Source organism: Phaeobacter sp. JH20_08 (assembly GCF_048056635.1).
Classification (GTDB): Bacteria; Pseudomonadota; Alphaproteobacteria; order Rhodobacterales; family Rhodobacteraceae; genus Phaeobacter; species Phaeobacter bryozoorum.
The window spans coordinates 57,042-170,776 of sequence record NZ_JAYMVV010000012.1; the positions used below are offsets into that span (position 1 = coordinate 57,042).

Annotated in this window: 108 protein-coding genes (1 of these 108 only partly in view); 40 read left to right on the forward strand and 68 right to left on the reverse strand. The window is 58.3% G+C overall.

The genetic code is table 11. From position 1 onward, the window contains the following. Positions 1 to 26 precede the first annotated feature (26 nt). The 6 genes from VWY75_RS13560 to VWY75_RS13585 all read right to left on the reverse strand — a co-directional run bounded on the left by VWY75_RS13560 (position 27) and on the right by VWY75_RS13585 (position 7,385). The gene (locus tag VWY75_RS13560; RefSeq protein WP_340547191.1) at positions 27 to 1,202 is read right to left on the reverse strand and encodes an ABC transporter permease; all 1,176 of its coding nucleotides are present in this window, start codon (positions 1,200 to 1,202) and stop codon (positions 27 to 29) included. Between the two features lie 5 nt (positions 1,203 to 1,207). Beyond that, on the reverse strand, positions 1,208 to 2,479 hold the full coding sequence (locus tag VWY75_RS13565) for an ABC transporter permease (protein WP_340547190.1): 1,272 nt from the start codon (positions 2,477 to 2,479) through the stop codon (positions 1,208 to 1,210). A 100-nt stretch (positions 2,480 to 2,579) separates the two neighbouring features. Next, positions 2,580 to 3,686: an extracellular solute-binding protein gene (locus VWY75_RS13570; RefSeq protein ID WP_340547189.1), complete on the reverse strand. Its 1,107-nt coding sequence runs from the start codon at positions 3,684 to 3,686 to the stop codon at positions 2,580 to 2,582. Between the two features lie 85 nt (positions 3,687 to 3,771). Beyond that, the gene (locus VWY75_RS13575) at positions 3,772 to 4,872 is read right to left on the reverse strand and encodes an ABC transporter ATP-binding protein (protein ID WP_416534309.1); all 1,101 of its coding nucleotides are present in this window, start codon (positions 4,870 to 4,872) and stop codon (positions 3,772 to 3,774) included. Positions 4,873 to 5,238: 366 nt separating this feature from the next. Further along, positions 5,239 to 6,633, reverse strand: coding sequence for an aspartate aminotransferase family protein (locus VWY75_RS13580; protein WP_340547187.1), 1,395 nt, complete (start codon positions 6,631 to 6,633; stop codon positions 5,239 to 5,241). A 65-nt stretch (positions 6,634 to 6,698) separates the two neighbouring features. Continuing rightward, positions 6,699 to 7,385 carry a GntR family transcriptional regulator gene (locus VWY75_RS13585; RefSeq protein WP_416537716.1) on the reverse strand — a complete coding sequence of 229 codons (687 nt, stop codon included), beginning with the start codon at positions 7,383 to 7,385 and terminating at the stop codon, positions 6,699 to 6,701. Between the two features lie 141 nt (positions 7,386 to 7,526). On the opposite strand from VWY75_RS13585, the gene VWY75_RS13590 reads away from it, so the two are divergent. The 4 genes from VWY75_RS13590 (at position 7,527) to VWY75_RS13605 (ending at position 11,547) form a co-directional block, all read left to right on the forward strand. Further along, on the forward strand, positions 7,527 to 8,612 hold the full coding sequence (locus tag VWY75_RS13590; protein ID WP_416537717.1) for a polyamine ABC transporter substrate-binding protein: 1,086 nt from the start codon (positions 7,527 to 7,529) through the stop codon (positions 8,610 to 8,612). Positions 8,613 to 8,726: 114 nt separating this feature from the next. Beyond that, positions 8,727 to 9,854, forward strand: a complete 1,128-nt coding sequence (locus VWY75_RS13595) for an ABC transporter ATP-binding protein (RefSeq protein WP_340547184.1) — start codon at positions 8,727 to 8,729, stop codon at positions 9,852 to 9,854. Continuing rightward, positions 9,854 to 10,735 carry an ABC transporter permease subunit gene (locus tag VWY75_RS13600; protein WP_416537718.1) on the forward strand — a complete coding sequence of 294 codons (882 nt, stop codon included), beginning with the start codon at positions 9,854 to 9,856 and terminating at the stop codon, positions 10,733 to 10,735. Before VWY75_RS13595 ends, VWY75_RS13600 begins: the two co-directional genes overlap by 1 nt. Next, positions 10,732 to 11,547 carry an ABC transporter permease gene (locus VWY75_RS13605; RefSeq protein WP_416537719.1) on the forward strand — a complete coding sequence of 272 codons (816 nt, stop codon included), beginning with the start codon at positions 10,732 to 10,734 and terminating at the stop codon, positions 11,545 to 11,547. Before VWY75_RS13600 ends, VWY75_RS13605 begins: the two co-directional genes overlap by 4 nt. An 8-nt stretch (positions 11,548 to 11,555) precedes the next feature. Here VWY75_RS13605 and VWY75_RS13610 read toward each other — a convergent pair whose 3' ends face one another. From VWY75_RS13610 to cysQ, 5 genes are all read right to left on the reverse strand, one after another. Further along, entirely contained in the window at positions 11,556 to 12,617 is a 1,062-nt protein-coding gene (locus VWY75_RS13610; protein WP_416537720.1) for a glycosyltransferase family 2 protein, read from the reverse strand. Position 12,618: 1 nt separating this feature from the next. Beyond that, positions 12,619 to 13,602, reverse strand: a complete 984-nt coding sequence (gene galE, locus VWY75_RS13615; protein WP_416537721.1) for a UDP-glucose 4-epimerase GalE — start codon at positions 13,600 to 13,602, stop codon at positions 12,619 to 12,621. A gap of 96 nt (positions 13,603 to 13,698) precedes the next feature. Then, on the reverse strand, positions 13,699 to 14,592 hold the full coding sequence (gene galU, locus VWY75_RS13620; RefSeq protein ID WP_340547179.1) for a UTP--glucose-1-phosphate uridylyltransferase GalU: 894 nt from the start codon (positions 14,590 to 14,592) through the stop codon (positions 13,699 to 13,701). 184 nt (positions 14,593 to 14,776) lie between these two features. Beyond that, the gene (locus tag VWY75_RS13625) at positions 14,777 to 15,577 is read right to left on the reverse strand and encodes a 3-deoxy-manno-octulosonate cytidylyltransferase (RefSeq protein ID WP_416537722.1); all 801 of its coding nucleotides are present in this window, start codon (positions 15,575 to 15,577) and stop codon (positions 14,777 to 14,779) included. After that, positions 15,577 to 16,374 carry a 3'(2'),5'-bisphosphate nucleotidase CysQ gene (gene cysQ / locus VWY75_RS13630; protein WP_416537723.1) on the reverse strand — a complete coding sequence of 266 codons (798 nt, stop codon included), beginning with the start codon at positions 16,372 to 16,374 and terminating at the stop codon, positions 15,577 to 15,579. The genes VWY75_RS13625 and cysQ overlap by 1 nt, the downstream gene beginning before the upstream one ends. A gap of 134 nt (positions 16,375 to 16,508) precedes the next feature. Here cysQ and VWY75_RS13635 point away from each other — a divergent pair, with 134 nt between their 5' ends. Then, a complete protein-coding gene (locus VWY75_RS13635; protein ID WP_340547176.1) occupies positions 16,509 to 17,330 on the forward strand; it encodes an ABC transporter permease in 822 nt (273 codons plus the stop codon). Between the two features lie 21 nt (positions 17,331 to 17,351). Here the strand turns inward: VWY75_RS13635 and VWY75_RS13640 are convergent, their stop codons facing one another. Then, positions 17,352 to 17,954, reverse strand: coding sequence for an alpha-ketoglutarate-dependent dioxygenase AlkB family protein (locus tag VWY75_RS13640; RefSeq protein WP_416537724.1), 603 nt, complete (start codon positions 17,952 to 17,954; stop codon positions 17,352 to 17,354). Positions 17,955 to 18,166: 212 nt separating this feature from the next. Here VWY75_RS13640 and dnaK point away from each other — a divergent pair, with 212 nt between their 5' ends. From dnaK to radC, 3 genes are all read left to right on the forward strand, one after another. Beyond that, positions 18,167 to 20,086 (forward strand): molecular chaperone DnaK, encoded by a 1,920-nt coding sequence (dnaK, locus tag VWY75_RS13645; RefSeq protein WP_416537725.1) that lies wholly within the window; start codon positions 18,167 to 18,169, stop codon positions 20,084 to 20,086. A gap of 76 nt (positions 20,087 to 20,162) precedes the next feature. Further along, positions 20,163 to 21,326: a molecular chaperone DnaJ gene (dnaJ, locus tag VWY75_RS13650; protein ID WP_340547173.1), complete on the forward strand. Its 1,164-nt coding sequence runs from the start codon at positions 20,163 to 20,165 to the stop codon at positions 21,324 to 21,326. Between the two features lie 128 nt (positions 21,327 to 21,454). Next, positions 21,455 to 22,219 carry a RadC family protein gene (gene radC, locus VWY75_RS13655; RefSeq protein ID WP_416534314.1) on the forward strand — a complete coding sequence of 255 codons (765 nt, stop codon included), beginning with the start codon at positions 21,455 to 21,457 and terminating at the stop codon, positions 22,217 to 22,219. 15 nt (positions 22,220 to 22,234) lie between these two features. On the opposite strand, the gene VWY75_RS13660 is transcribed toward radC, so the two are convergent. From VWY75_RS13660 to secA, 3 genes are all read right to left on the reverse strand, one after another. Next, complete coding sequence (locus VWY75_RS13660) at positions 22,235 to 23,791, reverse strand: substrate-binding domain-containing protein (RefSeq protein WP_416537726.1); 1,557 nt, start codon at positions 23,789 to 23,791, stop codon at positions 22,235 to 22,237. Between the two features lie 24 nt (positions 23,792 to 23,815). After that, positions 23,816 to 24,748, reverse strand: coding sequence for a hypothetical protein (locus VWY75_RS13665; protein WP_416537727.1), 933 nt, complete (start codon positions 24,746 to 24,748; stop codon positions 23,816 to 23,818). A 137-nt stretch (positions 24,749 to 24,885) separates the two neighbouring features. Beyond that, complete coding sequence (gene secA / locus VWY75_RS13670; RefSeq protein ID WP_340547169.1) at positions 24,886 to 27,573, reverse strand: preprotein translocase subunit SecA; 2,688 nt, start codon at positions 27,571 to 27,573, stop codon at positions 24,886 to 24,888. Positions 27,574 to 27,750: 177 nt separating this feature from the next. On the opposite strand from secA, the gene VWY75_RS13675 reads away from it, so the two are divergent. The 4 genes from VWY75_RS13675 (at position 27,751) to VWY75_RS13690 (ending at position 30,527) form a co-directional block, all read left to right on the forward strand. Beyond that, the gene (locus VWY75_RS13675) at positions 27,751 to 28,602 is read left to right on the forward strand and encodes a peptidylprolyl isomerase (RefSeq protein ID WP_416537728.1); all 852 of its coding nucleotides are present in this window, start codon (positions 27,751 to 27,753) and stop codon (positions 28,600 to 28,602) included. A 2-nt stretch (positions 28,603 to 28,604) separates the two neighbouring features. After that, on the forward strand, positions 28,605 to 29,834 hold the full coding sequence (gene argJ / locus VWY75_RS13680) for a bifunctional glutamate N-acetyltransferase/amino-acid acetyltransferase ArgJ (protein ID WP_416537729.1): 1,230 nt from the start codon (positions 28,605 to 28,607) through the stop codon (positions 29,832 to 29,834). Next, a complete protein-coding gene (gene mutT / locus VWY75_RS13685) occupies positions 29,831 to 30,229 on the forward strand; it encodes an 8-oxo-dGTP diphosphatase MutT (protein ID WP_340547166.1) in 399 nt (132 codons plus the stop codon). Before argJ ends, mutT begins: the two co-directional genes overlap by 4 nt. A gap of 163 nt (positions 30,230 to 30,392) precedes the next feature. Further along, positions 30,393 to 30,527 (forward strand): hypothetical protein, encoded by a 135-nt coding sequence (locus tag VWY75_RS13690; RefSeq protein WP_340547165.1) that lies wholly within the window; start codon positions 30,393 to 30,395, stop codon positions 30,525 to 30,527. A gap of 103 nt (positions 30,528 to 30,630) precedes the next feature. Here the strand turns inward: VWY75_RS13690 and infB are convergent, their stop codons facing one another. The 6 genes from infB to pip form a co-directional block, all read right to left on the reverse strand. Next, complete coding sequence (gene infB, locus VWY75_RS13695; protein ID WP_416537730.1) at positions 30,631 to 33,111, reverse strand: translation initiation factor IF-2; 2,481 nt, start codon at positions 33,109 to 33,111, stop codon at positions 30,631 to 30,633. Positions 33,112 to 33,119: 8 nt separating this feature from the next. Then, on the reverse strand, positions 33,120 to 33,740 hold the full coding sequence (locus VWY75_RS13700; protein ID WP_340547163.1) for an RNA-binding protein: 621 nt from the start codon (positions 33,738 to 33,740) through the stop codon (positions 33,120 to 33,122). A 26-nt stretch (positions 33,741 to 33,766) separates the two neighbouring features. Continuing rightward, complete coding sequence (nusA, locus tag VWY75_RS13705) at positions 33,767 to 35,392, reverse strand: transcription termination factor NusA (RefSeq protein ID WP_340547162.1); 1,626 nt, start codon at positions 35,390 to 35,392, stop codon at positions 33,767 to 33,769. Next, a complete protein-coding gene (rimP, locus tag VWY75_RS13710; RefSeq protein WP_340547161.1) occupies positions 35,392 to 35,982 on the reverse strand; it encodes a ribosome maturation factor RimP in 591 nt (196 codons plus the stop codon). The genes nusA and rimP overlap by 1 nt, the downstream gene beginning before the upstream one ends. 190 nt (positions 35,983 to 36,172) lie before the next feature. Next, positions 36,173 to 37,015: an ABC transporter substrate-binding protein gene (locus VWY75_RS13715; protein WP_416537731.1), complete on the reverse strand. Its 843-nt coding sequence runs from the start codon at positions 37,013 to 37,015 to the stop codon at positions 36,173 to 36,175. After that, a complete protein-coding gene (gene pip / locus VWY75_RS13720; RefSeq protein ID WP_340547159.1) occupies positions 37,012 to 37,992 on the reverse strand; it encodes a prolyl aminopeptidase in 981 nt (326 codons plus the stop codon). Before pip ends, VWY75_RS13715 begins: the two co-directional genes overlap by 4 nt. A 49-nt stretch (positions 37,993 to 38,041) precedes the next feature. On the opposite strand from pip, the gene ubiG reads away from it, so the two are divergent. Then, complete coding sequence (ubiG, locus tag VWY75_RS13725; protein ID WP_416537732.1) at positions 38,042 to 38,788, forward strand: bifunctional 2-polyprenyl-6-hydroxyphenol methylase/3-demethylubiquinol 3-O-methyltransferase UbiG; 747 nt, start codon at positions 38,042 to 38,044, stop codon at positions 38,786 to 38,788. 270 nt (positions 38,789 to 39,058) lie between these two features. On the opposite strand, the gene VWY75_RS13730 is transcribed toward ubiG, so the two are convergent. From VWY75_RS13730 to VWY75_RS13745, 4 genes are all read right to left on the reverse strand, one after another. Continuing rightward, positions 39,059 to 39,499, reverse strand: coding sequence for a MarR family winged helix-turn-helix transcriptional regulator (locus VWY75_RS13730; protein WP_340547157.1), 441 nt, complete (start codon positions 39,497 to 39,499; stop codon positions 39,059 to 39,061). Beyond that, positions 39,499 to 40,329 carry a carbon-nitrogen hydrolase family protein gene (locus VWY75_RS13735; RefSeq protein WP_416537733.1) on the reverse strand — a complete coding sequence of 277 codons (831 nt, stop codon included), beginning with the start codon at positions 40,327 to 40,329 and terminating at the stop codon, positions 39,499 to 39,501. Before VWY75_RS13735 ends, VWY75_RS13730 begins: the two co-directional genes overlap by 1 nt. 42 nt (positions 40,330 to 40,371) lie before the next feature. Continuing rightward, a complete protein-coding gene (gene grxC / locus VWY75_RS13740) occupies positions 40,372 to 40,629 on the reverse strand; it encodes a glutaredoxin 3 (protein ID WP_340547155.1) in 258 nt (85 codons plus the stop codon). A gap of 85 nt (positions 40,630 to 40,714) precedes the next feature. After that, entirely contained in the window at positions 40,715 to 41,443 is a 729-nt protein-coding gene (locus VWY75_RS13745) for a double zinc ribbon domain-containing protein (protein ID WP_416537734.1), read from the reverse strand. 14 nt (positions 41,444 to 41,457) lie between these two features. On the opposite strand from VWY75_RS13745, the gene VWY75_RS13750 reads away from it, so the two are divergent. The 3 genes from VWY75_RS13750 (at position 41,458) to VWY75_RS13760 (ending at position 46,581) form a co-directional block, all read left to right on the forward strand. Then, positions 41,458 to 42,288, forward strand: a complete 831-nt coding sequence (locus VWY75_RS13750) for a methyltransferase domain-containing protein (protein WP_416537735.1) — start codon at positions 41,458 to 41,460, stop codon at positions 42,286 to 42,288. Between the two features lie 128 nt (positions 42,289 to 42,416). Next, positions 42,417 to 43,478, forward strand: a complete 1,062-nt coding sequence (hemH, locus tag VWY75_RS13755) for a ferrochelatase (RefSeq protein WP_416537736.1) — start codon at positions 42,417 to 42,419, stop codon at positions 43,476 to 43,478. Positions 43,479 to 43,551: 73 nt separating this feature from the next. Then, positions 43,552 to 46,581 (forward strand): aminotransferase class III-fold pyridoxal phosphate-dependent enzyme, encoded by a 3,030-nt coding sequence (locus VWY75_RS13760; RefSeq protein ID WP_416537737.1) that lies wholly within the window; start codon positions 43,552 to 43,554, stop codon positions 46,579 to 46,581. A gap of 105 nt (positions 46,582 to 46,686) precedes the next feature. On the opposite strand, the gene VWY75_RS13765 is transcribed toward VWY75_RS13760, so the two are convergent. Then, positions 46,687 to 46,869, reverse strand: coding sequence for a hypothetical protein (locus VWY75_RS13765; protein WP_340547150.1), 183 nt, complete (start codon positions 46,867 to 46,869; stop codon positions 46,687 to 46,689). A gap of 141 nt (positions 46,870 to 47,010) precedes the next feature. Beyond that, a complete protein-coding gene (locus VWY75_RS13770) occupies positions 47,011 to 47,652 on the reverse strand; it encodes a L,D-transpeptidase (RefSeq protein ID WP_340547149.1) in 642 nt (213 codons plus the stop codon). Positions 47,653 to 47,818: 166 nt separating this feature from the next. Here VWY75_RS13770 and VWY75_RS13775 point away from each other — a divergent pair, with 166 nt between their 5' ends. After that, on the forward strand, positions 47,819 to 48,310 hold the full coding sequence (locus tag VWY75_RS13775) for a CAP domain-containing protein (RefSeq protein ID WP_340547148.1): 492 nt from the start codon (positions 47,819 to 47,821) through the stop codon (positions 48,308 to 48,310). A gap of 109 nt (positions 48,311 to 48,419) precedes the next feature. Here the strand turns inward: VWY75_RS13775 and VWY75_RS13780 are convergent, their stop codons facing one another. The 8 genes from VWY75_RS13780 to VWY75_RS13815 all read right to left on the reverse strand — a co-directional run bounded on the left by VWY75_RS13780 (position 48,420) and on the right by VWY75_RS13815 (position 57,829). Beyond that, complete coding sequence (locus VWY75_RS13780) at positions 48,420 to 48,938, reverse strand: L,D-transpeptidase family protein (RefSeq protein ID WP_416537738.1); 519 nt, start codon at positions 48,936 to 48,938, stop codon at positions 48,420 to 48,422. A gap of 64 nt (positions 48,939 to 49,002) precedes the next feature. Beyond that, complete coding sequence (locus tag VWY75_RS13785) at positions 49,003 to 49,812, reverse strand: ion transporter (protein ID WP_340547146.1); 810 nt, start codon at positions 49,810 to 49,812, stop codon at positions 49,003 to 49,005. A 5-nt stretch (positions 49,813 to 49,817) separates the two neighbouring features. Next, positions 49,818 to 51,065 (reverse strand): class I SAM-dependent RNA methyltransferase, encoded by a 1,248-nt coding sequence (locus VWY75_RS13790; protein WP_416537739.1) that lies wholly within the window; start codon positions 51,063 to 51,065, stop codon positions 49,818 to 49,820. A gap of 88 nt (positions 51,066 to 51,153) precedes the next feature. After that, positions 51,154 to 53,031 carry an ABC transporter ATP-binding protein gene (locus VWY75_RS13795; protein WP_416537740.1) on the reverse strand — a complete coding sequence of 626 codons (1,878 nt, stop codon included), beginning with the start codon at positions 53,029 to 53,031 and terminating at the stop codon, positions 51,154 to 51,156. After that, entirely contained in the window at positions 53,028 to 54,866 is a 1,839-nt protein-coding gene (locus tag VWY75_RS13800) for an ABC transporter ATP-binding protein (protein WP_416537741.1), read from the reverse strand. The genes VWY75_RS13795 and VWY75_RS13800 overlap by 4 nt, the downstream gene beginning before the upstream one ends. 224 nt (positions 54,867 to 55,090) lie before the next feature. Continuing rightward, a complete protein-coding gene (locus tag VWY75_RS13805) occupies positions 55,091 to 56,242 on the reverse strand; it encodes a CCA tRNA nucleotidyltransferase (RefSeq protein WP_416537742.1) in 1,152 nt (383 codons plus the stop codon). Next, the gene (locus tag VWY75_RS13810; RefSeq protein ID WP_340547141.1) at positions 56,239 to 56,835 is read right to left on the reverse strand and encodes a CoA pyrophosphatase; all 597 of its coding nucleotides are present in this window, start codon (positions 56,833 to 56,835) and stop codon (positions 56,239 to 56,241) included. The genes VWY75_RS13805 and VWY75_RS13810 overlap by 4 nt, the downstream gene beginning before the upstream one ends. Continuing rightward, positions 56,828 to 57,829 (reverse strand): Hsp33 family molecular chaperone HslO, encoded by a 1,002-nt coding sequence (locus VWY75_RS13815; protein WP_416537743.1) that lies wholly within the window; start codon positions 57,827 to 57,829, stop codon positions 56,828 to 56,830. Before VWY75_RS13815 ends, VWY75_RS13810 begins: the two co-directional genes overlap by 8 nt. 78 nt (positions 57,830 to 57,907) lie before the next feature. Here VWY75_RS13815 and VWY75_RS13820 point away from each other — a divergent pair, with 78 nt between their 5' ends. Then, positions 57,908 to 58,360, forward strand: coding sequence for an NUDIX hydrolase (locus tag VWY75_RS13820; RefSeq protein ID WP_416537744.1), 453 nt, complete (start codon positions 57,908 to 57,910; stop codon positions 58,358 to 58,360). A 42-nt stretch (positions 58,361 to 58,402) separates the two neighbouring features. Here the strand turns inward: VWY75_RS13820 and VWY75_RS13825 are convergent, their stop codons facing one another. Continuing rightward, positions 58,403 to 59,674: a fused response regulator/phosphatase gene (locus VWY75_RS13825; RefSeq protein ID WP_340547138.1), complete on the reverse strand. Its 1,272-nt coding sequence runs from the start codon at positions 59,672 to 59,674 to the stop codon at positions 58,403 to 58,405. A 177-nt stretch (positions 59,675 to 59,851) separates the two neighbouring features. Between VWY75_RS13825 and VWY75_RS13830 the strand changes: the two genes are divergently transcribed. Then, on the forward strand, positions 59,852 to 60,175 hold the full coding sequence (locus VWY75_RS13830) for an Hpt domain-containing protein (protein WP_340547137.1): 324 nt from the start codon (positions 59,852 to 59,854) through the stop codon (positions 60,173 to 60,175). A gap of 12 nt (positions 60,176 to 60,187) precedes the next feature. On the opposite strand, the gene ilvA is transcribed toward VWY75_RS13830, so the two are convergent. Together ilvA and VWY75_RS13840 are read right to left on the reverse strand one after the other, a co-directional pair. Continuing rightward, the gene (ilvA, locus tag VWY75_RS13835; RefSeq protein WP_340547136.1) at positions 60,188 to 61,414 is read right to left on the reverse strand and encodes a threonine ammonia-lyase IlvA; all 1,227 of its coding nucleotides are present in this window, start codon (positions 61,412 to 61,414) and stop codon (positions 60,188 to 60,190) included. Between the two features lie 72 nt (positions 61,415 to 61,486). Next, the gene (locus VWY75_RS13840; RefSeq protein ID WP_416537745.1) at positions 61,487 to 62,236 is read right to left on the reverse strand and encodes a hypothetical protein; all 750 of its coding nucleotides are present in this window, start codon (positions 62,234 to 62,236) and stop codon (positions 61,487 to 61,489) included. 134 nt (positions 62,237 to 62,370) lie between these two features. On the opposite strand from VWY75_RS13840, the gene VWY75_RS13845 reads away from it, so the two are divergent. The 3 genes from VWY75_RS13845 to VWY75_RS13855 all read left to right on the forward strand — a co-directional run bounded on the left by VWY75_RS13845 (position 62,371) and on the right by VWY75_RS13855 (position 64,424). Continuing rightward, positions 62,371 to 63,597 carry an argininosuccinate synthase gene (locus VWY75_RS13845; protein ID WP_340547134.1) on the forward strand — a complete coding sequence of 409 codons (1,227 nt, stop codon included), beginning with the start codon at positions 62,371 to 62,373 and terminating at the stop codon, positions 63,595 to 63,597. Continuing rightward, entirely contained in the window at positions 63,594 to 64,052 is a 459-nt protein-coding gene (locus tag VWY75_RS13850) for a DUF1810 domain-containing protein (protein ID WP_340547133.1), read from the forward strand. The genes VWY75_RS13845 and VWY75_RS13850 overlap by 4 nt, the downstream gene beginning before the upstream one ends. A gap of 87 nt (positions 64,053 to 64,139) precedes the next feature. Continuing rightward, the gene (locus VWY75_RS13855) at positions 64,140 to 64,424 is read left to right on the forward strand and encodes an SCP2 sterol-binding domain-containing protein (protein WP_416537746.1); all 285 of its coding nucleotides are present in this window, start codon (positions 64,140 to 64,142) and stop codon (positions 64,422 to 64,424) included. Positions 64,425 to 64,521: 97 nt separating this feature from the next. Here VWY75_RS13855 and VWY75_RS13860 read toward each other — a convergent pair whose 3' ends face one another. Both VWY75_RS13860 and VWY75_RS13865 read right to left on the reverse strand, forming a co-directional pair. Next, on the reverse strand, positions 64,522 to 65,235 hold the full coding sequence (locus VWY75_RS13860) for an HAD family hydrolase (RefSeq protein ID WP_416538454.1): 714 nt from the start codon (positions 65,233 to 65,235) through the stop codon (positions 64,522 to 64,524). Next, a complete protein-coding gene (locus VWY75_RS13865) occupies positions 65,235 to 66,143 on the reverse strand; it encodes a D-amino acid aminotransferase (protein ID WP_416538455.1) in 909 nt (302 codons plus the stop codon). Before VWY75_RS13865 ends, VWY75_RS13860 begins: the two co-directional genes overlap by 1 nt. A 144-nt stretch (positions 66,144 to 66,287) precedes the next feature. Between VWY75_RS13865 and msrA the strand changes: the two genes are divergently transcribed. Then, entirely contained in the window at positions 66,288 to 66,953 is a 666-nt protein-coding gene (msrA, locus tag VWY75_RS13870) for a peptide-methionine (S)-S-oxide reductase MsrA (protein ID WP_416538500.1), read from the forward strand. A 76-nt stretch (positions 66,954 to 67,029) separates the two neighbouring features. On the opposite strand, the gene VWY75_RS13875 is transcribed toward msrA, so the two are convergent. Then, on the reverse strand, positions 67,030 to 67,902 hold the full coding sequence (locus tag VWY75_RS13875; RefSeq protein ID WP_416534338.1) for a ribokinase: 873 nt from the start codon (positions 67,900 to 67,902) through the stop codon (positions 67,030 to 67,032). Between the two features lie 4 nt (positions 67,903 to 67,906). Beyond that, positions 67,907 to 70,162, reverse strand: a complete 2,256-nt coding sequence (locus VWY75_RS13880; protein ID WP_340547128.1) for an NADP-dependent malic enzyme — start codon at positions 70,160 to 70,162, stop codon at positions 67,907 to 67,909. A gap of 162 nt (positions 70,163 to 70,324) precedes the next feature. Here VWY75_RS13880 and mutS point away from each other — a divergent pair, with 162 nt between their 5' ends. Beyond that, positions 70,325 to 72,940 (forward strand): DNA mismatch repair protein MutS, encoded by a 2,616-nt coding sequence (gene mutS / locus VWY75_RS13885; RefSeq protein ID WP_416538501.1) that lies wholly within the window; start codon positions 70,325 to 70,327, stop codon positions 72,938 to 72,940. Positions 72,941 to 73,043: 103 nt separating this feature from the next. Here the strand turns inward: mutS and VWY75_RS13890 are convergent, their stop codons facing one another. Further along, the gene (locus VWY75_RS13890) at positions 73,044 to 73,607 is read right to left on the reverse strand and encodes a nucleotide exchange factor GrpE (protein ID WP_340547127.1); all 564 of its coding nucleotides are present in this window, start codon (positions 73,605 to 73,607) and stop codon (positions 73,044 to 73,046) included. A gap of 9 nt (positions 73,608 to 73,616) precedes the next feature. Then, positions 73,617 to 74,693 carry a heat-inducible transcriptional repressor HrcA gene (gene hrcA, locus VWY75_RS13895; protein ID WP_340547126.1) on the reverse strand — a complete coding sequence of 359 codons (1,077 nt, stop codon included), beginning with the start codon at positions 74,691 to 74,693 and terminating at the stop codon, positions 73,617 to 73,619. Between the two features lie 152 nt (positions 74,694 to 74,845). Here hrcA and rph point away from each other — a divergent pair, with 152 nt between their 5' ends. The 4 genes from rph to VWY75_RS13915 are packed head-to-tail and all read left to right on the forward strand — an operon-like array spanning position 74,846 to position 77,675. Continuing rightward, on the forward strand, positions 74,846 to 75,559 hold the full coding sequence (gene rph / locus VWY75_RS13900) for a ribonuclease PH (protein WP_102855693.1): 714 nt from the start codon (positions 74,846 to 74,848) through the stop codon (positions 75,557 to 75,559). After that, positions 75,556 to 76,170, forward strand: a complete 615-nt coding sequence (gene rdgB / locus VWY75_RS13905) for an RdgB/HAM1 family non-canonical purine NTP pyrophosphatase (RefSeq protein WP_102855694.1) — start codon at positions 75,556 to 75,558, stop codon at positions 76,168 to 76,170. Before rph ends, rdgB begins: the two co-directional genes overlap by 4 nt. Beyond that, entirely contained in the window at positions 76,163 to 77,317 is a 1,155-nt protein-coding gene (gene hemW, locus VWY75_RS13910; RefSeq protein WP_416538456.1) for a radical SAM family heme chaperone HemW, read from the forward strand. The genes rdgB and hemW overlap by 8 nt, the downstream gene beginning before the upstream one ends. A 4-nt stretch (positions 77,318 to 77,321) precedes the next feature. Then, the gene (locus tag VWY75_RS13915) at positions 77,322 to 77,675 is read left to right on the forward strand and encodes a YbaN family protein (RefSeq protein ID WP_340547123.1); all 354 of its coding nucleotides are present in this window, start codon (positions 77,322 to 77,324) and stop codon (positions 77,673 to 77,675) included. Here VWY75_RS13915 and VWY75_RS13920 read toward each other — a convergent pair. From VWY75_RS13920 to VWY75_RS13950, 7 genes are all read right to left on the reverse strand, one after another. Further along, positions 77,665 to 78,558: a ParB/RepB/Spo0J family partition protein gene (locus VWY75_RS13920; RefSeq protein WP_340547122.1), complete on the reverse strand. Its 894-nt coding sequence runs from the start codon at positions 78,556 to 78,558 to the stop codon at positions 77,665 to 77,667. The genes VWY75_RS13915 and VWY75_RS13920 overlap by 11 nt on opposite strands. A 20-nt stretch (positions 78,559 to 78,578) precedes the next feature. Further along, entirely contained in the window at positions 78,579 to 79,388 is an 810-nt protein-coding gene (locus tag VWY75_RS13925) for a ParA family protein (protein WP_340547121.1), read from the reverse strand. Next, positions 79,381 to 79,995: a 16S rRNA (guanine(527)-N(7))-methyltransferase RsmG gene (gene rsmG, locus VWY75_RS13930; protein ID WP_416534342.1), complete on the reverse strand. Its 615-nt coding sequence runs from the start codon at positions 79,993 to 79,995 to the stop codon at positions 79,381 to 79,383. Before rsmG ends, VWY75_RS13925 begins: the two co-directional genes overlap by 8 nt. A gap of 1 nt (position 79,996) precedes the next feature. After that, a complete protein-coding gene (gene mnmG, locus VWY75_RS13935; RefSeq protein WP_416538457.1) occupies positions 79,997 to 81,871 on the reverse strand; it encodes a tRNA uridine-5-carboxymethylaminomethyl(34) synthesis enzyme MnmG in 1,875 nt (624 codons plus the stop codon). Between the two features lie 12 nt (positions 81,872 to 81,883). Further along, positions 81,884 to 83,176: a tRNA uridine-5-carboxymethylaminomethyl(34) synthesis GTPase MnmE gene (gene mnmE / locus VWY75_RS13940; RefSeq protein ID WP_416538458.1), complete on the reverse strand. Its 1,293-nt coding sequence runs from the start codon at positions 83,174 to 83,176 to the stop codon at positions 81,884 to 81,886. A gap of 30 nt (positions 83,177 to 83,206) precedes the next feature. Continuing rightward, on the reverse strand, positions 83,207 to 84,478 hold the full coding sequence (rho, locus tag VWY75_RS13945; RefSeq protein WP_416538459.1) for a transcription termination factor Rho: 1,272 nt from the start codon (positions 84,476 to 84,478) through the stop codon (positions 83,207 to 83,209). Positions 84,479 to 84,609: 131 nt separating this feature from the next. After that, the gene (locus VWY75_RS13950; RefSeq protein WP_416538460.1) at positions 84,610 to 85,065 is read right to left on the reverse strand and encodes a CopD family protein; all 456 of its coding nucleotides are present in this window, start codon (positions 85,063 to 85,065) and stop codon (positions 84,610 to 84,612) included. 405 nt (positions 85,066 to 85,470) lie between these two features. On the opposite strand from VWY75_RS13950, the gene VWY75_RS13955 reads away from it, so the two are divergent. The 4 genes from VWY75_RS13955 to dnaQ are packed head-to-tail and all read left to right on the forward strand — an operon-like array spanning position 85,471 to position 88,220. After that, the gene (locus tag VWY75_RS13955; protein WP_340547115.1) at positions 85,471 to 86,070 is read left to right on the forward strand and encodes a Maf family protein; all 600 of its coding nucleotides are present in this window, start codon (positions 85,471 to 85,473) and stop codon (positions 86,068 to 86,070) included. Next, positions 86,067 to 86,900, forward strand: a complete 834-nt coding sequence (locus VWY75_RS13960; RefSeq protein WP_416538461.1) for a shikimate dehydrogenase — start codon at positions 86,067 to 86,069, stop codon at positions 86,898 to 86,900. Before VWY75_RS13955 ends, VWY75_RS13960 begins: the two co-directional genes overlap by 4 nt. Continuing rightward, positions 86,897 to 87,490 carry a dephospho-CoA kinase gene (gene coaE / locus VWY75_RS13965; RefSeq protein WP_416538462.1) on the forward strand — a complete coding sequence of 198 codons (594 nt, stop codon included), beginning with the start codon at positions 86,897 to 86,899 and terminating at the stop codon, positions 87,488 to 87,490. The genes VWY75_RS13960 and coaE overlap by 4 nt, the downstream gene beginning before the upstream one ends. Beyond that, complete coding sequence (gene dnaQ / locus VWY75_RS13970; protein WP_340547112.1) at positions 87,483 to 88,220, forward strand: DNA polymerase III subunit epsilon; 738 nt, start codon at positions 87,483 to 87,485, stop codon at positions 88,218 to 88,220. Before coaE ends, dnaQ begins: the two co-directional genes overlap by 8 nt. A gap of 92 nt (positions 88,221 to 88,312) precedes the next feature. Here the strand turns inward: dnaQ and secB are convergent, their stop codons facing one another. Beyond that, the gene (secB, locus tag VWY75_RS13975; RefSeq protein ID WP_416538463.1) at positions 88,313 to 88,807 is read right to left on the reverse strand and encodes a protein-export chaperone SecB; all 495 of its coding nucleotides are present in this window, start codon (positions 88,805 to 88,807) and stop codon (positions 88,313 to 88,315) included. A gap of 78 nt (positions 88,808 to 88,885) precedes the next feature. Beyond that, positions 88,886 to 89,392 carry an FxsA family protein gene (locus VWY75_RS13980; RefSeq protein ID WP_340547110.1) on the reverse strand — a complete coding sequence of 169 codons (507 nt, stop codon included), beginning with the start codon at positions 89,390 to 89,392 and terminating at the stop codon, positions 88,886 to 88,888. 115 nt (positions 89,393 to 89,507) lie between these two features. On the opposite strand from VWY75_RS13980, the gene VWY75_RS13985 reads away from it, so the two are divergent. Genes VWY75_RS13985 through VWY75_RS13995 form a run of 3 tightly spaced genes read left to right on the forward strand, consistent with a single transcriptional unit; the run spans position 89,508 to position 91,818 of the window. Next, complete coding sequence (locus VWY75_RS13985; RefSeq protein WP_416534350.1) at positions 89,508 to 90,164, forward strand: Tim44/TimA family putative adaptor protein; 657 nt, start codon at positions 89,508 to 89,510, stop codon at positions 90,162 to 90,164. Then, a complete protein-coding gene (locus VWY75_RS13990) occupies positions 90,161 to 91,216 on the forward strand; it encodes a murein transglycosylase A (RefSeq protein WP_416538464.1) in 1,056 nt (351 codons plus the stop codon). The genes VWY75_RS13985 and VWY75_RS13990 overlap by 4 nt, the downstream gene beginning before the upstream one ends. After that, positions 91,216 to 91,818, forward strand: coding sequence for a Smr/MutS family protein (locus tag VWY75_RS13995; RefSeq protein ID WP_340547107.1), 603 nt, complete (start codon positions 91,216 to 91,218; stop codon positions 91,816 to 91,818). The genes VWY75_RS13990 and VWY75_RS13995 overlap by 1 nt, the downstream gene beginning before the upstream one ends. Before the next feature lie 13 nt (positions 91,819 to 91,831). On the opposite strand, the gene VWY75_RS14000 is transcribed toward VWY75_RS13995, so the two are convergent. From VWY75_RS14000 to hslV, 4 genes are all read right to left on the reverse strand, one after another. After that, positions 91,832 to 92,977 carry an alpha/beta hydrolase gene (locus tag VWY75_RS14000; protein WP_416538465.1) on the reverse strand — a complete coding sequence of 382 codons (1,146 nt, stop codon included), beginning with the start codon at positions 92,975 to 92,977 and terminating at the stop codon, positions 91,832 to 91,834. An 85-nt stretch (positions 92,978 to 93,062) separates the two neighbouring features. Beyond that, positions 93,063 to 94,373 (reverse strand): ATP-dependent protease ATPase subunit HslU, encoded by a 1,311-nt coding sequence (hslU, locus tag VWY75_RS14005; RefSeq protein WP_340547105.1) that lies wholly within the window; start codon positions 94,371 to 94,373, stop codon positions 93,063 to 93,065. 12 nt (positions 94,374 to 94,385) lie between these two features. Beyond that, complete coding sequence (locus VWY75_RS14010; RefSeq protein WP_340547104.1) at positions 94,386 to 95,456, reverse strand: hypothetical protein; 1,071 nt, start codon at positions 95,454 to 95,456, stop codon at positions 94,386 to 94,388. Position 95,457: 1 nt separating this feature from the next. Next, on the reverse strand, positions 95,458 to 96,021 hold the full coding sequence (hslV, locus tag VWY75_RS14015) for an ATP-dependent protease subunit HslV (protein ID WP_416534356.1): 564 nt from the start codon (positions 96,019 to 96,021) through the stop codon (positions 95,458 to 95,460). Between the two features lie 416 nt (positions 96,022 to 96,437). Between hslV and VWY75_RS14020 the strand changes: the two genes are divergently transcribed. Beyond that, positions 96,438 to 96,632 (forward strand): DUF1127 domain-containing protein, encoded by a 195-nt coding sequence (locus VWY75_RS14020; RefSeq protein WP_340547102.1) that lies wholly within the window; start codon positions 96,438 to 96,440, stop codon positions 96,630 to 96,632. Between the two features lie 81 nt (positions 96,633 to 96,713). On the opposite strand, the gene VWY75_RS14025 is transcribed toward VWY75_RS14020, so the two are convergent. The 10 genes from VWY75_RS14025 to regB form a co-directional block, all read right to left on the reverse strand. Continuing rightward, the gene (locus VWY75_RS14025; RefSeq protein WP_340547101.1) at positions 96,714 to 97,079 is read right to left on the reverse strand and encodes a Lin0512 family protein; all 366 of its coding nucleotides are present in this window, start codon (positions 97,077 to 97,079) and stop codon (positions 96,714 to 96,716) included. Then, positions 97,076 to 97,423 carry a Lin0512 family protein gene (locus VWY75_RS14030; protein WP_340547100.1) on the reverse strand — a complete coding sequence of 116 codons (348 nt, stop codon included), beginning with the start codon at positions 97,421 to 97,423 and terminating at the stop codon, positions 97,076 to 97,078. The genes VWY75_RS14025 and VWY75_RS14030 overlap by 4 nt, the downstream gene beginning before the upstream one ends. Before the next feature lie 89 nt (positions 97,424 to 97,512). Next, complete coding sequence (gene trxA, locus VWY75_RS14035; protein ID WP_340547099.1) at positions 97,513 to 97,833, reverse strand: thioredoxin; 321 nt, start codon at positions 97,831 to 97,833, stop codon at positions 97,513 to 97,515. A 62-nt stretch (positions 97,834 to 97,895) separates the two neighbouring features. After that, positions 97,896 to 101,264 (reverse strand): double-strand break repair helicase AddA, encoded by a 3,369-nt coding sequence (addA, locus tag VWY75_RS14040; protein ID WP_416538466.1) that lies wholly within the window; start codon positions 101,262 to 101,264, stop codon positions 97,896 to 97,898. Beyond that, the gene (gene addB / locus VWY75_RS14045; protein ID WP_416538467.1) at positions 101,261 to 104,194 is read right to left on the reverse strand and encodes a double-strand break repair protein AddB; all 2,934 of its coding nucleotides are present in this window, start codon (positions 104,192 to 104,194) and stop codon (positions 101,261 to 101,263) included. Before addB ends, addA begins: the two co-directional genes overlap by 4 nt. Then, positions 104,184 to 104,858 (reverse strand): nucleotidyltransferase family protein, encoded by a 675-nt coding sequence (locus tag VWY75_RS14050; protein WP_416538502.1) that lies wholly within the window; start codon positions 104,856 to 104,858, stop codon positions 104,184 to 104,186. The genes addB and VWY75_RS14050 overlap by 11 nt, the downstream gene beginning before the upstream one ends. Before the next feature lie 23 nt (positions 104,859 to 104,881). Then, positions 104,882 to 105,880 (reverse strand): aminoglycoside phosphotransferase family protein, encoded by a 999-nt coding sequence (locus VWY75_RS14055; protein ID WP_416538468.1) that lies wholly within the window; start codon positions 105,878 to 105,880, stop codon positions 104,882 to 104,884. Continuing rightward, positions 105,877 to 106,353: a tRNA (adenosine(37)-N6)-threonylcarbamoyltransferase complex ATPase subunit type 1 TsaE gene (gene tsaE / locus VWY75_RS14060; RefSeq protein WP_340547095.1), complete on the reverse strand. Its 477-nt coding sequence runs from the start codon at positions 106,351 to 106,353 to the stop codon at positions 105,877 to 105,879. The genes VWY75_RS14055 and tsaE overlap by 4 nt, the downstream gene beginning before the upstream one ends. A gap of 99 nt (positions 106,354 to 106,452) precedes the next feature. Beyond that, positions 106,453 to 108,003, reverse strand: a complete 1,551-nt coding sequence (locus VWY75_RS14065) for a PAS-domain containing protein (protein ID WP_416538469.1) — start codon at positions 108,001 to 108,003, stop codon at positions 106,453 to 106,455. Positions 108,004 to 108,095: 92 nt separating this feature from the next. Further along, complete coding sequence (regB, locus tag VWY75_RS14070; RefSeq protein WP_340547093.1) at positions 108,096 to 109,493, reverse strand: sensor histidine kinase RegB; 1,398 nt, start codon at positions 109,491 to 109,493, stop codon at positions 108,096 to 108,098. A 380-nt stretch (positions 109,494 to 109,873) separates the two neighbouring features. On the opposite strand from regB, the gene VWY75_RS14075 reads away from it, so the two are divergent. Together VWY75_RS14075 and VWY75_RS14080 are read left to right on the forward strand one after the other, a co-directional pair. Further along, the gene (locus VWY75_RS14075) at positions 109,874 to 110,494 is read left to right on the forward strand and encodes an SCO family protein (RefSeq protein ID WP_340547092.1); all 621 of its coding nucleotides are present in this window, start codon (positions 109,874 to 109,876) and stop codon (positions 110,492 to 110,494) included. Between the two features lie 83 nt (positions 110,495 to 110,577). Further along, on the forward strand, positions 110,578 to 111,132 hold the full coding sequence (locus VWY75_RS14080; protein ID WP_014876423.1) for an ActR/PrrA/RegA family redox response regulator transcription factor: 555 nt from the start codon (positions 110,578 to 110,580) through the stop codon (positions 111,130 to 111,132). Positions 111,133 to 111,174: 42 nt separating this feature from the next. On the opposite strand, the gene VWY75_RS14085 is transcribed toward VWY75_RS14080, so the two are convergent. Beyond that, a complete protein-coding gene (locus VWY75_RS14085) occupies positions 111,175 to 111,771 on the reverse strand; it encodes a hypothetical protein (protein ID WP_416538470.1) in 597 nt (198 codons plus the stop codon). Positions 111,772 to 112,044: 273 nt separating this feature from the next. Between VWY75_RS14085 and VWY75_RS14090 the strand changes: the two genes are divergently transcribed. Both VWY75_RS14090 and ahcY read left to right on the forward strand, forming a co-directional pair. After that, a complete protein-coding gene (locus tag VWY75_RS14090; RefSeq protein WP_340547090.1) occupies positions 112,045 to 112,359 on the forward strand; it encodes a hypothetical protein in 315 nt (104 codons plus the stop codon). Positions 112,360 to 112,503: 144 nt separating this feature from the next. Next, a protein-coding gene (gene ahcY / locus VWY75_RS14095) for an adenosylhomocysteinase (RefSeq protein ID WP_340547089.1) crosses the window boundary here: on the forward strand, positions 112,504 to 113,735 show its 5' portion. Its footprint extends 160 nt past the window's final position; only the first 1,232 of its 1,392 coding nucleotides appear in the window; the start codon lies at positions 112,504 to 112,506; its stop codon lies beyond the right edge, outside the window.

Sequence of the window (113,735 nt, forward strand, 5' to 3'; positions counted from 1 at the left end):
GGCCTTTTTGTTGGATGACGCTGATATCAGCTCGGGCTCATGCCGCGCAGACGCTCCGACCGGCGACGCAGCATCTCGACCACCGTCAGCAGGCAGATCGACACCACGACCAGAATGGTCGCAACCGCCAGAATGGTCGGCGAAATCTGTTCGCGCAGGCCGGTGAACATCTGCCAGGGCAGGGTTTTCTGCCCGGCAGACCCGACAAAGAGCACAACGACAACTTCATCAAAGGAGGTGATGAAGGCAAACAGACCACCAGAAATCACGCCGGGCAGGATCAGCGGCATCTGCACGCGGAAGAAGGTGGTGACCGGACCGGCCCCCATATTTGCAGCCGCACGCGTCAGAGACCGGTCGAAACCAACCAGAGTGGCGGTCACGGTAATGATCACAAACGGAATACCAAGGGCTGCATGCGCCAGAACCACACCGAAGTATGTCCCCTGTAGACCAATCCGGCTGTAGAAGAAATACATCCCGGCAGCCGAGATGATCAGCGGCACGATCATCGGCGAAATCAGAATCGCCATAATTGCCCGACGGAAGGGCACATGCGGCTGGCTGAGGCCAATGGCGGCCAGCGTACCGAAACCCACCGACAGAATGGTCGCCATCGGCGCGATCTTGATGGAGTTCCACATCGCCTGCTGCCAGTCGGCATTGGTGAAGAAGTCACGATAGTGCTTCAGCGAATAGCCTTCGGGATCGAATTGCAGCATCTCCGGCGTGAAGGTGAAGAAATCCTGAGCGTTGAACGACAGTGGCATCACCACAAGGATCGGCGTGATCAGAAAAACGAAGACCGCCCCGCAGATTACCCGAAACGTATAGTGCCAAAGCACCTGGCCAGGTGTGAGATATGGCGCCAGATGCACACGGTAGCGTGACGTCGAGAGCCAGAAGATGAACCAGCCGACAAAGGCACCGAACAGTATACCGATGACGGCCGAGGGCAGCCCGCCCATTACAAAGCCTGCGATGGCAAAGGCTGCGATCAGGATCCATCGGATCAGCCGCTCCTGATCGCGAAGCCCCGCCAAGACAAAGCCCAGCCCGCCAACAAGAGCAGCGCCGATCAGTACCCCCAGAAGGCCAGAGCCCTGCGCAGTGCCGACAAACAGGCCGAAGAAGGCGCCGGCCGCCGCAGCGACCATCGCCACGAAACCAGGAGTTTGGTTTTCAACAGGTGTCAAAGCCATGTGTCTTATCCCAGTTTCACGTTGTCGATACCGACAATCTTGTCATAGGCCCAGTAGAGCGCGAGTACGACGACCAGCAGAATAGTGCCAAGCGCGGCCGCAAGGCCCCAGTTGAGCGACTGCGAGATGTGGAAAGCGATCCGGTTCGAGATGAAGACACCTTTGGTGCCGCCGACCAGCTCCGGCGTGATGTAGTAGCCAATCGCCAGAATGAAGACGAGGATCGAACCCGCACCGATACCCGGCACAGACTGCGGGAAGTAGACCCGCCAGAACGCCGTCCAGTTGGTGGCGCCAAGAGACTTGGCAGCGCGCAGATAGGACGGATTGATCGTCTGCATCACCGAATACATCGGCAGGATCATGAACGGCAGCAGAATGTGGGTCATCGCCACGATCGTACCGAACTGGTTGTTGATCATCACAAGGCGCGCATCATCTGCGACCAGTCCCAGCCAGACCAGCGTGTCATTGATGACGCCCTGCTGCTGCAGCATGACCTTCCAGGCCGATGTTCGTACCAGAAGCGACGTCCAGAACGGCAGCAACACCAGGATCATCAGCAGGTTTGCGGATCTTGACGGCAAATTCGCCAGGATCCAGGCCACCGGATATCCAAGTATGATGCAGCTCACCGTAATCGCCAACGACATGATCAGTGTCCGCAGGAACAATGTTCCATAGATCCGCTCGTTCTCGGGTCGCAGCTCTGCCCCTTCTGCGCCTTTCTGGAAATCAGCCGCATTCAGAAAATAACCGTTGGTATAGGCCCCAGAGTAAGTCTGGATAGTGCGCCAGACCTCCGGGTCGGTCCAGTCCTTGTCAATCTTGAAGAACTGCTCCTTGAACGGACCATCCTGAGCCAGATCCCAACGCTTGACCTTGCGCCCGGCCTTGCGGAACAGCGAGGAAATGCCGGGGTTTTCGTAGTTCAGGCGCGAGCCGACGCGCGTATGGGTTTTCTCCTCGGCGGCGACCTGAAGGTCGGCAGCCAATGCGGCAAACACAGCCTCATCCGGAGCTTGCCCGGAGTTTGCATCCCAATCCTGAAGCGCGACAACGGTCTTGGGCAGGGTGTCAGAGACGATCCTATTCTCAACCGAGCGGAACAGCATATCAGCAATCGGGAGAATGAAGGTCAGAAGAACAAACAGCAGAAGCGGCGCGATCAGCATCAGGGCGCGAATTTTCTGCATCCGGAGAGCTCGGGCCAGGCTACGCTTCAGCGGCGTGCCATCGGCGGCCAAGACCGGTCCGGTGTGGGTGGTATCGCTCATGGGTAGGAGCCCCCGTCGGAATTTTTTGTTGGTGGAGAAGGGGCTGCGCGCCAGGCACACAGCCCCTTCCCGATAATGTCAGTATCTGTTCGCGGACAGATTACTTGGCGAGCCACGCCTGGAATTTAGCGTCCAGATCGTCGCGGTTGTCTGCCCACCATTCGTAGTCATAGACATGAACGTTGCCGGAGTTCGCCGGATCGGTCGGCATATGCGGTGCCATGTCGATACCCAGAATGGCGTGTTTGCCAACCAGCGGCGCAGAGGAGGCGCGCGCCGGACCGTAGGAGATGAACTTGGCCTGATCTGCCAGACGCTGGGTGTCGGTTGCGAACTTCAGGAAGTCCATCACGCGAGCCTTGCGGTCTTCGGGCAGGTCAGCCGGAACGATCCAGCCATCCAGGTCGAAAGACTGCATATCCCAGAGCATTTCGATCGGCTGGTTCTGCTCAGCAATTGCCGAGAACAGACGACCGTTAAAGGTCGAGCCCATCACCACTTCGCCATCTGCCAGCAGCTGCGGCGTTTCCGCACCAGCAGTCCACCAGACGACCTGATCCTTGATTGTGTCGAGCTTGGCCAGGGCACGCTCCACACCTTCGTCGGTGCTCAGCACGTCGTAGATCTCATCCTTGGCAACGCCGTCGCAGTAGAGGGCCCACTCGACGTTGTCGATCGGACGCTTCTGAAGGGCGCGCTTGCCCGGATATTTCGCAGTGTCGAAGACATCGCAGATGGAGCTCGGCGGCGTGTCACCAACCTTGTCCATGCGGTACCCGAAGGTGGTCGAATACACGATCTGCGGCACGAAGCAGTCGCTGACAATCAGGTCGCCGAAGTCTTCGGTTGCGGGTGTGCCATCGGGCGCCGCAGCCAAATCTTCGTCGTGGTTCAGCTCGGCGGCGAGACCTTCGTCACACATACGCATCGCATCAGAAGCAACAACGTCGACCAGATCCCAGGTGACATTGCCCGCTTCGGTCATGGCGCGCATTTTTGCGGTCGCCTCGGCCGAGCTTTCATCCCAGATCACTTTCAGATCGGGGTGCATTTCCTGATAAGGAACCACATAGGCCTTCAGCTGGCTTTCCTGATAGGCGCCGCCCCAGGACACGATGGTCATCTCGTTGGCCATATCAGCAGCCATCGCCATCGGCGCACACAGTGCCGTAGTGGCTGCCAGGGCAGTCAGTTTGGTGAGTTTCATAGACACTCTACTCCTTGTTGAAATCGTTATTTATCTGGATTGTCCGCCGGTCGTTCGCTGCCGGAGGTTCGGGCGCGCGCGGACGTCAGGCGTCCAGCGCGCGGCAATCTTCAGGCAACCAGCCGATTTCGATCTGCTGGCCGGGCTTCAACCGTACCTGATCGGGTGCGTTGCGGGTCTTGATGATGAACTCATCATTTCCGGCGACGCGCAGACGGGTGCGGAAGATGTCGCCCATGTAGATAAACTCAAGCACTTCAGCCTTGAGCGTATGGGCGCCTTCCTGCATCCGGTCCTTGTTGTATTCAACACGCTCGGGCCGGATCGACACGCGGGTCCGCTCACCGGGTTTGGAAACGTTGATCGGCTTGCAGTCAATCAATTCGCCATCGTCCAATTGTACCAGCGCGATGCCATTGTTGACCTCTTTGACCGTGCCTTCCAGCGTGTTGTTCTCACCGATAAACTGGGCAACGAAACTGTTGGCCGGCTCTTCGTACAGCTCATCCGGCGGCGCCAGCTGCTGAATACGACCATCGTTGAACACTGCCACGCGATCCGACATGGTCAGTGCTTCAGTCTGGTCGTGGGTCACATAAACAGTGGTGATGCCCAGCTGATGTGCAAGATGGGTGATCTCGAACTGCATCTTCTCGCGCAGCTGCTTGTCCAGCGCGCCCAAAGGTTCGTCCATCAGCACCAGTTCGGGTTCAAACACAAGCGCACGCGCCAAGGCAACACGCTGCTGCTGACCACCGGACAACTGGGCCGGACGGCGGCCGCCAAAGGCGCCCATCTCGACCATGTCAAGCGCGCGCTTCACCTTCTGCTCACGCTCGGACTTGCCCATGTTGCGGACTTCCAGCGGGAAGCTCAGATTTTCGGCAATGGTCATGTGAGGGAACAGCGCGTAGTTCTGGAACACCATTCCGATGCCGCGTTTATGAGGCGGAATGTTGTTGATTGAGACGCCGCCAAGCCGAATATCACCATGGGTCGCTGTCTCAAAACCCGCCAACATCATCAAGCAGGTCGTTTTGCCCGAACCGGACGGGCCCAACATGGTCAGAAATTCGCCTTTCGGCATGGTGAGGTTCAGATCTTTGACAACGAGGTTCTCGCCGTCATAACTCTTCTGCACGCGTTCGAATTCTACGAACGCGCTCGTGTTTGACGCATCAGCCAAGTGAGGCTCCCTGGTTTGGTTCGGCAGATTAGCTCTGCACTTCTGTCGTGATGTAAGCACACACGAGTGTTGGTGTGCAACCGGATCGTCCGGATCATCTCTGTAGTTTACCTTAGGGCCGATAACGCCGGAAACGGTACGTATTGCGACGAACAAGGATCGAAAAGCGACAGGATTTAGATTGCCAATCAGATAAAAACTCTATGTGTACACGCCTTGATTGATCGCAAACGTCCGTTACCGGAAACACTCAAATAACCGAATTTGACCGAGCAGCTTTAACCGAGCCACAAAGATTCGCGGAAATAGCAAAGGCGCCGGCTCCCGACCGGAACCGACGCCTTGGTCAAACAGCTTCAGCCCGCGTCACGCGCTGTGCAGCAAGTCTCGCTCTTTCAGCGCTGCATAACATTCATCGAGCGACTGGCGCGCTCGCGCGATGAGCGTATCAATCTCTTCGGGTGTGATGATCAGCGGCGGCGAGATGATCATCCGATCACCAACGTGGCGCATCACCAGATTATTGGCAAAGCACCGCTCCCGGCAGATGTAGCCGACAGTTCCGGTTTCAGCGGCAAAGGCCGCGCGCGTCGCCTTGTTCGGGGTCAGTGCAATCGATCCCATCATGCCGACAATCTTGGCTTCGCCCACCAGCGGATGATCGACGAGCGCCTCCCATTGCTCCTTGAGATAAGGCGCCACAACATCACGCACATTGTCGATGATGTTCTCCTCCTCGAGAATGCGCAGGTTCTCCAGCGCCACCGCGGCGGCAACCGGATGGCCCGAATAGGTGTAGCCATGATTGAATTCACCGGATCCAATCACGGCTGCAATCTCGTCGCTGACAATAGATCCGCCAATCGGCGCATAGCCGGACGATAGCCCCTTGGCGATGGTCATGATATCGGGGCGAATGCCCATGGTCTGGCTTCCAAACCAATTGCCGGTACGCCCGAAGCCGCAGATCACCTCATCAGCGATCAGCAGGATTTCATATTTGTCGCAGATCCGCTGGATCTCGGGCCAGTAGGTTGCAGGCGGAACAATGACACCGCCGGCACCCTGAACCGGTTCGGCGATAAAGGCCGCGACCCGGTCTTCGCCCAACTCAAGAATCGCCTGTTCCAGCTCCTGAGCGCGCGCGAGACCAAACTCCTCTACCGCCATATCGCCGCCTTCGGCCCACCAGTTGGGCTGATTGATATGATGGATATCCGGAATCGGCAGGCCGCCCTGTTCGTGCATCGCAGTCATACCGCCCAGGCTGCCGCTGCCAACGGACGAGCCATGATACCCGTTCTTGCGGCTGATGATCACCGATTTTGTCGGCTTGCCCTTCATCGCCCAATAATGGCGGACCATGCGAATATTGGTGTCATTGGCTTCTGAACCAGACCCGGCGAAGAACACATGGTTCAGCCCCTCGGGCGCCAGTTCGGCGATTTTCGCCGCCAGCGCGATCGCGGGCGTGTGTGTGGTCTGAAAGAATGTGTTGTAGTACGGCAGCTCGCGCATCTGGCGGGCGGCGACATCTGCCAACTCGTCCCGTCCATAGCCAATGTTGACACACCACAGGCCGGCCATGGCATCCAGTATCTGGTTGCCCTCGCTATCTGTCAGCGTGACGCCGGTGGCGCGCGTGATGATCCGCGCGCCTTTTTCCGCCAGCTCACCGTTTGCGGTGAAGGGGTGCATGTGATGGGCCGCATCCAGCGCCTGAAGCTCGGCCGTGGGCAGGTGATTTGTAATCGCAGTCATGGGGCAGACTCCTGAAGGAAGAGATTGCGCCCAGAATATGATCAAATTCTAGCGTGTCAATCGAATCAGCTCGACTGATTCAGCCCCTGACTTACCTGATCCATCCCCTGAGCGACGTCCCGCTCCATGGCCAGCGCCGCCAGATCTGCGTCCTGGCGATGCAGGGCCTCGAGGATGTCCTTGTGCCGGTCGGGAAAGCTCTGCGTGCCGAGCCGTCCACAGACCACGCGCAACGATGGACCGAAGCGCAGCCAAAGCCGATCCGCCAGATCTGTCAGGATAGGCGCATCGGCATATGCATAAAGCCGCGTGTGGAACCGGTAGTTCTGCACCAGATAGCCAGTGACGTCTCCTGCCGAAATAGCCTGATCCAGAGCTGTGTCGATGGCCTCCAGCGCGGTGATATCATCCGCAGATACACGCGTGGTTGCCAACCGAGCAAGTTGACACTCTATTGTTTTTCTTGCATAAATCAGCTCGTTCAGGTCACTTTCACGTAACATCGGCACAGACACACGGCGATTTCCCTGAAACACCAGCGCGCCATCAGAGATCAGTCGGCGGATGGCTTCGCGTACCGGGGTCATCCCGGCCCCCAACGACTCGACCAGACCCTGGATGGTGACCGCCTGCCCCGGCGCCAGATCGCCAAACAGAATTTGCCCGCGCAAGGTCTGGTAGACGGTTTCATGGGCGGGCAGTTTGGCAGTGGGCTGACTGCCGGATGATGCGGCTGGTTGGCTCAGGTTCACCTTCTGAATTCCTCCTAAATTTTGGGCAGCTTGCACCAAGTTTCCCCAAGTGAAAACATAAACAGTATTGCCGAATGAGGCAAAACTTGATCAAATCCTTATCAGCCGGGCACGGAAACCGGCACGCACAGGGAGATACTCATGACACTCAAGACGATGACATTGACAGCCATCGTGGCGCTGAGCAGTGCGGCCGCCGTCGCCGAAGAAGTTCGCGTTTACAACTGGTCCGACTATATTGACGAAGCCTTGCTTGAGAAATTCGAAGCCGAGACCGGCATCGAACTGATCTACGACGTCTTCGACAGCAACGAGTTGCTGGAAACCAAGATGCTGGCCGGCGGCTCCGGTTACGATGTAGTCGTTCCGACCGGCTCGTTCCTGGCGCGTCAGATTCAGGCTGGCGCGTTCCAGAAACTGGATACCGACAAGTTGTCGAACGCAGGTAACATGTGGGACGTGATCAAGGAGCGTACGGCACGCTATGATCCGGACAACCTCTATTCCATCAACTACATGTGGGGCACGACTGGGATCGGCGCAAACACCGCAAAGGTCGAAGAGGCTCTGGGCGCGGATGCACCGATCGACTCGCTCGATCTGGTGTTCAACCCTGCCAACATGGAAAAACTGGCCGAATGTGGCGTCTACATTCTGGATGCCCCGGACGAGATGATCCCGGCCGCCCTGAAATATATCGGTGAAGATCCCAATAGCATGGACCCCGATGTGGTTGCCAAGGCCGAACCCGTGCTGATGGCGATCCGCCCCTATGTGAAGAAATTCCACAGCTCGGAGTACATCAACGCACTGGCAAATGGTGACATCTGCGTGGCCTTTGGCTGGTCCGGCGATATCCTGCAGGCGCGCGATCGTGCCGACGAGGCCGAAAACGGTGTTGAAATCGTCTTCAACGCGCCCAAGGAAGGCGCACTGATGTGGTTCGACCAGATGGCGATCCCGGTGGACGCCCCGAACCCCGACGGGGCCCACAAGTTCCTGAACTTCATTATGGAAGCCGAGAACATGGCTGCGGCATCCAACTACGTCTATTATGCCAATGGCAACAAGGCGAGCCAGGAGTTCCTCGAAGAGGATGTGATCAACGACCCCGCGATCTATCCGAACGATGACACCGTGAAAAACCTCTACATCAAAGAAGCCTATCCGCCCAAATTGCAGCGTACGGCGACGCGTATGTGGACCAAGATCAAATCTGGGACCTGACCCGAGATTGATTGACGCGCGGGGCATCGGATATGCCCCGCGCTCTTTCCTGCGGGAACGTCGGCAGCTGTTCCATGCCCGTTCCGCCACTTGCGTCATACATTGGGGGCCAGCGTGACTATTCCTGTTTTTGAACCCTGGAACGATCCAGAGGCTAAGCCCCTGATCCAATTCCAGAATGTTACCAAGCGCTTTGGTGAGTTCACCGCGATCGACGATCTGACGCTTGGGATCTACGAGAAAGAGTTCTTTGCCTTGCTTGGCCCCTCGGGCTGCGGCAAGACCACGATGATGCGGATGCTGGCAGGGTTTGAAACGCCAACCGAAGGCAAAATTTTCCTGTCGGGTCAGGATATTGCACCGGTCCCGCCGAACAAGCGTCTGGTCAACATGATGTTCCAGTCCTATGCGCTATTCCCGCATCTGAGCGTCTGGGACAATATCGCCTTTGGACTGAAGCGCGAGAACAAGCCCAAACATGATATCGCCGAGCGGGTACAGGAAATGCTGCGCCTGACCCGGCTTGAGAAATTCGCGCGGCGCAAGCCGCACCAGATCTCCGGCGGTCAACGGCAGCGGGTGGCCTTGGCAAGATCGCTGGCCAAAGCACCCAAACTTCTCTTGCTGGATGAACCTCTCGGCGCGCTCGACAAGAAGCTGCGCCAGGACACCCAGTTCGAACTGATGGACATTCAGGAAAAGACTGGCACCACCTTTGTTATTGTCACCCACGATCAGGAAGAGGCGATGACGGTCGCCTCCCGCGTGGCGGTGATGGACAATGGCCAGATCGTCCAAGTTGCTACTCCTGATCGTATCTACGAAACGCCAAATTCGCTTTACGTGGCTGATTTCATTGGCGATGTGAACATCATCGACGGCACCGCTTCGCCCACGGGCCCCGATGAATATGCGGTCAGCTGGAAAGATGGCGCCGCCCCGCTGACGGTGAAAAGCCAGGCGACATTCTCTGATGGCCAAGCCTGCCATCTGGCGATCCGCCCGGAGAAGGTCACGATCAGTGCGGATCGTCCCGCCGAGGCCGACAATAGCGTGCAGGGCCGTATTCTCGATATAGCATATCTCGGCAATATCTCGACATACCATGTCGAACTGCCATCTGGTGCGGTGATCAAAGCTCAGACCGCAAATACCCGCCGTATCGCCCGGCGCGCCTTTACCTGGGAAGACCCGGTCTGGCTGTCCTGGACAGCCACTGCCGGTGTCCTACTGGCAAACTGATGCGCCGCTTTTTCCTGATTGCCATCCCTTACGCCTGGCTTCTGGCGCTGTTCCTTGTGCCCTTTGCCATCGTGTTCAAGATCGCCCTGTCGGACGCCGCCGTCGCGCGCCCGCCTTATATGCCGCAGTTCGACTGGGTCACTGGTATCGGCGCCTTTATTGCGGATCTGGATTTTGAGAATTTCGTCTGGCTGACAGAAGACGACCTCTATTGGAAAGCCTATCTCAGCTCGCTTCGGATCGCTGTAATCTCAACTGTGCTGACCCTGCTGGTCGGCTACCCCATGGCCTATGGCATGGCCCGCGCCCCGTCTGAATGGCGTCCCACGCTGATGATGTTGGTGATCCTGCCCTTCTGGACCAGCTTCCTGATCCGCGTTTATGCCTGGATGGGCATCCTGTCGAATGAGGGGCTGTTGAACCAGTTTCTGATCTGGCTTGGGATCATCGACACGCCGCTCACCATTTTGAATACCAATACCGCGGTCTATATCGGCATCGTCTACACCTACCTGCCGTTCATGATTTTGCCGATATACTCGGCACTGGAGCGGCTGGACGGATCGCTCATCGAGGCTGCCGAGGATCTGGGCTGCTCACGTACGCAGGCCTTCTGGTTGGTCACCATCCCGCTGTCGCGCGCCGGCATCATTGCGGGCTGCTTCCTCGTCTTTATTCCGACGCTGGGCGAATTCGTGATCCCGTCACTGCTGGGGGGGTCGGACACGCTGATGATCGGCAAGGTTCTGTGGGAAGAGTTCTTCTCCAACCGTGACTGGCCAGTGGCCTCTGCGGTGGCAGTTGTGCTGCTATTGATCCTGATCGTGCCGATCGTGCTGTTCCAGCGCAACCAGCAGAAACAACAGGAGGCGGAACAATGACCCGACTGAGCTGGTTCAACACCGTTTCGCTGACGCTGGGATTTGCGTTTCTGTATATCCCGATGGTCATCCTGATCGCCTACAGCTTCAACGAAAGCAAGCTGGTTACCGTCTGGGCCGGGTTCTCTGTCAAATGGTATGGTGAACTGCTGCACAACGAGGCATTCCTCAGTGCGGCATTGGTCACGCTGAAGGTAGCCGTTATCTCTTCCAGCATCGCGACGGTCCTTGGCACCATGGCCGCCTACGTGCTGGTGCGCGGCGGGCGGTTCCTGGGGCGTACGCTGTTTTCCGGCATGATCTACGCGCCATTGGTGATGCCAGAGGTAATCACAGGCCTTTCGCTGCTGCTCCTGTTCATCGGGATCGGGCTGGATCGCGGGATTATGACCATCGTGCTCGCGCATACGACCTTTGCCATGTGCTATGTCTCGGTCGTGGTCTCTTCGCGGTTGGTAACCTTTGATCGATCGCTGGAGGAAGCCGCGCTGGATCTGGGCTGTTCGCAGGCAGAGGCGTTCCGCCTAGTGACGCTACCGATCATCGCGCCCGCAGTGATTTCAGGCTGGCTTCTGGCCTTTACCCTGTCGCTGGACGACCTGGTGATTGCCTCCTTCACCGCAGGCCCTGCTGCGACAACCCTGCCCATCAAGATCTTCTCTGCGGTGCGGCTGGGTGTCAGCCCGGAGATCAACGCGCTCTCGACGATCATGATCGGCATTGTCACCGTCGGCGTTGTCACAGCCTCGCTGGTCACCAAACATCAGTTGGTACGCCAGCGTCGTGACGAGCAGAACGCCGAACGCAGCTAAGCAGCGGCTCAGTCCGCGTCCCAATCAGGGGCGCGGGCCAGCCCCAATGCCTCCAACTGATCCGGTCCCTGATATCGGATCGCATCGCTGTGCCAGAGATCCGGTGCCGCAGCCAATTGGTTGTAATAGCCGTCGAACAATTCCGGCGCGCTGAAATGCTGGCCACGCCGCTTTTCGATCTCTGCCTTCTTGGTGATTTCGGGCAAGAATTTGCTGTGCAGCAGAACCCCGGACGGACCTGCCCCACCTGGCCCATCGTATAGTGCATTCAACCGCCTGGGCAGCATTGCATGGGTAGAATTCGTATAGGCGAAGCTGCGGTGCCATTTGACCAGCGGCACCTTGTTCAGCGTAGGTCCCCGCTGCGGCTCATCAGGAAAGAACATCCGCTCCCTGAGGCCGCCCTGTACCCACAGGTTGCCGCGCGGCGCCTGTCGAACCCGGCGATATGGCCCGGTATCAAACCACGGCAATACTCGGCGGGGATCATCACCTGGGACGTAACTCACCTCTCCCACTGACCCCTTGGGAAAAAGATCCAGCATCAAGGCACCGAAGCCAGCCCTGCCATGACGGTCCAGCCAATCTGTCAATCCGCGCAAACCGTGCCGGGCATCACCGCCAAACACCAGCAATTCATCTGCATCAACACTGAGACACCAGCGCCGGTGACCATAACGGATCTGAAGCCATGTCGCCCAGTCGAGACCAAACCGAGCATCGCGATAGCTGGCGCCTGTATGCCAGAGCGAGACATCAGGCTGACCGGCAAGATAGGCGGCGCTGCCATCATCGCTGCCATTGTCGACGATCAGAAAATGGTCGACACCCAGATCGCGATAAAAGGCCAGGAAAAACGGAAGCCGGGTCGCTTCATTGCGCAGCACTGTGATGGCAAGAATTGCATCCCGTTGCAGACTGCGAGTGCGGTCCGTCAGCGACGTCAGCCGATGCCGGGACCGGAAAGAGCGCCAAAGCAGCCGACGTCGCTGCCACCTCAGCCGATAGGCCGCCGCCAGGGAGATTTCCGGCAGCGGTACAGTACCTGGAGCCCGTTCTGGCCCCGTCACCCTAGCGCTCGTAAGCGCCGGCTTTGTGCCAGCCCCAGGCATCCGCGATCATAGTTTCAAGATCCGATCGCTTCGGTTCCCACCCAAGCAGGGTAGCCGCCCGCACCGAACCCGACACCAGCTTGGTGCAATCGCCGGCACGACGAGGACCAATTGAGTGAGGCACCGATTGACCGGTTGTCGCCTCCGCCTTGTCCATGACTTCCCGTACGGAGAACCCGGTGCCGGTCCCCAGGTTGAAGACCTGGCTCCCTTTGCCGTCTTTCAGCCATTGCAGGCCCAGCACATGGGCGTCGACCAGATCGCAGACGTGAACATAGTCACGCACGCAGGTGCCATCCGGGGTGTCATAGTCGGTTCCAAAAATGGTCAGTGCGTCACGTTTGCCCTCAACCGCATCCAGCACAAGCGGCACCAGATGAGTCTCGGGGCGGTGGAACTCGCCCACCTCGGCCTCGGGGTCGGCACCCGCCACGTTGAAGTAACGGAAGATCACCGACCGCAGCCCATGCGAGGCGCCAAAATCGCGCAGGATGTCTTCTACCGCCCGTTTGGACGCGCCATAGGCATTAAGGGGAAGCTGCGGCGTGCTTTCGTCCAGCACCACATTGTCATGCTCCCCATAGGTGGCGCAGGTTGATGAGAAAACGAAATCAAGGCAGCCGGCTGCAACCGCGGCTTCAATCAGCGTGAGAGACCCGCCGACATTGTTGGCCCAGTAGCGCCCGGGTTCGCTCATGGCTTCACCAACCTGGCTCAACGCGGCGAAGTGCATCACGGCGGCCGGTTGATATTTGGCAAAAACCTCGTCCAGTCGCAGACGATCAGCCAGATCCCCCTTTTCAAAGGGTCCGAACTTCACGGCGTCCTGCCAGCCAGTCACCAGATTATCGTAGGTTACGGGGGTAAAACCGGCAGCCTTTAGTGCCTTGCAGGCATGAGAGCCAATATAACCCGCTCCACCAGTCACCAGAATATATGTCAAAGCAGCGTCTTCCTGATCAAAAGGCCGGACAGTGCTGTCCGGCCACCCAATTTCCAGATGTTCACAATCTCCGCCACTCTCGGCGAAGTGATCGGCTTACTGCGCCGCCTTGTCGACCTGCGCAATCTCATTGATGTAGCACATCAGATCATCGCGCAGCTCTTCACGTGCCAGCGCAAAGGCGACGGTTGCCTGCAGGAAACCAGCCTTGGATCCGCAATCAAAGCGCTGACCACGGAAACGATAGCCGTAGACCGGCACATCGTCGGCGATATCTTCGGCAATGGCATCGGTCAGCTGGATCTCACCACCGGCGCCCTGTTTCTTTTTATTGAGATTGCGCAAGACCGATGGCGCCAGGATATAGCGACCAATTACCGCCAGATTAGACGGGGCATCTTCGGCTTTGGGCTTTTCAACCATGCCATTTACCGACACCACCGAGCCCATGTCGTCGCGCACATCCAGCACGCCGTAGGACGATGTCTGTTCTGGCGGAACCTCCATGGCCGCGACCATATTGCCGCCGGTTTCCTCGTAGGCTTCCACCATCTGCTTCAGGCAGGGGGTTTCCGCCGCGATGACATCATCAGGCAGGATCACCGCAAAGGGTTCATTGGCGATCAGGCGACGCGCGCACCAGACCGCGTGACCAAGGCCCAGCGCCTGATGCTGGCGAATATAGGCAATCGCACCCGATTCCATATTGGTCGCTTTCAGGATTTCCAGCAGATCATCCTTACCCTTCTTGCGCAGCTCCTGCTCAAGCATGGGTGAATGGTCGAAATAATCCTCTAGCGCTCCTTTGCCGCGCGAGGTGACAAAGATGAACTCCTTGATGCCGGCCTCTCGGGCCTCATCAATGGCATATTGGACCAGCGGGCGGTCAACCAGCGTCATGATTTCTTTGGGAACCGATTTGGTTGCCGGCAGGAATCTGGTTCCAAGCCCGGCCACCGGAAAAATTGCCTTCGTTACTTTTCTACGCATCTCGCACTCTCGTTTCTATTTCTCAAACCGTTCTGATGCGGTTCGTCAGTGGGGCCGTTTAGGTGGCAAAACCTACCTCGAAAGGCCGGTCAGAGTATTCCGTAGGCAGTTCAGAAAATATACCCCCAGTCACATTTCGCTCACGGCATCCCGTATCATGTTTCATATTATCGACAATTCAGGCCTATTTGTGACCCATTTTTTTCATCATCGCCTCAATCCGGGGAACATCCTCGGGGTTGTTCAGCTCCCAGAACTCGCGTCCACGTGCTTCAACCTCCACGCAGAGAATCTTGCGCCCGTTCTCAAGAAAGCGCAGCTGCTCCAGCCCTTCGAGGGTTTCCAATGGCCCGACAGGCCAGCCAGGATAGGCGCTCAGCACGTCCGGGCGATAGGCATAGACACCGACGTGGTGAAACACCGGCGTCTCCTGATCTGAACCATAGGTTTCGGACGTAAAGGGCACCACCTCCTTGGAGAAGTAGAGCGCATTATGGTCGCTACCGAACACCGCCGTGGTGCCGCCAACACGACCGGCCTTACGGTCTGCCAGCAGACTGTTCAGCGTCGCGCCGTCGCAGCACAGCACCGGCGTTGCCAACCCTTTGTCAGGCGCGCCGCGCAGGCCGACAATCAGATCCTCGATAAACCAATGCGGCGTCAGCGGCGCGTCCCCTTGCAGGTTCACTACGATATCATAATCGCCGCCAAGTTTATCCAGCGCTTCGGCGCAACGCTCCGTCCCGTTGGCGCAGCTTTCGGAGGTCATAACGACCTCGGCACCAAACCCGGTGGCAGCATCGCGAATTCGGTCGTCGTCGGTTGCGACAACCACACGATCTACGCCATTGACGGCCATGGCCGCACGCCAGGAGCGTTCGATCAGCGTTTGGCTCTCGCCGCTGGACCCGGTCAAAGCAACAAGCGGCTTACCAGGATAGCGGGTCGAAGCATAGCGGGCGGGAATGACGATAAGGACGGACATCAGGCTTTCTTAAGCTCCACACCCGGCGCATAGGCTATAAAGAAAGGATTCGCATAGCCTTCCTTGCCGTAGGTCAGTGGCGAATGATCATCAAAACGTACCACTTGACCACCGGCACCGCAGAGGACCGCATGACCAGCGGCGGTATCCCATTCCATGGTCCGCCCCACCCGCGGGTAGAGGTCGGCTTCGCCTGTTGCGACCAGACAGAACTTCAGCGAAGACCCCGCGCTCTTGCTGTCCTTCACGGCGTATTTGTTGATGTAATCATCGGTGGCCTGATCACGGTGCGATTTCGACGCAACCACCATCAGCGCATCATTATCACTGTCTGCAACACGAATGGGTTTGATCTCTCCCATGGCTGAGGGATCAAAAGCGCCGGTTTCCTCAACCGCTGATCCGTCCGCCAAGGTGAAGAACATCCGAGACCGCGCCGGCGCATAGACAACGCCGCGCGTCGGCACACCGTTTTCGACCAATGCGATATTGACGGTAAAATCACCGCGGCGGTGGATGAACTCCTTGGTTCCGTCCAGCGGATCCACAATCAGAAAGGTGTGCCCGCTCTTGCTGTGCGATTCCGCCTGTTCCTCGGTCACCAGCATCACGTCGGGAAAGGCTGCGCGCAACCCGGCAGAAATCAACGCATCGGCGACCTCGTCAGCGGCGGTTACCGGGCTTTCATCCGATTTCACCTTCACCTCGAATTCATCCGAATTATAGATCTCCATGATCTTCTCTCCGGCTTCGATCGCCAATCGGCGGATTACCGGAATAAGCTCATCATATGTCACAAACACTCTCCCTGACCGGGTTTGGTTGATTACAGCAGTTGTCCCCCTTATGGTCGGGGTGAAACGGAACAGCAAGATTTCCGTGGTAACGATAAGCAGAGTTTCACCTAAAGCAGGTCCGGCTAAGCGACATCATGTTCGAGCAACGCCACAAACGGTCACGTCTCAGCAGCCTCATCGCCATGGGTGAGGTTGTCTTTCATTCCGTGGCCCGCAGCGTTCGCTCCAAACATAATAATGCGTTCATGGCTCTGGCGACCAATCTCACGCAGGCGGTGATGTTTGTCATCGTGTTCTACGTGATGTTTTCCCTGCTCGGCCTGCGCGGTTCGGCCATTCGCGGCGATTTCCTGCTCTATGTGATGTCGGGTGTGTTTTTGTTCCTGACCCACACCAAGGCCGTTTCCGCTGTCGCCGGAGCAGAGGGGCCAAGCAGCCCTATGATGCAGCACGCCCCGATGAACACGATCGTCGCCATTCTGTCGGCGGCACTGGGATCACTGTATATTCAGGTGCTGTCGATGCTGATCATCCTGTTCGTCTATCACGTGGCGTTCACCCCGATTGAAATAGAGGAACCGATTGCGGCCTTTGGCATGGTGCTGCTCTCCTGGATAACCGGTGCTGCGGTAGGTTTGATCCTGCTGGTCATGAAACCTTGGTCGCCGGGGACTGTTGGCATCATCTCCACGATCTACCAAAGGGCCAATATGATCGCCTCGGGAAAGATGTTTCTGGCGAACACTCTGCCCAGCTTCATGCTGTCGATGTTCGACTGGAACCCGCTGTTTCATTGCATAGATCAGGCGCGTGGGTTTGTGTTCATCAACTACAACCCCCATTTCAGCAACTGGCAATACGCAGGTTGGGTGGCGCTCGTCCTGATCATGATCGGACTGATGGGGGAGTTTTACACCCGTCGCCGTGCCTCGATCAGTTGGGGCGCCAAACGCTGATCGACGGATTGCCGCAATGGCTCAGGTCACCACGCGAAGTGTCAGGTTTATGCGACCACCCCTTGGCAGCAAACGCGAGGATTTGAAGCGGATGCGGTCAACCCCATGATAGGTCAGCCGCGCCTCGCCCCCCATCACGACGACATCGCCTGAGTTCAGCCAGACGGTCTCCGTCTTACCGCCACGGAATTGATTGCCGATCCGCAGAAGGCCGTCATCGCCCAGAGAGACGGACACCACCGGGTAGGAGAAATCCGCCTCATCCTTGTCCTGATGCAGACCCATGCGGGCGCCCTCGCCATAGTAGTTGATCAAACAGCAGTCCGGTTGTCGCTCCAGCCCTGTGCTGGCCCGCCAGATATCCAGGATTTCCGCCGGGATTTTCGGCCAGCCCTGGCCGGAGGGATGCCGATCCTGATAACGATACCCGTCCCTGTCACTCACCCAGCCGCATACCCCGGCCGAGGTCATTCGCACCGACATCTTGCCGCCACCGGGCACCTCGGGCGAGAACAGAGGAGCGGCGCGCAGAACGGGACGCAGACAGTCAATCAGCTGTCGCTGCCGTACCGTATCCAACAGGGGTTTTGTCAGCTCAAATCCCCGCAACCGCAACTTCATCATCACCGTTAGCCTGTTCTTAACCGCTCCCCTGTCAAAAACCGCAGTAATTCGCGAAACAGGACACGATCTGGCGGTTGCAGGGGGCATTTGCGCTCCCTATATACGCCGGGAAGCGGGGAGGTGCAGACCAAACCGCAACTGAATCGGGGCCGGAATGCCAAAATGGGTTCAGACCTCGGGTAATCGCCTTAGAAAGTGAAAAGGGATCGAAAATGAGCAAAGTTATCGGAATCGACCTCGGGACCACCAACTCCTGTGTGGCCATCATGGACGGATCGCAGCCTCGCGTTATCGAAAACGCTGAGGGCGCCCGTACCACGCCGTCGATCGTAGCCTTCACCGACGATGAGCGTCTGGTGGGCCAGCCTGCCAAACGTCAGGCCGTCACCAACCCGGACAACACCGTATTCGGCGTAAAGCGCCTGATTGGTCGCCGGTTCGATGACAGCGATCTGGCCAAAGACAAGAAAAACCTGCCTTTCGCCGTAATCAACGGCGGCAATGGTGACGCATGGGTCGAAGCCAAGGGTGAGAAATACTCCCCGTCGCAGATCTCTGCTTTCATCCTGGGCAAGATGAAAGAAACCGCCGAGTCCTACCTCGGTGAAGAAGTGACCCAGGCCGTCATCACCGTGCCTGCGTATTTCAACGACGCCCAGCGTCAGGCCACCAAAGACGCCGGCAAGATTGCCGGTCTCGAAGTGCTGCGCATCATCAACGAACCAACAGCAGCGGCCCTGGCCTATGGTCTGGACAAGGAAGAAACCCAAACCATCGCGGTCTATGACCTTGGTGGCGGTACGTTCGACGTGACCATTCTTGAAATCGACGACGGCCTGTTTGAGGTGAAATCCACCAATGGCGACACGTTCCTTGGTGGTGAAGACTTTGACATGCGCATCGTCAACTACCTGGCAGACCAATTCAAGAAAGAGCACGGCGTCGACCTGACCAAGGACAAAATGGCTCTGCAGCGTCTGAAAGAAGCCGCTGAAAAAGCCAAGATTGAGCTGTCCTCCTCCAGCCAGACCGAAATCAACCAGCCGTTCATCTCGATGGATCCGTCCTCGGGCCAGCCGCTGCACCTGGTCATGAAACTGACCCGTGCCAAGCTGGAGAGCCTGGTTGGCGATCTGATCAAGGCGTCGATGAAGCCCTGCGCCGCTGCGCTGAAAGATGCCGGTCTCTCGGCATCTGACGTCGACGAAGTTGTTCTGGTCGGCGGTATGACCCGCATGCCCAAGGTGATCGAGGAAGTCAGCAAATTCTTCGGCAAAGACCCCCACAAGGGTGTGAACCCGGATGAGGTTGTTGCGATGGGCGCCGCCATTCAGGCCGGTGTTCTGCAAGGCGACGTGAAAGACGTTGTTCTGCTCGACGTGACACCGCTGTCCCTGGGTATCGAAACCCTCGGTGGCGTCTTCACCCGACTGATCGACCGCAACACCACCATCCCGACCAAGAAGAGCCAGGTGTTCTCTACCGCCGAAGACAACCAGAACGCCGTGACCATTCGTGTGTTCCAGGGTGAGCGCGAGATGGCGGCCGACAACAAGATGCTCGGCCAGTTCAACCTTGAGGACATCCCGCCCGCACCGCGCGGCATGCCGCAGATCGAAGTGGCCTTCGACATCGACGCAAACGGCATCGTGTCCGTTGGCGCCAAGGACAAGGCGACTGGTAAAGAGCAGAATATCACCATCCAGGCCTCCGGTGGTCTGTCCGATGAGGATATCGAAAAAATGGTCAAGGATGCCGAGGACAATGCCGAGGCAGACAAGGAACGTCGCGAGCTGATCGAAGCGAAGAACCAAGCCGAAAGCCTGATTCACTCCACCGAGAAATCGATGGAAGAGCATGCGGACAAGGTGGACCCGACCACCATCGAAGCGATCGAACTGGCCATTGCCGCGCTGAAGGATGACCTCGAAAACGAGAAATCCACCGCCGACAAGATCAAGTCTGGCGTTCAGAACGTCACCGAAGCCGCCATGAAGCTAGGCGAAGCGATCTACAAGTCGAGCCAGGAAGAGGCAGCGGATGAACCCGCCGCCGCGGATGAGGCTTCAGGCCCCGGTGATGATGACATTGTCGATGCCGAATTCGAAGATCTGGACGACAACAAGCGTTAAGGTCTGATTTTGGCCAAAGCGGGCCGGTCCGAACCCCGGGCCGGCCCGCTTTCGTTGCGGCAAGAAGGGTATTCCGATGTCCAAACGAGATTACTATGACGTTCTCGGGGTGTCCAAAGGGGCCACCGCCGATGAAATCAAGAAAGGCTTTCGCAAGAAGGCCAAAGAGCTGCACCCCGACCGGAACAAGGACAATCCCGAAGCCGAGGGGAAGTTCAAGGAGGCCAATGAGGCCTACGATGTCCTGAAGGACCCTGAGAAGAAGGCCGCTTATGATCGTTACGGTCACGCCGCCTTTGAAAACGGCATGGGCGGCGGCCAACGCGGCGGTCAAGGCGGCCAGGGCTTTGGCGGCGGCGACTTTTCGTCTGCCTTCTCAGATGTCTTCGACGATCTGTTCGGCGACTTCATGGGTGGACGCGGCGGCCAGGGTGGCGGGCGGCAACGAGCCGCGCGCGGCTCGGATCTGCGCTACAACCTGCGCATCTCGCTTGAGGATGCTTTTGCGGGGATGCACAAAACGATCAACGTACCGACCGCTGTCGCCTGTGGATCCTGCGAAGGCACTGGCGCTGAGGGCGGAGTGGAACCAACGACATGCCCGACCTGTTCCGGCATGGGCAAGGTTCGCGCGCAGCAGGGTTTCTTCACGGTGGAGCGCACCTGCCCCACCTGCTCCGGCCTTGGCCAGATCATCAAGAACCCCTGCAAATCCTGCCAGGGCCATGGTCGTGTAGAGAAAGATCGCTCCCTGTCGGTGAACATCCCGGCAGGCGTGGAAACCGGGACCCGCATTCGCCTTGCCGGCGAGGGTGAGGCCGGTATGCGCGGTGGTCCTCCCGGTGATCTCTATATTTTTGTTGAAGTCTCCGCACATGACCTGTTTGAGCGGGATGGAAACAACCTATACTGCCGGGTACCGGTATCCATGGCAAAGGCCGCATTGGGCGGCGCCATAGAAGTCCCCACCATTGATGGTGGCCGTGGCCGTGTGCAGATCCCGGAAGGCAGCCAGTCCGGCCGCCAGATGCGCCTGCGTGGCAAGGGCATGCCTGCCCTGCGAGGCGGTGCAACCGGTGACATGTTCATAGAACTGGCGGTGGAAACCCCGGTGAACCTCACCGCCCGGCAGAAGGAACTGCTGCGTGAATTCGAGGATCTCTCCGAGGACAACACCAACCCGGAAAGCCGGAGTTTCTTCTCCTCCGTGAAAAGCTTCTGGGACGGGATGAAGGGCTGATCCCCTCCCCATTCTAAACCAATATTAAGCGCTCCAATGGGGCGCTTTTTTCGTTGGTTTTGCGGCTGGCCGCATGGTGATCCATTTGCATTAACCCTTCCTCAACCACGATGGCCACAGCATAGCCTATGGCCAAGGATCCCGCGTTTCAGGATGTCTCTCTCCCGCTGTTCCCCAACAGCGCAGAGATGGGGCCTGCCTCCCCGCCAGAGCGGCGCCTGCCCTCCTATATCAGGGATCACCGCGCGCGGTTGCGCGAGCGTTTTATGGACGGGGGGGCGGCCGCGATGCCGGACTATGAGTTGCTGGAACTTCTGCTCTTTCGATCCATTCCGCGCCGCGATGTCAAACCGCTGGCCCGGCTCCTGCTTGAGACCTTCGGAGATTTCAACCGGGTTATCACCGCGCCCCCTGAACGTCTCTCGAAGGTGAATGGCATCGGCGAGGCTGTCGTCGCGGATCTTAAGATCCTGGAGGCTGCCGCCCATCGAATGGCCCGCGCCAAAATCATGCAGCGACCGGTCTTGTCCTCTTGGGACGCGCTTCTGGACTATTGCCATACCGTCATGGCCCATCGTGAGACCGAACAGTTCCGTGTCCTCTACCTGGATCGCAAGAACACTCTGGTCGCGGATGAGGAGCAGGCCAGGGGCACCGTCGATCATGTGCCGGTCTACCCGCGAGAGATCGCCAAGCGGGCCCTTGAAATAAGCGCCAGCGCCCTGATCCTGGTACATAATCACCCGTCGGGCGACCCGACCCCATCGCAGAGCGACATCGAGATGACCGACCGGGTTGCGCGGGCACTCGCCACTCTGGATATCATTCTGCATGATCATCTGATCATCGGAAAATCTCGCGAACTGAGCTTTCGCTCCGAAGGATATCTCTAGCGGTCTAAAGCTCTTTTATCGAACCCAGACTTCGACCCGTCGATTGACCTGTCGGCCCCATCGCTGGTCTTCACAGGCCATCGGCAACGCCTCACCAAAGGCCGCCACCGCTATTTCGGTCCGCTCGAGATTCGCGGTTTCAGCTGCCGCGATGACCGCATCTCGCACCGCCTCCGCTCGTTTCAACGCAATGGATTTATTACCGCTCGCCGGGCCATCGCCATCTGAGAAGCCGACAAAAACCAGCTCCCGCGCATCATAGGCCCCAGCCTCCAGGGACCTGGCGAGCTGATTGATATTGCTTCGCGATTGCGCATCGGGGCGGGTCGATCCCGGTTCAAAGCGAAACGACGTGGTCAACCGCTGCAGACCGTCCAGGCGACTGACCAATCTCTGCAACTCCGCAAGGGAGACCTCCGGCCCGGCTGCGCTGATGGCATTGGCCAGACGGTCGCCCTGAACATTCATCGAAATTCTCTCTGGTGCCTGATCAACGAACCCGGCTCTGCGGATCACAATCTGCGCTGCGGGGCCGCGAACATAACTCAGAAAATCCCGCGCAAGCTTGGGCAACCGTCGTGACGGGAGATATAGAAACATCGGCGCAGTCAGCGGATAGTCTTCTGTCTTGATTGATCGGCGATTGGCCCGCAGCGAGAAGCCACACGCGCCGCGCAGGGTCAGGACGCGTGCGGTCGATGTTTCGGCAAAGCTCGCCAGCCCAAGGGCAAAGGGATCTGTCGCAACGACTCGCACCAAGGTGCTGCCACGGTCGTGGCGCCGCAGACGACTGCCAAGCGCCGCAATATTTGGCGGCTCAAGCCGGTCAGAAATCGCCTGAGCCAAGCCAGAGCCCGCGACGGGCAAATGAAGAGAGATCGGCGCGTCAGCCCCACCCAGCTCAGACCAGTTTTTCAGATCCCCGGATAGAACGCGCGCGAGATTCGACACCGAAATCGAGCGCACAGGGTTCCCCGGTGCCACCACCGGAACCATGGCGTCCAGCGCCAGAACGCGACTGCGTTGTGACCCTGTCATATCCCCCATTCCGGCCTCACGCGCGCGCTCACGCTCCGCGCTGCGGATTTCGCGCAGGGCCATCACGATATCGGCTTCATTGGCCAGAAGATCGGCAAACCCTTCGTCGGTATTGCTGACAAAAAAGCTGAACCTGGCGGCGACTCGACCTGTGTCCCGCAGTAACACATAGTCAAAATTATTGTCGGGCATCGGATCTCGCCGGGTCTGGAAACCGTTTCTGAGTGCGAACCCTTCGATCAGCGCCGGTAACAGAACCTCTGCCATGGTGGAAGAACCCGACAGGGTAATCTCCGCAACATAATCAGACAGGCTCGGGCAACCGGGCCCCTCACAGCTGACGCCGGACCCATCAACCGTCAGCTCACCGAACTTCGTATCAACGCGATAGAATTCACCATCAAAACCCAGAATATTCCCGGTGATCTCAACGGCGCCGTCAGGTGAGGAAAGGGTCACATCCTGCGCATTGAGCGGCAGGATTCCAGCGACAAGAAAGAGTGCGGCGCCTACCGCCGCACGAAGCAAAGCCATGAGAAATCCTGAATAAACCGCTAGTTAATTTGCGGCGATTTTCAGTGTTTCTAGCAAATTATTCAACACAAGAAAATCACCCGTAGCGGCACAATCAGGCATCGCCAGTGTCAGATCACGGGTGCGCAGCTTTCCATCGCGCAGTTCAAGCGTCTGCGCCGAAACGTCACGACCGCAATTGATCGCGGTCACCTCGGCCTCGACTGTCAGGTCGATCACACCACTACGGTCGCCGCCAAGCCGTGGAACGCTGTAGATCTCTGCCAAACGCGGCGCCAGCTGCGAGGCATCGCCAAGCTGCACGACCGACCCCCGGCCAGCTGTAAGATCAGCACCGCGCCAGACATGACCAGCGCTGCCGTACCCCGCGCCAAACTCGCGCGCGTGCAGTTCAAAGCCGCTATTGCCAGCCCATTGCAGGACCACCCGGCTGACCAGATTTAGATCAGGCACCGAAGTTGTCGCCACTGCACCACGGCCTGTTTTCGGCTCGACGATAAAAACTGCGGTAGAGGAAAGTGCCGGCACCTGAAGGGTCAGCGCGCCGGTATCGTCCAGGCGGCTGGAGAACATCATTCCATTGTGATGAATGGTCACCCGCTCTCCGGGACGGCAAAGGGACAAGATCGTCAAACGCACCTCTGCCATCGGGCTGGCGACGGCTTCTGCTGTCATGTCGCAGGTGGTCTCTGGGTCATGACGCCCGGCCTGACGGGCTTCGCCCTCGCCGCCGGAAGCAGGTGTGGCCGCAGTGAGGCTGATCGCCTCAATCTGAAGGGCACCACCGGTCGAGAGGTCTGGCAGGTTGTCTACGGCCGCAACCGCAAGCCCCTTCGCAGGAACCGCGGCTTCTGCAGTCGCCTGCGGACCGCCATCGGCATGTTGCATAACAAGACCGATCGCCAGTGCGCTACAGAGGGTGGCCGCGCTCATCAAGGCTGTACGTTTGCTGATCATTACCGACTCCTTACCCAAAAAGGTTAAGGAACCGTGACGCAGAAAGGCGACCAATTGATGGCCGCCCCTTGCTGAGAATCTGGCGAAAGCATGCAATTTTCACTGTTTTCGCCAGACTATCTCACCTCTCCGGTGCCTCAGCTGAGGCTGCCATGGCAGTGTTTGAACTTCTTGCCAGACCCACAAGGGCATTTGTCATTGCGAGATGGATTGCCCCATGTCGATGGATCGTCTTCAACAAACCCATCGGCTGGTGCCTCCGGCAACGCAGCGCCAGCAGCGGCCCTTTGCAGTTCCGCCTGCTGGGCGGCCAGCTGCATCATCATCTGGCGCTGCTCTTCTTCGCTGATGGGGCGCACATGTGCGAGCTGCTGAGTGACGGTTTCACGCAGCGTATCGAGCATCGTTTCAAACAGCTGGAAACTCTCATTCTTATATTCATTGAGCGGATCACGCTGCGCGTAGCCACGGAAGCCCACCACAGAACGCAGATGTTCCAGCGTCAGAAGATGTTCGCGCCATTTTGCGTCGATGGTCTGAAGCAGAACCTGCTTTTCGATATTGCGCATGGTTTCAGCACCAAACGCTTCGGTCTTTTCTGCCATCTTGGCATCGCTGGCGGCGACCAGACGTTCGCGGATCTGCTCGTCATCGACGCCTTCTTCGGCAGCCCAGTCGACCACGGGGACATCAAGCCCGAGTTTCTCGCGGACCTGCGCCTGCAGGCCCTCGCTGTCCCATTGGTCGGCATAGGTCTTGGCCGGCATATGCACATCGAGAAGATCGTCGATCACCTCATGACGCATATCACCGACAATTTCGGACAGATCTTCAGCAGCCATGATTTCGCGGCGCTGGTTAAAGATTACCTTGCGCTGATCATTCATCACGTCGTCGAATTTCAGAACGTTCTTACGCATGTCAAAGTTGCGGCCTTCGACCTTTGCCTGGGCGCGTTCCAGCGACTTGTTCACCCAAGGGTGAATGATCGCCTCGCCCTCTTTCATGCCAAGGGTCGACAACAGCTTGTCCAGCCGCTCTGACCCGAAGATGCGCATCAGATCATCTTCAAGGCTGAGGTAGAACACGGTGCGACCCGGATCGCCCTGGCGACCGGAGCGACCGCGCAGCTGGTTGTCGATCCGGCGACTCTCGTGGCGTTCGGAAGCCATCACGAACAGGCCACCTGCGTCCAGAACACTCTGCTTTTCCGCGGCATGTTTGGCCTCTTCCTCGGTGCGCAGGGCAACCGGGTCGGCATCGGGCTGGGCGTCTAGCGCATCCAGCACCTTCAGCTCCACATTACCGCCCAACTGAATGTCAGTCCCGCGGCCGGCCATGTTGGTAGCGATGGTCACAGCGCCCAGACGACCGGCCTCCGCCACGATCTTGGCTTCCTGTTCGTGGTGACGGGCGTTCAGCACGTTGTGCTTGATGCCCTCTTTCTCCAGCATCTGGCTGAGCAGCTCGGATTTCTCGATCGAGGTCGTGCCCAAAAGAACAGGCTGGCCCTTTTCATGGGCCTTCTTGGTCTCTTCAATCATCGCACGGTATTTCTCGACAGCCGTGCGGTAGACCTGATCGTCCTCATCCTTACGAGCGATTGGTCGGTTGGTTGGAACCTCGACCACACCCAGACCGTAGATCTCGGCAAATTCCTCGGCCTCGGTCATCGCTGTGCCGGTCATCCCGGACAGCTTGCTGTAGAGGCGGAAGTAGTTCTGAAAGGTCACGGAGGCCAGCGTTGTGTTCTCGGGCTGAATCTTAACCTCTTCCTTGGCTTCGATGGCCTGATGCAGACCCTCGGAAAGGCGGCGACCGGCCATCATCCGACCGGTGAATTCATCGATCAGCACCACCTCGCCATCGCGCACGATGTAGTCCTTGTCGCGCTGGAACAGCTTATGCGCCCGCAGCGCCTGGTTGACGTGATGTACTACCGTAGTGCTCTCAGGATCATACAGTGACGCTCCCTCTTCCAGCAGGCCATGGGCGATCAACTGCTGCTCGAGGTATTCGTTGCCATCCTCGGTGAAGGTCACGCCGCGGGTTTTTTCGTCCAGCTCATAGTGATCATCACTCAGGAGCGGGATCATCTTGTCGATGGTCGAGTAGAGTTCCGAGCGATCTTCCGCCGGACCTGAGATGATCAGCGGCGTACGCGCCTCGTCGATCAGGATCGAGTCGACCTCATCCACAATCGCGAAATTATGGTGTTTCTGGAAAACCTGATCGAGGCTCGGCTTCATGTTGTCGCGCAGGTAGTCAAAGCCCAGCTCGTTGTTGGTCGCATAAGTGACATCGCTCTGATAGGCAGCCATCTTCTCTGCATCAGGCTGGCCGGACCAGATCACGCCGGTGGTCATGCCGAGTTGCGCAAAGACCTTGCCCATCCACTCGCTGTCGCGCTTGGCGAGGTATTCGTTCACCGTCACCACATGCACGCCCTTGCCGGTCAGCGCATTGAGATAGGCCGGGAAGGTCGCAACGAGGGTTTTACCCTCACCGGTCTTCATCTCGGAAATATTGCCCTGGTGCAGAAAGATGCCACCCATGAGCTGCGTATCAAAGGCCCGCAGCCCCAGCGCACGCCGCGCCGCCTCGCGTACGTTGGCAAAAGCCTCGGGCAGAAGGTCATCCAGGCTCTCTCCGTCACCGGCGCGCTTGCGCAGCTCGGCGGTTTTGTCCTGCAACTCCTGATCGCTGAGTTTCTCGAACTCGGGCTCCAGCGCGTTGATCTTGGCAATCAGCGGCCGTGTCGCCTTGATTTTGCGGTCATTCGGCGTGCCGAAAACCTTTTTGGCGAGTGTTCCGATACCCAGCATGTGTTCTCCAACCGTCCTGTCATTGGCCCCTGGCGTTGGCAGGCTTGCCCGCCCCGCTTGCAACTCATAAACAATGATGGAACAGCGGTCCTGTCAAAGGCCTCATGGCGATGTAAGGTCCCGCAAATACGGTGTCAACGCTACGCCCAGCCGTGGCCAGAGAATAGGAAGAATTCAATGCGCAAAGGTCTCACTTATTTGTCGGGGCTGGCCCTGACGGCCGCCTTGACACTGCCCATACCCGCTGTGGCCGAACCACATGCCAATACAGTGGTTGCAAAGGTGAATGGCGAAGAGATCACGATTGGTCACATGATCATCGCCCGCGCGACGCTGCCGCAGCAGTATCAGCAGCTGCCGGATGATGTTCTCTATGACGCAATTCTGGACCAGCTGATTCAGCAAACCAGCCTGAAACAGGAACTGAATGGCGAGGTTCCGAAATACGTCGAACTCTCCCTCGAGAACGAAGCCCGTTCGCTGCTGGCCGCTGATGTCATCGAAAAGGTGATGGAGGGTGCCGCCTCCGAACAGGACCTTCGCGCCGCCTACGACGAGAAATACACCGACGGAACCGGCGGTGATGAATTCAACGCCTCGCATATTCTGGTCGAGACCAAGGAGGATGCAGCCGAAATTCGCGCCGAGCTGGAGGCTGGTGCTGATTTTGCCACTCTAGCGCGCGAACGGTCGACCGGTCCCTCCGGCCCGAACGGTGGGGAGCTCGGCTGGTTTGGCAAGGGGCGCATGGTCCCGGAATTTGAAGAAGCCGTCCTCGCGATGCGTACCGGTGACGTCTCCGAACCGGTTCAAACCCAGTTCGGCTGGCATGTGATCAAGCTCAACGAACGGCGCACCTCTGCTGCGCCTACCTTTGACGAGGTCCGCGAAGAGCTTGCAGCGCAGATGCGCCAGGACGCGGTAGAAGAGCGCGTACTCTCCCTGACCACCTCGGCAACGATTGAACGCCCTGAGATCGAAGATCTAGACCCCGCAATCCTGAAAAACCTTGACCTGGTTAGGAACTGAAAATGGCACTGCCCCGCTCTCCGCTTGCACCAGACCATTTCCCCGAGCTGCCGGAAATCACCGGTGTTAGATTCGCATCGGCAGCCGCCGGCGTGAGATACAAGGATCGTACGGACGTTATGCTCGCGGTGATGGCACCCGGAACGGCCGTCGCCGGCGTCTTTACCCGCTCCGCGACCCGCTCCGCCCCCGTTCTGGACTGTCAGGCAAAACTCGCTTCGGCAGAAAACGACACCGCGCACGGCGCGGCGATCCTCGTGAACTCCGGCAATTCTAACGCCTTTACCGGGCACTATGGTCAAACCTCGGTTGCCGAGATCACCCGCAGTGTAGCAGAATGCACGGGAGTTCCGGCCGCACGGGTGTTCACCGCATCAACCGGAGTCATCGGCGAACCACTACCGCACGACCGCATCGTCGCCCAGATCGCGGCGCTGAACGATGGGTTGGACGCCACCGCCATCGAAGCTGCTGCCGGCGCGATCATGACAACGGACACCTTTGCCAAAGGGGCCAGCGCGAAAATCGAGATCGACGGAAAAACAGTCTCTATCGCGGGGATTGCCAAGGGGTCAGGTATGATCGCCCCCGACATGGCGACCATGCTTGTCTATATCTTCACAGATGCGATGATGCCGCAGTCGGCGTTGCAGGAGCTTCTGTCGCAAACCTGTGACCGGACCTTCAACTGCATCACGGTGGACAGCGACACATCGACCTCGGACAGTCTGATGCTCTGTGCCACTGGCGCCTCTGGCGTTGATGTAACCGGACATGCTGAATTCGCCGAGGCGCTGGAATCAGTCATGCTGGACCTGTCGCATCAAGTGGTGCGCGATGGTGAGGGCGCGACCAAATTCGTCGAGATCCAGGTGACCGGCGCGATGAATGACCACGACGCCAAGGTTCATGGCCTGTCGATTGCCAATTCGCCGCTGGTCAAAACGGCCATTGCCGGGGAGGATCCGAACTGGGGCCGCGTCGTGATGGCAATCGGCAAATCCGGGGCAGCCGCCGATCGGGACAAGCTGTCCATCTCCTTTGGCGATGTACTGGTCGCCGAAAAAGGCTGGGTGTCGCCAAACTATCGCGAAGCAGCCGGCGCCGCCGAAATGAAGAAGTCGGAGATCGTCATCAAGGTTGATCTGGGATTGGCAGAGGGGCAGAGCACTGTTTGGACCTGTGACCTTACGCACCAATATATCACCATCAACGCGGACTACCGGTCATGAAGACCGTACTGGTATCTGCGGTTGCACTGATTGATATCGAGGGGCGCGTGCTGCTTGCTCAGCGCCCCGAGGGCAAGTCGATGGCGGGTCTGTGGGAATTTCCCGGCGGCAAGGTCGAGCCCGGTGAAACGCCCGAGGCGGCGCTGATCCGCGAACTGGAAGAGGAGCTCGGCATCAACACCTGGGCGTCCTGTCTGGCACCGCTGACCTTTGCAAGCCACAGCTATGAAGATTTTCACCTGCTGATGCCGCTATTTGCCTGTCGTAAATGGGAGGGTATCCCGCAGGCGAAAGAAGGGCAGACACTGAAATGGGTCCGCGCGCAGAACCTGCGTGATTACCCCATGCCGGCGGCCGATGTGCCGCTGATCCCGATCCTGCGGGACTGGCTCTAGTTCCGGTCTGCCCGGTTTCCCGCACAGAACGGCTTAGCCGCCGCCGCGTCCTGCGGCGGTATCCTTCACGTGCATCAATCAATCATTAACTTTTTTCGTTAACCCTGAGAGCCAACAGGCAGCGTAATGTCGGTATTTCTGACGGCAAGAGGCGGTAGCGATTATGATCAGAACAATTAAGCAGGGTGCATTTATCTTCATCCAAGGCACATTCGTGCGCAGCTTGCCCGATGGCAAGATTTCGGTGCGCGTCGGTAGCAAAACCTACGAAGGTGAACCGGTCGGCCGCGCCGCCTGATCCCCCACACTCTCCTTAGCAGACTGGTTTCTCCTCCCTGAACCAGCCACAAAAAAACCCCGACCTGGTTTGGCCGGGGTTTTTTTAATGCTATGATCGTGGATCAGTCGAGTGTGCGGGTCACTTCTTCACGTTCGAAGATCTCGATCACATCACCCTTGCGGACATCATCGTAATTCTCAAACGCCATGCCGCATTCCTGACCGGACTGAACCTCTGCCACTTCATCCTTGAAGCGTTTGAGAGTTTTCAGCGTACCTTCGTGAATCACAACGTTGTCACGCAGCAGGCGGACGCCAGCGGAGCGGCGTGCCACACCTTCGGTCACGAGACAGCCCGCAACCTTGCCAACGTTGGATACCTTGAAGACATCCTTGATCTCTGCATAGCCGATGAAGTTCTCGCGGATCTCAGCTGACAGCAGGCCGGACGCCGCCGCCTTCACATCGTCGACGAGGTCATAGATGACCGAGTAGTAGCGGATCTCGACGCCCTTCTGGTTGGCCGAGTTCCGTGCCGATGTGTTGGCACGCACGTTGAAGCCCATGACAGGAGCACCAGAGGCCTCTGCCAGACCGATATCGCTCTCGGTGATGGCGCCAACGCCGGAGTGCAGCACGCGAACACGCACTTCGTCGTTGCCGATCTTCTCCATCGCCTGAACGATGGCTTCGGCAGAGCCTTGCACGTCAGCTTTAACCAGGATCGGCAGCTCGGAGACATTTTCGTCCTCCTTGGCCTTCTGCATCAGCTGTTCCAGCGTGGTCGCGGCACCGGCCGCTGCACGCTTGTCCTTGGCGGCCTGGGCGCGGTACTCGGCGATCTCGCGGGCCTGCGCTTCGGTTTCGGTGACGTTCAGAACGTCGCCTGCTTCGGGTGTACCATTGAGACCCAGCACTTCGACCGGAACCGAGGGGCCAGCTTCCTGAACCCGCTCACCCTTGTCGTTGATCAGCGCACGGACCTTACCGTACTGCTCACCGACAACAAAGATATCACCCTGACGCAGGGTGCCGTTCTGAACCAGCACCGTGGCCACAGGTCCGCGACCCACGTCCAGCTGTGCCTCGATCACGGCACCTTGAGCCGCGCGATCCGGATTGGCCTTCAGTTCGAGGATTTCCGCCTGCAGCGCAATGGCTTCCAGCAGCTCGTCCAGACCCTGACCAGTTACGGCAGAGACTTCCACATCCTGTACTTCACCAGACATCGCTTCCACGACAACTTCATGCTGCAGCAGATCGGTGCGGACCTTCATCGGGTCTGCGGCCGGCTTGTCGATCTTGTTGATCGCCACGATCATGGGAACACCCGCCGCCTTGGCGTGGTTGATCGCTTCGACGGTCTGCGGCATCACAGCATCATCTGCAGCCACAACAAGGACCACGATATCCGTGACCTGCGCACCGCGCGAACGCATAGAGGTAAAGGCCGCGTGGCCCGGCGTGTCGAGGAAGCTCAACACAGCCCCGCCTTCGGTTTTCACCTGATAGGCACCGATGTGCTGGGTAATGCCACCCGCCTCGCCTGCAACAACCCGCGCGTCGCGGATCGCATCCAGCAGAGACGTCTTACCGTGGTCAACGTGACCCATGATGGTGATGACAGGAGGACGCGGCTGAAGGTCACCTTCCTTGTCCTCGACCTCTTTGATGACGTCTTCAACATCCGAATCAGAAACACGCACCACGTTGTGGCCGAACTCTTCGATGATCAGCTCGGCGGTATCCGCGTCGATGGTCTGGTTCTGCGTGACCATCATGCCCATGTTCATCAGCGATTTGACAACCTCGCCGACGCGCTCGGCCATCCGGTTTGCCAGCTCGGAGACGACAATCGCCTCGGGCAGCTGGACGTCACGAATAACCTTTTCACGCTCGACCGAGCCCATGGCCTTCTGGCGTGCGCGCTCTTGCTTACGCTTCATCGACGCCATGGAGCGCTGACGACCACCTTCACCACCGGTCGCCTGACCAAGTGTCAGCTTACCGGAGCGACGGCCACCGCCTTCGTTGCGGCCTTTGGCATTGCGGTTCTGCCGGTCATCACGTTCGCGATCCCCCTTACGAGGCTGCGAAGACGGGCCCGGCTCGGGACGGGCCGCAGCCGGTTCCGACTTTTTCTTTTCGGCATCAGTAGCCGCACGCTGCGCAGCAGCCTCAGCTTCGACACGCTTGCGCTCTTCTTCTTCAGCCTTCTGGCGGGCACGCTCTTCAGCTTCGCGCTGTTCACGTTCCTTGGCTTCCTGTTCAGCCCGGCGGCGCTCACGCTCTTCGGCACGGGCCTTTTCCTCGGCTTCGCGCTGCTGCGCTTCTTCTACTTCGCGGGCCTTGGCGGCCTGCAACGCCTTCAGGCGGCGCGCCATCTCTGCATCGCTGATGCCAGCCGGACGCCGCGATGCGTCACCGGACGGCGTCGCACCTGAGCCCCCCTTGGCCGCGGTCGGCTTGGGGACCACAACGCGTTTGCGCTTGGTTTCCACCACGACATTCTTGGTCCGACCGTGGCTGAAGCTCTGTTTCACATTCCCGGGCCGGGACCCACCACGAAGACCCAACGTCTTTTTGCCGTCACTATCGCTCATAAAGCTCTTTATCCTTCCGTGCGGCCCTTGCCGCCCACCGTTTCGCGCAAACCTTGTAGTCGTTGCGCTTCCTCTACAACACGTTTGCCGAGTCCACCAGAGGCCAGCGCCGCATGTATCACAGTTTGGCGCCCAAAGGCCATGCCCAGCTCATCCGCAGTGAGGCATCCGATGAATTTCCCACGGTGCGGCGTGCTCAATTTTGATTTGCCCCGTCCTGATCCATCCGAAGCCTGGATCAATACGCGGGCGTGTTCCTTGGCCAGCCAGTCTTTGACCTTCTCATAGCCAGAGACCGCATCACCCGACTTGCGCGCCAGGCTGATCAGCTCGATCAGGCGCCGCAGCACCTGACCTTTGATTTCATCCACCAGCCCGTCAGGCACCGTCACCGGCGCCTTGAAACCGCGGGCAAAGAGTTTCTTCTTTACCGCAGTTTGGAGCGCTGCCTCGGTCGAGGTCACATAGACCCCGCGCCCCGGCAGCTTTCCCATCACATCAGGAACAACCTGACCTTCGGGGCCAACAACAAAGCGGATCAGCCCTTCTTTGGGCTGGATCTCGCCTGTTGCCAGACATTTTCGCTCCGGTCCGTCGGACCGGTCTTTGTCACTGCCACCGCGTGTCATTGCTATCCTCGCTGCGAGGCCTGAGTTCAGGCCTCGCCCTCTTCTGCTTCGCCGTCTTCGATGTCGGCATCGTCTTCAGCATCCGCTTCCAGTTCGGTGGGATCCACCCAACCCAGCAGAACGCGGGCGGTCATGACAAGAGTCTGAGCATCTTCCAGCGACACATCAAATGGTTCCAGAATGCCGTCATCCTTGACGCGCTCACCCTTGTTGGTGGTCCAACCGCCGGCCAGCTCCCAGTCAGCGCAGGTGGCAAAATCTTCAAGCGTCTTGATGCCATCCTTGGCCAGTGCCTCAATCATTTGGGGCGTCAGACCATCAAAGTCAATCAGGCTGTCCTCGGCACCCAATGCGCGGGCTGCATCAATCGCCGCTTTCGCCTGCGCTTCCAGGTAGTCAGCCGCACGCGCCTGAAGCTCCTGAGCGGTGCCCTCGTCGACACCATCAATAACCAGCAGTTCATCCAGCTCGACATAGGCAACTTCTTCGAGGTTGGTAAAGCCTTCGGAGACCAGCAGCTGGGCAAAGAATTCGTCCAGATCCAGGGTTTCCATGAACAGCTTGGTGCGCGCCTCGAATTCCTTCTGGCGGCGGGCCGATTCCTCTTCCTCGGTCATGATGTCGATATCAAGCGCGGTCAGCTGCGATGCCAGACGCACGTTCTGACCACGACGGCCGATTGCCAGCGACAGCTGCTCTTCGGGGACCACAACCTCGATCTTGCCCGCTTCTTCGTCCAGAACAACCTTAGACACTTCCGCAGGCTGCAGCGCGTTCACGAGGAAGGTCGGCTGATCTTCGTTCCACGGGATGATGTCGATCTTTTCACCCTGCAGTTCGTTGACCACGGCCTGAACGCGCGAACCGCGCATACCGACACAAGCGCCAACCGGATCGATGGAGCCATCATAGCTGATCACAGCAATCTTTGCGCGCGAACCCGGATCACGGGCAACCGCCTTGATCTCAATGACGCCATCATAGATTTCAGGTACTTCCATCTTGAACAGCTCAGCCATGAACTCCGGCGCGGTCCGCGACAGGAAGATTTGAGGGCCACGCGGCTCGCGGCGCACATCCTTGATATAGCAGCGAATCCGGTCATTCGGGCGGTAGCTCTCGCGGCCGATTTTCTCGTTCCGGCGCAGGATCGCCTCACCCGCACCCACGTCAACGATGACGTTGCCGTATTCTTCACGTTTGACCAGGCCGTTGATGATGGTGCCGGCACGATCCTTGAACTCTTCGTACTGACGATCTCGCTCAGCTTCGCGCACCTTCTGCAGGATCACCTGCTTGGCGGACTGGGCAGCGATCCGGCCCATCTCGACAGGAGGCACTTCCTCGACGAAGACATCGCCAACCGAAGGATCGGCCATATACTGCTTGGCCTGTTCAACAGTCATTTCCGCCTGGTAGTTTTCCAGCGCGTCATCTTCGACCACGGTCCGCACGCGGGTAAAGGTCGCACGGCCAGTCTTGCGGTCAATGGACACACGAATGTCCATCTCACTGCCGTAGCGGCTCTTGGCGGCCCGCGCCAGGCTCTCTTCCATCGCATCGACAACCAAACCGGGGTCGATCATCTTTTCGCGCGCCACGGCTTCTGCGGTCTGCAGAAGCTCCAACTGGTTTGCTGATGTGATAGCCATTACTTTTTCTCCTCTTCGGACCCATCGGCCTCGATTTCGTCGAATGCGTCTTCGTTCAGGGTGCCGGCAGCCTTGCGCTGACGCAGCATTTCTTTGATCAGATCATCGGTAAGAACCAGTTTGGCATCGCTCAACCAGTCGAATTTCAAGCCGATGGTAACAGTCTCGCCATGTTCTTCGATATTGATCAGAACCTCGTCATCCTCAACACCGGCCAGCTCGCCCTTGAAACGGCGGCGGCCGTCGATCAGCTCGCTGGTCTCGATCTTGGCCTCATAGCCCTCGAACATATCGAAGTCTTTGAGACGGGTCAGCGGCCGGTCGATACCGGGGCTGGAGACCTCAAGCGCGTAGCTGTCAAGGATCGGATCCTCCACGTCCAGCGTCGCACTGACCGCGTTGGAGATCTCAGCGCAGCCATCCACCTCGATGCCGCCTTCAGGCTTGTCGGCCATGATCTGCAGGGTGGTCGTCTTGCCAGACATCAGCCGAATACGCACCAGCTCAAAACCGAGATCTTCAATCACCGGGGTGATGATCTCGGCAAGCCGACGGTCGATGGCTGCCTTGGCTATCAGGTCATTGGTCATACGAATTCCAGATCTGTGATTCGGGCACAAAAAAACGGGCGCGCGGCCCGTTGAACTTTCCGGTGGAGCTGAGGGTCAAACCCGACGCGCCGCTGTTACGAAAGGCATATACGCCGGATCAGGCCAAACTGCAAGAGGCAGTTCCCCTGACCCATGTTCTGTGCGGGCCCTGCCTTACAAATCGTGCAGATCAGAGGCGCCACCAGCGTTCCGCAATACGACCATCGTCCAAAGCCGACCGAGTGCCTATCGTCCGAGGCATACCAACATCCCGCCGGGCTGCCAGCGCCATGTCATCAACGGATGGATGGTAGTGAAAACTGCCGCGCGAGATGAGACCTTCGGGTGCTGGCAGGGCGGCGACATCGACATATCCATCCCGCAGCGCCTCAGCCCGCACGGCGGCATCGGGAATCACGATCAACTCAACCGTATCGACCCAACCGGCCTGACCGGATTTGTAGTGCCCCCGCACCCTCGCCGCGCGGAAGTCGCGCCCAGAGCGCGCGCGCTCCACCCTGTAGCACCCGGTCCCGTTTGCCGCTGAGAGGTCGCCTGAGGTTTCCCCGCCGGCGGCAATCGCAAACCGGCCATCGGCCAATAAATAAGGGAGATGCGGATTGGACGCGCCCAGCACAATCTGGATGCTACCGGGCGAGAGTATGTCGATTTGAGCAGCGCCATCGCCGATATCGCTGCCCAGCAGGCTCGCCGCCACATCCGCCGCCCGCACCGGTGTTCCATCGTGAAACGTCACATCTGCCCGAATATCGAACTGCCAGACCCGCGCATCGGGGCTGCTGCTCCAGCGACTGGCCAGCTCAGGCCGCAAGGAGCCATCAGGGCCAATTTCCATCAAGGTGTCAAACACGGCCCCACGAGCAACCTGATCCATCAGCCCACCGTCGCGCGGTACCGCGAGACGAAGGATCCCGCCCTGCCGCGGCGTATCAGCCAGCGCGGCCCCGGTTGCAGCCAGCAGGGCAGCCGCGGCGCCAGATGTGAACAGCGCACGCCTGTCGATCCGTGTCATGGCTCCTGCTCCTCTGCAATCTGGTCCATTGCGCGCACCAGCTCGGCGCTGATTCCCGGTTCGGACAGAGCATGGCCCGCATTGCGCACCATCTTCAACTCGGCATTTGGCCACAGCTCTTTCAATCGCCAGGCGGAGGTCGGCGGACAAATCATATCATACCGCCCCTGCACGATGATGCCGGGAATATGCGATATGCGCCCCATATTGGCAAAGATCTGACCATCGTAGTCGAGAAACCCGCCATTGATGAAATAGTGATTCTCCAGTCGTGCAAAGGCGCGCGCGTAGTCGCCCGGGCTTTCGCCCGACGTGCCGTTGGAATGGATCGAGGCCAACGCGTTCTCCCATGCCGACCAAGCCCGGCCGAACAGGATCTCCTCAGCCATATCGCCGGAAAACAGCCGTCTGTTATAGGCGGCGATCAGATCGCCCCGCTCACCATCGGGGATCATCGAGACAAAACGCGACCAGGTCTCCGGCCAGAAACGGCCAGCACCACCACCGTAGAACCAGTCCAGCTCTGACTTGGTCATCAGGAAGACGCCGCGCAGGATCAGATGGCGCACCCGCTCGGGATGGGTCTGGGCATAGATCAGCGACAAGGTTGCCCCCCAGCTCCCGCCGAACACCATCCACCGCGACAGCCCCAGAAGTCGGCGGATGATTTCCATATCCGCGACCAGATGCCAGGTTGTATTGTCAGCGCAGGAGGCATGCGGCCGCGACCGTCCGCAACCGCGCTGATCGAATAATACAATCCGGTAGTGGTCAGGGTCGAAATACCGCCGCATGGCCGGGCTGCTCCCGCCACCCGGGCCTCCATGACAGACCACCACAGGGATACCGTCCGGATTACCGCTCTGCTCCATATAGATATGGTGGCCCTGCCCCACATCGACCATCCGCTGATCAAAGGGTTCAATGGGCGGGTACAAATACTGCACTGCGCGCTTTTGATACGGGTATTTGTCCATTACTGACCTAACTTAGTCCTGAATGATAAAAGAACACACGGAGACAGGAATGCAAGCGCCTCAATCCACGGTAGACCCGTCCGAGATCGCAAAATTTGAGGCCATGGCCGCCGAATGGTGGGATCCCACTGGAAAATTCAAACCATTGCACATGCTGAACCCCTGTCGGCTGGACTACATCACCAGGCAAATTGCTGGTGAATTTGATCGCAACCTATCCGATCAGGCGCCCTTTTCCGGACTGCGCATTCTGGACATCGGCTGCGGTGGCGGGCTTCTCAGCGAACCAATAGCCCGTCTGGGTGCCGATGTCGTCGGCGCCGACGCCGCAGCGGGCAATATTCCAGTCGCTCAGGTTCACGCCCAGCAATCCGGTCTGGACATCGACTATCGCCACACCACAGCCGAGGCGCTGGCAGAGGCGGGCGAGCAGTTCGACGTGGTTCTCAACATGGAGGTGGTCGAACATGTTGCCGATCCACTCAGCTATCTAACTGCCACGCAGCAGCTGCTCAGGCCCGGTGGTCTGCAAATCTGTTCAACCATCAACCGCAATCCCAAAAGCTACGCGATGGCCATTTTAGGCGCCGAGGTTGTCATGCGATGGCTGCCGCGCGGGACACATGAATGGTCGAAGTTCATTACACCAGACGAGCTGTTCGAGCTGCTCTCAAAGGCGGGGCTGACGCCTGTCGATCGGAAGGGTTTTGTGTTCAATCCGATCTTCTGGAGCTGGTCGCTCTCGGACCGTGATTTGAGCGTAAATTACGTGACAGCCAGCACAAAGCCTCGCTAAGCGCGGAGGCAAAAGCCCTGCCCCTATACTTTAGGATAGGCAATCATCCTTCTGCGTCGTTGGGCCGCTACCTTCTACGTGGTAGACCATAGATAGGGTCAGATGTTGCTGACCTGTCACCGAGTGAATGCACAGAGGCCCTTGTTCCGGGCCGCCCTGTCGTTAAGCCTACCACTCACGGACCAGCCTGACGGGGGGCACCAAGGACGTCTGTTCGCAGACGTCCTTTTCCGTTTTACAGGATTGGGGCCCTGCGCCCGTAGTCGCCAATCAGTCGCGACTTCCCAGCTTAATGCGGAACTCTCGCAGGATCGGCAGCGCGGATTTGACCCGGTCACCCCCCAGTTCCTCAACCACTTCGCGGATCATCGGAACAATGCTGGCCAATGCGGCGTCGCGCGCCTGTCGTCCCGCCGGGCTGATCGCGACCATTTTGCGTCGCGCATCATCCCAGTCTGGGCGGATATGAACGTAGCCCGCCGCTTCCAGCTTGCTCAATGTATTGGTCATCGCCCCACGGGTCACGTGAAACGCCTTGGCCAGCTGAGCGGGCGACCGCTCAACTCCGGTACGTGCGAGATGGTTCAATACCGAGAAATGCGACAGTTCCATTCCCTTAGGCAGCACTTGTCCCAGCCGGGTCCGCGCCAGCTGATCTGCCATCAGAATTTCGCTGAACAGCGAAACCGCAAGGGAATTGGTATCGTCCATCAGGGGCCGTCGAATTCTCGGTCATGAAACAGGGAAGGAACCTGTCGACGCGCTTGTGCCACTTTTTCAAGGTCAAGATCAATGTAGGTGACCCCTGGCTCAACGCCGCCATCGGCCAGAATTTCCCCCCAGGGTGACACCACCAGAGAATGGCCATAGGTGCGTCGCGACTTTCCCTTGGTTGCCGGATGGGTGCCCGTCTGAGCAGCCGCAAGCACATAGCAGCCCGTCTCGATTGCACGCGCCTGAAGCAATGCGTGCCAATGGGCCGAACCGGTAACAGGCGAAAAGGCAGCTGGCGCCAGCAGCACCTGAGCCCCTGCTTTGGCCAGACGCCGATGCAGATAGGGGAAGCGTACGTCGTAACATATGGTCATTCCCAGGGCTGCAAATGGAGTCTGTGCAACCACAGCCTGACAGCCCGGGCGGTATCCATCCGACTCGCGGTAAGTTTCTTCAGGCGTGACATCCACATCGAACATGTGGATCTTGTCATAGCGCGCAACAATCTCACCGGCTGGATCGATCAGAAACTGGCGATTGGCAAACCGTCCATCGGCATCCGTCGTCTTCAACGCGAGGGATCCGAGAGACAGCCAGAGACCACGCTCCTCGGCAGTTCTGCGCAGGGCCGCCAACGTCGGATCATCCGCTTCATGATGGAGGACCGACGTCTGGTGGCTGCGACTTCCAGAAAGGCAGTTTGTCACTTCTGGTGTCAGTACAAAACCGGCGCCAGCGGCAGCGGCCTCGGCAATCATCTCCTGCACCATCACCAGATTTTCAGCTGGCTGGTCGCTTGATGTCAGTTGAAGCAAGGCCGCACGCATCTGTTATATCCTCCGATGGTCACCGATCTTAATCACCGCGCCTCAGGTTGCCAGCAGCGGATCCAGCTTGCCGGACCGATCCAGTGCATAAAGATCATCGCATCCACCGACATGGGTCTCGCCGACAAAAATCTGCGGAACGGTACGCCCACCATTGGCACGCTCGATCATTTCAGCCTTGCGATCAGGATTAGCCAAGACGTCGATTTCGTCGAAGCTTACGCCTTTCTGGGTCAGCAGGCGTTTTGCGGCATGGCAAAACCCGCAGAGCGGGGAAGTGTAGATTTCGACCGGTTTCATTCGGGTCTCCGTTTGAAAATATTCAGTGGCTTGGCCCTGAACTTGGGCAGTCCATGATAGAATTGCCAGCCCCAGCGCGTTCAGATCACGACTGCGTGACCCTTGCAAGCACGGCGATACGGACCGCGCTTGCGCCGGCATCAAGGCAAGCCTCGCTACAGGCCGCAAGCGTGGCACCACTGGTCATCACATCATCGACCAGCAAGACGATACGCCCGCCAATCTGTGCGGCATGTTTCGGATGCGCCGAAATCGACCGCGCCAACGTTGCGTAGCGCTCGCAGCGGCCCTGCCCTTCAAGCGAAGGTGTACGGCGAACGCGCCGCAACAGGTCCGGGCAGTAGTCCAAGCCAGCGTCTCGGGACATTTGTCGGGCCAGCAGATCAGATTGATTATAGCGGCGGCGCAGAAACCGCGACCAGTGTAGCGGCACTGGCGCCACCAAGGGATCATCCACAAGCAAACTGGCAGCCGCCCGCCCCAACCAGCGCCCTGCAGGCCGGGCGATTTCAGTTCGATCCCCGTGTTTCAGGGCCAGTACCAGCCGCCGGGCCGTGCCCTCATAGGTCAGCGCGGCGCGTCCTTCCTGCCAGGGCCGTGGGTGATCCATACACTCATCACATTCGAGGCGAAACCCGTCCTCCTCCCCAATCAAAGGGACTCCACATCCATGGCAACAGGTTCCATGTATGAACGGTGTCTCGCGCCAGCAGGGGCCACAAAGTCCGAAATCGCTGTCGACCCACTCACCGCAGGCCAGACAGCGCGGCGGGTAGATCAGCGAAACAGCCGTTTGTATCCGCGCCTTCAACATCCTAAATAGCCCTCATGACCAAAGCCACGACGCCCCGCCCGCAGCTCTTTGACCGCAGCGCACTCGCCGCCCATCGCAGCCGCCTGACCACCGAAGCCCTGTTCCTGCACGACATCGCACGCGATGAGATTGAGGATCGGCTCTCCATGGTTAACAGGAGCTTTACGCGCCCAGCGCTGGTGGCGCCTTTTGCGCAAGGCTGGGACAGTTGTCTGCCCGATGCCAAACATGTCGCGGATGACGAGACATTGGATCTGGCGGTTGGCGCCCATGATCTTGTGGTCCATGCCATGTCACTGCACTGGGCCAATGATCCGGTCGGACAATTGATCCAATGTCACCGGGCCCTGACCGAAGACGGCTTGCTGCTGGTCGTGATGCTGGGCGGCCAGACCCTGCATGAATTGCGCAGCGCCCTGGCCACCGCCGAAACCCGCCTTTCCGGCGGGCTGTCGCCCCGCGTGGCCCCGATGGGCGAAGTGCGCGATCTGGGTGCGCTGTTGCAACGGGCCGGATTTGCGCTTCCGGTGGCGGATGTTGTGCCGCTGACTGCAAAGTACCGCGACCTGTGGCACCTGATGCACGAACTGCGCGGCATGGGCGAAACCAATGCCATGACACAGAGGCAAAAGACCGCAACCACGCGCAAATTGTTCGCTGACACTGCGGATATCTACCGGTCCACCTACGCAGCGGAGGACGGTCTTTTGCCTGCAACCTTTGAACTGATTTGCCTGACCGGCTGGTCCCCGTCCGACACCCAGCAAAAACCGCTGCGCCCCGGATCGGCAAAGGCGCGACTGGCGGATGCGCTGAAGGTGCCGGAAACACCGCTGCCAAAGTAGACAGAACCAGCCATAGGTCTATCCTATGGCTCTGGTGGAATGATCCAATTGGTCATTTCCGCCGTATCTTCATATAGCTAGGGCGGACCAACGATCCGCTGACCGTTTACCGCACAGGACCCTGATAGATGCTGGACGCCACTGCCCCCGCCACCTGCCCCGCTCATGCGCCGGCAGACCACCCCAAGATCGCCCCGGCGAAGGTCGGCGTACTGTTGGCCAATCTGGGCACCCCCGATGACTATAGCTACTGGCCGATGCGCCGGTATCTGAGCGAGTTTCTCTCGGACAAGCGTGTCATCGACTATCCTGCCTGGAAATGGCAGCCGCTGTTGCAACTGATCATTTTGGCCAAACGGCCGTTTTCATCGGGAGCGGCGTATAAGTCCATCTGGAACCATGACAAGGGCGAAAGCCCCCTGATGACCATCACCAAGGAGCAGACCGCCGCGATGTCGCAAGCGCTGCAGGAGCGGTATGGCAAAGAGGTCATGGTGGATTTCTGTATGCGCTACGGCAATCCCTCAACCAAATCCAAAGTGCGGGCAATGGTTGAGGCCGGCTGTCAGAAAATCCTCTTCGTCCCGCTTTATCCGCAATATGCCGGGGCCACCTCGGCCACCGCCAACGACCAATTTTTCCGCGCCCTGATGGAAGAAACCTGGCAGCCCGCCGCACGCACCGTCGCACCCTATTTTGACGATCCGGCATATATCGACGCCCTCGCGCGTTCGGTGGAGAAAGCTTATGCCACCGCCGAGAAAAAACCCGAAATTCTGGTTGTATCCTATCACGGGATGCCCAAGCGCTATCTGATGCAGGGCGATCCCTACCATTGTCAGTGCCAGAAAACGACGCGCCTCCTGAAAGAACGTCTGGGGTGGACCGATACCGAAATCACCACCACGTTTCAGTCGGTGTTTGGCCCCGAAGAATGGCTGAAGCCCTATACCGTGGATCACGTCGCCACCCTCGCCAAAGAAGGCAAGAAAAACATCGCGGTGATCGCCCCCGCCTTCTCGGCAGACTGCATTGAGACGCTTGAGGAAATCAACGAGGAAATTCGCGAAAGCTTTGAGCACGCGGGCGGAGAAGATTTTCTCTATATCCCTTGCCTGAACGATGACGCCGAGCACATTGACGCGCTGTCCGGCGTTATCCAACGCAATCTGAAAGGGTGGCTGGACTAATCGCCACTCCCCGGTCCAAATAGCCAAAACGCCCCGGCCAACGGGGCTGAGGATATTTGAACAGGGACCTCTCATGACCGCATTGAACCTGGCCGAATTGCATTGGGCCGATGCCCTGAATAATCACTGGGGCATCACCGCTGACCTGTCACGGTTGGACGGGGAATATGACCTGAACTTTCGTGCACTCGCCGAGGATGGGCAGGGCTATATTCTAAAGGTCATGCGCCCCGGTTGCGCCCCTGATCTCGTCGAGATGCAAATCGCTGCGCTGGCGCATCTCCATCAAACTGACCCGGATCTGCCATGCCCACGCGCCGTGGCGGCCGCCGATGGTGCGCTCTGCCTCGATCTTGCAGACGAAACCGGGGTTGAGCGCCTGGTCTGGCTGCAAACTCAGCTGCCGGGCCGCTGCTATGCCAAAAGCGCGCCGAAATCATCCGTTCTCATCAGGGAAATCGGTGCCGCGCTTGGAAGCATCACCCGCGCGCTCAAAACCTTTGACCATCCCGCGCTGCTACGTGATTTCAAATGGGATCTGATGTCTGCCGACTGGGTGGCAAGCGATCTCGACTGCATCGCAGACAGCAAACGCCGTAGCCTGATTGCTGCGATCTGCGCCGATTTCATAGAGCTGAAGCCGGTGCTTGGCTCCCTGCCGAAACAGGCGATTCATAATGACGCCAATGACTACAACATTCTCGTTTCTGGCACGCTATGCCAACCACGCCATGTCGGCGGTCTGATCGACCTTGGCGACATGTGTGCTGCGCCGCGAATCTGTGATCTGGCCATTGCAGCTGCGTATATCGTGCTGGATAATCCCCGACCGCAGGCTGCCCTGTCCGCGCTGATAGAAGGCTACCACGCCGTCAATCCGTTGACCGAAACCGAACTAGATCTTCTCTGGCCTCTGCTGCGGATGCGTCTGGCCGTCAGCGTCGTCAATTCCACGCTGGTGGCCAAAGACAATCCCGATGACCCCTATGTGACCATATCGCAGGGTCCTGCATGGCGTTTTCTGGAGCAGCCAAGTGAGCATCCTGCCCTGATTTCGTCCCGGCTGAGAGCGACCTGCGGCCTTTCGGTGGTCGATGGTGCCGACAGGGTAATTGCCTATCTAGAGAAATATTCCGGTGAGTTCGCTCCGCTGATGGGACGCGATTTGACGGGTCTGCCGATGGGGTCTCTCTCGGTCGAGACATCGACCTGGCCGCAGAACCCTTTTGATATGCCGCTGGCCGAGGCTGCCGAAGTCGGGCGAGAGTTTTCCGGCGAAAACGGTGCCGACTGGTGGCTTGGATATTACAACGAACCACGGCTGATCTATACTGCCCCAGCCTTCCGCAAAGGCGCGTATAAAGCCAGCGACAGGCGTACCGTCCATCTCGCAGTGGATGTTTTTGCCCCCGCCGGTCAGACGCTCTACGCCCCCCTGGAGGGTGAGGTCGTGGCGGTGGAGAACCGCGATGCTCATCTGGACTACGGCGGTGTTGTCATCCTGAAACACCATACCGACACCGGAGAAGAATTTTATGCGCTCTACGGTCATCTTGACCCTGACTGCTGTACTCAGCTTTCGGTTGGCGACCGGGTCGCCAAGGGCGCGCCGTTCTGCCAGCTCGGAGATGCAACTGAAAACGGCGGCTGGGCTCCACATGTGCATTTCCAGCTGGCGCTATCGACCAAGGGAATTGAGGCAGACTGGCCCGGAGTGGCGGATCCTGACGACCTCTTGCTGTGGAACGCACTTTGCCCAAACCCTGCACCGTTACTGAATCTGCCTGCGGAGAAAACCGGATATGAACCGACTGACAAGCGCCGGGTTCTGGCGGATCGAAAGGCACATTTCGGCAGCAATCTCAGCCTGACCTACAGCGATCCGGTCATGCTGCTGCGTGGGTGGAAACATCATCTGTTTGACGAAATGGGCCGCCCCTATCTCGATGCCTATAACAACGTGCCGCATGTAGGCCACGCGCATCCCCGCGTTCAGGCGGTTGCTGCCGATCAGTTGAAACGCATGAACTCCAACACCCGGTATCTGCACCCGGCACAAACCGCCTTTGCGGAAAAGGTGCTGTCAAAGATGCCCGACCATCTGGAGGTCTGCTTCTTCGTCAATTCCGGCACCGAAGCGAATGAGCTGGCCCTGCGCCTCGCACGGGCGCACACAGGTGCCAAGGGGATGGTAACGCCCGATCATGGCTATCACGGCAACACCACTGGCGTGATTGACGTTTCCGCCTATAAGTTCAACGCAAAGGGTGGTGTGGGCCCGTCTGACTGGGTGCAGTTGGTCGAAGTTGCCGATGACTATCGCGGATCTTACCGGCGTGATGACGCAGACCGCGCGCAGAAATACGCGGACCTAGTGGATCCGGCCATCGAAAAACTGCGTGCAAGCGGTCATGGGGTGGCCGGCTTCATTGCCGAGACCTTCCCTTCTGTCGGCGGTCAGATCATTCCGCCAAAGGGCTATCTGCCCGCCGTATATGACAAGACCCGCGCCGCAGGTGGCATCTGTATCGCCGATGAGGTTCAAACCGGTCTAGGACGCCTTGGCGACTACTACTTTGGCTTTGAACACCAAGAGGCCAGCCCCGATATCGTGGTACTCGGTAAACCAATCGGCAACGGCCATCCCTTGGGTGTGCTGGTAACAACCCGCGCCATCGCGGACAGCTTTGCACAGGGGCCTGAGTTCTTCTCGACCTTTGGCGGTTCCACCCTGTCGTGCCGCATCGGTACCGAAGTGCTGAATATCGTCGATGAGGAAGGGTTACAGGAGAATGCGCGGGTGCGTGGGGCCGAACTGATCGAAGGCCTGCGCGAACTGCAATCCCGTTATCAGTCGATCGGGGATGTGCGCGGCATGGGATTATTTATCGGTGTCGAACTGATCCGCAACGACGGATCAGAAGCGACGGATATCTGCGCCTATGTGAAGAACCGCATGCGCGATCATCGCATCCTGATCGGTAGCGAAGGGCCAAAGGACAACATTCTGAAAATTCGCCCCCCGCTGACGATTGATGCAGAGGGAATCGAGATGATTCTCGCATCGATGAACAGCATTCTGTCCGAAGTTCACGACGGTTGAGCCACCCTGAACCAAAATTGCATTCCCCGGCCCATGTCAGGTCGGGAGACATGAAAAAAGGCGGTGGAAAATCCACCGCCTTTCTTACCGTTCTGAGACAAGCAATTAGTTGCTTGCAACAGCTGCGCCAACCAGAACCAGCAGCAGCAGCGGCAGAAGGATGCCACTGGAGGAGCTTTCGGTCTGCTCAACAATAACCGGCGCCTCAACAATCGGCTCAGCCAGGTTGCCCGCGGAAGCGGTCGAAGCAGCAGCAGTCAGAGCAGCAGCGATAACGAGTTTTTTCATGTTAACCTCCAAAAATATGCGCAGTTCAGTCCACCCGAACCACGCGCCCAAGACTTACCTCGTAATATTTTTCTAATCAGCAAAATCGCGACATTGCAATTGCTTGTTGCATGATTCGGCCTCTGGAATGGGCCGATGTCGTCAAATTAGCAACACTTGAGTGCCCACTTTCGTGAGCGCAAACAGCTGCGAAATATGCTCGTTATAAAGGCCGATACAGCCGTTTGAAGACCTGCGCCCGATCTTGCGCGTGTCATGCGTGCCGTGGATTCGGTAATACTTCCAGCTGAGATACAAAGCATGGGTTCCAAGCGGATTGTCCGGCCCCGGCGGGATATAGGCAGGCCACTCCGGGTTGCGCTTGCGCATGTTCGGAGTCGGCGCCCAGCCAGGCCCATCGACCTTGCGGATAATCTGGGTCCGGCCGCGGCGCGTCAGATCATCGGAGAGCGGCACGGACGAGGGATATAGCTTGTAGGTGCTCTGGTCTTCCGACCAGAAATGCAGGGCGCGGCTGTCGATATCCACCAGCACGGCTCCGTTGCGCAGATTGTCGAAATAGGGCCGCCAGTCCTTGGACCGGAACGCCGAGATGTTACGCTGAACCGGCGCCTCGGGCTCAGGCGGCGGGCGCAGCGGGTCAAAACCCTCCGCGGTCGTGTCCGTGGCATCCTGTGCCCAGACGTCGCTGGCAAGACCGCCGCCAACCAGTGATGCGCCGACAGAAACGGAACCGGCGAGAAATTGCCGTCTAGAGAAGGATTCGAAGGGGCTGCGGGTCATGACTTTTCCAAACTGCGGAGATATGCATTCGTTATGCCGTATCTTATGGCGCGAATGCCTCAGTCGCAAATCAAACAATCCCGCGACGGTCAATTCACCGCTGACATGTTTGCGCCTATGTCACAGCCGGGCTATTGCAGCCCCAGTCAACGAAGCAAGGTGTAGTATGACACGTGTATTTCTGATCCTTATCGCCGGGCTGATGACCCTTGTCGCAGCCTGTGCCCCTGCACCTGATGGCAGCACAGGCGGCAGCGTGTACCGGATCCGTAACGCCGACAAAGTTCAGCTGCGGATGCTCGACTCGGTCAACGCCCTTCGCGAAGCGGCAGGCAAGCCGATTGTCCAGCTGAACCCCCAGCTGACCGCTGCGGCCGCAACCCATTCGCGCGACATGTCGGTCCAGAACCGTCCGTGGCATTTTGGCTCCGACGGCTCTTCTCCGCTCGACCGCGTTGCCCGCACTGGTTTCACCGGCACAATGATCGGCGAGACGATTTCGGAAACATATGAGACCGAGTTGCAGACGCTTACAGCCTGGATGGAACAACCGGCCACCCGTTCGGTCATCATGGACGCCAAAGCGCGCACCATGGGCTTCTCCTGGTTCCAGGAATCCAATGGCAAGATCTGGTGGACCCTGGTCATGGGTAGCTAAGCGCGCCGATCCAATCTTTACCTGAACGAAGAAGGCCCGATCGCTGCATGGCAATCGGGCCTTTTCTATCACGAGACGATCAGCGCTGGCGCGGTTACAGTGTAGACGATCAGGGACGCAGGGTAATCAACGTACCGTCGCGCACCATCGCATAGATCTCTTCGATCTCATCGTTGCTGACTGCAATGCAGCCCGCAGTCCAGTCATCCACCCGCGCAGCGCGTTTGCGTTCCTTGGGGTTGTTTGGCTCACCGTGAATGAAAATCTCGCCACCCGGTTTCTTGCCCATCGCCGCCGCCTTTGCCCGATCCTGTGCGTTGGGGTAAGAGATCCCGATGGAGAGGTGATAACGACTGTTGGGATTGCGCCGGTCGATCAGATAGGTGCCTTCGGGAGTTTTGCCATCGCCCTCGATCTGCTTGTGGCCCTGCGGTGCGAAACCCAGCTCCATTTCATATTCGCGCAGAATATCCTCATTGTGCAGAAGATAGACCTTGCGGGCGCCCTTATTGACAACAACCGAGGTTACCTCGGGGCCATAATAACTGCGGAATTTGCTAGGGCCGGAGCTACAGCCCGCCAGCCCGAGGGTCGCCGCGGCGCCCAATCCGAATGTACGTCTATCCATTATTCTAGGTCTCTGCCTGATTTGCCTCATTTTCCAACTACTATCTTCGGTGGAAAATTCAAAATCACTTCTTCTCGTGCGGCGGTTGCAGCGTCGCGATTTGCTGCTCGATTGCCTCCAGCCGAGCCAGAACCAGATCCCGATAAGCGTCCGTGCGTTCGCCTTCTTCCTCGTGATGGGCATCCTGCATCGAATTCACTATCAGGCCGACCAAGAGGTTCACAACCGCAAAGGTGGTGACCATGATAAACGGCACAAAGAACGCCCAGGCATAGGGATAGATTTCCATGACAGGGCGTACGATGCCCATGGACCAGCTTTCCAAAGTCATGATCTGGAACAGGGAATATGCGCTCAGCGCGAGATTACCGAACCATTCCGGGAAACTGTCCGCGAAGAGTTTCGTCGCGATGACGGAGCCGATGTAGAAGATGATAGCCATCAGCAGGAAGACTGAGCCCATGCCCGGTAGCGCAGTAATGAAACCCTCAACCACCCGGCGCAGCCGCGGCGCAACGGAGATGACGCGCAACACCCGCAATATGCGCAGCGCCCGCAGGACGGACATCCCCTGCGCCCCAGGAAGAAAGGCGATGCTGACGATCACAAAGTCAAAGATGTTCCAGCCGCGCAGGAAGAACCGCAGCCGCTGTACCCAGAGTTTTGCCAGCAGTTCAACGACAAAAATCCCCAGGCACAGCTGATCGACAAACAGAACGATCGTCCCGAACCGGGACATGATCGTATCAGATGTCTCCATTCCCAGCGTCACGGCATTGATCAGAATCACCACAGTGATGAAGTTGCCAAAACGATCACTGGCGATAAGATCGCCCAGCCGCTGGTTCAGGGTTTGTTTTGCACTGATGCTCACCGGTTCTACCCCACGTAGGAAAAGCTGGCCGCGAGTTCCGTATGCGAGGACCAGCGGAATTGATCGACCACCTGTACCCAATCCAGCCGATAGCCGCCATCGGTCAAAATCTTCGCATCACGGGCAAAGGTGACAGGATTGCAGGAAACATAGGCAACCCGTTTCGTACGTGCTGCAACCAGCTGAGTGGCCTGGGCCTCAGCACCAGCGCGCGGCGGGTCAATCACTGCAGCGTCAAACTCCGTTCCAAACGGATTCAGATCCTCCGGCAGCAACGGGTTGCGAAACAGATCGCGGGTCTCGGTGGTGACTTTCTTCAAGCCTTTGGCCTGCCGCCAACCGGCATCCAATGCGCGCAACATGGCGCTTTCACCCTCGACAGCGTGGACCTCAGCGTTTTTCGCCAGTGGCAGCGAAAAAGTCCCGCAGCCGGCAAATAGGTCGACGAGACGTTTTGCCCCCGCGACAACCTCCTCGACCGCCGCAAGCAGGGCCGCCTCGCCATCACGGGTAGCCTGTAGAAAGGCACCTGGCGGCGGGCAGACATGTGCCGGACCAAAGGGTTGAGTTGGCGGCTGTTCCATACCGATCAGCTCATCCTCCCAGGTCAGCCTTGCAATACGATGCGCGTCGACCACCTGCGCCAACGCGATCCGAAGCGCGCCATCCAGCGGCTTGCCGTTGGTCACCAGTACATCAACGCCAACCTCCGAGAGGGTCACCGTCACCGCAAGCGGTGCCTTGCGGCTGGCGCCAGCCATGGCCAGTGCCTCTGCCATCGGCACGGCAGCCAGAAGCTGTGGTGCCAGCAACTGGCAATCGGGTATCTCTGTAATTACCCCGGACGCGCGGCCATGGAATCCAGCCATCGCCCCCTTCTTGGTTCGGCGCACTGACAGCGTGGCGCGACGGCGCGATCGTGGCGGTGAGGTGTGGATCGGGCGAAACGCCGTCTCAATCCCCTGGGCAGCCAGCGCATTGCGCACAATATCGACCTTCCAGCCCGCGACAAAATCATCTGTCGCATGTTGCAGCTGACAGCCACCACAGGATTTATAATGCCGACAAGGCGCCTGGACGCGTGCCTCTGACGGGTTCTCGATGCGGATATCCGTGAGCTGGTGCCCGTCGCGAATACCGCTGACGGTCTCTCCCGGCAGGGTGCGCGGCGCAAAAAGCGGGCCCTCGGCGACTCCGTCCCCCTGATGGCCAAGACGAATGATTGTGGCTGTGGTTCTAGCTGCATGTGTCATGGCCGCTGCATACCCTGCGACTGGCCCGCGCAAAAGAAAAATGCGCAGTCTGCGTGTGAACGACTTTTGTGCGGGCGCTCAGTACTTCCTATTCCGCCGCATCCCACGATCGTCGAGTGATCGGATCGACCTCATCATCATCGCCTTCGGTCCGAATGAAGCCGCCGGATTGCCGCGACCAGAACTTCGCGTAAAGACCGCCTCGCTTCAGCAGTGCATCATGGGTGCCCACCTCCGCAATCCGACCTTGATCCATGACGATGATCCGATCCATTTCACTCAGCGTCGACAGGCGGTGTGCGATGGCCAGAACCGTCTTGCCCTGCATGACCCGCTCCAGCGCCGACTGAATCGCCGCCTCCACCTCGGAGTCGAGCGCCGAGGTCGCCTCATCCAGAACCAGAATGGGTGCATCCTTCAGGATGGCTCGGGCCAGCGCGATCCGCTGACGTTGGCCGCCCGACAGTTTCACACCCCGTTCGCCGAGATGGGCATCATAGCCGCTGCGGCCCTGTGCATCCTCCAGGTCAAGAATGAATTCATGAGCCTCCGCCTTTTTAGCGGCGGCAATAAGCTCCAGTTCGCTGGCGTCCGGCCGACCGTAAAGGATATTGTCGCGCGCCGAGCGATTGAACATTGCGGTTTCCTGCGTGACCATGCCGATCTGGCTGCGCAGCGAGTTCTGCGTCACCTCTGAAACGTCTGTCCCATCGATCAGGATTTGGCCTCTTTCCCCGTCGTAGAGCCGCAACAGAAGCGACACGAGCGTGGATTTCCCCGCGCCGGAAGCCCCGACAATCCCCAGTTTTTCACCCGGTTCAATTGTCAGGGAAACATCCTGAATACCGCCGACATCGCGCCCATAGGCAAAGCCGACATTTCGGAATTCAATGCGTCCACCTTTGGTCCGCAGCATCTTGGCGGTGTCTTGATCCTCAACCCGGTCAGGACGCGTTAGCGTCTTCATGCCGTTTTCGATTTCGCCAATGTTGGAGTAGATCGCCATCAGCGTAAAGCTGACCCAGCCCGTCATCTGCGCGATCCTCACCGACACCGCGCCCGCCGCAACGATATCACCTTCGGTCGCCATCCCGTCCCGCCACAACACAAGCGTAGCACCAATCAGCAGGACAGGCAGCACTCCTGCCAGAGTCATCAGACAGAACCGGAAGGTCGCCGACAGATAGCCGAAATGAAGCGCCTTGTTACGGAAATCTGCCATCGACTCCTGTGCCGTCCGTTCTTCAAAATCGGCATGGGCGAACAACTTCACCGTTTTGATGTTGGTGATCGTATCGACCACCTGCCCGGTAACCATAGCCCGCGCGCCAGCCCGCGCCGCGGACCGCTTTCTGATGCGCGGCAGAAACCAACGGATTGTGGCAAAATACCCGACCAGCCAAACCACGAACAATCCAGTGATCCGCCAGTCAATCGCCCCTAGCAATGCCAGCGCGCCAAGCAGTGATGCCAGCGCGAAAGCGACGACATTGATCACCTCAACCGCGACCGACGTCACCGCATTAGCAGTCTGCATCTGCTTCTGTGCGATGCGACCTGCAAAATCATCATCGAAGAAACGCACCGATTGCCCCATTGTCCAACGATTGAGACGGGACAGCACCAGCGGATTGACGTTCGGCTGCACAATAATTGCGTTGGACGCCGCAGAGAGGCCAAAAAGGATCGGCCGCAACAACAGGAAGAAACCCAACGCACCGGCAAGTATCACCAGATTACCTGCCGAGAAGAACCGGTCCGGCCCGCTGGCTATCGCCGTATCTATCACCAGACCCAGAATATAAGCCGTGACCGCCTCCATTCCCCCGGCGAGCGCCGAAAAGACCGCAGCCACCGTGAGCATTGGCCAGGCGCCGGACAGACACCATCCCAAAAAGCGCCCCAACTGATCTGGTGGGGCGCCGTCGGCCGGTTGAAATGCGTCGATCAGATTGCCCAGTTTCATTCTGCTGCCTCAATGTTCAGGAAGCCGCCGGATTGCCGCGCCCAGAACTGGGCATATAGGCCCTCTGACCGCAAAAGCACGTCATGGGTGCCCTCCTCGACAATACGACCGTCATCCAGAACCAGAATACGGTCCATCTGGGCGATGGTGGACAGACGGTGGGCAATCGCTATCACCGTCTTGCCTTGCATCATCCCGTATAGCGTTTGCTGGATTTCGGCCTCGACCTCTGAGTCCAGTGCCGATGTCGCCTCATCCAGGATCAAGATAGGTGCATCCTTCAGGATTACCCGAGCCAGTGTCACTCGCTGACGTTGCCCGCCTGAGAGCTTCACGCCCCGTTCACCGACATGCGCGTCGTAGCCCCTGCGGCCTTCGGGATCCTCTAGGTCAAGGATGAACTCATGCGCCCGCGCTTGCTTTGCGGCCTCGATCATCTCGGCCTCGCTGGCGTCAGGCCGACCATAGAGCAGGTTGTCTCGCACCGATCGGTGCAATAGGGCACTGTCCTGCTGCACCATCCCAATCTGGGCGCGCAGACTGTCCTGTGTGACGGTACGGATATCTTGCCCGTCGATCAGGATCTGCCCGCCCTCGGGATCGTAGAACCGCAACAGCAGTTTCACCAAGGTCGATTTCCCGGCACCAGACCGCCCGATCAGGCCGATTTTCTCTCCCGGACGAATGGTCAGACTGACCTGATCCAGACCGCCAGAGCCGCGCCCGTAATGATGGGACAGCTGCCGGAGCTCCATCTCCCCATCGCGTAAATCAAGCGGCTTGGCATCAGCTGCATCCACCAGATCAATCGGCTGGGCAATGGTTTCCATCCCCTCGGCCACGACACCAAGCTGCCGGAAAAACGTGGTCAGCGCCCACATGATCCACCCGGTCATAGCATTGAGACGCAGGGTCAGCGCCGTAGCAGAGGCAACAACCCCGACCGAAGCCTGCCCCTGCATCCACAGCAGGATCGCCCAACCGACCACCCCAACGATCAGCAGGCCATTCAGCGTCACCAATGCGGCATCCATGATTGTATAGAGCCGCATCTCCGCCTGGAACGTCTTGCGCGTACGCTCAATCGCCTCTTTGGCATAGGTCAGTTCGGTATCGTGATGGGCGAACATCTTGACCGAATGAATGTTGGAATAGCTGTCAACAACCCGACCGGTCACCGTGGATCGGGCGTCGGAGGCGGCCTGGCTGGCTGGCCCGACGCGGCGCACTGTCCAGCGGATCAGCATCGCATAAAGCGCAAACCATACCAGCAGGGGCATCATCAGCCGCATGTCCGCCAACCACAGCAACAGAGCCGCGCCAGCCAGATAGGCCAATGCGAATGTGATCGCATCAAAGACCTGAAACACCACCTCACCAGCGGCAGGCGGTGTCTGCATGATCCGGTTTGCGATCCGCCCGGCAAAATCATTCTCAAACCAGCCAACCGATTGCCGCAATACATGCTTATGTGAACGCCAGCGGATCAAAGTCCCGAAGTTTGGAAGGATAGCGTTATTCAGCAACAGCACATCCAGTAGCTGCAGCAGCGGCCGAATGGTCAGGATAAATACAGCCAGCAGGATCAACTCTGTCCCGTGAGCCTGCCAGACATCGGCCGGTTCACCGGACAACAGGTCCACAACCCGTCCCATGTAATGGATCAGACCGATTTCAACGGCTGCGACGATGACCGACATAAACGCGGTGGCCGCAAAGACCTTTTTGAAGGGCTGCGAATAATCTTTCAGGAACGGCCACAGTCGCCGTGGCGGAGTGTCGGTTTCCGCGTAATCACAATAGGGGTCGATAAGGTTTTCGAAGAAACGAAACATGCGGGTGCTCCAATAATTGAGCATATGGAATAATCATGCGAACAAAGGCCATCGCCGTGGCCCCTCCGACAAACGTCGGACAGGTCAGGCGTTAATTGCGCCAGATCCCGTGATACATGCGTATTCCTCCCGTCATAAGATGGTCCCATATGGGTAGGAAAAAAATTCCGCTCTGTCACCCCTTTTGACGCAGTGAGCGACGCACGACAATCAGCACGTGCACTTCAGGCCAGTCCCAGCAGCTCTTTCCGCGTCAGCGCAAACCCGGATCTGATCCATTTATCACGCAAGGAGTTGAGCGCCGCGCCAAGAGCAGGCCCCTGGAGTTCAGGCATCAGATCCTGCGCCGACACGGGGAATACGGCGGACGCGCCAAGATTGATTTCAGTCTCTAAATGAGGCGAAATTGGCATCTCAAGCAGGGCAGATCGCAACAGGATCACGCTGCGGGCGATGGCCGCCCCATGATAATAGGCAAGGGCAGCCGGACTTTGGGTTCCTTCAACCTCTTTGCGAAGCAAGCGTATCTCGGCGGCCTGAGATTTGCTCAACCTCAGAACCTCGCCCGGAGCGCTACCGCCGAGCGCTGCAAGACGGCGAATGGGATCGGGAGCGGACCCCTCTTCCAGATGGATCAACGGTGCCAGGGCGCGATCATCGCTGCCCGGCAGAATCAATGCGAGCAATCCGATTTGCCGCATAATCGCAATCGCCGGCGCCGGATCGGGGGCTGCAAGAAGCTTCAGGATCTCACTCCCGACGCGCTCACGCGATAGGGTTGCGATGCCATTCAGGTTGCTCGCGATCGCCGACAGGGCGTCCGGATCAAACCCAGCATCCAAATCTCCGTACCAGGCGTGGAATCTGAAATACCGAAGCGAGCGCAGATAGTCCTCGCGAATGCGGTGTTCGGCAATGCCGATGAACCGAACAATCCCCGCGCGCAGATCCGGAAGACCGTTCAGGGGATCAACCAGTTCCCCATCCGGGCGAGCGTAAAGCGCATTCATGGTAAAGTCGCGTCGCGCCGCATCCTCCTCGATACGATCCGCAAATGCGACGACAGCGCGACGACCATCGGTAGCAACGTCACGACGAAAGGTGGTGATCTCATAGGGCGTACCACGATGCACCAGTGTTACAGTGCCGTGATCGATGCCTGTTGGTATGGCTTTGATGCCGGCCTTGTCGGCCAGTTCGATAACCTGTTGCGGCAGCGCGTTGGTGGACAGGTCGAGATCTGAAACCGGCGCGCCCAATAGCGCATTACGCACACATCCGCCGACGAAATAGACCTCCGCACCGCCCTCGGTCAGCACCTCGCAGACGCGCTGGACAGCCGGATCATCGAGCCAGGGCGCGGTCAGATATCTCATGACTGCATCCGGTCGGCGAGGCCGCGCAACATCCGCGCGGTTGCGCCCCAGATGTAATAGGGACCGTATGGAACAGCGAAGTAGTTCCGCCGCACCCCACGCCAGCGACGCGACTGGATCTGATAGCGAGACGGATCGCAGAGATGTGAGAGTGGGACACTGAAAACCTCGGCAACCTCGCCAGCTTCGGCCTTGATATCAAAGGTCTGATCAATCAGGGCCACCACCGGCGTCACCATGAACCCGGTCACAGTTTCATGCGCAGGTAGCTGACCGACAATTTGCGGAAGATCACGCGGCAGCCCGATCTCTTCCCATGCTTCACGCAGGGCGGCATCGGTCACGCTTGCATCACCTGCGTCCTGCTTCCCACCGGCAAAAGCGATCTGGCCGGGATGATGTTTCAACGCCGATGAGCGTTTTGTCAGGATGACCTGCGGCACGCCCTCAGCGATGCTGATCGCCACCAGAACGCCTGCCGGTCGCAATTTACGATCAACAGGTAGAACGACATCGGGGTTCAGATCAAAATCGGATGACCCTCCCCCCTCAGCGCCCAGCGCAGCGGTAAGCTTTTCTCGCAGATCAGGCACTATCGCCCTCTGCCTCATCCGTTTTATCGGCCTCAAACCCCAGCGTCGCCGGATCAAGATCATAATGGGCGCCACAGAACTGGCAATCGGCTGTCACGCGGCCTTCGTCAGTGGTCATCGTTGCGATGTCCTTGGCGGAGTAGATCGACAGGCTTGCGCGTACCCGCTCTGTGGAACAGGTACATCCGAATTTGACTTGTTGGGCATCGAAAACCCGCGGTTGTTCCTCGTGAAACAATCGCAGGAGCAGATCTGTCGGCGTTACCGATGGGCCGATCAGCTCCATGTCTTCGACGGTCGCAAGCAGGTGCATCACGCGGTTCCAGTTCTCGCCCTCTTCGCCGTTCACCAGATCTTCAGCCACCAGCGTATCGCCAGAGCCGGCACCGTCAGCAACAAACGGCGACGCCTTTGGCATCTGCTGTAGCATAATCCCTCCGGCCCGCCAGTGCTCGGGTACGCCCGGTTCGGCGGAACGGCCAAAGCTAAGCGAGAACCGTGTTGGCAGCTGCTCGGACTGGGCGAAATAGGCTTCGGCACAGGCGGCCAGCGATCCGCCTGCCAGAGGGGTGATCCCCTGATAGGGTTTCATCCCTTCACCCTGATCGACAAGAATCGCAAAATACCCTTCACCCACCTGATCAAAGGGGGCGCCATCCGTCAGCCGTGTTTCATCATAGCTGGCATAGGCGCGGATACGGGCCGGCTCGCCTTCTGCCTGGGGGGCATAGTAGTCGGTCGCGATCATCCTCACCGCACCTTTGGACTGCACCTGCAAGGACAGTTTCCATTGCAATTTGACTGTCTGACCAATCAAAGCCGTCAGCAATGCCATCTCGGCCACCAGCGCCTCGACGACAGGTGGGTAATTATGCTGCTTCAGAATACCATCCAACACACCGTCCAGCCGCGCAACGCGGCCGCGCATGTCCGATACGTCAAGCTGGAAGGGCAGGACGGTATCGTCCCACGCGATTTTCGATACAAGTGTCATGGGGTTTCCTTACGCGCCGTGGATTGGCATATCGGGCCTATATAGGGTTTACACCATCAGAGTGAAGAGGTCAGCGCCGTGATCAGACGTTTTGGCGATACGCCGGATAAATCGAAAAGATACCGGCGCAGGCCCGGCGTCTACGCTCTCTTGCCGCGAAATGGCAAGCTTCTGGTGACCTGCCAGCAGGATCCAGGCCCGGATATTCAGCTGCCCGGAGGCGGCATAGATCCGGGCGAATCACCTATTCCTGCATTGCACCGGGAGGTGATGGAGGAGACCGGCTGGACCATTTCCTCCCCCCGCAAGCTGGGGGCATTCCGCCGGTTTGCCTATATGCCGGAGTATGATCTATGGGCTGAGAAACTCTGCCATATCTATATTGCGCGCCCGGCCCGGCAGATCTCAGACCCGAGCGAACCACTGCATGAAGCGCTCTGGATGCGAGCGGATGTCGCGCAAGAGATGCTCGGTAATGCCGGTGATCGCCACTTTGCCGGATATATCGCGCGATGGATGGAACAAAGCTAGAAATCGGCCGAAGATTGGCGAGCGACCCGGTGAAGGCTCAGCTTACGGGCCTTCATATTCGAATAGGGTGGCGGATACATCATCCTCCAAACCGTATTGCGACGACATCACCTGTGTCAGGTTCCAGTAGAGATCGTCGAGGAATTCCTGGCCGGTCTGATCCGAGTTGCACTTGCCGATCAGATCCACCAATCCCTCGGCCTCAAGCATCTCGCCATTCTCCAAGCGCGCCTCAGTAAAACCGTCCGAATACAGCAGCAGCCTGTCGCCCTTCTCCATCACCACATCTTCTTGGGAATAGGTGATATCTGGCACCAGCCCCACAGGAACGCCGCCCTTCCCGATGAACTCTGTGCTGCCATCCTTGCGGATCAGCAATGGGTGCGGATGGCCGGCCTGCACCATCTTCAACACGCCGCTGCGCAGATCGACGATGCAATAGGCCATAGTAAAATACTCTTCGATCCCGGTGTCGGCGATCAGCCGGGCATTCAGCAGGCTTGCAACTTCTTCAGGTTGGCGAAGAGCGTAGAAGCGGTTGAATCGCTTCTCCATGCCGACGTTCTGATCGAAATAGGTCGACGACAAATAGCCGCCAAGTCGCGCCGTCATCATTGCGGACGTAATGCCATGACCGGAGACATCGACCGAGTAAAAGCCGATCCGGTTCACCCCGGGTGAAAACATGCCAACCAGATCACCGCCGATATGACCGCAGGGTTTCAAGAGCAGGCTGACAGTGGATGACCCGAATTTTCGCGACAGTTCTGGAACCAGCGATTCCTGAATTTTGCGCGCCTGAATCAGATCCTTGTCGATAGCATCATAGACCCGCTGCAATTCATCCAGCGTATCCGAGACGATCCGGTTCTTCTCTGAGAGTTCTCGCTGCATCCGCAGGATACGCTCACCCGCAGAGATTCTGGCGCGCAGCTCGTCCGAACTGACAGGTTTGGTCAGAAAATCATCCGCGCCGGCATCCAGCCCCTGCGCCACCTCGTTCTTTTCACTCTTGGAGGTCAGCAGGATGAAATAGCTGTAGTTATCCTGCGATTTGGCCCGGAACGCCCGGCAGAACTCCAGCCCATTCATTCCCGGCATCATCCAGTCGCTGAGGATTAGATCTGGCGGATCACTCTCGCAGATCTCCATCGCGACCTCGCCGCTTTCAGCTTCGACGACGTCGAATCCCCATTTCTTCAGTGATGCCACCAGGATTCGTCGCTGCAGACGGCTGTCATCGACCACCAGGACACGGCGGATCGAATTGGTCGTAACCTCTTGGTTTATTTCGATCGAACTGTCTGGCAACACCGAGTGAACCCCACAAAAAACGGCGCAAGATACCTTAAACGCAAGTCACTATCGCGCTCTTCGCTTAACAGGAAGTGAAGTTTGCGAAATATGGATCTAGCCTCGCGTTAAACGGTGATTTACGAGTTTATAAGTAAAGCAATCGTAAAATGCGATATCAAAACAAGGATTGCAAAGATGATTGATTGGTCACGCGCGAAGGAGCTGCACGAGGAAGTCGGCGCTGAGGACTTCTCTGAAGTTGTCGAGATCTTCCTCGAAGAGGTCGAAGGCGTCATCGAAAAGCTGAGATCCCCGGATCTGACCACCTTGGAACAGGACTTGCACTTCCTGAAAGGCAGCGCCCTTAATTTGGGCTTCTCTCAATTCTCCCGCCTCTGTCAGGAAGGCGAGCGCCGTTCGGCACAGGGCGAGGCAAAGGATGTGGACACAGCCACGATCATCGCCAGCTATGAGGCGTCAAAAGAAGAGTTCCTGCGCGACATGAGCAGCAAGCTCTGAGCCAGCACCTGCTCAGATCACGAATTGCGCCAGGGTTTCATCGCTGGTGATGTCGGTATAGGCAAAGCCGGCAGCATCCAACCGGACGTAGAGATCAGCGAAATTCTCAGGTCGCTTGGTTTCTATACCAATCAAAACCGAACCGAAGTTGCGCGCTGATTTCTTCATATATTCGAACCGGGCGATATCATCCTCTGGTCCCAGAATACCCAGGAACTCCTTCAGTGCCCCGGGGCGCTGTGGCAAGCGCAGAAGGAAATACTTCTTCAACCCCATATAGCGCTGTGCTCGTTCCTTCACTTCTGGCAACCGCTCGAAGTCAAAGTTGCCGCCCGACGTGAGACAGACCACCGTCTTGCCACGGATCCAGGAGCGTACATCGCGCAAGGCTTCGATCGCCAGCGCGCCAGCCGGTTCCAGAACCACACCTTCGACGTTCAACATCTCAAGGATGGTCGTGCAGATCCGATCTTCGGCAATCGACAGGACGTCCGGCAGGGGCACATGTTTCAGCACCTCGAACGGCCGCTCACCGATGCGGCCAACTGCGGCGCCATCGACGAATGTGTCGACATGGTCCAGTGCTACGGGGTGTCCAGCAGTTAGCGCCGCCCTCAGACATGCGCCGCCAGAGGGTTCTGCAAAAAGACAATGCACCTTGTCGCCGAACCAGCGGGCCACGCCCGACGACATGCCACCACCGCCCACCGGCAGGATCACATGATCGGGAACGGCGCCCAGCTGAGCCTCGATTTCGACCGCGATGGAGCTCTGGCCTTCGATGACATCATCATCATCAAATGGTGACAGAAAATGCCCGCCTTCCGTTGCACACCAAGTCTGAGCTGCCGACAGTGTGTCGTCAAAATAGTCGCCAACCAGATGGATTTCGACGTTGTCGCCGCCAAACATGCGGGTCTTCTGGATCTTCTGCTGAGGGGTGGTCACCGGCATAAAGATCACCCCGCGCTTGTCCAGCTCGCGGCACATAAAGGCAACGCCCTGCGCATGATTTCCAGCTGACGCACAGACAAACAGCGACTGGTCCAGCTGCTTACGCATTGCATTAAACGCACCGCGGATCTTGTAGGACCGCACCGGGCTCAGATCTTCTCGCTTCAGGTAGATATCCGCATCGAACCGTTCCGACAGCAGCGTGCTGCGCTGCAGCGGCGTGGCGGGAAAGATCGCGCGCATGGCCTGTTCGGCGGCCCGGGCCTGGGTCTGAAAATCACTCATGCCACTTGAGTGACCCAACCCCGCCCCCATGACAAGGGGGCAGGATCAAAGCATACTGAAGAATACCGCAGATCAGATCGCACGTTTCTCGACGTAGTAGCCGTAAAGCGTCGTGAGAGCACTGATATTCAAGATCGCAAGCACGACAGAGAACGCTATCTCAAGAACCATCGCGATCAGTACAGCATCGGCCACAAGGAACAGGATCAGTTCAGCCACGAGCTGCAGACCAAAAAGACAGAGGCCAAGGACAAACAACGTACCAAATGCACCGGTGGTCAGTGCCAATGACTCGCTCACACCAATAGGCTTACCAAGCGCCGCCGCCGGCAGGACCAATGCAAACCTGAACATGAATATCGCAATCAGCGCGCCAGCGGCCAATAACAGGTATAGGCCAAGCATCCCGATACTCTGAACCAATGCAGACCCGATAGATACAAGGATACCGTAGAGCAGTATAGCGATAAAAAACAGCTTGATCAGACCCAAGATATAGTTGCCCATCTCCGCCTTATGCAAAGCTGGAAGCCAGCCGCGAGGATGCTCTTCCAGCAGAATGTAGCGATGCCAGGCCACCACGGTCCACGTGCCAATCAAGCCAATCACAAGCCATAGTCCAACGATGCGCCAGAGAACTGAAAAGAACATGTTGCCGTCAAACCCGCGCGCCTGAAGCCCAATATCGCCTAGCAAGCCACCGATGGCCAAATAGGCGATCGCCGACACGATCAATCCGGGAACAAGAAAGATCCGCATCAGCTGCGGGACGTTCCGCTGCACCATGCTTACCGAGTGTAGAAATAGCTTCCAGCCAATCATTTATTCAGACTCCAATACTGCTCAATCGTCGCACGCGACCACTATGCGGACACTCCGGTTCCGATATGGGGAAAACCTTGCTCTTCTGTCAAAAACCGGATAGGCCGCTGGCGTTCTGATCAAGAGGAAATCCCATGTCCGCGCCCAAGAAAGTTGTCCTCGCCTACTCCGGCGGCCTTGATACGTCAATCATTCTGAAATGGCTGCAGACCGAATACGGTTGTGAGGTTGTGACCTTCACCGCCGATCTCGGCCAGGGTGAGGAACTGGAACCTGCCCGCCAGAAGGCAGAGCTGCTGGGCATCAAACCAGAGAACATCTACATCGAAGACGTACGGGAAGAATTCGTGCGGGACTTCGTCTTCCCGATGTTCCGCGCCAATGCCGTCTACGAAGGCCTCTACCTGCTGGGCACCTCCATCGCGCGTCCGCTGATCTCGAAGCGTCTGGTCGAGATCGCCGAGGCAACCGGCGCCGATGCGGTTGCTCATGGCGCCACCGGCAAGGGCAACGATCAGGTCCGGTTCGAACTGGCGGCCTATGCGCTGAACCCCGATATCAAGGTGATCGCCCCCTGGCGCGAATGGGATCTGACCTCGCGCACCCGTCTGCTCGAATTCGCAGAGGCGCACCAGATCCCTGTGGCCAAGGACAAACGTGGCGAAGCCCCCTTCTCCGTGGATGCGAACCTTCTGCACACCTCCTCCGAAGGCAAGGTGCTGGAAGACCCCGCCGTTGCAGCGCCTGACTATGTCTATCAGCGCACCGTCCACCCGGAGGATGCTCCGAATGAAGCTGAATTCATCGAGATCGGCTTTGAAAAAGGTGACGCCGTCAGCATCAACGGCGAGGCAATGTCACCCGCGACCATTCTCACCAAACTGAACGAATACGGCGGCAAGCACGGCATCGGTCGTCTCGATCTGGTCGAAGGCCGGTTTGTTGGCATGAAATCCCGCGGCATCTATGAGACTCCGGGCGGCACCATCCTCCTCGAAGCCCACCGCGGCATTGAATCCATCACGATGGACCGGGGCGCAATGCACCTGAAAGACCAGCTGATGCCGCAATATGCCGAGCTGATCTATAATGGTTTCTGGTACTCGCCCGAGCGCGAAATGCTGCAAGCCGCCATCGACCGCAGCCAGGAACATGTCACCGGCACCGTACGTGTTAAACTGTACAAAGGTTCCGTATCCACCGTAGGCCGCTGGTCAGATCACTCGCTCTACTCCGAAGCACATGTCACCTTCGAGGAAGACGCAGGTGCCTATGATCAGAAGGACGCAGCGGGCTTCATCCAGCTCAACGCGCTGCGGCTGAAACTTCTCGCCGCTCGCGAGCGCCGGTTGAAGAAATGAGCGACCGCGTCGATATCGAAGATGATATAGACGACGATCTGACCGAAGAGATGGAGATGTTCGTCGAGGCGCAGGACACCGTTTGGAACGATGTCCGCGCCGAACTCTCCGCCGGTAAAAAGACGAGCCACTGGATGTGGTTCGTCTTTCCCCAGCTTGCTGACCTTGGCCAGTCCCATATGGCGCAGCTCTACGGGATCGAGGATCTGACGGAGGCCACCGCGTATCTGGCCCATCCGGTCCTGAACGCGCGGTTGACCGAGGCGAGCGAGCTGCTGCTCACCCACAAAGACCGCAGCGCCGCGTCCATCCTCGGCGAAACTGACGCCAGGAAACTCTGCTCATCAATGACGCTCTTTGCTGCCGTTCCTGGCGCACCAGATGTGTTTTCACAAGTATTAGAGACGTTTTTCGACGGAACCCCCTGCCCGGTCACCCGTAGCAGCCTGTCTTGAAAGCTGACGTAACCTCCCCTTTGGTCACCCTTGCCTGCTGACAGACGGATGCCTAACCCTTGGCGCAAAGATACCGAGGGGGAGACGATGGCACTTCAACCGCTGGCGGATGGTATCCGCGCCGGGCTGACCGGGAAAAACTTTGAAGGTTCGTTGAAATTCGATTGCGGCGACGATGGCGTCATCGTTCTCGCAGATGGCGATGCCACGACAGAAAACCGTGACACCGACTGCACCATCCGCATCAGTACCGAAAACCTGAAGAAGCTGCTCACCGGAAAACTGAACCCGATGACCGGCGTGATGATGGGCAAACTGAAAATTTCAGGTGATATGGGGGTGGCAATGAAACTGGGCAAGCTGATCGGCTGATCACGACGCAGCCCTGCGGCCTGTCATCTTTCCAAAAAATACTCCGGGGGTGAAGCGCCGCAGGCGCGAGGGGGCAGCGCCCCCTCGTTCCCTTCCGTCAGATCTTTGTCGTTTGCAGCTGCTCGTAATAGGGCAATGCCGCTTGCAGAACCGGTTGCAGTTCATCCGGAACCTCGGGCAACGGTCCTTCTGGTCCTGCGAATTTCGTCGACTGCCAGACAGATCCATACCAATGTGCCGCCCAGATGCCGTCGTCCTTGTGTCCGCCCATGGGCCATGACAGCATCTTCGGGGAAAACGGCATCTCGATCCTGTCGCAGAGCCGTTCCAGCATCTGCGCGGGATCTCTGCGAATATCGTTGCTGTCCAGAACCACCGGACTCTGACCCCAACTCTGGACCAGGTCGAGCAATTCCGCCTGCTGGCGAAACCCTATGTCATCCAACGTCGGATTTTCCCGTTTCTCCGTGTAGGAGGCAATGACCCGCGCCGGATGGCGGATCAGAAACACATTTGTGACCTCACGCATCCAGTCACGGGGTATGCCCTCGATCATATGCTGCGTCATGTGCTTCTGATAGAAAAACGGTTTTGCAGCCGGGACCGGCCCCAGCAATAAATCCACGACCGCTGCCGGCTCCTGTGGCTGGCTCTCCAGGATCTCGGCGCGCATTGGGTGCTCCAGTCCCGTTTTCGCCAGATACGCCGCATAAAAAGGTTCATCCACCACAGCGCAATCGCCGCGATTGCCAAAGGCATACATCATTGCCGTCGACAGATTGCGCGGCCCTGACCACATCGCGATCCGCATCAGGCGCACCCCCGCGCGACGAGATCCTTGTAGAGCGAGCGGATCCGCTCGGTCACAGGCCCCATGGCACCCTCACCGATCTGGCGACCATCAATCTCGCCCACGGGCGTCTGCGCACCAAAGGTTCCGGTCAGGAAAGCCTCATCCGCGCCGTAGGTATCCACCAGTGAATAGTTGCGCTCAAAGACAGGGATGTCGTTGGCGCGGCACAGGTCGATCACTTTCTGTCGGGTGATCCCGTTCATGCAGTAGTCACCGGTCGAGGTCCAAACTTCACCTTTGCGCACGATAAAGAAATTGCAGGCGTTCGTCGTGTTCACAAAGCCGTTCACGTCCAGCATCAGCCCTTCGTCGGCGCCCGCCTTCTCGGCTGCGATACAGGCCAAGATGCAGTTGAGCTTGGAATGCGAATTCAGCTTCGGATCCTGCGTCATCGGCAGTCCGCGCAGATGTGGCACGGTTGCCAGCCGGATCGGGCGCGGCAGGTGAGGGCGCGAATGCTCCATGATGATGGTGAAGGTCGGTCCCTGCTGCGACAGCGAGGGATGTTGAAAAGGCCGAGTTTTCACTCCGCGTGTCACCATCAGCCGCGCATGGGCATCTGTGGTCATACCATTGGCTTTCTGCGTGTCCAGCACGACCTGTTTGACCTGATCAGGGGACATGCCGATATCCAGATCAATCGCCTTTGCAGCCTCGAACAGGCGGTCCAGATGCTCATCCATGAAGGCCCAGGTCCCATCATAGAGGCGCAGCCCCTCCCAAACGCCGTCACCCAGCATGAAACCGCTGTCATAGACGCTGACCTTGGCGTCAGCTTTCGGAACAATCTCGCCGTTCAGATAGATCAGGATCTCTTCGTTGCGCTGATCTTCTTCCGCTTGGTGCGTACTCATTTTCTTGGTCATCTGCTCCTCCTGCGAGGCGCACGCTAGAAGCATTGGATCCCATTTCCAAGCGGTAACTTCCCGTCACCAAGCTGTGACAAACCATGTCATGTGATTGAGCCCGAAAGAGCCCTGAGCCACAGTAGAGCAACGATGGAGGCCATGATGCGTTCGACCAAATCCCTTAGACCAATCGTACTGACCTTGTTCATGGTGCTGGCCGTGGCCTTGAAAGGTCATCAGGCCCATGCCCAGAACGTCGAAACCCTGACCGTGGCGGGTGGCTGCTTCTGGTGCGTGGAAAGCGATTTTGAAAGCGTTCCAGGTGTTCTCTCGGCAGTATCCGGCTTCACGGGCGGCAGCGTGCCATCACCTACGTACAAACAGGTCACCGCCGGCGGCACCGGTCACTACGAAGCGGTTCAAATCCGGTTTGACCCCAAAAAAGTAACGCGCCATCAGTTGCTGTCCATGTTCCTGAGGTCAGTTGATCCGACAGATGCCGGTGGTCAGTTCTGCGACCGCGGCGACAGCTACAGAACGGCCATATTCGTCTCTGGATCGGATCAGAAATCTGCCGCAGAGGCTGCCAAGGCCAAGGCGCAAGCAGAACTCGGTCACGCCATCGTCACACCGATCCTTCCCGCAACGGCATTCTATCCCGCCGATGCCTACCATCAGGATTATTACAAAGGGAACCGGCTGGTGCTCACGCGATTTGGTCCCAAACGTCAATCGGAGGCGTATAAGCGATATCGGCAGGCCTGTGGTCGCGATGCAAGGGTATTGCAGCTATGGGGGGCCGCAGCGCCTTTTGCCAAGCAGCACTAGGTGCGGCACCATGGATAACTGCACGAAAAAGGCGCGGTGGAACCCGCGCCTTTTTCATATTGACTGATTGATGTCGTCAGAAACTTGCGTCTTGCACCTCTTTCAGGTCGGGGATCACATCGGCGGTGCCTTTGCGGGTGACCATCAATGCAGCTGCGCGACTGGCCTGCGCCAAGGCCTGCGCCATCGGCATGCCACGGTCCAATCCCGAGAGCACATACCCCGTGAAAGTATCTCCGGCACCCGTTGTGTCGACCGGAACAACCGAATGCGCTGCAACATCGTGGGTTTCACCACTCTCGCACGCATAATGGCGCGCGCCCTTGGACCCCAGAGTCACGATAACATCTGACACACCCAGCGCTTCGGGCGTCTTGCCGGTCGCTTCACGCAGCTGTTCAGCTTCGACCTCGTTCAGGAACAGATAGTCGAGATACGGCAGGACCGCCTGGACTGCCTCTGCATCAAAAGGCGCGGCGGCATAGGCAACCTTCAGGCCAAGATCGCGCCCCATTCGTGCAGCCTCGGCCTGCATGTTGGTCTCGTTCTGCATCACCAAAATGTCGCCCGCACTCGCCTCTGACAGCGCAGAGCCGACCTGATCTTCGCCGATCTGACGGTTGGCCCCGGGAAACAGGATAATCTGGTTCTCGCCCGACGGATCAACCGCGATGATTGCATGGCCGGTCGGCACCTCCAGCTGTGCAATATGGCGCGTGTCGACGCCATATTCCAACAACCGCGTGACGGCCCAGGCCCCGTCCGGTCCGACCGCGCCGAGATGGCAGACATGACTGCCTGCGCGCGCGGCGGCCACAGACATATTTGCTCCCTTTCCGCCCAGGAACTGCTCCAGCCCCTCCGCCGCAAGAGTTTCCCCCGCAGCTGGCATATGAGGCAGCGCATAGATCATGTCGGCGTTGATTGAGCCCAAATTCCAGATCGCCATGAAATCACCCGATGTTGCAGGCAGCCAGAACCGCCATGTTCAGAATGTCGTTTGCAGTCGACGTGGTGGAGCAGATCTGGATCGGTTTATCAACACCGGACAGGATTGGACCAACAACTGTAGCGCCCCCCATTTCCTGCATCAACTTGACCGAGATCGACGCAGAGTGCCGCGCAGGCACGATCAGGATATTGGCCGGACCAGTGAGACGCTGGAACGGATATGCCTCCTGTGCCTTGGCGTTCAGCGCCACGTCGACCGTCATTTCGCCTTCGTACTCAAAATCAACGCCGCGCTTGTCCAGAACTGCCGGCGCGATGTGCATTTTCTCGGCCCGTTCGGAGACCGGATAGCCAAAGGTCGAGAAGCTCACAAACGCAACCCGTGGCTCCAGGCCCATATGACGGGCCACCCCGGCCGCATGTTCGGCGATATTGGCGAGATCATTCTCATCCGGCCATTCATGCACCAATGTATCACCGATCAGAACGATACGACCCTTGTGCAGCAGTGCGGTCACACCAGCCGATCCATTTGTCGCATCCGCATCAAACACATGGTTGATCTGGTCCAGCACATGCGCCGACTTCCGCGTCGCACCGGTGACCAAGCCGTCACCATGCCCGTGCGCAAGCATCAGGGCCGAGAACACATGGCGATCACGGCCAACCAGCCGGTGAACATCCTTACGGTCAAACCCCTTGCGATTCAGCCGCTCATAAAGAAAGTCCTTATAGGTTTCGAAATGCTGAGTATTGGCCGCGTTCACGATTTCCAACTCACGAACCGCATCCCCCAGCCCGGCTGTTTCCAGCTTGCTACGCACATCATCGGGGCGTCCAACAACCAGCGCCTTACCAAAGCCGGAGCGTTGATACATCACCGCCGCACGCAAGACGCGGGGATCGTCACCTTCGGCAAAGATCATCCGCGATTGCGCTGCGCGTGCACGCGCGTTCAATCCGCGAAGGATCGACTGAGTCGGATCCATCCGACCACGCAGGCCGTGCTCATAGGCATCCATATCTATGATCGGCCGACGCGCGACACCAGTGTCCATACCAGCCTTGGCAACTGCTGGCGGAATGCGATGGATCAAACGCGGATCAAAGGGAGTCGGGATGATGTAGTCACGGCCAAAGGACAGCGATTTCCCATAGGCCAGCGCCACCTCATCCGGCACATCCTCACGCGCAAGACCTGCCAGAGCATGGGCGCAGGCAATTTTCATCTCGTCGTTGATGGCGCGCGCATGAATATCCAGTGCGCCGCGGAACAGATATGGGAACCCCAGCACGTTGTTCACCTGATTGGGGTAGTCTGATCGGCCTGTGGCGACGATAGCATCAACGCGCACTTCATGGGCTTCTTCCGGTGTAATCTCCGGATCCGGGTTTGCCATCGCAAAAATCACCGGATTGTCGGCCATGGATTTTACCATGTCCTGTGTCACCGCCCCTTTGACAGAAACGCCAAGGAACACATCCGCGTCCTTCATGGCCTCTTCCAGGGAGCGCAGTTCCGTCTTGACGGCGTGGGCTGACTTCCACTGGTTCATACCCTCAGTGCGCCCCTGATAAATCACGCCCTTGGTATCACAGACGATACAGTTCTCATGCCGCGCGCCCATAGCTTTCAGGAGCTCGATACAGGCAATGCCGGCAGCTCCGGCACCATTGAGGACGATCTTCACATCCTCGATTTTCTTGCCAGAGATATGCAGTGCATTGATCAGGCCGGCCGCGCAGATCACAGCGGTGCCGTGCTGATCATCATGGAAGACCGGGATATCCATCTCTTCCTTGAGCTTCTGCTCGATAATGAAACACTCCGGCGCCTTGATATCCTCAAGATTGATCCCGCCAAACGTCGGCCCCATCAGGCGCACCGCCTTGATGAACTCATCCGGATCCTCGGTGTCCAACTCGATGTCGATGGAATTCACATCCGCAAATCGTTTGAACAGGACCGACTTGCCCTCCATTACCGGTTTGGATCCAAGCGCACCCAGATTTCCCAAACCCAGCACCGCGGTCCCGTTGGAGATCACGGCCACAAGGTTGCCCTTGTTCGTATAATCATAAGCCGTCTCCGGGTTCGCCGCGATCGCCTCGCAGGGCACAGCTACACCGGGCGAGTAAGCCAGCGACAAATCGCGCTGCGTGGTCATCGGGACAGTTGCGTTGATCTCCCATTTTCCGGGTGTCGGTTCCAGATGGAAGGCAAGCGCCTCTTCGTTGGTAATCTTGGCTTTGGGCATTGGCTTTGGGTGTCCTCTCACTGTCCCAAGCGTCATAGCTCAGCACGCGCATCATCTCAACGAAGTTGCGTTTTCACCTTTCGTCGCAGTCGCCTGATTTGTAAGGTCGCGCCAACCAAATCCCCCATTTTACGGAGCCGAACTTTGTCCACAGTCACGCCGATGATGGCCCAATACCTCGACATCAAGGCGCAGTACCCGGATGCCCTCCTGTTCTACCGCATGGGTGATTTCTACGAGATGTTCTTCGACGATGCCGTAAACGCTGCCGAAGCGCTCGACATTGCGCTGACCAAACGCGGTAAACACGACGGCGACGATATCCCGATGTGCGGCGTGCCCGTCCATGCGGCGGAGGGATACCTTTTGACGCTGATCCGCAAAGGCTTTCGCGTGGCGGTCGGTGAACAGCTCGAAAGCCCCGCAGAGGCCAAGAAACGCGGGTCCAAATCCGTAGTAAAACGCGATGTGGTGCGACTGGTCACACCCGGCACCATCACCGAGGATTCCCTGCTGGAGGCGCGTCGTCATAACTTTCTGACCGCCTATTGCGAATTGCGCGACCAGGCGGCGCTTGCCTGGGCCGATATCTCGACGGGTGCATTTCACGTGATGCCCGTCGCGGCCGTGCGACTATCGCCCGAACTGGCGCGTCTGGCCCCTTCCGAACTGATTGTGGCTGATGGCCCAGCGCTGGATCATCTGCGTCCCATAGCTGACGACCACCAGATCCCCGTGACCCCATTGGCCAAGTCCAGCTTCGACAGCAGCGCCGCTGAGAAACGTATCTGCGATCTGTTCAAGGTCTCGACGCTCGAGGCATACGGCACCTTCAGCCGCGCCGAGATTTCGGCGATGGGCGCGGTGATCGACTATCTTGATATCACCCAGAAGGGCAAATTGCCCCTTCTCCAGCCACCGGTACAGGAAGCCGAAGACCGCGTCGTGCAGATTGACGCCGCAACCCGCCGCAGCCTGGAACTCACCCGCTCGATGACCGGGGGGCGAAGCGGCTCGTTGCTTTCAGTGGTTGATCGCACGGTGACGCCCGCCGGTGGGCGTCTGCTCGAACAACGGCTGTCCAGCCCCTCCCGCAATCTCGATGTAATCAGAGCGCGGTTGGCGTCTCTGGACTTCATCGTCGAGCAAACGCAGCTGGCCCAATCTCTGCGGGCCACCCTGCGCAAAACACCTGATCTTGATCGGGCACTCTCCCGCCTTGCGCTTGAGCGTGGCGGCCCTCGAGACCTCGCCGCCGTACGCAATACGCTGATCCAGGCGGAGGCGATTTCCAATCTATGCGCGACGATGGAGATGCCTGAGCTGTTGCAGCAGGCACTCGCTGGCCTGACCGGGTTTGATGATCTCCTCCCCCTCCTTGACGCAGCGCTGATCGCAGAACCGCCACTTTTGGCGCGCGACGGCGGTTTCATTGCCGAAGGCTACGACAGCGATCTGGACGAAGCCCGCACCCTGCGCGACGAAGGGCGGTCCGTCATTGCGGCCCTGCAAAAGAAATACTCGGACCACACCGGTATCACCTCGTTGAAGATCAAGCACAATAATGTGCTGGGCTACTTCATTGAAACCACGGCAACCCATGCCGAGAAAATGCTCTCTGCCCCATTGTCAGAGACATATATTCATCGCCAGACCACCGCCAATCAGGTGCGTTTCACCACTGTCGAACTCAGTGAGATCGAAACACGCATCCTGAACGCGGGCAACCTCGCCTTGGAAATAGAGAAACGGCTCTATACAAGGCTTTCCGGCGCTATTCTCGACCATGCCGCGAGATTGAATGCTGCCGCACGCGGGTTGGCGGAATTGGATCTTGTTACAGCGCTTGCCGATCTGGCCCTAGGTGAGAACTGGCAACGACCATCGGTTGATAACTCCCGAGCCTTTGACATCACCGGTGGACGGCACCCAGTTGTGGAACAGGCCCTGCGCCAGCAGGGTGGGACTTCATTTGTGGCAAATGACTGTGCACTCACGGCCAACGGTGGTGCCGCGATCTGGTTGCTGACCGGCCCGAATATGGCCGGCAAATCAACCTTTCTGCGCCAGAATGCCTTGATCGCCATACTCGCGCAAATCGGCAGCTATGTACCCGCCGACAGCGCTCATATCGGGCTGATCAGCCAATTGTTCAGCCGTGTCGGTGCCTCTGACGATCTCGCACGGGGCCGGTCAACCTTTATGGTGGAAATGGTCGAAACCGCAGCAATCCTCAATCAGGCGGATGACCGGGCGCTGGTGATTCTCGATGAAATCGGACGCGGCACCGCAACCTATGACGGCCTCTCGATTGCCTGGGCAACACTGGAACACCTGCATGAGGTCAACCGAGCCCGGGCGCTGTTTGCCACCCATTATCACGAGCTGACCCAGCTCGCCGGCAAATTGCCTGGCGTCGAGAATGCCACGGTTTCGGTCAAGGAATGGGAAGGCGATGTGATCTTCCTTCACGAAGTGAAGAAAGGCGCAGCAGATCGCTCCTACGGGGTACAGGTGGCCCAGCTCGCAGGGCTCCCGGCAAGCGTTGTCACCCGGGCCCGCGATGTGCTCGACATGCTGGAGGAAGGCAGCCGCAGTGGCGCCGGCAAAATTCAGATCGACGATTTGCCGCTGTTTGCAGCCGCCCCGCCTCCGCAACCGAAAGCTCCGGCAGGTCCGTCACAATTGGAACAGCTCCTGGGTGACATCCACCCTGACGATCTCTCACCAAGAGAGGCGCTGGAGGCACTCTACCGGCTGAAGGAGGCCGCGAGCTGACATAGAAAAGCGGCCAGCTTGGATCACCAAGGGCCGCTTGTCATCTTTCCAAAAATACTAGCGCCGCAGGCACGGGCCATAGGCCCGCCTACGACCGCCGGTATCAACCTGCCGGTGTCGAAGACACGCCAACCTGCGCGGGGCGCAGAAGACGGTCGTGCAACATGAACCCTTCGGCAGATACCTGAATGATATCGCCGGCTTTGGTTCCCGGAACCGGAGCTTCGAACATGGCTTCATGCACCTGCGGGTCAAATCTATCGCCCACTTCCGGCGCGATCACCTGCATACCATGTTTTTCAAACACGCCGAGCAGCGCCCGCATGGTGAGTTCGACGCCTTCGATCAGCGCTGCAGAAACTTCACGCTGCTCATCGGTCGCCGCTTCAATCGCGCGTTTCATGTTATCGTATACCGGCAGCATGTCACGTGCCAGTTTGGACCCACCGTATTGCTCAGCTTCGCGACGCGCCTTGTCGCCGCGCTTGCGGGCGTTTTCCGCATCCGCCAGCGCGCGCATGAAACGGTCTTTCAGTTCATCCCGTTCGGCACGCAGGCTGTCCAATTCCAGTGCAGCATCATCATATTCTTCAGTCTGCGCAGAGAGCTCTTCCGCTTCGGCTTCTGTGATGTCGTCCAAAAAATCGTCGTTCTTGGGCTCTGCCATATTTCACCTCTAAGTCCGGTCGGAAAGAAGCTTCCCGACCAGTTGCGCCGTATAGTCCACAATCGGCACGATCCGGCCGTAATTCAGGCGGGTCGGGCCAATGACACCCACCGCACCAATGATCTTTCGATCCGCGTTCATATAGGGAGACACCACCAAAGAGGAACCCGAAAGTGAAAAAAGTTTGTTCTCCGAACCGATAAAAATGCGCACACCTTCGCCATCCTCGGTCAGCTGGAGAAACTCCTCGATATCGCGCTTCCGTTCGAGGTCATCAAACAGGTTCCGGATCCGGTCCAGCTCCTCAGCCGCCCCCCCTTCCGACAGCAGATTCGCCCGGCCGCGAACAATCAGTCGCGCCGTATCGCTGCCCTCATCTTCCCAGGCCGCCAGACCGCTTTCGATCATTTCACGGGCCAGAACGTCGATCTGCTGCTGACGGGCCTTGATCTCTTCCTGTATCGCACCGCGCACATCGCCCAATGTGCGCCCTTCGATCAAAGCGTTCAGAAAATTTGCCGCCTCCCGCATCGAACTTGGCGTTTGCCCCGGCGGTGGCGTGAACAGACGATTTTCCACGTGGCCGTCTGAGAACACCAGCACGACCAGAGCGCGATCATGGGCCAGGGTGACGAATTCGATGTGCCGGATCTCTGCCTCGTGCTTGGGCGTCAGCACCAGAGATGCTCCCCGTGTCACGCCTGACAGCGCGGAGCCTACACGATCCAACATACCTGCAAGACCTGCGGACCCGGTCCCGGAATTCGTGCCCATGGTTTCATCAATTTTTTGACGATCCTGATTATTGAGATCACCAACCTCCAACAGACCATCAACAAACATCCGCAAACCGACCTGTGTTGGCACCCGCCCGGCACTGGTGTGCGGACTGTTCAGCAACCCCAGATGCTCCAGATCCTGCATCACGTTACGCACCGTGGCGGCGCTTACCTTCTCGTTCAGGGAGCGCGTCAGGGTACGGCTGCCAACCGGATCTCCCGTCTCAAGATAGGATTCCACAACAGCGCGGAACACGTCCCGCGACCGGTCGTTCATATCCTTCAGAATGTCACTACTGCTGTTCATCGCACTCTATGTGTGGTCGCTGCCGTTTCTGCGCAAGGCTTTGCCCGCCCCTACCCTTGTCATTAAAGAGCGCAGCATCAAAAGGTCAATCATGCTTGCATCGTCAACCCTGCGGGCGCTATCCCGATTGGTAAGCAAACAAAGGATGACCCATGCGACCCTCTGGACGAGACTTGAACCAAATGCGCGCCGTTTCCATCGAAACAGGCTTCACCAAACACGCCGAAGGGTCCTGCCTGATCAAAATGGGCGACACCCATGTGCTGTGTACCGCAACCATCGAGGACCGCGTTCCGCCCTTTATCAAAGGCACCGGGTTGGGCTGGGTCACCGCAGAATATGGGATGCTGCCCCGTGCCACGAACACCCGTATGCGCCGTGAAGCCGCAATGGGCAAACAGGGTGGCCGCACTGTCGAAATCCAGCGCCTCATCGGTCGTGCCCTGCGCGCAGGTGTTGACCGAGTCGCGCTTGGCGAACGGCAGATCAGCATCGACTGCGATGTCCTCCAGGCAGACGGCGGCACGCGCTGTGCGTCGATCACCGGTGGTTGGGTGGCATTGCGGCTTGCAGTGAACAAACTGATGAAGACAGGTGAGGTCAAGATAGACCCGCTTGTTGATCCCGTCGCGGCCGTTTCCTGCGGTATCTATGCAGGCCAACCTGTCCTGGATCTCGACTACCCGGAGGATTCCGAAGCCGGTGTTGATGGTAATTTCATCATGACTGGATCGGGCCAGTTGATCGAAGTCCAGATGTCCGCCGAAGGATCCATGTTCAGCCGTGAGCAATTGAACACCCTGATGGATTTGGCGACCAAAGGCACCGCTGAACTGGCCGAGATGCAAAAGGCAGCCTGCGCATGACACGCAAGTTTGCCGGCGACCGCCTGCTTGTCGCCACACACAACAAAGGCAAGCTGGAGGAGATGAAGCATCTCCTCCAGCCGTTTGGCGTCACGGTAATTGGAGCCGGCGAAATGGACCTGCCCGAGCCGGCCGAGACAGAAGATACCTTTGTCGGAAATGCGCGGATCAAGGCCCATGCCGCCGCAAAGGCGACCGGCCTACCCGCCCTGTCCGATGACTCGGGTATCACAATTGATGCGCTCGACGGCGCCCCCGGAGTGTATACTGCCGACTGGGCAGAAACCGGTGACGGACGCGATTTCATGATGGCAATGACGCGTGCCCATAACGAACTGGAAGCGAAACAAGCCCCCCACCCGCGGCTCGCCCAATTCCGCTGCACTTTGGTTCTGGCCTGGCCAGATGGTCATGATGAGGTCTTTGAAGGTGTGATGCCTGGACAACTCGTCTGGCCCATTAGGGGCAAGGACGGCTTTGGCTACGATCCAATGTTCCAACCTGATGGTCATGATCAGACCTGCGCCGAAATGGATCGCTGGGCCAAGAACAAGATCAGCCACCGCGGCCAGGCCGTTGCCAAATTCGTCGAGGCTTGTTTCGGTGGATGATTGGCGCAACGGGGGTTTTGGGCTTTATATCCACTGGCCGTTCTGCCAGGCCAAATGCCCCTACTGCGATTTCAACAGCCATGTCACGGCGCAGATTGATCAAACCAGATGGGCCGCCGCCTATCGCGCAGAGATGCTGCGCGCTGCTCCAGAGCTTTCTGGTCGTGTATTGAACACTATCTTCTTCGGAGGCGGTACGCCGTCGCTGATGCATCCGGATACTGTCGCCTCCATCATCGAAACGGCGCGTGAAATATGGCCGTTTTCCAATGACATAGAGATATCGCTTGAAGCAAATCCGACCTCGGTCGAAGCCGGTCGCTTTGCTGGCTACCGAGATGCCGGGGTCAATCGGATTTCTATGGGTATTCAGTCACTTAACGACGATGACCTACGCCGCTTGGGGCGTTTGCACAACGTCGCCGAGGCGCAGAAGGCGTTTGATGTGGCTCGAAACTGCTTTGACCGAGTCAGTTTCGATCTGATCTATGCCCGACAGGGCCAAACACTCACCGACTGGCGACAGGAGCTTGATCAGGCCCTGTCGATGGCCATTGATCACCTGTCTCTCTACCAGCTGACAATTGAGGAAGGCACTGCCTTTGGGGATCGCTATGCCAAGGGCAAGCTGCGGGATCTTCCCAGTGATGACAACGCAGCAGACATGTATCTAGCGACACAAGAAATCTGCGACAATCATGGCTTGCCCGCTTATGAAATCTCCAATCATGCGCGCCCCGGTGCCGAGTCCCGACACAATCTGATCTATTGGCGGTATGGTGATTACCTTGGTATCGGTCCGGGCGCCCATGGACGCCTCACCATTGGAGGTCGGCGATATGCTACTGAAACCTATCTTCAACCCGGTGCCTGGCTCAATGCAGCCGAACGCACAACTGGTGAGACCAGCCGCACGCAATTGACATCAGAAGAGTCTAGCGCCGAATACATGATGATGGGCATGCGGCTTGTCGAGGGGCTAGATAGTGATCGTTTTCAGGAAATCTCCGGCCGATCACTTCCTGCTGACCGTATCTCCGACTTGGCAGATATCGGTATGATCGAGATTTCGGGCAACCGTCTGCGGGCAACCGATTCCGGTCGTGCAGTCTTGAATGCGGTCCTCCGCGAACTGTTGGTGGAGTGATCGAATGAGGGTTCTATACGCCACGCTCGGAATGCTCTGTGTTGGCCTGGCGCTACTGGGTGTTGCCCTCCCACTTCTGCCGACAGTCCCCTTCCTTCTTCTTGCAAGCTTCTTCTTTGCCAACTCCTCCGAACGCCTGCATGACTGGATCATCAGTCACCGCTTATTCGGCCCCATGATTCAGGACTGGCACGAAAGAGGAGCGATTCGCCCGGCCGCAAAAAAAGCGGCAACCCTATCGGTTGCCGCCGTTTTCAGCCTATCCATTCTACTATCTGCCCCTTCACATGTCCTGATCATCCAGGCCATTGTCCTAAGCGCAGTGATGGTCTTTATTTGGACGCGCCCTAACGGCTGAGACGTCCGCAAAGATCATCCAACTCATCCAGAGACGCGTAGCTGATAGATACAACCCCGCTCTCGCCACCAGCACGATGGTCAATCGACACCTTCATACGCAAGGCAGCTGATAGATCAGCTTCCAACGCACGGGTATCGGCATCCTTCTCTGCAGACTTCTTCGCCGAGCGAGAGGTCGCAGCCTGAAGACCCGCTGCATCCTTCTTCACCAGAGCCTCAGTTGCGCGAACCGACAGACCACCCTTGACGATTTTCTTGGCGAGCTCTGACGCGTTGTCTGAGGTGATCAGAGCACGAGCATGACCGGCCGAAAGGCGGCGCTCCTGAACCAAGGTCTGAACATCATCCGGCAAATGCAACAGCCGGACGAGATTTGCAATGTGACTACGGCTCTTCCCCAATGCCTCAGCCATTTTCTCCTGGGTATGGCCAAATTTATCCATAAGCTGTTTATAGCTCTGCGCCTCTTCCATCGCATTCAGGTCGGACCGCTGAATGTTTTCGATAATGGCGACTTCCATCATCTCGACATCCGAGTAATCCCGAATAATAACTGGGACCTCGTGCAGCTGAGCGCCTTGCGCGGCGCGCCAACGACGTTCGCCGGCAACAATCTCGTATTGACCGCCTGGGCGCGGGCGCACGATCAGCGGCTGCAATACGCCCTTTTCCCTGATTGACGCCGTCAGATCGTCCAAATCCTCCTGTAGGAACTGGCGACGCGGCTGATCCGGGTTCGCGATTACTTTTTCGATCGGCACCATGACTTCGGTGCTTCTGACTGCCTGTTTTTCTGTACTAACAGGTTCCGGGTTCACATCCGCCATTAGAGCTGACAAGCCTCTTCCCAATCCTCTGGGTTTGTTTTTCTTTTCTGACATTACTGCGCCTCCAGCTGTGGTCAGGCTGCGAGTTTCTGATGTCTCGCAATCAGTTCTTCTGCAAGGGCGCGATACGCATTCGCCCCAAGCGAGTTTGTGTCGTAGTTCAGCACCGGCAGCGCATAAGACGGCGCCTCACTGACACGTACGTTACGAGGGATCTTCGTTTCGAATACCAACTCCCCCAAATGACCGCGAGCGTCCTGCTCAACCTGCTGAGACAGATTATTCCGGCGATCAAACATGGTAAGGACAATTCCCTCAATACGAAGATTGGGATTGGCGGTTTGACGCACCTCACGGATGGTCAACATCAGCTGAGATACCCCTTCCAGCGCAAAGAATTCACTCTGCAAAGGGACGAGAACCGAATCCGAAGCTACCATAGCATTAACCGTCAATAGGTTCAGCGATGGTGGGCAGTCGATCAGGATATAATCCCAGTCGTATTCATCCATTGCCGGCTGACGAAGTGCATCGTGCAGCAGGAAGCTGCGCTTCTCATTGGTGAAAAGCTCGATATCAGCCGAACTCAGATCGACGGTAGCAGGAATAATGCAAAGATCTTCGATCTCAGTCTCTCGAATGACATCGCTCAATGCGACATCATCAACGAGAAGATCATATGTCGTATGGGTTCGGTCGGCTGCTTCGATACCTAAACCTGTAGACGCGTTTCCTTGCGGATCAAGATCGACCACCAAAACCCTGTAGCCGGTTTCTACCAAGGCCGCCGCCAAATTGATTGCTGTCGTGGTTTTTCCAACTCCGCCCTTTTGGTTGGCGACTGCAATAATACGAGGCCCAGCCGGCCGGGACAAATCAGACACGCGTCACTCCCCTGATTTCTAGTATAACCGCCTCGGGTTCAGTCCAACTACTAGTAGATTTCAGGTCGAATTGCCATTGGCTCCTCGCGTTATCCACTTCTTTTTTCCATTGCACTCCTTTGGAAAGCAAGGCAATTCCACCGGGATGAAGATGATGTTCGGCAAAACCAAGAAGAGTCGTCAGATCAGCCAGAGCGCGGGCAGACATGACATCGGCGCCGATTGATGGAACCTTTTCAATTCTCTCAGAAACCACTTTTGCCGTCGCGCCGCATTCCCTAATAGCCGTGCGCAGAAAGGCGCATTTCCTTTGATCGCTTTCAATCAGCGTGATCGAACAATCAGGCGCCCTCTCTGCTGCAATGATCGCCACAACCACCCCAGGAAAGCCGCCGCCGCTGCCGATATCGACCCAAGTCTTCGGAAATTCAGTCAGCTCACAAATCTGGATAGAGTCGACGATATGCCGGTCCCAAACACTGTCCAGAGTGGATTTTGCTACGAGATTAATCTTGGGAGACCACTTCTTTACCAAACTTTCATAATGCTTAAGGCGATCATATGTTTCACGTGAAACATATGACTTTCCAATTTGCATTTCAGTCATCTCAGGCGGTCCTACCCTGGGTCACAGTACTGCCACGCCGGAGCCTGGCAAGGATCAAAGCAAGCGCAGCTGGTGTCATGCCATCCACACGACCAGCCTGCGCGAGGGTTTCAGGCCTTGATCGCTCCAACTTTCCGCGCAACTCGTTCGAAAGCCCTTCGAAATCATAGGTAAAATCAGCGGGAATAAGATATCCTTCGTCGCGCTTCATCGCCTCGATCTCGCGCTTCTGACGGAGGATATAATTCGCATATAGAGCGTCCCGCTCGATCTGTCGGCGAATAGGCTCCTCGCACTGCTCCAACTCGGGAAGCAAGCGCAGGATATCTTCAAAAACGACATTCGGGAACGCCAGCACATCCGTGGCAGTTCGCCGGTTCCCGTCCTGGTTCACAGTTACGCCGGCCTCGTTGATTTCCTTTGGCGTGAATTGACGGCTATCCATCACGTCCCGCGCAGCCTTAAGCTTCTCCATTTTTTTGGAGAAGGCAGCGTGGCGGCGTTCTCCCACGCAACCCAACTCGATGCCAATACCTGTCAGCCGTTGATCAGCATTATCGGCGCGGAGTGAAAGACGAAACTCAGCCCGCGATGTGAACATGCGATAGGGCTCAGTTACGCCATTGGTTGTCAGATCATCGATCATCACGCCTATATAGCTTTCAGAGCGACTGAATGTGACCGGATCGTTTCCTTTGGCATAGCGCGCCGCGTTCAGACCAGCCACTAACCCTTGAGCTGCAGCTTCCTCATAACCCGTCGTGCCATTGATCTGGCCGGCTAGATACAAGCCTTGATGCGATTTCAGCGCTAGATCCAACCCAAGCGCGCGAGGATCGACATAGTCATACTCAATTGCATATCCTGGCTGGAGTATTTCGGTTTTTTCCAATCCGACTATCGAGCGCACGTAGCGCTCTTGGACATCCACCGGCAGGCTCGTTGAGATGCCGTTTGGATAAACGGTATGATCATCCGCACCTTCCGGCTCAAGAAAGATTTGATGGCTTGTCTTATCGGCAAAGCGCACAATTTTATCTTCGATGGATGGGCAATATCTGGGCCCTACCCCTTCAATATGCCCACCATACATCGCAGATCTGGCAAGATTATCCCGGATGATATCATGTGTGTTTTCATTGGTGTGTGTGATCCCACACACCACTTGAGGCGCTGAAATTGACTTACTCAGGAAGCTGAACAGAGTGGGATCTTCATCTCCAGGCTGGCCTTCAAGTCTATCCCAAGCGATTGTCCGACCATCCAGTCGCGGCGGAGTGCCGGTTTTCAATCTTCCCAGGCGAAGATCAAAACTGTCCAGCCGCTCTGCAAGCCGCACTGAGGGCTTATCACCCATTCGGCCGCCGGGCCTGGAGACGTCCCCGATATGAATGACGCCTCTTAAAAACGTGCCTGAAGTCAGGATCACGGCCTGGCTGAATATTTCACTATCATCGGCGAGACGCACACCCTGAATGCGGTCACCGGTCATAAGAAAGTCGACAACTTCACCGATGACGATATCCAGATTGGACTGATCCTGAGTTTCGGCGAGCATTTGCAGGCGGTAGATTTTACGATCGGATTGCGCTCTCGGTCCCTGAACCGCAGGGCCTTTACGTCTGTTCAGCAGTCGAAACTGGATACCTGCCTTATCCGCAATGCGCCCCATGACGCCATCAAGGGCGTCTATCTCGCGGACAAGATGCCCCTTCCCCAATCCGCCGATGGCGGGATTACAGGACATCACACCGATACCGTCCTCGGTCAGGGTCACGAGTGCGGTCCTCACACCCATGCGGGCTGCTGCATGTGCAGCCTCCGTGCCGGCATGACCACCGCCAACAACAATCACATCATAATCTGGATGTTTCACGTGAAACACTCCTCATTTCCCCAAGCAGAAACTTGAGAATATTTCGTCCAGTAGGTTCTCAACGCCGACCCGTCCCACAAGCATCTCCAAAGCACGGATAGCAGACCGGATATCCTCCGCTGCGACATCATAGTATTCAGGTCCACCAGCTAAGATCATCTGCGCCGAGTTTAGACGATCAGATGCGGTTCGCATCGCTTCCTTGTGACGCGCACGCGTTGCAATGCCAGCTTTTCCGGCCCTGTTCTGTAGGATTTCGGTGATAGCCACTATCAAAGCCTCGACGCCCTGCCCGGTTTTTCCAGATATCGCCAGCACATCCTTATGTTCTTCGGCCAGGTCGGCTTTTGGAACCACCACAATATCGTCAGGCTCGATGTCGATATCAATAGCAGCAGGATCGTCGGTCAGAAATACGCGAAGGTCTGCTTCTTGAGCGCGCTTCTTTGCAAGTTTGATACCGATCCCTTCAACATGGTCGTCAGTCTCCCGTAAGCCGGCAGTGTCGAGTAGCGTCACAGGGAGACCCGCCAGATCCATCCGGACCTCGATCACATCACGCGTCGTACCCGCATACTCAGAAGTAATGGCCGCCTCACGGCCGGCGAGCGCATTGAGCAAAGTCGATTTTCCGACATTCGGCGCGCCGACAATGGCAACTTCGAATCCATTCCGAATACGTTCAGCAATTTGAACACCTGAAATCTGCGGCTGCAAATCAGCAGCTACGCCGGCGAGCAGCCCCGCAACCTCGGCGGTTACATCGACAGGGACATCTTCATCAGCGAAATCAATGGTCACTTCAATAAGTGAGGCTGCGCGAATGAGATCCTTGCGCCACCGCTCGGCCAGGTCTGCCAAGCCGCCGGCGAGAACGGCTTGCGCCTGGACACGCTGAGCATCCGTCTCAGCCTCGATAAGATCCGCCAGCGCTTCAACTTGAGAAAGGTCGAGCTTACCGTTTTCGAGCGCACGCCGAGTGAATTCGCCCGGATCCGCAAGGCGCACATCATCGAATCTACCCAGAAGCTCAAGCATCGCGGTTACAACAGCTGTACTTCCATGAACCTGGAATTCAACCGTATCCTCACCGGTAAAGCTGTTGGGGCCGGCAAATGTCAGGATCAATGCCTCATCAATCCGAGCGCCAGCCTGATCGGAAATCACCCGCAGACTACGCCCAGGACACGGCAAAGCACCGCCACTGATAACAGAAGCGGTGTTGATCGCCTGAGGACCTGACAATCGAATAACCGAAACGCCGGCCTTCCCCTGAGCGGAGGCCAGCGCAAAGATCGTGTCCATCGGAACCTTCCTTTCGTGCCGGCCCGGGTATTAGGTGTTCATTGAATCGAAGAATTCAGAATTTGTCTTTGTTTGCTTCAACTTAGACAACAGAAACTCGATTGCGTCAGTGGTCCCCATCGGGTTGAGGATACGGCGAAGGACAAATGTCTTGGCCAGGTCACCCTTATCAACGAGGAGGTCTTCTTTCCGAGTACCCGACTTGAGAATATCAATTGCCGGGAAGACGCGTTTGTCCGCAATCTTACGATCAAGGACGATTTCTGAGTTACCGGTACCTTTGAATTCTTCAAAGATCACCTCGTCCATACGGCTGCCGGTGTCAATCAATGCGGTGGCGATGATGGTAAGCGAACCGCCTTCTTCGATATTCCGCGCCGCACCAAAGAATCGTTTCGGGCGCTGCAGGGCGTTTGCATCGACACCACCGGTCAGAACCTTACCAGACGATGGCACCACAGTGTTAAAGGCCCTACCAAGTCTTGTGATGGAGTCGAGAAGAATCACAACATCTCGTTTATGCTCAACAAGACGCTTCGCTTTTTCAATCACCATCTCGGATACGGCAACATGCCGGGTCGCTGGTTCGTCGAAGGTTGAGGAGACAACCTCACCTTTCACCGACCGCTGCATATCCGTGACTTCTTCCGGACGTTCGTCGATCAGCAGAACGATCAGGTAACACTCAGGATGATTCTTCGCGATGGAATGCGCGATGTTCTGCAGGATCACCGTTTTACCGGTCCGCGGCGGTGCCACGATAAGAGAACGCTGACCTTTACCGATCGGCGAAACCAGATCGATCACACGGGCAGACCGGTCCTTGATGGTTGGGTCTTCGATCTCCATCTTCAGCCGTTCATCGGGATAAAGCGGCGTCAGGTTGTCGAACGCAATCTTATGACGGGCCTTTTCAGGCTCCTCGAAGTTGATCTTGGTGACATTGGTCAGCGCAAAATAGCGCTCGTTTTCCAGCGGCGACTTAATCTGACCCTCAACGGTATCGCCCGTCCGCAACGCATACTGACGGATCATGTCAGGCGAGACATAAATGTCATCAGGACCCGGCAGGTAATTCGCTTCAGGAGAGCGCAGGAAACCGAATCCGTCTTGCAGTACCTCAAGCACGCCATCGCCGGCGATTTCCCAGCCTTCATCTGCGCGTTCACGCAGGATCTGGAACATCATCTCGCCCTTGCGCATCGTGGAGGCGTTTTCGATCTCAAGCTCTTCAGCCATGGACAGAAGATCCTTGGGGCTTTTTGCCTTGAGATCGGAAAGGTTCAGGGATTGAACGGTCATATATATACGGCCTTTATTCTCCCCCTGTTAACTGGGGAGCGGTGTCATAGGTATAAGGAAGACACGAGTGCCCGGACGGGCCCGTTAGGGCGCATACATAAGGGCTGTTCCCGTTTGAGTCAAACCCCCGCTCAGAACTTGAAAATGACTGATATGACGATGACCACCATCAGCAGCGTCGGGACCTCATTCATCATCCTATAGCTGCGACCGGTTCGGGTGTTCTGCCCGTTTGCGAAGTCCCGGTGACGGAACAACAGCCAGTGATGGAACCAGGTCATCCCCAGAACGCTCAGGCCCTTGCTCCAGGGCCAGATAGCGCTCCAGTCCACCAACCCCGGCGTAAACACCATTACGAGGCCTGCTGCCCAGCTGACGTACATGGCGGGCCGCATGATGATACGAAGCAGCTTCTCCTCCATCATGACAAAAATCGGAAGGCTCTCTGGCACCTTCTCCGCCTGTTCCACGTGATAGACAAAAAGACGCGGTAGATAGAAGAGACCAGCCATCCAGCTGATCACGGCCATGATGTGCAGCGATTTGGCGTAGGGGTAAATTTCAAACAGTAGATCGCTCAGATCCATGGTCGGCCTCTCGGTTCCCTCTCTCCCCTTAAAATATAAGTATTTTAAAAGGATGATGTTTTAGTAGTGCACCTGAAATACGGTGGATAACTGACTCATCCACTGGCTTATCCCTGCTCTGGATAACTTACCAGCTTTACCCCCAGCGACATGATGACTCTTGCCGGCAGGCCATAAAAACAACAGGAATACTGTGCCGGTAAGCTAAGTTTGAAGTGGGGATAAGCTTGGGGTGAAACCGGAGCAACTGAGATATCCACGATTTGGAAGTTATCCCTATCCTCTCAGGGCGAATCTGCCGGCAAGCAAATGGGGATTTTGAGGTTCTCCACGGCTTGCGAAATGGCCGAAATTTCATACAAACCGTCCAAGGCCCATCACACTCTTGCCCACGGGGTTTTCCACATGTCTACCCACATCGTTCTGGCCTCTGGGTCACAAATTCGCGCCCAGCTCCTGCGACAGGCCGGCGTTCCTTTCGAGGTTGCCGCCGCCCGCATCGACGAGGAGGCCATCAAATCCGCGCTCTTGGCCGAGGAGGCCAAGCCGCGGGACATCGCCGATACGCTGGCAGAAGCGAAGGCGCGCAAAGTCAGTGCCAAGTATCCCGGGGCCCTTGTATTGGGCTGTGATCAGGTGCTCGAGTTTGATGGAAAATTGTTATCAAAACCAAAAGATTCGGATGAAGCTTTTGCGCAGCTGAAAATAATGCGGGGTCAGCGACATATGTTATTGTCCGCTGCGGTCATCTACCGCGATGGTCAACCGATGTGGCGGCATGTTGGGCAGGTGCGATTGCGGATGCGGTCCAGCTCGGATGCCTATCTTCGCGGTTATGTGGCGCGTAACTGGGACAGTATCCGCCATGCTGTTGGCGGATATAAACTTGAGGAAGAAGGGGTGCGGTTGTTCAGCACGATCGAAGGGGACTACTTCAATGTTCTTGGGTTACCCCTCCTCGAGCTGCTCAACTATTTGGCCCTGCAGGGAGTGATAGAACAATGAGCGACGCACGCATCCCTCTGGCTGGTGTGATTGGCAATCCAGTGGCGCATTCTCGATCGCCACTGGTCCATGGCCATTGGCTTAGAACGCATGGCATTGCCGGTCACTATGTTCCGCTGCATGTTGAAGCCGATCAGCTGGAAACTGTTGTGCGCAGCCTGCCGATGATGGGATTTGTTGGGGCCAACGTCACAATTCCTCATAAAGAGAAGATCATGGATATCGCCGATCAGGTGACGGATCGTGCGACATTGATCGGCGCGGCCAATACGTTGATCTTCCGACCTGATGGGTCAATCCTGGCAGATAATACAGACGGATATGGCTTCATTACCAATCTGCATCAATCCGCTCCTGACTGGGATCCAGCATCAGGTCCGGCGGTCGTCTTTGGCGCTGGCGGCGCCAGCCGTGCCGTGATTGCCTCCCTGTTGGAAGCTGGCGTCCCCGAGATCCTGCTCAGCAATCGAACGCGGGAGCGGGCAGACCAGTTTCGCAGTGAGTTCGGATCGCGGATCCAGGTGGTGGATTGGGTGCAGGTTGGCAACGTCGTCGAACAGGCCGCGCTGCTCGTGAATACGACCTCACTGGGAATGATTGGAAAGCCGCGCCTGCGGGTGCCGCTGGATGGCCTGCGCCCCGGCACGGTTGTGACCGATCTGGTCTATAATCCGCTGAAGACGGAAATGCTGCAATGGGCTGAGGATATCGGCTGTACCACGGTAGATGGTTTGGGGATGCTGTTGCATCAGGCAGTACCAGGGTTCGAACGGTGGTTTGGCAAACGACCGGAGGTCGATGAAGCCACACGTGAGGCCGCGTTGGCATGAGCTTTGCACTGGGGCTAACCGGATCCATCGGAATGGGAAAGAGCGCAACCGCGCAGATCTTTGCCGATGAAGGATGTGCGGTCTGGGATGCCGACGCAGCCGTTCATCGCCTATACGATGCAGATGGAGCTGCGGTTGCGCCGATTGGCGCGCTGTTCCCGACGGCCATCGTCGGCGGGCGGGTGGACCGGGCACGTCTGCGTGAGATCATCGCCGGCGATGCAAGCGCCCTGCCCCGCATCGAAGCAATCGTGCATCCGCTTGTCGCCGCTGACCGCGAGGCTTTCAGAGCATCGTCGTCGCATGATGTTCTGGTCTTCGATATTCCCCTGCTGTTTGAAACCGGGGGTGACGCAGGTATGGATGCGGTGGCCTGCGTGTGGATCGACGCTGAGACGCAGCGCAGCCGGGTCATGGAGCGCGGCACAATGTCGGTTGAGCAATTTGAACAGATCCTTCAGAAACAAATGCCGATAGAGGAAAAGAAAGCGCGGTCGGATTTTCTGATCCAGACCGATACGCCCGACCATGCGCGCGATCAGGTGCGCGCCATCCTTGCCCAGATCAGAAAGCAGGTTGCAGATGCGTGAAATCGTCCTTGATACCGAGACAACAGGATTTGATCCGTTTTCTGGCGACCGCATCGTCGAGATCGGTGCGGTTGAGTTGCTCAATCACATGCCAACGGGCGAAACCTTTCATGTCTATATCAACCCCGAACGTTCCATGCCGCAGGACGCGTTCAAGGTACACGGCATTGGGCCGGATCTTCTTGAACCGCCACAACAACCCGGACCCGGTGCGGTGACATTGCGCGACAAACCGGTATTTTCGAAAGTCGGGCAGAAATTTCTGGATTTCGTGCGGGATTCCAAAATGGTCATCCACAACGCCGCATTCGACATGAAATTCCTGAATGCCGAGCTGGACTGGATGGGCCTGCCAAAACTGCCGATGGATCAGGCAATTGACACGCTTGCCATAGCGCGCAAGCGCTTTCCTGGGTCGCCGGCGACACTGGATGCGCTCTGCCGTCGGTTCAATATCGACAACAGCAATCGTACGTTGCATGGCGCGCTGCTCGACTCCGAGATTCTGGCAGATGTCTATCTTGAACTGATTGGTGGTCGGCAGCCCGATTTCGGCCTTTCAGCATCAAGCGATAAGGCGCGCAGCGGGACTGTGATAACAGAGGACTGGCGCCCTACGGCAAGGCCGACACCCCTGCCCGCACGACTTACCGCAGAAGAACAGGAGGCGCATGACGCGTTTGTTGCGAAGATGGGTGACGGAGCACTGTGGAACAGCTCCGGCAGCTGACCCCCCGCGCCCGCGCGACTGCCAGCCAAAAAACGCCGCGGTTTCCCAGCGGCGTTTTTTGTCAGCGGGCCAAGGACGCCGCTGTATGATGCTTACTGCGGTTTGTCGGCGGCAGCTGCGTCGGCCTGACGACGTGCCAACTCGTTGCGATAGATCGCGACGAAGTCGATATTGTCGAGGTTCAGCGGCGGGAAACCACCGTCGCGGGTCACGTCAGAGACGATGCGGCGCAGAAACGGGAACAACATGCGGGGGCATTCGATCAGCAGGAACGGATGCAGCTGGTCTTCCGGCACGCCGACAATGTTGAAGATGCCGACATATTCCAGTTCCAGAACGAACAGGACAGCATTGCCCTCCTTGTCCTTGGATTCGATGTTCAGCTTGGTCATGACTTCATACTGATTTTCAGCCTGACGCTTCTTTGCATCAAGCGCAACCTGTACGCTCACATCGGGCTTAGCGTCGGCGCCGAGGCCTTTTTGCGCCATGACGTTTTCAAACGACATATCGCGGATGAATTGACCCAGGATATTCATCTGGACTTGCGGCTGCTGCACGCCTTCTGTTGCGCCGTTTTCGGCCATGAAGCTACTCCTAAACTATGTTTCGCCTGTGCTTAGCAGCTTGGCGCACGTATCTCAACGGGGTGTCACGCGAGCCGCTCACCTCTTGTCATCGACCCAACCGGACGGGCCATTGCGCGGTCTATCCCGAGTGACGTCCTCGTAGTCGCCGTCAATGATATCGCCGGGCCTACCGGAGGGGTGGCTACCAGGGTAATTGCGCCCCTGCATGCTCCCAGGACCCATTTGGAACCGTGCAACCGTCACTTTGGAACGCAGGTACCGGTAGACGGCCATACGGATCTGCGGCACAAGCAATGCAAAGCCGACTGCATCAGTGAAAAATCCAGGTGTCAGCAACAGCGCGCCGGCAACGAGGATCATCGCACCATGCGCGAGAGGTTCCGTGGGGTCATTCAACCGTTCAAAAGACGTGCGCAATTGGCCCAATGCCAGCCTACCCTGCGTTCGCACAAGCCAGGTTCCCAAAACCGCTGTCAGGACCACAATGGCCAGCGTGGGCCACAGGCCAATCGCGCCACCGACCTGAATAAAAAGTGCGATTTCGATGATCGGAACCATCAGGAAGGCCAGAAAAAGATACATGCGGGGTTTCCTCAGAACTTGCGCGGGACGGTGGACTTGCGCCGACCCGTCACCTACATAAGGTTGGAACGCTTTAGTTTCAAACGAAGCATGAACATCTACCGTAGAGGTTGTTATGGAGTCGCCCGTGATTCAGCTGTTGGTTTTGGCCGGTATTGCCGTGTTTTTGATCCTGCGCCTGAAGAGCGTTCTTGGCACCCGTGAAGGGTTCGAAAAGCCGGCCCTGCCTCAGTCAGATCGCCAGAGCCGCCGTCCCGAGCTCGAGGTAATCGAAGGTGGGCCGGACCATGACATCATTGACTATGTCCCTGAGGATAGTTCGCAGGCCAAAGACCTTGCCGCAATGAAGAAAGCCGAACCTTCCTTTGAGGTACGGGATTTTGTGCAGGGCGCTCGCGGTGCCTACGAGATGATCCTGATGGCGTTTGAACGAGGGGATCTGGACGAAATCGAACCGTTCCTCGCGCCCGATGTCTTTGAGAGCTTTGTCACCGCTGTTTCGCACCGCGAAGATCAAGGTCTGACCATCGAGGCGGAATTTGTCGGCGTGCGTGAAACGACCTTGACCGATACCAGCTTTGATCCGGCTACAGGCAATGCAGAAATCACCATGAGGTTTGTCGCAGAACTGACCTCCGTCGTGCGGGACCGTGGCGGTGATATCGTCGAGGGCGATCCCAAGGCCCTGAAACGCCAGAAGGACACCTGGGTCTTTGGCCGCACCATGGGCAGTGCGGATCCGAACTGGCATCTGGTCGCCACGGACGCATGATGCACGGGCTCCGGCGGGCACTCTGTGCGCTGGCCCTTGGGGCTGGCGCATATTTGTTCCCGCAGGGCGGGCAGGCAGAAACGACCTATACAATGTTGTCCTTTGCTCAGCTTGAAGGCTGGGCGGAGGACGATCATCAGGAGGCGCTCGGCGCCTTCCTGCAGACCTGCCGGGATCTGGACGATCCTGATTGGCGCGCGCTTTGTGCGCTTGCGCGTGAACAGGATCCGCAATCTGCGCGTGGGTTCTTTCAGCTGCTTTTTCGCCCTGTCCTGATCGAGGATGGCACGCCGGCGTTGTTTACCGGTTACTTCGAACCTGAGCTGTCAGGCGCGCGCAGGCCCAGCTCCCGGTATCGGTATCCGGTCTACCGGCAGCCGCCGGAGGCGCGCAACTCCAGCCAATGGCTGACACGGCGCGAACTTCTGACAAGCGGCATCATGGAAGGGCGCGGGCTGGAGATCGCCTGGGTCGATGATCCGGTCGAGCTGTTTTTTCTTCAAATCCAAGGATCCGGCCGAATTCGCCTGTCGGATGGCTCCTCGATCCGGGTTGGCTATGGCGGCGCCAATGGTCATGAATATCGATCCATTGGCACCGAATTGGTTCGCCGTGGGATTTATAATATCCATCAGGTCAGCGCTGCGGTGATCAAACGCTGGGTGCGGCGCAATCCGCTCGCCGGCGAGGATTTGCTGATGCACAACCCCTCCTATGTGTTCTTCCGTGAGGTGAGCCGTATTCCAGCCTCTGCCGGCCCGCTGGGCGCGATGAACCGGTCGGTGACCACATTGCGCAGCCTGGCTGTTGATCCGAAATATACGCCACTGGGGGCACCGGTCTGGCTGGAAAAGGATGGTGCTAAACCTATGCGGCGCTTGATGATTGCGCAGGACACCGGCTCCGCCATAAAGGGCGCGCAGCGGGCCGATGTGTTCTTTGGCAGCGGGGATGAGGCGGGGATCGAAGCTGGTAAGCTACGCGATCCCGGTCGCATGGTGGTGCTGCTTCCGATCCAGCGAGCCTATGCGCTATTGCCGGGGGATTTCTGATGAGCCGCCGCAAACTGACCTCCGAAGAAATAGACCTCTGGCACCGGGTGGCGCGTCAGGCCGAGCGGCTGCACCCTAAAACACGTACTGCGCCAGCCACCGCTCCCCTGCCCAAGCCCAGGCCGAGCAAATCGCCTCTGCCACCGCAGGAGAGGTTCACGCCAGAGCTGTTTGAACTGGGTTCCAAAGCCACATCCCAGCCGACCAGACATGATCTTAAGCCCAGTGTGACAAGGGGGCTGATTTCTGCGCCGATGCAGATGGATGGCAAAGCCTACCGCAAGATGAAACGTGGTAAGCTGAAACCGGAGGGGAAGCTGGACTTGCATGGAATGCGGGTCGATGCAGCCCACCCTGCGCTGGTTCGGTTTGTCCTGTCAGCCCATTCTGCGGGCAAGCGGCTGGTTCTGGTGATCACCGGAAAAGGCAAAGATCGAGATGAACCCGGACCGATGCCTGTTCCGCGTGGCGTCCTGCGTCATCAGGTACCGCAGTGGCTGTCACTGCCGCCACTGTCGCAGGTCGTACTTCAGGTGACCCCGGCCCATGTCAGCCATGGTGGTGGCGGTGCCTATTACATCTATCTTCGGCGACATCGCTGATTGGTGGACTGCCTCAGCGATCTTCACCGCGAAACACATTGGCCTGATAGTTTTCCGAAAGCGTGATTTCGACCGCGTTGTCTTCCTTTTCGACAACCAAACGACCGGGGAACAGCCGCTGAATCGACACGGCGTCACGGTCAAAGGCTGCTGCGGTCTGACGGGCTGAATTCAAGATCGACAGCACTGCCGGCGAGGTCGCGGCTACGAAATGCCCGGATTCCGCCGTATCGGCATAGGCGGTGGTGTCGACGACTTCGATCGGCAACTCAGAGACATCGTCCAGTGATTTCAGATTGCCAAGCCGACCGCGGTTATGTGTACCGCGCAGTCGCTGCGACAGGTTCAATACGTTATCCTTGCGCGAAACCATGACGACGAAGGGCTGTGGAACCGGGTCAATGCGGCGCATCTGACTGCGGAAAACCTCAACGTCGAGATCCGGGGACATCAGGATCACCGCGCCGAGGTTCTTGCTGCTCCAGCCTGGTGTTTTGATTTCCATCTGGCGCATGGTTTCCATCACCAGCTGCGATCCCATGGAATGGGCGACCAGAACGACGCGGTTTGACGCGCCAGGCTCCAGATTGCGCAGGAGCTGCTCCAACCCGTCACGTGCAAACAATACGCTATCGCCATCATAGGCGTAGCCCAGCGGGTTTCCTTGGCTGGGCCAGGAATAGATGATCGTGGCGCCGGGGATATTGATATCGTTGCTCAGCTGAGCAGCCCGGAACGCCGTTTCAGCCTGGGTGGAGTTGAACCCATGCACAAATACGGTGATATCACGCTCCCCAACCGGGTAGTTATCCAGCTCCCGCGAGACGCGATTGTTCAGTTCCGCCATATCGGCAACCTCTTCCCGGCCCGCCATGGTGAATTGCGTTTCGGGATCGGGTTCAGCATAGGCAAAATCCAGCTGTCCCGGTGAATGGTTCGGCGGGATTGAGACCGTCAGTTCCAGTAGGCGCAGCGTATCGGATCGCTCCGCGCCATAGGTTCCATTTGGAAGGGGCCGGCGTGTCGTTGCGCCAAAAATGGTCTTGGCTTTGCCGATTTCCAAGGCTTCCGGCACAGTTGGGGTAAAGGATCTGTCGGTGCAGCCTGCTGCCACGATCAGAACCATGCTGATGCTGAACAGGACTCGTGAAAAATTCATGCGCGGGGCCATCTATTAACAATAGCGGCAGGCTACTGGCGGCCTGCCGCTATGTCCACAGATCGGGCAGATGCCCTGACGACCGTTAGAGCACATAGCGGCTGACATCAGCCGATTTGGTCAATTCACCTAGGTTCTTGCGGACAAAAGCAGCATCTACAACGACCGTTTCACCCGACCGATCCGGCGCGCTGAAAGACAGCTCCTCAAAGACACGTTCGATCACGGTATAGAGTCGCCGCGCCCCGATGTTCTCGACCGTCTGATTCACCTCGGCCGCGATCTTGGCGAGTGATGCGATGCCATCGTCGGTGAAGCTCACCTTGACATCCTCTGTCCCCAGAAGCGCCGTATATTGCAGAGTGAGCGCATTGTCGGTTTCGGTCAGAATGCGGACGAAGTCTTTCTCGCTCAGGGCACGCAGGTTCACGCGGATTGGCAGTCGCCCCTGCAATTCTGGCAGCAGGTCGGAGGGTTTCGCGATGTGAAACGCACCGGAGGCAATGAACAGGATATGGTCGGTCTTCACCGGGCCGTGTTTGGTCGAAACGGTCGTTCCCTCGATCAGCGGCAGCAGGTCACGTTGCACACCTTCTCGGCTGACATCGCCGCCCCTCGCATCCTGACGTGCGCAGACCTTGTCGATCTCATCCAGGAAGACGATCCCGTTCTGTTCAACGGACTCCAGCGCCGCCTTGGTGAGGGTTTCGTCGTCAAGCAGCTTGTCCGCTTCCTCACCAATCAGGATGTCGTAGCTGTCTGCGACGGTCATTTTCTTGCGGGTCGTCCGACCACCCATAGCTTTGCCGAACAGATCGCCAAGGTTCATCATCCCCATGTTGCCACCGGGCTGACCGGGGATTTCGAACATGGAACCCATCGGGTTCGAGCTGTCGGCGACATCCAGTTCGATGACAGTATCGTCCAGCTCGCCGGCTTTAAGCTTTTTACGGAACATCTCGCGGGTGGCGTCGCGGGCATCCTCGCCGGCGATGGCCTGGATGACTCGCTCCTCCGCCGCTTGGCGGGCCTTGGCCTTGACGTCCTCACGCATGTGTTCGCGGGTCTGAACAATGGCGATATCCACCAGATCACGGATGATCTGCTCTACGTCGCGGCCGACGTAACCGACCTCGGTGAACTTTGTCGCCTCGACCTTGATAAACGGCGCGCGGGCCAGTTTGGCCAGACGACGGGAAATCTCCGTTTTGCCGACGCCGGTGGGCCCGATCATCAGGATGTTCTTGGGATAGACTTCATCCCGAAGATCATCGCCCAGCTGCTTGCGACGCCAGCGATTGCGCAGCGCGACGGCAACGGCACGCTTTGCATCGGTCTGGCCGATGATAAAGCGATCAAGTTCGGAAACGATTTCGCGAGGGGTGAGATCAGTCATGAGGGGTCCGTTTCAGTGGGCGGGCGGCAGCCGGTCCAGCGGCAGCACCCGTGAGAGGGGGGAAATCAGCAGGGCCCGGATCCGCGCCCAGAAGGCGCCGAGGATCACCAGGAACAGGCCCAGCACGAGAATGGTGGTCGCAGCGCCATCGCCGTCAAACACTGTCGCCGCGAGGGTGACGCTATAGCCGATGGCCGCAATCAGAAATGAGCGCCGGTCAATGATGATCGCGACCACGGCAAATGCAAACAGCACTGCCATCAGCGCCAGATTGGCCTCGGAGGTGCCGCTGTTAAGCAGGCTGAGCGCGATCGTATTAACCAGCGCCGGCGCCGCAACAACATGCAGCCAGAAGCCCTGCGCAGAGCGTCGTGTGACCCGATGCGGGTCGCTCAGATCAAACATCATCGCGACGGCAAACACAGCGAGACCAACCAGCAATGTCACCCAGGCAAACGGGCCCGACGCAGAAAGCAGGAAGAGATCGCCAATGCCCGTCAGGCTGCCCGACTGATTTGCGGCCAGCATCAGGGCCAGCGCAAAGACACCAAGAGCGATCAGAGCCATGGCAAAAGGGACCCGAAAGCGCAGCCAGTAGACCGCGATGGCAACCGTTGTCAGCCCGAGGGGCAAGGGCAGGCTGCCATAGTCACCTTGCATGACCATGAACACCTGCGAAAATTCAGCCGTAAGTCCGACGCCTGCATTCAGCGTCCAGAGGATCGACAGTGCAATCGCCGGCGCCACCATGCGACGACGGCGGATGAAATATTCGCTCAGCAGCCAAAGCACGACCGCGCCGATGATGGAGGACATGGTGGCTTTCTCAACCAGCCCGCCCAACCCTTCGGCCATGGAAATACCGGTAACAGCGGCCCAGCCCGTCGACAGAATGATCAAACCGATCACGATGAAGATCTCATTGAACCCTTTGAACAGCTCAAACGGTTCATCGCCGGGTGCCAGATTTTCACGCGCACCGCGTCTGCTGTGGGCCAGCGCCATAAGCGAGGCGGCCTGCGCCTCGCTCAGAAGGCCGGCACCAACCGCAGCCCGAATGTCGTTTTGATCAATATGGCTCATATCAGTCCTTCTGGCTGATCCGTTCGACTGTCAGACGTCCATTGGTGTAAACGCAGATATCAGCCGCGATGGCCATTGCGTCACGGGCCACGGCTTCGGCGTTGCGGTCACTGTCCATCATGCCGCGGGCAGCGGCCAGCGCGAAATTTCCACCCGATCCGATGGCGGCAACATCATGTTCCGGCTCCAGCACATCCCCGGCGCCGGTGATCACAAACATATCTGTCCCGTCGGTCACGATCAGCATCGCTTCCAGTTTCTGGAGATATTTGTCGGTGCGCCAGTCCTTGGCCAATTCCACGCTGGCACGTGCGAGTTGACCGGGGGTGGCCTCAAGCTTGGCTTCAAGCCGCTCAAGCAAGGTGAAGGCATCGGCAGTGGAGCCGGCAAAACCCGCGACGACATCGAAACCTCCGGGCGACAGGCGGCGGACCTTGCGCGCCGTTCCCTTGATCACGGTCTGCCCAAGGGAAACTTGCCCGTCGCCGGCAATGACGACCTCGCCATCCTTCTTCACGCCGATGATTGTCGTACCGTGCCAGCCCGGGAATTGATCGTCTGCCATCGTGTTCTCCTTGTTTCCAGGCCTATATGGGCACTGGTCTTTTGTACCTCAACCGGGTGCTATCCGCTGCGGGTGCCGGGGATCAAGCGAATAGGCGCCCTGCCCACGCCCTGGCTATGATCTTCTTGCAACGACCGACCGGACGGTTTTCACAAGTGGTCATCTGATGATCATCGCAGAGCCGACAATTTGTGCCCTGATGCGGGTATTTTGTTCAGGTGAAATGGAACAGGTGTTCGTCACGACTGGAACGCGCTGGGAGAGTTGCCTTTATCTGGGCAAAGCGCCCGAAATTCATGCTATGCAAAAACTGCAATTCGGAGCTGTCGAACCGGCAATTGTGGGACTCGGCAGGCCACCCTACATGAGGCTCACAACCGACATGGTGTCGGCTGGTTCTCATAAGGAATGCGCAAATGGCTACCACCGCAAACATCCATGCGCCGCTCGGAGCAGTCACCGTACTCCGCCTGGTGGACGCAGTCTACAACGCCAAGTCTTCGATCGTGGCTTGGAAAGAAGCACGTGACACCCGCAAGGCTCTGTCCGCGCTGACCGATACGCAGCTGGAAGACATCGGTCTGACCCGCGCGGATATCGCAAAGATCTGAGGACGCTCATCCTCAGTCACAAAGATGATTTGGCCGCTCCTTCCAGGGCGGCTTTTTCTTTTGCGTAGGATCACTAGGCCATCAGGAGCGTAGCCGGTAGCGCCCTGCCTGATCCGGGAGCCAAGCCTCAATAGCGGCGGTTGCAATAACGTGTTTGCCGCCATCGGCATCATCAACCACATCCAGCCCTCCGTGTACGGCGCGCACTGTCGCACGCCCGCGGGGCAGATCGCCTGCCACCAGATCGCAATCTACCTTATCCGGTTCCTGAACGCCGATGGTAACCTCGACACGCATTTCGGCATGATCAATGCCCAATTTGGCAAATAGCGTGATTGATGAGTGGTGCAGCGCGTCCTGCACGGCGCGCCGGGCGGCTTTGGTATAGTCCTGCCCGTAGAGATCGTTGCCGGTCCCCATCTCCAGAATAATGCGTTTCTCAGTCATGCAATCGGCTCCATATCAAATGAAACGATGATGGCGGCGTTGGCGATGACGGTCTGGCCGCCGCCCGGCTTGTCAATATCAAGCCCTCCCTCGCTCACGTGGATGTCTGGTGTACCATAAGGAAAGATCTCACAAAGCGCCGCCCGATCTACGGCCTCAGGGTTCTGCACGCCGATTTCAGCGCGGATTCGCATTGCTTCCTTAGGGAAATCGAATAGCTCCGCAACATTGACGGAGTTATGCCAGAGCGCGTCTCTGATTGCTCGTTTGGCGGCCTCGGTATAGTCATTTCGCCGCAGCGACGTGCCCATGCCAAATTCGACCAGTACCCGTGTTTCAGCCATGATGCGGCTCCTGTCCATTGGGTTGAAACCTAACCATAAAAAAGGCGCCCCGATGGGACGCCTCTGATCTCTTCGGCCTACCGGCGGTCTTAGATCGACTCGTCGATCCAGCTCTGCAAAGCAGCCTTGGGGGCCGCACCTGAGCGGTTGGACACGACCTGACCGTCCTTGAAGATGAACAGCGCAGGAATACCGCGCACGCCCATGGCCGCTGCGGAGTTCGGGTTGCTGTCTACATCGACCTTGGCGATCTTCACCTTGTCGCCATACTCAGCGGCCAGCTCTTCCAGAGCGGGGCCGATTTGTTTGCAGGGACCGCACCATTCGGCCCAGAAATCCACCACAACGGGGACTTCGGAATTTTTCACTTCGGCGTCAAAAGTGGCATCGGTTACGGCGACGGTGGACATGGGCATGTCTCCCTAAGAGTGTGGCAGTTCGGCTGTGAACCTATGAACGGCTTAACGGATCGTCAAGGTATCTCGCGGCGCTTAAGGGCGGATGACACAATATCGTGTGGCAAGGCCATCAGCGACGCAGTGCGGGTCCAGAGCAAAGCCGTCTCGATCTGCCGATCCGGATAGAGCGTGGCCAGAGCATGGGCGTAGGCCCCCATCTGCCGCAACAGCCCCTCCGGGCAGGTCTCAGGACGGCTCGGCACAGTGGCATTCGATTTGAAATCAATTGCCAGCACACGTTTTGGGGTGACAATCAGCCGATCAATCACGCCGTGGATCCTGCGACCATCCAGATCCGCTGATACGGCGACCTCTGCCAGGGTATCCGGGGCAAAGATCTCCTGCAATTCCGGTGTGGTCAGGACCCGCGTCGCCTCAGCCAATAGTTCAGCGGTGTCTTCGTGACCTGCCAGCAGCGTCTCCGCCAGTTGCGGCCAGATCTCCTTGCCGGTGCCGGGCAGATGTTCCAGCAATCTGTGGAGTCGGCTGCCGCGCGCCTTGGCCGCTTCTTCATCCTGGCCCAGATCGCCCGGTAAGGCCTTCGCTCCGCCGAGATCCGATGGGCTTAGCGTTGGCACGGGCGGCGTGTAGGGAGGGGGTGCATGTCGGAACACATCCGGCAGCTGCGGCTGGAGAGGGACGACCGGCGCTGCAGAATGAAACGGCAGCCCGTCCCAATCGCCGTGTTGCAGGCGCAGCCCCTCACCATAGCTGGTCTGATAAGGGCTGGCACCTGCCTCTCTCAACGCGCGCTCAACCATCTGGTACCAGCTGTCACCGTCTTTGGACAGCTCGCCGGCAGCGGCGACGATCAGCCATTTTTCGGCCCGTGTCAGCGCCACATAGAGCAGTCGCAGCCGTTCGTTTCTGGCCTTGTCCTGCGCCGTTTCACGGGCGCGGTGCATCACTTGCGGCATCAGGGCGCTGGGCAGTTTCCACATCGGCCCGGCCTCGGCGCGCATGATTTCATCGTCGCGTGGCGGCTTGCGTTTGGCTGTGTCGGGCAGGATCACGATCGGCGCTTCCAGCCCCTTGGATCCATGCACTGACATCACCCGGATCATATTGCCCGCCGCCCCCATCTGGCGTTTGATTTCCAGATCATCGGCCTGCATCCAAACCAGAAACCCGGTGAGGCTCGGGATATCGGTGCGCTCGTAGGCGAGCGCCTGGCTGAGCAGGGCGTTGATGCCATCCTCCGCCTCGGGCCCCAAGCGGCCGAGCAGGCGCTGGCGACCACCGTGGCGCGTCAGGATACGTTCGATCAGGTCATAAGGGCGCAGAAAATCGGTCTGGCCGCGCAGGTCATCCAAAATTGCCATCGTGTCTGGATATTCCGCCGCCCGGTCGCGCAGAGCGGTCCAGAGGTAGCTGCCGCCCTCACGACGGTGAGCCAGATCGAACAGGGCCTGTTCGTTCCAACCAAACAAAGGTGATTTGAGGGCGGCGGCCAGTGATAACGAATCCTCTGGCGTGGCGAGAAATGACAGCAAAGCGGCCAGATCCTTTACCGCCAGCTCGGCCCCGATTTTCAGTCGGTCCGCACCGGCAATAGGCAGTTCAGCCTTTTTGCAGGCACGGATGATCTCCGAAAATAATTCGGACCGGCGCTGCACCAGAATGAGAAAGTCACCTGCTTGTACAGGGCGGCGCTGAAAGCTGCCGCGCTCAGGGCCATCCTCCGGTAGCGTGACCTTGTTGTCGATCATCTCCTTGATGGTATTGGCGATCTGCTCGGCCAGAATGACCGTGTGGTGGCGGGCGCCGGGGCGATCTACCGGATCGGTCCAGTCACGCTCTTCCTCTGTGTCGATCTTGTCGACGACGGGCCAGAGGTCGACCCGTCCTGGCAGTTCTGATTTGAACGCGCGGTGCAGCGCGTCACGGTGAAAACCTGCGCCAGGGCTGTCCTTGAACACCAGATCGACCAGCCCCAGGATCGCTGCGGAGGAGCGAAAGGAGAACTCCAGCGCTGCATTCTGCAATGCGCTGCCGGTTTCCGCTAGCCGGTCGGCAAACTCAGCCTGCATTCGGTCAAAGGCGTCAGGATCGGCCCCCTGGAATGAGTAGATTGATTGTTTCTTGTCACCGACAACAAAAATGGTTCGCTCGACGTCGGATCGTGCGCCCTCGCCGGCGGTGAACTCTTGGGCCAGTTTTTCGATGACATCCCATTGCACCGGGCTGGTGTCCTGAGCCTCATCGACGAGGATGTGGTCAATCCCGCCGTCCAATCGGTAAAGAACCCAGGCCGCAACAGCCGGATCATTCAACAGCTGCCGGGCCTTCAGGATCAGATCGTCAAAATCCAGCCAGCCGCGCAGCTGTTTGCGGCGATCATATTCAGGCAGGAATACCGCAGCAAAATCGTGCAAAACCAGCGATTTATCGACCGCAGCCAAGGCAAGACGCTGGGCGCGTGCGGCCTCGACACGTCGCATCAGCGGTTCCAGCTGGTCCATCAGCGCAACGTTGTTTTCGCGCAGCTTCTTAGTGGGAAAGGCGTCGATCTTGGCACTGAAGGGTGCTTTGGCTGCCGCCCCCGTCAGAAAAACTGACTCAAGAATCGGCAGGTCCGCACAGGTTGGCTCCGTTATCTTGCGCAGCTTGGCTGCTGCCTTAATATCCGTGCTGCTGCCTTGCTCCAGCATGGTGCAGGTTTGCGCCAGAAGATCCCCTTCACCCCCGAGAAACACGCCATCTTCCAACGCACCAGTGTCAAATCCTTCAGGCAGATCAAACAGCGTCAAAAGCCCCGCTCGATCGAGCGGGGCATCAAAATCAGACCGGCGTTGGCATATGGCAGCGGTCAGAGTCTCGAAATCGCTGTCTGTCACTTGCCGGGCCAGCTTACCAATCAGATCAGCCTCAAACCGATCGGCGCTTTCTGCGATCGCCTCCACAACCTCGGCCCGCAGCAGCACTGCCGCGCGGTCATCCATCTCTGAAAACTGCGGACTGACGCCTGCCTCCAGCGGAAAACGCCGCAGCAATGAGGCGCAGAAGGAGTGGATTGTCTGGATCTTCAGTCCACCGGGTGTCTCGATTGCGCGCGCGAACAGGGTGCGGGCCTGCGCCATTCCCTCCGCAGAGATTACATCCTGCGCACCCAGCTCCGTAAGCGCCGTGGTCAACGCCTCATCGCCGAGCATGGCCCATTCACCAAGCCGCTTGAACAGCCGGTTCTGCATCTCGCTGGCGGCGGCTTTGGTATAGGTCAGACAGAGGATATGCTGGGGTTGCACGCCGCGCAGCAACAGGCGCGCCACCCGGTCTGTCAGCACCTTGGTCTTGCCTGATCCGGCGTTTGCAGCCAGCCAGGTTGAGGCGTCCGGGCGGGCGGCCCGGAACTGCGCTTCGGAGGCGGCATCGCGGGCGGTCATGTCAGAATCTCCGGTTCCGGCGTTGCGCTTCGGTCCCATTCGCCGTAGCGCGCCAGATGGTCATAATCGCCGGTCTGAGTGTCCTGAAACACCATGCGACGGCTGCTATATCCTTGATCAGGCTTAAAATATGCACCGATCAACTTGCTCAGTTCCTCCCAAACCTTGCCGGGAGGTTCGTCCTGAAGCGGGGCTGCGACCTCTTTCAGAGGGCTTTTGAGACCAAGGAATATGGCGCGCTCCACCCTGCCCTCACCATAGCGATCAAAGGCGCCGCGTTCCGCCATCGCAGCTTCAATCAGCAGCTGTTTCTCGAACGCTTTCTGTTGGTTCTCGGATGGTGGATCGCCGGTCTTATAGTCAAAAAGATGCAGGCCTCCACGTTCATCCACATCAATCCGATCTGCTGTGCCAGCAATTTCAAAATCAAACGGTGCCACCCGTACCGCACCAGAGACCTCGAACCCGGAGGGGCGTGCGTTGGCCTGCCGCTGGCGCTCACCATTAATGAAATCGTCAGCGATACGTTCCAGCCGGGCCAGCCAGAGGCTGCGCGCGATGGCCCAGGGCACCTTGGCTTCCAGATGAGAGGCGGCGATTGCGAGAAAATTTGGCACCGTCAGCTGGCTTGGGTCGGCAACAGTGGCCTTGATGAAATCTTCCAGGATCTTGTGCAGAACGATGCCGCGCAGCAGGGCGTCGGGTTCCTGTACCAATGGATCGAGTGGGCGCAGCTTCAGCACATGCTTGGCATATATCGCGTATGGATCGCGGATCAGCCGAGGGATTTCAGTGATGGTCAGGCGCCGCGGGCGGGCAGCAACGGGTGGGCGCGGTGCTGGACGTTTTGCGGGATCTGTCGGTACCGGTGCCTCAAGCGCGTCGGCCCAGCCGAGCCATTCCTGCCCGCGTGCCCGCATCTCCGCCAGTGCCGCCGGGCCGCCCTGCCCCGGCAGCCCGGACAGCAGATTGGTCATTCGGTTGAGCCAGCGCGACGGCACCGTATCCGCCTCATCCGACCGTTCGGAGCGGGTCATCCAGACCTGAGGGGCGGCGACCGCCTGTTGAAAATCATGGGCTGACAGTCCGATACGCCGCTCAGGAAGCAGCAGGCCCGCCTGATGGCGAAGCTGGCGGTTGAGCCAAGGATCGGGGGTGGCTGCCTCTGGCCAGCTGCCTTCATTGAGGCCACCGAGGATCACCAGATCGGCGCCCTGCACCCGTGCCTCCAGCGTGCCCCAGATCAGGATGGAGCCATAGGGTGCATCCCGGTCGCGGACCTCACCTTGCGACAGCAGCGCCCGCAGGAGATCGGCAAAGTCCCGAGCTGTCATTTCGCCGCCATATCCAGCCTCGGCGCGCAGGTTGTCCATGATTTCCAGCGCCTTGCGGCCGGCTTTCTTGTCCCACAGGCCACCGCTTGCAGCGTCCTGACTGCCCAGACTTACCGCCTCTGCCAGCTGCCGCAGGGTATCGACCCACCGGGACAGTGGCTGCGTTCCGCTGATGGGTTTGTCGGCAAAGCACTGGGACAGCCAACCGGTCCATCCCGGCATCAGGTCGCGCCCGACTTCAAATGCGGCAAAGCTGTCGGCATCCGGGAAGGGAGGTCCGTAGCGGCGCAAGCGCAGTTCCAACTCGCGGGTGTGGCGCAGGTGATCGCCGCGCCCTGCCCCATCGTGGCAGAGAGGATGCTTCAGCAGGGTCAGCAGCGCATCGCAGGTAAGCGGTTTACAGAACAGCTCGGCAATATGGCGCAGAAAACGGCCCGGCGGCGACAGTTGCAAGGGCTGACCGGCGGAATCATCCGGCAGAATATCCCAGCGATCCAGCGCTGCGGCCACCTGTCTGGTCAACATACGATCCGGTGTGATGAGGGCGGCGGTCTGACCATCCTCGGCGGCTTGGCGCAGGCGCAGCGCGATTGCCAGTGCCTCCGCACGCGGGTTGGGCGCTTCGACCAGGGTCATCTCGGCGGTGGCCCGGTCGATGTCGCGCAGTTCCGGTCCTTCGCGCATCCAGGCATCGGTGACCGGCGCTGGGCGCAACGCCAAGGATACCAATCTGTTACGGGCAACGGAGGCTGGTGATGTTGCAACCCATGGGAGAACGTCATCCGCAGTCATGTCCAGATCGTGCATGATCTTGAAGAACCGATATTGCGGATGATCCTCGGACATCAGCGGGTCATCAAGATGCTCCCAGACATGCCGGGGCTGCTGGTCATCAAATCCTGGCAGGATCACGGCGCCCTGCGGCAGCCGCGCAATGGCCTCCATCAGCATCAGTGTGGTGCCGCGCGATCCGGTGGAACCTGCGAGGATGACAGGGTGTTCGGGTGGCTGCTCCTGCCAGTCTTCGATCAGATCCAGCACAACCTGCCGCTGGCGGGCCTGCGCGTCCATCGCGTTTGCATGGGTTTCTGCGAATTCATCTGCGATAGCGATGAACTGCTGCGCACGCGCCCAATGGCCCGACATATCGGAGACATCGAGTGATCGAATGGTGTCAGGGCTGACCCCTTCGCCCTGCATTTCGTCGAACAGTGCTGCCAGACTGTCGGAGAGATCGTAAAGCGAGGATCGCGCAGCCAGATCCGGCTGGGCATCCAGCAATTTGGCGATGAGCTGCGACAGCTCAAGTCGCCGCCGCAGCGGCGGCAATGCTGGCGGCAGACCACGCAGCGTCGCGCGCATATCAAGATCCGTGAGCAGAGAAATCTTGGGCAGCAACAGCGCTGGCCCTTGGTCAAACAGATCCCGCACCCGGCGCGCCATACGGGAGGTGTTGACGATCAGCTCCACCTTCGCCAGCGCTTCCGGTGGTGCGGCTCGGCTGCGTGTGATTAGCCCCTCAACAAGGGCGCGCGGGAAATCGACGCCGCAGGGAACGGCAAAGAGGCGTGGCGTGTCTTGCGGCTCAAATCTCATCTTGGGCTATCAGTTCCTCGGCCAGGGGGATCCCCTCGGGGGTGCCGACATCGCACCAATGACCGGGATATTCCAGCGCAAACAGGCGGTCCTCCTGTGCCATCAGATCCCAAAGTGTGTTCAGTGAGAAGACGGTTTCTTCGATCTCTGCCAATCGGTTGGTGCGCAGAAGTTGTACGCCGCCATAGACCAGATCGCCGCCCCGCTGCAGGCGCCCGTCACCATCGGTATGAAAGTCGCCACCACCGCTGCGCCCTATGGTACGAGCAATGGGAATACAGGCCAGCAGCGCGTCCATGCGTTCCGGATCCCAGGCAGATCTTAGCACGCGCAACGGGTTTGGCCCGCGCCAGACCACATCGGGATTCACGGTATAGACCGGCCCGTCTGGTGCGCCGAGCAGCGGCAAGGCCTGTCGCAGTCCACCCCCGGTATCAAGGATTTGTGGCTGTTCGGGGCTGATCACCACTTCACTGTCGGCAAGGTGGCGGGCCAGAATGTCGCCCTTATAGTGGCTGTTGGCCACTATCACCGTCGGTGCAACCTCTCGTGCCATGTCCAGAGCACGATCGATCAAAGGACGGCCAGCGACCGGGATCATCGGTTTTGGCTGATCTGCGGTCAGATGGCGCATCCGGGTGCCAAAGCCCGCGGCGAAGATCATGACGGGATATCTGGGGTCTGCCATCAGCCGCGCAACCGGTCGAGGACCTCAGGGGTGGGCACCGGCATTTCACGATGCAGGAACTCCGCCAGCGGCGCCATTGCCGGGTGGTCGAGGCCCCGATGAAAATGATCCCACACACGCGGGATCAGATCGACGTATTGCGGTTTGCCATAATCCCTGCTCAAACGCGCAAAAACACCCAGAATGCGCATATTTCGCTGCACACCCAGCACGGTATATGCCGCGCGAAAGCTGCCTTCGTCGACACCGGTCGCGGTGACGTAGCGATCCATCATCTGCATCTCGATGGCGGCAGGCACATCCCTGCGGGCGTCCTGTAACAGAGACACGAGATCATAGGCCCGATGACCCGCACGGGCGGCCTGGAAATCCAGCAATCCGACTTTTGCGACGCCGGTGCGCTCGGGCAGCCAGATCAGGTTTTCCGCGTGATAGTCCCGCTGAACCAAAACAACGTCACCTTTGATCGTGCGGCGCAGGATATCCTCGAACTGGTCGGTGAAGCGGGCAAGATGCTCAGCCGACGTCTCCTCACGGATCACATCCCGGTATTTTTCAAACGCGAGGCCGGATAGTTCTGCCATCAGTCTGGGTCCCAGCGGCTCCAGCTCTGGCATCGGGGCGTCATGCAGGGCGATCAGAACATCGGTAGCGGCCTCATATAGCGCGCGTTCCTGTGCCGGATCATCGCGCATCACACGCGCAAAGAGAGCATCGCCCAGATCTTCGATGATCAGGAACCCGTTTGTGCGGTCTTCGGCCAGAATCTCCGGTGCGCTCAGTCCCTGGTCGCGCAGGTAGGTCGCAATCTCCACAAATGGAGCAACATCCTCGCCCTGATCAGGCGGGGCATCCATCAGCACAACAGAGGTGCCATCGTGATGGCGCAGCCGTTCATAGCGCCGGTTGGACGCATCGCCGGCCAGCGGCTCGCGCGTCCAGTCCTGCCAGGGGGTATCACTCAGAAAGGTTGAGATGAGATGGTTTCGGTCGGTCATGTGGAAATCTGCTTCATCAGGGTGTCCCAGCGCGGATCGCTCCATCGCAGGGTGGCGGTGCGGGCATCGTCATGGTCTGGGTCCAGCGCCAACGAAACATGCAGCGCGTCGCTTGGCGTGAGTTCCTCTAGGCGGTCCGGCCATTCAATCAGGCAAATAGCTGTTTCAAAAGCCGCAATCAGACCCAGCTCTTCGATTTCATCGAGGGCTGACAGACGGTAAAGATCGGCATGCCACAGCTCTCCGCCGGGCAGCTCATAGGTCTGAACCAGAGTGAATGTGGGCGAGGGGACATCCTCGGGCACGGTCATCTGAGATTGGATCAGGCTGCGGGCAAAATGGGTTTTACCGGCGCCGATGACGCCTTCCAGCAGCAGGCAATCGCCACCCTGCAGCTGGGCACCAATACGGGCGGCAAGCACGGCGGTGTGGTCGGGTGAGGGGAGAGGGATTACGAGCGTCTGGGTTGTCATGGGGCGACAATGCCGCCACGCGCGCAAGGCTGCAAGCCGGATCGAAAAAGCCCGGTATCGAACCGGGCTTTCCTGCTGATCGAAAGGCTGCCTACAGCGCTATTTTTCCTGCTTGGTAATCGCAAACCGCTGTTGGTCCACCGGCGCCGGCGCCGGGTCGGGGGAGCGGAAGCTGATCATGGTTGCCCCGTTCTGGATGGCGGTCACCTTGCAGATCAGCGGGGTGCCGTTGCGCAGCTGCACGTTTGCCCACCAGGGGGTGCGGCTGTCGCTACCTGCAACGAAATCGCGAACTTCTCCCCAGGCCGGTGTTGCGGCGCACATGTCCTGCCATACCCGACTGGAGTCCATTATGGTGATTTTGGCAAAGCTGCCGTCGGGATCCATCTGCCACAGATCGTGATAGGCGGCGTTGGAGAAGGTCATGGTACCGTCATTTGCAAAAACGGCGATGGCTTCGTCCATCTGGTCCATGATCGACTGACCCATTTCAAGCTCGGAACGGAACTGGCGGGTCAGGGTGATCTCGGCGGTGATATCCTCAAACAGGAAGGCAATCGCCCCATCCGGGTGCGGGCGGCCAGAGACGGAGTAGACTGACCCCGATGGCAGCGACCATGTTTCCTGATAGCGGCCCTCGGCCGCAGCTTCCAGAAGGTCGGCCATCTGATGGCGCCAGCTGGAGTAATTCTTGGGTTCCGGCATCATGCGTTGATCGCGCAGCCGGTCAAAGAAGGTCAGCAGATTCGGCCGCGAGCTGAGGAAATTGGCGGGCAGGGCGGTCAGGTCGATCAGCACCGGATTGAACAGTACCAGCTGACGATTCCGGTCAAAAATCGCAAGACCGATAGAAAGCTGGGCAAACGTCTTTGCCAATGTCTGGACGAAGTTGCGCTGGGCGATTTCGGCGTCAACAACCGCATTCACATCCACCGCGTGGCACAACCAGCCGGCTTCGGTTTCGGTGGTCGAGATATTGTACCAGAGCTTCTTCTTGCTCTCGGGCATGGGGATCGAAATCCGTTCAGGTTTGCCGCTGGCCATCGGGTCATCAAGATTGGTGAACAGCGGTTCCGAGAAATCGACGTTGCGGCCACGGAGCTTCTGGCTGAGATCGTCATAGGCAAGATTGGACCAGGTAACCGCACCGTCATCGGATTGCAGCCAGACAGGGTAGGGCGCCTGATGCACGGCTGAACGCAGGGTCGTAAGCTCCTGGTCGATGCTGTGATTATGCTCCTCGGATGTCGTGCTGCGAAGCTGTACCCGGGTGACACCATCAATCCATTCGCAGAGCGCCTCGCGGCTTTCGGCATTTGCTGTACCCGAGAGCACCAGCGGTCCGACATCCTTCAGAAAGCCGGGAGACTGCGGCAGGCCCGGATAGCTGCGGGCCAATTGTTCTCGCAGGTTGGCCCAGCTGAAGCTCTCCGCCTGTTCGCCCACGAACCGGCGCGCGCCGGAGGACCAGCCGATCAGCGTCGTGTCATCAAAGAGAAACACCGCATCAGAGCGCCCATCGCCCTGCAGCAGATCCTGCTCAAAGCCCTTGGGTTTGGGATTCGGAGACAGCCACCAGACAGCTGCTGCGGCCGTAGCCGCACAAAGCGTTGCCAATACAAGCCAGTCGGTCGATAGGATCTGCTGCATGATGTCCGTTACCCACAAGTGTTTTACTCTCCCGACCGATGTTTCCCGATAATGGTTAAATGAAGTTTAATTGGTTGCCTAAAAGTGAATAGTTAAATTTCTATACGTTTATTTTCCCCGATGGGAACGGCATTTTCGCCCGTCAGAGCGTCAATCTTGCTTCGGGGCCAGCTGACCTGCACCAATGCGCCACAACGTTCCGGATCACGGGTCAAGGTCTGATTGGGATCGGATCCATTTGCGAAAATCAGCTGAGCGCCGCTGCGTTCCAGCAATGTCTTGGCGATGAACAGTCCCAGACCCATGCCCTCATACTCGGGACGCTGGCGCCGGTCGCTGTCGCTACGACGCCGCCGCACGAAGGGGTCGCCGATCCGGCCCAGCAGATGTGACGGGTAGCCCCGACCATCGTCGCTGATGCGCAGGGTAATCGTCTCATCATTCCAGCTGGCATCGATCCAGACTGTTGTTCGGGCAAAATCCACCGCATTCTGCACGAGATTGCGCAGGCCGTGAATGATTTCCGGCTGGCGCAGGATGGTCGGATGCTGGGGATCGCCATCGCTTTCCGGGGCTTCCTCGAAGATCACGGTTTTGCCCCGGTACATATGCGGTTCTGCCGCCTCGTTTATCACGGTGGAAAGCGGGGCCTGGCGCAGATGCAGATCATCCTTGCCCGCGCGCCCCATGCCTCTGAGAATATCGCGACACCGGTCCGCCTGTTCACGGATCAGGGCGGCATCTTCGCGCAGGTCGGGCCGGTCATCCAATTCGTCGATCAACTCTGCGCTGGCCAGTTTGATCGTGGCCAGCGGTGTGCCCAACTCATGGGCCGCAGCGGCCACAACGCCGCCCAGATCGGTAAGCTTCTGTTCGCGCGACAGGGCCATCTGGGTCGCGGCCAGCGCATCCGACATCGAGCGGATCTCTGCGCTAATCCGGTAGGAATAGGCGCCAATGAACAAGACCGCGATCACGATGGCAGTCCAGTTGCCAAAGACAAAGATATCCGGCACCCGTAGCACAAACCCCTGCGGCGTGCGCAGCGGCAGATGAAATTCCGCAAGCAGTGTTACCAGGATGATCGCGGTGGCACCGATAATCAGGGTCGAGCGCAGCCGCATCATCGAGGCGGAAATCGTCACCGGCCCCAGCACCAGCAGCGCGAAGGGGTTGTTCAATCCACCGGTCAGATAGAGCAGGAAGTTCAGCTGCAGGAGGTCAAAGAGAACCATCAGGAAGTTCTCGAATTCCGAGAGGCGTTTGTTCTGCGGGAACAGAATGATCGCAATGAGGTTGCCCAGAACCGAAACACCAATCGCGATATAGCAAAGCACGAGCTCCAGCTGCAGATTATAGAGCTGCTGTGCCACGGTGATGGCAGAGACCTGACCAGCTATCGCCACCCAGCGCAGCAGGATCAACGTGCGCAGGCGAATCCAGTGGCTCCGTTCCTGCCCGCTCAGCAGGTCAATATTTGTCGCGCTCATACCGCACTCCGTGCCGAGGGGATGGAGCCATTTTGTTTGGCCCCGGTCGGGATCTGGCTGACATATGGCCTGCTCTGGAACAAGACGAAACCAGACTGTCTTAGTATCCTCGCATTCCTGGCGCAGACAGACAATTGATCTGCTTTGGCGATGGCCTCCTTATACGGTGACTGTCGCCGGGATCGCCCGCGGCTGCGCTGATTTGTCCGTCTGGTCATTGGGGTAAGGCCTGCGATAGGTCGACCCCCGTGCAGGATCGCTGGACCACTTCTGGCCGATGCGCGGCGGCTGCTTCGCTCCGCCCGTTGCATCGCCTGAGATTCTTGGTAGGTCTGGCGCAGCCTGATGACCCATCTAATTCTTGCGCAAAGTGTGATCTCATGACCCGTCTCTATGCCATCCTTGCTGCCGTTGTTGTCGCTGCCCTGGTAGGGGGAGCCTGGTTTGCCACACGCGGAGGAGGCGCGGGTGATGACTTCGCCGAATGCCGCGCCAGTCAGATTGCCGGAGGGTCCGATACAATCGGCGGACCGTTTGAGCTGCTGAACGCCAAGGGTGAGACGGTGACGGATAAGGATGTGATCACCAAGCCGTCGCTGGTCTATTTCGGCTATACGTTCTGCCCTGATGTCTGCCCTCTGGATGTTGCCCGCAATGCCGAGGTCATCGATCTGCTGGATGAGCGTGGACAGGATGTGACACCGGTGTTCATCTCCATCGACCCGGATCGCGACACACCTGAGGTGGTGGGTGATTTTGCCGCCAATCTGCATGAACGGATGATTGGTCTGACGGGATCACACGAACAGGTTAAGGCCGCCAGCCGCGCCTACAAGACCTACTACAAGAAACATGACGGCGACGAAGACTACTATCTTGTTGATCACTCGACCTTTTCCTATCTGGTTTTGCCCGAGCAGGGATTTGTGGAGTTCTTTCGCCGTGACGAGACACCGGAACAAGTTGCTGACAAGGTCGGCTGCTTTCTGGAAAACCTGTAATCCTGATGAAGGTTTGACGTTTCGGAGGCGAGACGTAATATCAAGCCTCACGACCTGATAACATTGCGGGGGAGACCGACAGCATGGGCGAAGCTGCTATGCAGGAAATAGGACCGGACAAGACGCTCTTGCTGGTCGATGATGACGAACCCTTTCTGCGGCGCTTGGCCAAGGCCATGGAAAAACGTGGCTTTGAGGTGGAAACAGCAGGATCTGTCGCAGCAGGCAGCGCCATAGCCACAGCCCGCCCTCCAGCCTTTGCGGTGGTCGATCTGCGGCTAGAGGACGGCAACGGGCTTGATGTGGTGGAGATCCTGCGAGAGCGCCGCCCCGACAGCCGAGTGGTTGTTCTGACTGGATATGGTGCCATTGCGACAGCCGTTGCAGCGGTGAAGATTGGTGCGACGGATTACCTGTCAAAACCTGCTGATGCGTCGGACATCATGAACGCGCTGCTCGCCAATGAAGAAGAGCTGCCGCCGCCGCCGGAAAATCCAATGAGTGCGGATCGTGTGCGGTGGGAGCATATTCAGCGGGTCTATGAACTATGCGACCGGAATGTATCGGAAACCGCGCGACGGCTGAACATGCACCGGCGCACGCTGCAGCGCATTCTCGCCAAACGCAGCCCCAAGTGAAGCGAAAGCCTCTCCAGATCGGGAGAGGTTTTTTTCTTGGGATCAGAGCAGTGCCAAGAGATCGGCGTGCCGGGTGATGTAATCTTTGCGGACCTCGACCGGTGGTCGCAGGCGGATGGAAAGCCCTTCCATAAGCGTTTGATCCGGCTTTCCAAACAGGCGGTCGGCTTCGCTGCGGGAAAACCCGGCGATCTCGATTGCTTCCATCCAGGCGCTGATCCGATCTGCTTTCTTGATCTGGGCCTTGACCGTTTTAGGTAATATGGCAGGCAGACCAAAGCGGATATGAATCGCAGTCGTCAACCGCTGGTCCAATTCGCCGTAACTTGGGCCAACGGCATTCTTTACCGGCGAAATCATGTCTCCGATGACATATTCCGGCGCGTCGTGCAGCAGGGCCGCCAGCTTCCATCGCACCGGCGCCTTTGTGTTGAGGCGACCGTAGATCGTCTCCACCAGAAGCGAATGCTCTGCCACGGAATAGGCAAAATCACCGATGGTCTGGCCATTCCAGCGCGCCACAAAGGCCAGCCCATGGGCAATATCCTCGATTTCGACATCGACCGGAGTCGGATCAAGCAGGTCAAGGCGGCGACCGGAGAGCATCCTTTGCCAAGCGCGCGGAGGTTTGGGGGGCATGGTCAGTCTCTTCCTTTGGCGGTGGGTTCTGACTAGCCGGTGAGTGCGTGCAGCGCAATTGCCGGCACGGCGCCTAAGGCAGGCCGCCAACGGTGTTCTCGAGCCTATGTGGTGGCAGGATCACCTGCTGAGCACACATGGACACCACGAACAGTTGACCGGCCGGGATTTGATACCAGCCGGTTCTGGCCCCATATTTATAGGTACGACAGGGGCTCTTGCCCCCTTGGCAAGCCTCTTTCGTCGCTTAGGCACATGCGAAAGGAGATTGTCATGTTTAAACGTCTTGCCTGCACCTCGCTTATCTTTGGGATGCTTGCGACTGCGCCGCCGGTGCTTGCCGCTGGCTGCAGTCCCCGCGATCACCTGGTGGATCGTTTGCAATCCTCATACGCCGAGCGGTTGACTGCTGGCGGGCTGCAAGCCAGCCAGCCCGTTTCCACCGTGATCGAATTCTGGGCTTCAGCAACAACCGGCACTTTCACCGTGCTGGTTTCCCATCCCAACGGGTTGAGCTGTGTGGTGGCCTCCGGCACCGGGTTTTTCCAATTGACGGAAGACCCCAGGCCGCAAGGCACCCCCAGCTGACCTGTCCCCCCGGACCGTTGGGAAGGTCGGGGCGCACGACCTCCGGTCGCTGCGCCCCGGCGCTTTCGGGCATCTTCGTTGCTTATAAACCATTGCGGTGTTACCTGCTGCGGTAGACAAAATGTAACCGGAATGGAGCACGCAATGGCCGGGGATTATATCGTCAAGGACATCGCGCTGGCCGAGTTTGGCCGCAAGGAACTCGACATCGCTGAGACCGAAATGCCGGGGCTGATGGCCCTGCGTGACGAATATGGCGACAGCAAGCCGCTGAAAGGGGCCCGGATTGTCGGGTCGCTTCACATGACCATCCAGACTGCGGTTCTGATCGAAACGCTGGTGGCGCTGGGCGCGGATGTGCGCTGGGCCTCCTGCAACATCTTCTCGACCCAGGACCACGCTGCGGCCGCAATCGCGGCAGGCGGCACGCCTGTCTTTGCGATCAAGGGCCAGACCCTTGTAGAACATTGGGATTATCTGGATCGCTCGTTCCAGTTCCCTGAAGGCGCAAACCTCATTCTGGATGATGGTGGCGATGCAACGCTTTACGTGCTGCTTGGCGCGCGCGTAGAGGCTGGCGAAACCAATCTGATCGAAGTTCCGACCTCCGAAGAGGAAGAAGCGATCTTCAACCAGATCAAAAAGCGTATGGCCGAAAGCCCGGGCTGGTTCACCAAAACCCGTGAGGCGATCAAAGGCGTTTCCGAGGAAACCACCACCGGCGTTCACCGTCTTTACGAGCTGGTGAAAGAAGGGCAGCTGCCCTTCCCGGCGATCAACGTGAACGATTCGGTCACCAAGTCGAAGTTCGACAACAAATACGGCTGCAAGGAATCGCTGGTCGATGGTATCCGTCGTGCCACCGATACGATGATGGCAGGCAAGGTCGCCGTAGTTTGCGGTTACGGCGATGTGGGCAAGGGCTCAGCTGCCTCCCTGCGCGGCGCCGGTGCCCGGGTTAAGGTCACCGAAGTGGACCCGATCTGCGCCCTGCAGGCCGCGATGGACGGTTTCGAAGTGGTCCTGCTGGAAGATGTAGTGGACAGCGCCGACATCTTCATCACCACCACCGGCAACAAGGATGTCATCCGCATCGAGCATATGCGCGAGATGAAGGATATGGCGATTGTTGGCAATATTGGCCACTTCGACAACGAGATCCAGGTCGCCAACCTCAAAAACCACAAGTGGACCAACATCAAGGAACAGGTCGACATGATCGAGATGCCCTCGGGCAACCGTCTGATCCTGCTCTCCGAAGGCCGCCTCTTGAACCTTGGCAACGCGACGGGCCACCCGTCTTTCGTGATGTCGGCCTCCTTCACCAACCAGGTGCTGGCGCAGATCGAGCTGTGGACCCGTGGTGAGGCCTACAA

Excerpts from the sequence above, each read along its gene's own strand:
- VWY75_RS13920 (WP_340547122.1), bottom strand. The coding sequence starts at position 78,558 with ATGTCAGAAAAGAAAAACAAACCCAGAGGATTGGGAAGAGGCTTGTCA.
- VWY75_RS13715 (WP_416537731.1), bottom strand. The coding sequence starts at position 37,015 with ATGACACGGATCGACAGGCGTGCGCTGTTCACATCTGGCGCCGCGGCT.
- dnaQ (WP_340547112.1), top strand. The coding sequence starts at position 87,483 with ATGCGTGAAATCGTCCTTGATACCGAGACAACAGGATTTGATCCGTTT.
- rph (WP_102855693.1), top strand. The coding sequence starts at position 74,846 with ATGCGACCCTCTGGACGAGACTTGAACCAAATGCGCGCCGTTTCCATC.
- VWY75_RS13960 (WP_416538461.1), top strand. The coding sequence starts at position 86,067 with ATGAGCGACGCACGCATCCCTCTGGCTGGTGTGATTGGCAATCCAGTG.
- VWY75_RS13570 (WP_340547189.1), bottom strand. The coding sequence starts at position 3,686 with ATGAAACTCACCAAACTGACTGCCCTGGCAGCCACTACGGCACTGTGT.
- hrcA (WP_340547126.1), bottom strand. The coding sequence starts at position 74,693 with ATGAACAGCAGTAGTGACATTCTGAAGGATATGAACGACCGGTCGCGG.
- VWY75_RS14085 (WP_416538470.1), bottom strand. The coding sequence starts at position 111,771 with ATGCCCCCCAAACCTCCGCGCGCTTGGCAAAGGATGCTCTCCGGTCGC.
- VWY75_RS14010 (WP_340547104.1), bottom strand. The coding sequence starts at position 95,456 with ATGAGCCATATTGATCAAAACGACATTCGGGCTGCGGTTGGTGCCGGC.
- VWY75_RS13760 (WP_416537737.1), top strand. The coding sequence starts at position 43,552 with ATGACCGCATTGAACCTGGCCGAATTGCATTGGGCCGATGCCCTGAAT.
- VWY75_RS13640 (WP_416537724.1), bottom strand. The coding sequence starts at position 17,954 with ATGATGAAGTTGCGGTTGCGGGGATTTGAGCTGACAAAACCCCTGTTG.
- VWY75_RS14050 (WP_416538502.1), bottom strand. The coding sequence starts at position 104,858 with ATGATCTTCGCCGCGGGCTTTGGCACCCGGATGCGCCATCTGACCGCA.
- VWY75_RS13580 (WP_340547187.1), bottom strand. The coding sequence starts at position 6,633 with ATGACTGCGATTACAAATCACCTGCCCACGGCCGAGCTTCAGGCGCTG.
- VWY75_RS13830 (WP_340547137.1), top strand. The coding sequence starts at position 59,852 with ATGATTGATTGGTCACGCGCGAAGGAGCTGCACGAGGAAGTCGGCGCT.
- rdgB (WP_102855694.1), top strand. The coding sequence starts at position 75,556 with ATGACACGCAAGTTTGCCGGCGACCGCCTGCTTGTCGCCACACACAAC.
- VWY75_RS13765 (WP_340547150.1), bottom strand. The coding sequence starts at position 46,869 with ATGAAAAAACTCGTTATCGCTGCTGCTCTGACTGCTGCTGCTTCGACC.
- addB (WP_416538467.1), bottom strand. The coding sequence starts at position 104,194 with ATGAGATTTGAGCCGCAAGACACGCCACGCCTCTTTGCCGTTCCCTGC.
- VWY75_RS14080 (WP_014876423.1), top strand. The coding sequence starts at position 110,578 with ATGGGCGAAGCTGCTATGCAGGAAATAGGACCGGACAAGACGCTCTTG.
- VWY75_RS13730 (WP_340547157.1), bottom strand. The coding sequence starts at position 39,499 with ATGGACGATACCAATTCCCTTGCGGTTTCGCTGTTCAGCGAAATTCTG.
- VWY75_RS13880 (WP_340547128.1), bottom strand. The coding sequence starts at position 70,162 with ATGCCCAAAGCCAAGATTACCAACGAAGAGGCGCTTGCCTTCCATCTG.
- radC (WP_416534314.1), top strand. The coding sequence starts at position 21,455 with ATGGCCAAGGATCCCGCGTTTCAGGATGTCTCTCTCCCGCTGTTCCCC.
- VWY75_RS14020 (WP_340547102.1), top strand. The coding sequence starts at position 96,438 with ATGGCTACCACCGCAAACATCCATGCGCCGCTCGGAGCAGTCACCGTA.
- rho (WP_416538459.1), bottom strand. The coding sequence starts at position 84,478 with ATGACCGTTCAATCCCTGAACCTTTCCGATCTCAAGGCAAAAAGCCCC.
- VWY75_RS13605 (WP_416537719.1), top strand. The coding sequence starts at position 10,732 with ATGACCCGACTGAGCTGGTTCAACACCGTTTCGCTGACGCTGGGATTT.
- secB (WP_416538463.1), bottom strand. The coding sequence starts at position 88,807 with ATGGCCGAAAACGGCGCAACAGAAGGCGTGCAGCAGCCGCAAGTCCAG.
- argJ (WP_416537729.1), top strand. The coding sequence starts at position 28,605 with ATGGCACTGCCCCGCTCTCCGCTTGCACCAGACCATTTCCCCGAGCTG.
- VWY75_RS13875 (WP_416534338.1), bottom strand. The coding sequence starts at position 67,902 with ATGGCGATCTGGAATTTGGGCTCAATCAACGCCGACATGATCTATGCG.
- VWY75_RS13690 (WP_340547165.1), top strand. The coding sequence starts at position 30,393 with ATGATCAGAACAATTAAGCAGGGTGCATTTATCTTCATCCAAGGCACA.
- VWY75_RS14090 (WP_340547090.1), top strand. The coding sequence starts at position 112,045 with ATGTTTAAACGTCTTGCCTGCACCTCGCTTATCTTTGGGATGCTTGCG.
- rsmG (WP_416534342.1), bottom strand. The coding sequence starts at position 79,995 with ATGACTGAAATGCAAATTGGAAAGTCATATGTTTCACGTGAAACATAT.
- VWY75_RS13855 (WP_416537746.1), top strand. The coding sequence starts at position 64,140 with ATGGCACTTCAACCGCTGGCGGATGGTATCCGCGCCGGGCTGACCGGG.
- VWY75_RS13780 (WP_416537738.1), bottom strand. The coding sequence starts at position 48,938 with ATGGATAGACGTACATTCGGATTGGGCGCCGCGGCGACCCTCGGGCTG.
- addA (WP_416538466.1), bottom strand. The coding sequence starts at position 101,264 with ATGACCGCCCGCGATGCCGCCTCCGAAGCGCAGTTCCGGGCCGCCCGC.
- VWY75_RS13750 (WP_416537735.1), top strand. The coding sequence starts at position 41,458 with ATGACCAAAGCCACGACGCCCCGCCCGCAGCTCTTTGACCGCAGCGCA.
- VWY75_RS13800 (WP_416537741.1), bottom strand. The coding sequence starts at position 54,866 with ATGTTTCGTTTCTTCGAAAACCTTATCGACCCCTATTGTGATTACGCG.
- trxA (WP_340547099.1), bottom strand. The coding sequence starts at position 97,833 with ATGTCCACCGTCGCCGTAACCGATGCCACTTTTGACGCCGAAGTGAAA.
- ubiG (WP_416537732.1), top strand. The coding sequence starts at position 38,042 with ATGCAAGCGCCTCAATCCACGGTAGACCCGTCCGAGATCGCAAAATTT.
- grxC (WP_340547155.1), bottom strand. The coding sequence starts at position 40,629 with ATGAAACCGGTCGAAATCTACACTTCCCCGCTCTGCGGGTTTTGCCAT.
- mutT (WP_340547166.1), top strand. The coding sequence starts at position 29,831 with ATGAAGACCGTACTGGTATCTGCGGTTGCACTGATTGATATCGAGGGG.
- VWY75_RS13590 (WP_416537717.1), top strand. The coding sequence starts at position 7,527 with ATGACACTCAAGACGATGACATTGACAGCCATCGTGGCGCTGAGCAGT.
- VWY75_RS13600 (WP_416537718.1), top strand. The coding sequence starts at position 9,854 with ATGCGCCGCTTTTTCCTGATTGCCATCCCTTACGCCTGGCTTCTGGCG.
- VWY75_RS13815 (WP_416537743.1), bottom strand. The coding sequence starts at position 57,829 with ATGACACTTGTATCGAAAATCGCGTGGGACGATACCGTCCTGCCCTTC.
- VWY75_RS13890 (WP_340547127.1), bottom strand. The coding sequence starts at position 73,607 with ATGGCAGAGCCCAAGAACGACGATTTTTTGGACGACATCACAGAAGCC.
- VWY75_RS13745 (WP_416537734.1), bottom strand. The coding sequence starts at position 41,443 with ATGTTGAAGGCGCGGATACAAACGGCTGTTTCGCTGATCTACCCGCCG.
- VWY75_RS13795 (WP_416537740.1), bottom strand. The coding sequence starts at position 53,031 with ATGAAACTGGGCAATCTGATCGACGCATTTCAACCGGCCGACGGCGCC.
- mnmE (WP_416538458.1), bottom strand. The coding sequence starts at position 83,176 with ATGGACACGATCTTTGCGCTGGCCTCCGCTCAGGGGAAGGCCGGCGTT.
- VWY75_RS13635 (WP_340547176.1), top strand. The coding sequence starts at position 16,509 with ATGTTCGAGCAACGCCACAAACGGTCACGTCTCAGCAGCCTCATCGCC.
- pip (WP_340547159.1), bottom strand. The coding sequence starts at position 37,992 with ATGGACAAATACCCGTATCAAAAGCGCGCAGTGCAGTATTTGTACCCG.
- VWY75_RS13660 (WP_416537726.1), bottom strand. The coding sequence starts at position 23,791 with ATGGCTTTGCTTCGTGCGGCGGTAGGCGCCGCACTCTTTCTTGTCGCT.
- VWY75_RS13735 (WP_416537733.1), bottom strand. The coding sequence starts at position 40,329 with ATGCGTGCGGCCTTGCTTCAACTGACATCAAGCGACCAGCCAGCTGAA.
- VWY75_RS13675 (WP_416537728.1), top strand. The coding sequence starts at position 27,751 with ATGCGCAAAGGTCTCACTTATTTGTCGGGGCTGGCCCTGACGGCCGCC.
- VWY75_RS13625 (WP_416537722.1), bottom strand. The coding sequence starts at position 15,577 with ATGTCCGTCCTTATCGTCATTCCCGCCCGCTATGCTTCGACCCGCTAT.
- ilvA (WP_340547136.1), bottom strand. The coding sequence starts at position 61,414 with ATGAGTGATTTTCAGACCCAGGCCCGGGCCGCCGAACAGGCCATGCGC.
- tsaE (WP_340547095.1), bottom strand. The coding sequence starts at position 106,353 with ATGACAACCCAGACGCTCGTAATCCCTCTCCCCTCACCCGACCACACC.
- msrA (WP_416538500.1), top strand. The coding sequence starts at position 66,288 with ATGCGTTCGACCAAATCCCTTAGACCAATCGTACTGACCTTGTTCATG.
- galU (WP_340547179.1), bottom strand. The coding sequence starts at position 14,592 with ATGCGTAGAAAAGTAACGAAGGCAATTTTTCCGGTGGCCGGGCTTGGA.
- VWY75_RS13995 (WP_340547107.1), top strand. The coding sequence starts at position 91,216 with ATGAGCCGCCGCAAACTGACCTCCGAAGAAATAGACCTCTGGCACCGG.
- VWY75_RS13980 (WP_340547110.1), bottom strand. The coding sequence starts at position 89,392 with ATGTATCTTTTTCTGGCCTTCCTGATGGTTCCGATCATCGAAATCGCA.
- infB (WP_416537730.1), bottom strand. The coding sequence starts at position 33,111 with ATGAGCGATAGTGACGGCAAAAAGACGTTGGGTCTTCGTGGTGGGTCC.
- coaE (WP_416538462.1), top strand. The coding sequence starts at position 86,897 with ATGAGCTTTGCACTGGGGCTAACCGGATCCATCGGAATGGGAAAGAGC.
- VWY75_RS13700 (WP_340547163.1), bottom strand. The coding sequence starts at position 33,740 with ATGACACGCGGTGGCAGTGACAAAGACCGGTCCGACGGACCGGAGCGA.
- regB (WP_340547093.1), bottom strand. The coding sequence starts at position 109,493 with ATGAGCGCGACAAATATTGACCTGCTGAGCGGGCAGGAACGGAGCCAC.
- VWY75_RS14055 (WP_416538468.1), bottom strand. The coding sequence starts at position 105,880 with ATGACCGACCGAAACCATCTCATCTCAACCTTTCTGAGTGATACCCCC.
- VWY75_RS13840 (WP_416537745.1), bottom strand. The coding sequence starts at position 62,236 with ATGATTGGCTGGAAGCTATTTCTACACTCGGTAAGCATGGTGCAGCGG.
- VWY75_RS13850 (WP_340547133.1), top strand. The coding sequence starts at position 63,594 with ATGAGCGACCGCGTCGATATCGAAGATGATATAGACGACGATCTGACC.
- VWY75_RS13790 (WP_416537739.1), bottom strand. The coding sequence starts at position 51,065 with ATGACACATGCAGCTAGAACCACAGCCACAATCATTCGTCTTGGCCAT.
- secA (WP_340547169.1), bottom strand. The coding sequence starts at position 27,573 with ATGCTGGGTATCGGAACACTCGCCAAAAAGGTTTTCGGCACGCCGAAT.
- VWY75_RS13990 (WP_416538464.1), top strand. The coding sequence starts at position 90,161 with ATGATGCACGGGCTCCGGCGGGCACTCTGTGCGCTGGCCCTTGGGGCT.
- VWY75_RS13950 (WP_416538460.1), bottom strand. The coding sequence starts at position 85,065 with ATGGATCTGAGCGATCTACTGTTTGAAATTTACCCCTACGCCAAATCG.
- dnaK (WP_416537725.1), top strand. The coding sequence starts at position 18,167 with ATGAGCAAAGTTATCGGAATCGACCTCGGGACCACCAACTCCTGTGTG.
- VWY75_RS13845 (WP_340547134.1), top strand. The coding sequence starts at position 62,371 with ATGTCCGCGCCCAAGAAAGTTGTCCTCGCCTACTCCGGCGGCCTTGAT.
- dnaJ (WP_340547173.1), top strand. The coding sequence starts at position 20,163 with ATGTCCAAACGAGATTACTATGACGTTCTCGGGGTGTCCAAAGGGGCC.
- nusA (WP_340547162.1), bottom strand. The coding sequence starts at position 35,392 with ATGGCTATCACATCAGCAAACCAGTTGGAGCTTCTGCAGACCGCAGAA.
- rimP (WP_340547161.1), bottom strand. The coding sequence starts at position 35,982 with ATGACCAATGACCTGATAGCCAAGGCAGCCATCGACCGTCGGCTTGCC.
- VWY75_RS13665 (WP_416537727.1), bottom strand. The coding sequence starts at position 24,748 with ATGATCAGCAAACGTACAGCCTTGATGAGCGCGGCCACCCTCTGTAGC.
- VWY75_RS14075 (WP_340547092.1), top strand. The coding sequence starts at position 109,874 with ATGACCCGTCTCTATGCCATCCTTGCTGCCGTTGTTGTCGCTGCCCTG.
- hslU (WP_340547105.1), bottom strand. The coding sequence starts at position 94,373 with ATGACTGATCTCACCCCTCGCGAAATCGTTTCCGAACTTGATCGCTTT.
- VWY75_RS13805 (WP_416537742.1), bottom strand. The coding sequence starts at position 56,242 with ATGAGATATCTGACCGCGCCCTGGCTCGATGATCCGGCTGTCCAGCGC.
- VWY75_RS14065 (WP_416538469.1), bottom strand. The coding sequence starts at position 108,003 with ATGCAGCAGATCCTATCGACCGACTGGCTTGTATTGGCAACGCTTTGT.
- VWY75_RS13985 (WP_416534350.1), top strand. The coding sequence starts at position 89,508 with ATGGAGTCGCCCGTGATTCAGCTGTTGGTTTTGGCCGGTATTGCCGTG.
- VWY75_RS13565 (WP_340547190.1), bottom strand. The coding sequence starts at position 2,479 with ATGAGCGATACCACCCACACCGGACCGGTCTTGGCCGCCGATGGCACG.
- VWY75_RS13860 (WP_416538454.1), bottom strand. The coding sequence starts at position 65,235 with ATGCGGATCGCGATGTGGTCAGGGCCGCGCAATCTGTCGACGGCAATG.
- VWY75_RS13865 (WP_416538455.1), bottom strand. The coding sequence starts at position 66,143 with ATGACCAAGAAAATGAGTACGCACCAAGCGGAAGAAGATCAGCGCAAC.
- mutS (WP_416538501.1), top strand. The coding sequence starts at position 70,325 with ATGATGGCCCAATACCTCGACATCAAGGCGCAGTACCCGGATGCCCTC.
- VWY75_RS13775 (WP_340547148.1), top strand. The coding sequence starts at position 47,819 with ATGACACGTGTATTTCTGATCCTTATCGCCGGGCTGATGACCCTTGTC.
- hemH (WP_416537736.1), top strand. The coding sequence starts at position 42,417 with ATGCTGGACGCCACTGCCCCCGCCACCTGCCCCGCTCATGCGCCGGCA.
- VWY75_RS13770 (WP_340547149.1), bottom strand. The coding sequence starts at position 47,652 with ATGACCCGCAGCCCCTTCGAATCCTTCTCTAGACGGCAATTTCTCGCC.
- VWY75_RS14030 (WP_340547100.1), bottom strand. The coding sequence starts at position 97,423 with ATGGCTGAAACACGGGTACTGGTCGAATTTGGCATGGGCACGTCGCTG.
- VWY75_RS13955 (WP_340547115.1), top strand. The coding sequence starts at position 85,471 with ATGTCTACCCACATCGTTCTGGCCTCTGGGTCACAAATTCGCGCCCAG.
- hslV (WP_416534356.1), bottom strand. The coding sequence starts at position 96,021 with ATGGCAGACGATCAATTCCCGGGCTGGCACGGTACGACAATCATCGGC.
- VWY75_RS13915 (WP_340547123.1), top strand. The coding sequence starts at position 77,322 with ATGAGGGTTCTATACGCCACGCTCGGAATGCTCTGTGTTGGCCTGGCG.
- VWY75_RS14000 (WP_416538465.1), bottom strand. The coding sequence starts at position 92,977 with ATGAATTTTTCACGAGTCCTGTTCAGCATCAGCATGGTTCTGATCGTG.
- VWY75_RS13560 (WP_340547191.1), bottom strand. The coding sequence starts at position 1,202 with ATGGCTTTGACACCTGTTGAAAACCAAACTCCTGGTTTCGTGGCGATG.
- VWY75_RS14025 (WP_340547101.1), bottom strand. The coding sequence starts at position 97,079 with ATGACTGAGAAACGCATTATTCTGGAGATGGGGACCGGCAACGATCTC.